Origin of the sequence: Brevundimonas sp. 2YAF1, from assembly GCF_052114745.1 — a bacterium.
In the GTDB taxonomy this organism is placed as follows: Bacteria; Pseudomonadota; Alphaproteobacteria; order Caulobacterales; family Caulobacteraceae; genus Brevundimonas.
Genome location: NZ_JBFRFI010000008.1, coordinates 1 through 112,112, shown reverse-complemented (window position 1 = coordinate 112,112; position 112,112 = coordinate 1). Strand labels below are relative to the sequence as shown.

Sequence of the window (112,112 nt, the reverse complement as noted above, 5' to 3'; positions counted from 1 at the left end):
TTGAAGTCACTTCGCACATGCACCATATGACCCCTGTTGCGATGAACGCCGTTCGTCGTGAGGCCCTTTTCGCTTCAGGAGAGTCCCAATGGCTGACGCCGCCGAGACTGTTAAGAAGACTGTTGAACAGACCACCGCCAAGGCCAAAGCCCAGGCAGAGAACATCCAGGCCGCCGGCGCCAAGGCTTTCCGCGAAGGCGTGGACAAGTCCGTCGCCTCGCTGACCGAGCTGAACGCTCAGGGCAAGAAGAACCTGGAAGCCGTGGTCGAGTCGGCCGCCGCCGCCCAGAAGGGCGCCGAGGCCCTGTCGCAGGAAGCGCTCGCCTTCTCCAAGAAGAGCTGGGAAGACGGCGTCGCCGCCGCCCAGTCGCTGAGCCAGGCGCGTTCGGTGCAGGAACTGGTCGAGCTTCAGACCTCGTGGGCCAAGTCGGCCGCCGAGGCCTATCTGGCGCAGTTCGGCAAGGCGACCGAGATCTTCACCGCCTCGGTGAAGGACAGCTTCAAGCCCATCAACGAGCGCGTCACCGCGACCGTCGAGACCTTCCAGGCCGCCCGCTAAGCCGGATAAGTTTCAGTAGGCGTACAATCAGGCCCCGGCGGAAACGCCGGGGCCTTTTTGCGTCTGGGAGGCGTTTCAAAGCGTGGCGGTCGAGAAGACGTGTAGCCGCAGGCGACACGACTCACTGGACGCCCCTACAAATCCGGCCATCATTGCCTATCTGATCCATCGAACTCCCCCGAAGACGGACAAAGAATGCCTACGAGACGGCCAGGTGAAGAAGGCGGAGGCGCAGGCGCCGCCGTCGTCACCGAGACAAAGCCGAAGCTTCAGCGGCCCTCCCTATATCGGGTGCTGATCCTGAATGACGACTACACCCCTATGGAGTTCGTCATCTATGTGCTGGAGCGGTTCTTCCAGAAGAGCCGCGAGGACGCGACCCGCATCATGCTGCATGTGCACCAGCATGGCGTTGGGGTGTGCGGCGTCTTCACCTACGAAGTGGCCGAAACCAAGGTCGCCCAGGTGGTCGAGACGGCGCGCCGTCACCAGCATCCTCTGCAATGCACGATGGAAAAAGACTGAGAGGATCTCCCATGCCCTCCTTTTCTCGTCCTCTCGAAGAGACCCTGCACCGCGCGGTCAGCTATGCGAACGAGCGTCGGCACGAATACGCCACGCTTGAACACCTGCTGCTGGCCCTGATCGACGATATCGACGCGGCAGCCGTGATGACCGCCTGCAACGTGGACCTCGGCGCGCTGAAGGCGGCTCTGACCCTCTATGTCGACAACGATCTGGCCGCCCTGGCCACGGCCGACGGCGACGACGCCAAGCCCACAGCCGGCTTCCAGCGCGTGATCCAGCGCGCGGTGATCCACGTCCAGTCCTCGGGCCGGGAAGAGGTGACGGGGGCCAATGTCCTGGTCGCCATCTTCTCTGAGCGCGAGAGCCACGCCGCCTATTTCCTGCAGGAGCAGGACATGACGCGCTATGACGCGGTGAATTTCATCGCCCACGGCATCGCCAAGAAGCCGGGCGCGACCGAGGCCCGCCCCGCCAAGGGCTCGCCCGAGGACGCCGAGGACGCCGCCGCCGTGAAATCGGGCGGAGAGGCTCTGGAGGCCTACTGCGTCGACCTGAACGAGAAGGCCCGCAAGGGCAAGATCGACCCCCTGATCGGGCGTCAGGCCGAGGTTGAACGCTCGATCCAGATCCTGTGCCGCCGGACCAAGAACAACCCGCTGCTGGTCGGCGACCCCGGCGTCGGCAAGACCGCCATCGCGGAGGGCCTGGCCCGCAAGATCGTCAACGGCGAGGTGCCGGACGTTCTGAAAGACGCCACCATCTACAGCCTCGACATGGGGGCGTTGCTGGCCGGCACCCGCTATCGCGGCGACTTCGAGGAACGGCTGAAACAGGTCGTCAAGGAACTGGAGACGCACGAGAACGCGGTCCTGTTCATCGACGAGATTCACACGGTGATCGGCGCCGGCGCGACCAGCGGCGGGGCTATGGACGCGTCCAACCTGCTGAAACCGGCCCTGGCCTCGGGCAGCCTGCGCTGCATGGGCTCGACCACCTACAAGGAATACCGCCAGCACTTCGAGAAGGACCGCGCCCTGGTGCGCCGCTTCCAGAAGATCGACGTCAACGAGCCGACGATCGAGGACACGGTGAAGATCCTCAAGGGTCTGAAGACGACCTACGAGAACCATCACAAGCTGCGCTACACCGACGCCGCCATCCGCACGGCGGTCGACCTGTCGGCCCGCTACATCACCGACCGGAAACTGCCCGACAAGGCCATCGACGTGATCGACGAGGCGGGCGCCGGCCAGATGTTGCTGCCGGAATCCAAGCGCAAGAAGGTCATCGGCCAGAAGGAGGTCGAAGCCGTCATCGCCAAGATGGCCCGCATCCCGCCGAAATCGGTGTCCAAGTCGGACACGGAATCCCTGCGCGAGCTTGAGGCCGATCTGAAGCGGACGGTCTATGGCCAGGAACAGGCCATCGACCAGGTCTCGTCGGCGATGAAGCTGGCGCGGGCGGGTCTGCGCGATCCGAACAAGCCCATCGGCGCCTTCCTGTTCAGCGGCCCCACCGGCGTCGGCAAGACCGAGGTGGCCAAGCAGTTGGCCGCGACGCTGGGCATCGAGATGCAGCGCTTCGACATGTCGGAATACATGGAGCGCCACACGGTCAGCCGTCTGATCGGCGCCCCTCCGGGCTATGTCGGCCATGACCAGGGGGGGCTGCTGACCGACGCCGTCGACCAGCACCCGCACTCGGTTGTGCTGCTGGACGAGATCGAGAAGGCCCACCCCGACGTCTACAACATCCTGCTGCAGGTGATGGACAACGGGACCCTGACGGACGCCATCGGCAAGAAGGTCGATTTCAGGAACGTCATCCTGATCATGACCACCAATGCCGGCGCCGCCGACAACGCTCGCGCCTCCATCGGCTTCGGCCGCGGCAAGGTCGAGGGCGAGGACGACAAGGCCATCCAGCGCCTGTTCGCGCCGGAGTTCCGCAACCGCCTGGACGCCATCGTGGCCTTCAAGCCTCTGGGCGCCGAGACGATCCGCTCGGTGGTGACCAAGTTCGTGATGCAGTTGGAAGCCCAACTGGCGGACCGCAACATCACCATCGAACTGACCGACGAAGCCGCCGACTGGCTGGCCAAGAACGGCTTCGACGAACTGTATGGCGCACGCCCCCTGGCCCGCGTCATTCAGGAGCACATCAAAAAGCCGCTGGCCGACGACATCCTGTTCGGCCGCCTGACCCGCGGCGGCCACGTCAAGGTCGAGCTGAAGGACGGCAAGATCGCCTTCGACATCACCCCGACCAAGGGCGCGGCGGTGAAGGAAGAGGAAGAAGAAACGGCCTGATTTCGGTCAGGTCGAAGTCAGAGGCCCGGGCGGAAACGCCCGGGCCTTTTTCTTTAGCGCTTCCCCATAACCCCGCTCATCCCGGCGGACGCCGGGATCCAGTCAGAGCCAAGGACGTTCCCCGGCGAATTCTAGCGTGAGTACTTGTAGCCAAAGATCTGGATCCCGGCGTCCGCCGGGATGAGCGGAAGAGGTGGTCGCGGAGCATCCAGCGTTGCATAGTCCTCTCGAATTCGAGAGGGACGCACATGACCGCAGTGCTGACGGAGCGGCAGAAGAAGTGGTTCGCCACGGTTCAGGCCAATCTGGAGAAGAACACCGGCAAACCGCTGGCCGACTGGGTCGCCATCATGAAGGCTTGTCCCGAGACCGCGCCGCGCGCTCAGGCGGTCTGGTTGAAGACGGAACACGGCGTCGGCCAGAACCACGCGGCGCAAATCCTGGACGCCTGCCGCCCGTCCGACGGCCCCGGCTGGGACGAGCCCGAGGCCCTGCGCGCCGCGCTGTGGAAGGATGCCGATTCGGCGGCGATCCTGGAGGCGGTCGAGCGGGGCGCGGACGGGGTCGAGGGTGTCATCTCGGGCCAGCGCAAGGGCTACACCGCCTTCTCACGCACGGTGCAGTTCGCGGCCATGCGTCCGCTCAAGGGCGGTCGGGCGCTGCTGGGCTTGAAGTTGGCGCCGGAGGCCTCGCCGCGCCTATCGCCGTCGGCGCGGCGGGAAAGCTGGTCCGAGCGGCTGACGGCCGTGGTCGAACTGGACGCGCCGGATCAAGTGGACGCGGAGATTGGCCGCCTGTTCGCCCAGGCGGCCGATAACGGTTGATGACCTTTCCTCCCTGTTCGCAAGGCGAATGGGGAGGTGGATCGGACGCGTAGCGGACGAGACGGAGGGGGCGACTCGACGGTTGATGTCAGTGCCGCCCCCTCCACCACTGCGTGGTCCCCCTCCCCACGAGGGGGGAGGAAAGGAATGTCAGCGTTTACGGCCCAGCGCGCTCAGAAGCACCGCAGCCCCGGCGATGAGGGCGGTGGTCAGCAGGGGTTTGCGGCGAGCGAAGTCCAGTCCCTTGTGGGCGGGATCGCGAAGATCGGCGGGGGCCTTGTCGACCATGCCGTCCAGTCCGTCGATAACGCGGCCATAGGCGTCCTTCGCCTTGCCCTTGAACTCGGTCAGCTTGCCTTCGACCTGAAGCTTGCCGTCGCCGGTCAGGCGGCCCGCGCCGTTCTGGGCCTTGCCCTTCAGTTCCGTCGCGACGCCTTCAATACGTTGATCAGTCATGGTGATCCCTGATGTGAGGAGGAGACTCTCTCCCCAAGCGCGCTGGTGTCCCGAGGGTTCCTCGCGGCGCGCGCGGCGAAATGTCAGGCGCTGCGGTAAGGCGACAAGGTTTCGGCCATCTCAGCCATCTCGGCCTCGACCGCCGGTCGTTCGTTGTCGAGATAGCGGGCGACCGGATCGCGCAGGGCCGGGTCGGCGATCCAGTGGGCGCTGTAGACCGGGGAGGGCAGGTAGCCGCGGGCGATCTTGTGCTCGCCCTGTGCGCCCGCCTCGACGCGGGACAGGCCGCGCGCGATGGCGAAGTCGATGGCCTGATAATAGCAGAGCTCGAAATGGAGGAAGGGGACCTCCTCCAGCGCGCCCCACTGACGGCCATAGAGAGCGTCGCGACCGATGAAGTTCAAGGCCCCGGCGATGGGTGTCCCATCCCGAAAGGCCATGACCAGGGCGATCCGGTCGGCCATCGACGCGCCGACGCGGGCGAAGAAGTCGCGCGTCAGATAGGGCCGGCCCCATTTGCGGTCGCCGGTGTCCATGTAGAAGTCGAAGAAGGCGTCCCAGTGCGCCTCGGTCAGGTCGGCCCCGCTCAGGACGCGGATGTCGAGACCTGCTTGCGCCTCGCGCCGCTCGCGCCGGATGGTCTTCCTCCGATTGGACGACAGGGCGGCCAGAAAGTCGTCGAAGCTCCGATAGCCGTCGTTGCGCCAGATGAACTGGATGTCGCGTCGAGGGAGAAGGCCCGCCTCGGTCATGAGGCGCCATTCGGGCTCGGTCGGGAAGTTGACGTGCAGGGATGAGGCGCCGAGCCGTTCGACCAGGGTCAGGGCGCCTTGCAGCAGGGCCGCCCTGATCGCGTCATCCCGGCCGGAGCGAAGCGCAGAGCCGGGACCGCCAAGGGCGCTGCCGTCGGCGTCTTGGGCGGCCCCGGATAAGCCCCGCGGGCTTTCCGGGGTGACGCCGGGTTTGATCAGAAAACGCGGCCCCGTCGCCGGGGTGAAGGGCACGGCGCTCAGAAGCTTGGGATAATAGCGGCCGCCGGCGCGCTGATAGGCGTCGGCCCAGCTGTGGTCGAAGACGTATTCGCCCTGGCTGTTCCCCTTCAGATAGAGGGGCATGACGCCGAGAACGGCGCCGTCGTCATCGTGCAGGGACAGGTGGCGCGCCCCCCAGCCCTGGGACGGGACGGCGCTGCCGGACGCCTCGCACGCGTGCAGGAAGTCGTAGGAGACGAAGGGATCGCCGGTCGGGGCCGCGCAGGCGTCCCACGCGTCCCGGCCTATGTCGGCGACCCCGTCGTTGACCTGGAGCGTGAAGCTCACTTCACCTCGATGATGGCGTCGACTTCGACTGCGAAGCCGAGCGGCAGCTTGTAGACGCCGACGGCCGAGCGCGAGTGCTTGCCCGCGTCGCCGAAGACCTGGACCATCAGGTCCGAGCAGCCGTTGATGACGGCGGGGATGGCGATGAAGTCCGGTCCGGCCTGGACGAAGCCGCCCAGCTTGACGATGCGGACGACGCGATCCAGGTCGCCGTCGACGGCGGCGTTGATCTGGGCCAGCAGGTTGATGCCGCACAGGCGAGCGGCCTCGGCGGCCTGGTCCGGGGTCACGTCCACGCCGACGGTGCCCTTGATGCCGCCATTGGCGTCGTTCGACAACTGGCCCGAGATGAAGATCTGCGAGCCCGACTGGACGTAGGAGACGTAGCTGGCGACGGGCTTGGCCGGCTCGGGCAGGGTGATGCCGAGTTCGGCGATGCGGGCGTGGATGCTCATGTCGGAGACTCCGTTGAATGGGTTGTGCGGGGTTTAGCGCGCCAGACGGGCGGCGTCATCCGGGCTTCTTCAGGGCGCGGCCCGCGACCACGGCGGCGACGCCGAATTTGGCGCGCAGGGCGTCGATGGCGGTCTCGGTCTTCAGGGCGCGGGTCTCGGCGGTGGCGAACAGGCCGGCGGGCGCGGTCCCGGCGTCGGTGATCTCGGCCAGGCCGATGCCGATCAGTCGATAGGGGACGCCCAACTCCGGCTTCAGCAGGTCGCGCCCGGCGGAAAACAGCACCCGCGCCGTCTGCACCGGCTCGACCAGGGTGACGCGGCGGGTGACGATCTTGAAGTCGCTCTTGCGCAGCTTCAGCACCACGACCCGGCTGGCCACGCCGTCGCGTCGGGCCTTGGACGCCAGCTTCTCGCACAGGGGCCAGAGCTCGGCCTCCAGAGCCTCGGCCGTGGTCAGGTCGTCGTTGAAGGTGGTCTCGGCGCTCATGCCGCGCCGGTCGTGGTCTGGTCGAACCGGACGGGCGTCGCGGGCATGGCTGAGGTCGTAGAGGCGAAGGCCCGTCTCGCCATAACGCCGGACCAGATCCTTGACGTCGGCGGCGGCCAGATCGCCGACCGTGGCGAAGCCGTCCGAGCGCAGGGTGCGGCCGAAGACCGGGCCGACGCCGGGCAGGATGGAGACGGGACGGGGCGCCAGCAGGTCCTTCGCCTCGGCCACGCCGATGACGGAAAAACCGCGCGGCTTATCCAGTTCAGACGCGATCTTGGCCAGGAATCGGTTGGGGGCCAGGCCGATGGAGACGCTCAGGCCGGTCTCGTCCTCGATCCATTTCTGTAGCCGGATCAGTTGGAAGGCGGGCGGGCCGCCGTTCAGCCGCTCGGTCCCCGACAGATCGATCCAGGCCTCGTCCAGCGACAGGGTTTGAACCAGCGGCGTCAGCTTTTCTATCGCGCCGAAGATGCGCCGGCTCTCTGCGACGTATTTGGCGAAATCCGGTTTGATGACAACGGCGTCGGGACAGGCCTTCAGCGCCTTGTACATGGGCATGGCCGAGCCGACGCCGTGCAGGCGGGCGACATAGCAGGCGGTCGAGACCACGCCGCGCTTGCCGCCGCCGATGATGACCGGCTTGTCGCGCAGTTCCGGCCGGTCGCGTTTCTCAACCGAGGCGTAGAAGGCGTCGCAGTCCAGGTGGGCGATGGACAGGTCGGCCAGTTCGTCATGGGCGATGACCCGACGCGAGGCGCAACTCGGACACCGCGCGACCTTGCGGTCGCCGGTCCACAGGCAGTCGCGGCAGACGGCCGTCAGGCTCAAAAGGAACTCCGGTTCTTCAGCTTCACGTCAACTTAAGACTGCGTGCGTCACAGTGCATCCGAAGAAGGCGAAAAGCCCATCGCAGGTGCGCGATTTCGAGGCGAAACAGCCGGGTGGCGGATGTCCAAGAAAGTCCTCATCGTCGAGGATAACGAGCTGAACATGAAGCTTTTTCATGATCTGCTCGAGTCCCAGGGCTACGAAACCCTGCAGACCCGTGAAGGGCTGCAGGCGCTCGCCATCGCGCGCGAGCACCGGCCCGACCTGATCCTGATGGATATCCAACTGCCGGAAATCAGCGGCCTTGAGGTCACCAAATGGCTCAAGGACGACGAAGAGCTGAACCATATCCCCGTCATCGCCGTTACCGCCTTCGCCATGAAGGGCGATGAGGAGCGGATCAGGCAGGGTGGTTGCGAGGCCTATATCTCCAAGCCCATCTCGGTGGTGTCGTTCCTCGAGACAATCCGCAAGCATCTGGGGTAGGGCCGCATGAGCGCGCGCATCCTGGTCGTGGACGACGTCGACACCAACGTCCGACTGCTCGAAGCCAAGCTGACCATCGAATATTACGACGCCCTGACCTGCAGCGACGGGTTGACGGCCATCGCCCTGGCGACGGCGGAACAGCCGGACCTGATCCTGCTGGATGTCATGATGCCTGGCCTAGACGGGTTCGAAACCTGTCGCCGTCTGAAGGAGGACCCCCGGACCCGACATATCCCCGTGGTGCTGGTCACGGCGCTGGACGGGCGACATGATCGTATTCGCGGCCTGGAAGCCGGCGCCGACGACTTCCTGACCAAGCCGCTGGACGACGTGATCCTGATGGCGCGGGTCAAGAGCCTGACCCGGCTGAAGATGGTCATGGACGAACTGCGCGAGCGCGAGGAAAGCGGGCGGCGGGTCGGCGTCGACACGGCCGGCGTGGCGCGGCTCAAGGGCTCCGGCGGGCGGGTTCTGGTCGTCGACGACAACGAGCTTCAGGCGGCCAAGGTGGCGCAGGAACTGGCGGTCGAGCACCGCCCCCTGATCGAATCGACGCCCGAGGCGGCGCTGGAAGCGGCGCGGGGGCCGGTCGATCTGATGATCGTCAATGTCACGTCCGAGGGCTTTGACGGGCTGCGCCTGATCGCCCAGGCGCGCTCGAAGGAGCCGACGCGGCGGTTGCCGATTCTGGCCCTGGTGGATTCGCAGGACCGGCCTCGGCTTCTGAAGGCGCTGGAACTGGGCGCCAACGACATCCTGACCCGGCCTGTCGATCCCGAAGAGTTGTCGGCGCGGGTGCGCACTCAAGTGCGGCGCAAGCGTTACGGCGACTTCCTCCGGGAAAAGCTGGACTACAGCCTCGAGATGGCCGTCACCGACGCCCTGACCGGACTTCACAACCGCCGCTATATGTCCAGCCAGCTTCAGGCCCTGGTGGCGCGCGCCAACAACGGCGGCGAGCCGCTGGCCGTGCTGGTGCTGGACATCGATCACTTCAAGGCGGTCAACGACGGCTTCGGCCACGACGCCGGCGATGAAGTGTTGCGCGAGTTCTCGGTGCGTTTGGCGACCAATGTCCGGGCGGTGGATTTGCCCTGCCGATTCGGCGGCGAGGAGTTCGTCGTGGTCATGCCCGGCACCACGCTGGAGGACGCCAGGCGAATCGCCGAGCGAATCCGTCGTGACGTGGGCGCGGCGCCGTTCCGCGCCCTGGGCGGGCGCGAGCTTCTGAACATCACCGTTTCTGTCGGCGTGGCGGCGACGACGGGCGAGGGCGATACGCCCGAAGCCCTGCTGAAGCGGGCGGACGAGGGGGTCTATGAGGCCAAGGCTTCGGGCCGGAACAAGGTCGTCGCCCGCGCGGCTTGAGCCGCCTGGCTATTGAACGTGCAACGAAAAACGCCCGGCTGAAAAGCCGGGCGTTTCGAATTCTGCAGTCAAGCGAGCCAAAGGCCCGGGCGGTTAAGCCCTTACTTGATCTTGCCTTCCTTGAACTCGACGTGCTTGCGCACGACCGGATCGTACTTCTTGACGACCATCTTTTCGGTCATCGTACGGGCGTTCTTCTTCGTCACGTAGAAGAAGCCGGTGTCAGCGGTGGAGTTCAGGCGGATCTTGATGGAAGCCGGTTTGGCCATCGGAATTACCTTTGCGACGGCGAAAGCCGCATGAAACAAGAGGCGCGGAACATACTCAGGCGCGAACCAAAGTCAACGCCCGCGATGTCGCGTTGAGGAATGGCTTCTAGCGGCTAGGCTGCCGGAATGAAAGCCATGACCTCGATCGCCTTTGCGGCCGCCGCCCTGACCCTGTCGTCCTTGCCCGCCGCCGCGCAGGCGGAGACGCCACAGGACGCCTTCTTCAAGAACCTGAGCGCCCTGTGCGGCCAGCGCTTCGAGGGCAAGGTGGTGACGACCGACGCCGCCGATTCGGATTTCGCCAGCCAGCGGCTGCTGATGCATGTCCGCGATTGTTCGGCCGAAGAGATTCGCATTCCCTTCTGGGTCGGCGCGGACCGGTCGCGCACTTGGGTGGTGACGCGCACGGCCACCGGGCTGCGGTTGAAACATGATCACCGCCACGACGACGGCACGACCGACGTCCTGCACTGGTATGGCGGTGACACGGCGGGATCGGGCACGGCCCAGCGGCAGGAATTCCCGGTCGATCAGGAATCCATCGACTTGTTCACCGCCAACAACGCCTCGGTGTCGACCACCAACACCTGGGCGATGGAAGTCCATCCGGCGCAGATGTTCGCCTATGAACTGCGTCGCCCCAACCGCCATTTCCGCGTCGAGTTCGACCTGACGAAGCCGGTCGCCCAGTAAAGACGGGGGGGCCTCGGGCCGTCAGTCCCGATGTTCGACCACGTGGCGGCCCCGCACCATGCGCACGAAGGGCAGGGGGCGGTTGGGATGCTCCAGCCGCTCGGCCATTTCGTCTAGGACGAAGCGGGTGATGGCGGGCAGGTCCAGGTGCTGCGCCTCGGCCAGCGGCAGCCAGGCGATCTCGTCCAGTTCGCCTGAGCCCTTGATCCGGTCGGGATCGCGCAGCGCCTCGACCGGGGCCATGAAGAAACGGGCGTCGAAGCGGCGCGAGCGGCCCGGCGGGGTCACGGCACGGGCCACGTAGGACAGCACCGACAGGTCGGGCAGGACGCCCGCCTGACGATACTCGCGCCAGGGTCCGGCGACCGAGGCGGGAGGGGCGGGGCGGCCCAGGATCAGGCCGGTCTCCTCGAACGTCTCGCGCACGGCGGTCAGGGCCAGGGCGCGGGCGCGGCGGGCCGGCATTTCGGCCTCCAGCCGCCGGGCCACGTCCGAGGACAGGTCGCCGGTCGAGGCGGCGGTGAAGTCGGAACGGTCGATACGTCCGCCGGGAAAGACCCATTTGGACGCCATGAAGACATGGCCGGGCGCGCGACGCCCCATCAGCACCTCGGGCCGGTCGCCGCCGCGCGTCAGGATCAGGGTGGCGGCGTCCTTGGGACGCTGTCCGCCGCCCGTGCGCGGGGCGTCGGCCAGGTCCTGAGCGGCGTCGAAGGGCGCTCTCATATCCGCTCACCCCGGCGGACGCCGGGGTCCAGTGAGAGCCAGGCCCGCTGCGGCGCACCTGCTTGGGCAATGATCCGCGCGCGGCGTCTGAAAGCCAAAGAACTGGATCCCGGCGTCCGCCGGGATGGGCGGGAGGAAAGGGTCACCGCCGCTTGCCTTTCCGAACCCCCTTCAGTCCGCCGGAGGGCTTCACGCCGTTGCGGGGCTTGGGACCGCCGGGGCGGCCCTTGCCGCGCTTGGGCGGGCCGTCGCCGCCGCGTCCGCGAATGCCGTAGCGCGGGGCCGGGGCGTTGGGGTCGCGGGGGTCAGGCTCGGACAGCATTTCCAGCACCAGGCCGCCGGTGACGGGCGTGGCCTCCATCAGTTTGACCTCGACGCGACGGCCCAGGGTGAACCGCTTGCCGGTGCGTTCGCCGACCAGGGCGTGGGCGCGGTCGTCGTGGGTGAAATACTCGCTGCCGAGCGTCGAGACCGGCACCAGACCGTCGGCGCCCGTCTCGTCCAGCCGTACGAACAGGCCGAAGCGGGTGACGCCGGTGATCCGGCCGCTGAAGGTCGCGCCCACATGGTCTTCGAGGAAGGCGGCGATGTAGCGGTCCATGGCGTCGCGCTCGGCGGCCATCGAGCGGCGCTCGGTGGTCGTGACCTGCTCGGCAATGGCGGTCATTTCGGCGATCTCGCGGTCCGTCAGCCCGTCCGAGCCCAGGTTCAGCCCTCGGATCAGGCCGCGGTGAACGATCAGGTCGGAATAGCGCCGGATCGGCGACGTGAAGTGGGCGTAGCGGTCCAGGTGCAAGCCGAAGTGGCCGACGTTGTCCGGCGAATAGACGGCCTGCATCTGGGTGCGCAGGACCACCTCGTTGACGACCTCGGCGTGGGGGCCGTCGCGGGTTTCGTCCAGCAGCTTGTTGAACCGCTTGGTGTTGGCCGGCTCGCCCTTGTTCCAGGGCATGGCGATGGTGTGCAGGAAGTCCGCCAGGTTGAAGATCTTCTCCTGGCTAGGCGCTTCGTGGACGCGATAGATCAGCGGCGTGCGCGTCTTCTCCAGCGTTTCGGCGGCGCAGACGTTGGCCTGGATCATCATCTCTTCGATCAGGCGATGGGCCTCCAGCGACTTGCGCGGCTCGATGGCGGCGATGCCGCCGCCGGGGTCCATCACCACCCTGCGTTCGGGGCTTTCGATGGCCAGGGGGCTGCGGCGGTTGCGGCCCTTCAGCATGGTCGAATAGGCATTCCACAGCGGATAGAGGATGGCGTCCATGATCGGACCTGTCACGTCGTCCTGCTGGCCGTCGATGGCGTTCTGGGCCTGCTCGTAGGAGAGCTTGGCGTGCGAACGCATCAGGCCGCGCATGAACTTGTGCCCGCTCTTCTTGCCGTCCTTGTCGAAGATCATGCGCACGGCCATGCAGGCGCGGTTCTCGCCCTGTTTCAGGCTGCACAGGCCGTTGGACAGGACTTCCGGCAGCATCGGCTCGACGCGGTCGGGGAAGTAGGTCGAGTTGCCCTTGTCGCGCGCCTCGCGGTCCAGCGCCGAGTTGGGCCGGACGTAGGCCGCCACATCGGCGATGGCGACCCAGACGATCCAGCCGTCCGGGTTCTTGGCGTCCATATCGCGCTCGGCATAGACGGCGTCGTCGTGGTCGCGCGCGTCGGCCGGGTCGATGGTGATGAAGGGAACCTCGCGCAGGTCCTCGCGGCCCTTCAGCGTCGGCAGGGCCTGATCCTCGGCCTCGCGCTCCACCTGTTCCGAGAAGCCAGTCGGCAGGCCGTGGGCGTGGATGGCGATGATGGAGGCGGCGCAGGGGTCGTCCTCGCGGCCGATGGTCTCGAGAATTTTGCCGCGCTTGGGCCCGTGGCGATGATCGCCCTTTTCGATGGAGGCCAGCACCAGATCGCCGTCGCGCAGGTCGCCGGCCTGGGCCGAGGGGATCAGCAGCACGTCCTTGGAGCGCTTGTCGACCGGCTCGACGCGGGTTTCGCGGGCGGATTTGCGGATCACGCCCAGGACGCGGTTGGTCCCGGCGTCCAGCCGCTTGACCAGCCGGGCCTCCCAGCCCTTGGCGCCTTGCGTAAACTTGACCAGCAGTCGGTCGCCCAGGCCGGGCGCGGGCGTCTTGCCTTCGCGATCAGGCAGCAGAAGCGCGCGCGGCGCGTCCTCGCCGGCCTTGACCAGTTCGACATAGAGCTCGCCGTCGGCGTCGCGATCCACGACATCGACCACGCCCACGGCGGGCAGGGCGCCGGCTTCGGCAAAGCCCTTGCGGCCGCGCTTGCCCAAGGCGCCTTCGGCCTCCAGCGTCTTCAGCATTTCGCGCAGTTGGCGGCGTTCGATCCCTTTCAGGCCGAAGACGCGGGCGATGTCGGCCTTCTCGGCCTCGCCGGCTTCGCGCAGGAAGGCGATCAGGGTGTCTTTGTCGGGCAGACCCGCGGCGGGGCGTTTGGGCGTCTTGGTCATTGCGTCCTATGTAATGCGCTTCGGGGCAAATGGGTGAAAACTTGCGTGAGTTGACCGCGAGGGCGCCGACGCCCAGCTTCCGCCCCTGAACACGCCCTTTTCGGAGCCTTCCGCATGTCGATGTCCGACGCCCCCGTCCTGTCCCGTCCCGTGGGGTCGCTGCTGGACCTGATCGGCAAGACGCCGATGGTCGAGGTGACCAAGATCGACACCGGCCCCTGCCGCCTGTTCCTGAAGCTGGAGAGCCAGAACCCAGGAGGGTCGATCAAGGATCGGATCGCCCTGTCGATGATCGCGGCCGCCGAGGAAGCCGGCTGGCTGAAGCCCGGCGGCACGATCGTGGAAGCGACTGCGGGCAACACCGGTCTGGCCCTGACGCTGGTCGGCAAGCAGAAGGGCTACAAGGTCCTGCTGGTCATCCCCGACAAGATGTCGAAGGAGAAGATCCAGCATCTGCGGGCCATGGGCGCCGACGTTCGCCTGACCCGTTCGGACGTGCCGCACGGCCACCCTGAGTACTACACCGACATGGCCGAGCGCCTGGCCCAGCAGATTCCGGGCGGCTATTTCGTCAACCAGTTCGCCAACGACGCCAACTCCGAGGCCCACTTCAAGACGACGGGGCCGGAGATCTGGGAGCAGATGGAGGGCAAGGTCGACGCCTTCGTCGCCGGCATCGGTTCGGGCGGCACCATCACCGGCATCGCCCGCTATCTGAAGGCGCAAGGCTCGGACGCCGAGATCATCCTGGCCGACCCGGTCGGTTCGGCCCTGGCGGGCCTGATCAACGAGGGCGTGGCCGGGCCGGACGGCAGCTATACGGTCGAAGGCATCGGCCAGAACTTCATGCCCGAGACCGCCGATCCTGACCTGATCGACAAGGCCTATTCGATCCCTGACTCGGAGGCGATCGCCACGGTGCGCGACCTGCTGTTGAAGGAAGGCATTCTGGCCGGTTCGTCGTCCGGCACTCTGATCGCCACGGCCCTGCGCTGGTGCCGCGAACATACCGAGCCGAAGCGCGTCGTGACCTTCGTCTGCGACACCGGGGCCAAGTATCTGTCCAAGGTCTACAACGACGCCTGGCTGGCCGATCAGGGCCTGACCCAGCGCGAACTGCACGGCGACCTGTCGGACCTGATCACCCGCAAATACGCCAACGGCGACGTGGTCGTGATCGGCCCCGACGACACCCTGGACACCGCCTTCAAGCGGATGAAGGGCGACGGCGTCTCGCAGCTGCCGGTCATTCAGGACGGCCGCCTGGTCGGCATTCTGGACGAGAGCGACATCGTCCACACGATGAACACCGACGACATCACCCGTCAGGAGCGCTTCGCCATGCCGGTGTCCTCGGCCATGACCCGCGACCTGGACACGCTGCAGGTCAAGGAATCGCTGGACGCCCTGATCCCCATCTTCGACCGCGACCGGGTGGCCATCGTGCTGGACGGCGAGACCTTCGTCGGCCTGATCGCCCGCACCGACCTGATCAACCACCTCAGCCTGAACCGGTAGGGCCATGCTGACCCGGCGCGCAGGGCTGGGCGGGCTGGGCGGCGTCGCTCTGGCGACGTTAGGCGGCGGCGTCTTGGCGCAGGCCGCGCCCTTCGAGGGCGTGGCCTTCGACAGCGGCGGCAAGTCGATCCGCGCCATCTACTACCCCGCTCAGGGGGACGCGCGGGGCTCGGGGGTCGTCATGATGCATGGGGCGGGAGCCCGGATACGAAGCGCCGGACCCTGGCATGAACTGGCGCTGCGGTTTGCCGGGGACGGCTACGCCGTGCTGACGCCCCTATTCGTCGACGCAGCCCCGGACGATGGTCGACGGCCGCCGCCGGTCATGGCGGCCTGGCGGCGGGTCGGGCTGGACGGGGCCGACTGGCTGGCGACGCGAGCCGGTGTAGAGCCCGAGCGGATCGGCCTGTTCGGCTATTCCCTGGGTTCCTACGTCGCGGTGGACGGCGCTCTGGGGGGCGGTCACGCGGGGGCGGCGATTGGTCTGGCTGGCGGTGTGGATGTCTATACGCCGCGAAATCCGCAACGACATATCCCGGTTCTGATCATTCGGGCCGAGAACGACGCCAATGTGAAGCCCGGCAACACCGCCGCCTGGGCCAGCTTCATCCGCGATCACGACGTGCCGGTGCGGGTCCAGGTGCTGCGTGGCGCCGGACATATTTTGAATGCACAACAATGGGCCGAGGTGTTCACCCGGTCCTCGGACTATTTCGACGGCAACATCGGCCGTCGCAGAGACAGGACAAGATCATGAGCTTGCTCAAGAACAGCCAGGGTTTCTCGACCCGCGCCATCCACGCGGGCCAGAAGCCCGACCCGACCACGGGCGCGGTGATGACGCCGATCTACGCCACCTCGACCTACGCCCAGGAAAGCCCGGGCGTGAACAAGGGCTATGAGTACGCGCGCGGCAAGAACCCGACGCGCGAGGCGTTCGAGGCCTGCATCGCCGATCTGGAGGGCGGGGTTCAGGCCTTCGGCTTCGGCTCGGGTATGGCGGCGACCTCGACGGCGCTGGAACTGCTGGACGCCGGGTCGCACATCGTCACCGGCGACGACCTGTACGGCGGCTCGTGGCGGCTGTTCGAGCGGGTGCGGCGCCGGTCGATGGGGCTGGACTTCGCCTATGTCGATCTCAGCGACCTGAGCGCGGTCGAGGCGGCGATCACGGACAAGACGCGGATGCTGTGGGTCGAAACCCCGACCAATCCGATGATGAAGCTGGCCGACATCGAGGCCCTGTCGAAAATCGCCAAGGCGCACAAGCTGATCCTGGTGGTCGACAACACCTTCGCCACGCCGTGGAGCCAACAGCCGCTGGCCCTGGGGGCGGATGTCGTCATGCACTCGGCCACCAAATATCTGAACGGCCATTCCGACATCGTCGGCGGCGTTCTGGTGGCCAAGGATGCCGAGATGGCGGCCCAGCTGAAGTTCCTGCAGAACTCGATCGGCGGGGTCATGGGGCCGTTCGACGCCTTCCTGGCCAACCGGGGGCTAAAGACGCTGGGCCTGCGCATGAAGGCGCACAATGAGAACGCCATGGCCGTGGCGCGCTGGCTGGAAGACCGCGCCGGCGTCGCCAAGGTCATCTATCCGGGCCTGATCAGCCACCCGCAGCACGATCTGGCTGCGCGCCAGATGAACGGCCGCTTCGGCGGCATGGTCACGGTGCTGATCGACGGCGATCTGGAGCAGACCAAACGGGTGTTGGAGCGGGTCCGCGTCTTCACCCTGGCGGAGTCGCTGGGCGGGGTCGAAAGCCTGGTGAACCACCCGGCGATCATGACCCACGCCAGCGTGCCGAAAGAGGTGCGCGAGGCCGGCGGCGTCACTGATAACCTGATCCGTCTATCGGTCGGGGTCGAGGACGTGGAAGACCTGATCGCCGATCTGGATCAGGCCTTGAGCTGAAGGCCGATCAGGCCGTCTTGGGGGGCAGGGCGGTCTGGTGGCCGGTCGCGGGCGGCAGCTTCTTCTTGGGGGCTGCGCGCTTGCGCACGACCGTAGCCTTGGGCGCTGCAGCGATTTCGGCCAGACGGGCGTCGATCAGCGGAATGATTTCGGACGCGGAAGCGACCTGAACCGGTGAGCCGGTTTCCGCGAGGCGAGCGGCGTTGGCGCGCAGGGCCTTGAGGTCGGTTTCGGTCAGGGTCGGAATTCTATCGGCCAGGGAAGTCATGGGCGTCTCCAGATGGCGTCAGGGCCGGCGCGCATGCGACCGGCCCCTCAGCGAATAGAAAGCGAGTTCGGCGACTTTTCAGCCGCCGATCAGGTGCTGAGATTAGTCAGCAGCCTGAAGACGGCCAGCGGACTCTTTGCCGCTGCGGCTGTCGCGTTCGATTTCGTAGGAGATCTTCTGGCCTTCGTTCAGCATGCCGAGCGAAGAAGCCTCGACGGCCGTGGCGTGGACGAAGACGTCCTTGCCGCCGTCGTCAGGCTGGACGAAGCCGTAGCCCTTGGTGGAATTGTACCATTTGACAGTGCCGGTAGCCATTTTCAGGACTCCCCGTTTGAGTGGCCGCAGGAAGGATATCCTGGTGGCCTGTCGGGTCTGAATGGATCGGCTTTGGACCTCGGTGCGCGATGCAAAGGGGCAGCAGCGTTTCGCAGAGAGATCGACAAGATAGAGGTGGGCGCTTTGCCGCCCATTAGCAAGGGCAGGAGGCAAAAAGGCCTTGGAGAGGCCTTGGCGCATGCCCCAAACGAAAACGGCGGCGACAGCCGAAGCCGTCGCCGCCGTTAGAAATCCGCGCCGAATGAACGGCGCGAGAAATCAGCCTTCGGTCTTCAGTTGACCGGCCGATTCCTTGCCCGAGCGACGGTCGCGCTCGATTTCGTACGAGACCTTTTGGTTCTCGTCGAGGCCACGCAGGCCGGCAGCTTCGACAGCCGAGATGTGCACGAACACGTCCTTGCCGCCGTCATCCGGTTGGATGAAGCCGTAGCCCTTGGTGGAGTTAAACCATTTCACAGTGCCGGTAGCCATTTTCAGGACCTCCGCTAGTCGTTGGCCTCGGGGAACATCCCTTGGGCCTGTCGGGTCTGAATGGATCGGCTTAGTCCTCGGTGCGCATAGCAAAGGGGCAGGAGCGTTACGCAGAGAGATCGACGAGGGGTAAAATGGACGGCAATCGCGTCCAACGCAAGCCCCTAGGTTTCAGGCGTCTTCTTCCTCGACTTCGACCGCGGCTGAATCTTCGGCGCCGCCGACGAAATTCTCCTGGCAGCGTTTGCGCAGGGCGGCGGTGATCGTGCCGCCGTAGAGGCTGTCCTGAATGCGGTCATAGCCCTCGCTCTGAAGGGCCTGTTTGACGTCGCTGACCGTCCGGCAAGCGCCGCTTTCAGCCAACTGATACGCACGCTCTAGGGTGGTGGGGCGGAAAGTCATGCCCTTAACGTAGGGACTTTCCGCCGATTGACCACCGCTGATCGGTCAGGAACTCAGAAGGCGTAGCTGACGCCCGCCACCAGGGCCGAGCGGTACTGCTCGCCCGGAACATCGGCGTCGGTGTCGTAGTAGCGCAGCTCCAGATCCATCTTCGGGGTCAGGGCGTAGCTGCCGCCGACGTTCCAGCCGGTGTAGTCGATGGCGTTGTTCTGCTCACGGCGGCCGATCTCGGCCGAGACGTTCAGCTTGTCCGTGAAGTCCCAGCCGCCACGCACGGCGACCCAGGTCCAGGCCTTGGTCGAGCCGGTGCCGTCGGGCGAGTACTGCAGCCGCAGACGGGCGCTGGCCGGGCCGATCGACCGCTTCATGTCGGCGGTGAATTCCCAGGCGTCGGCGTCATAGCCGTCGTCGGCGCCGATGCGGTACTTGTGGGCGACGCTCAGGTCGAAGTCGAAGCCGGCGAACTCGGGGCGGACGCCCACGGCCAGTTCGTTCTCCAGCTTGGAGCCGCCGCCGTCGATGGTTTCCAGGCCGCCTGAACCGTAGAACAGGCCGCTGGCGCTCTCCCATTCCGCCGTCCCGAAGACGAAGGGATCGCCGTCGGACTTGGAGGCGTCCTTGGAGCGGTTGTCCGTCGCCGCACCGGCGGAGAAGGACCACTTGCCCGCGTCCTGCGCATGGGCCGTGGAGGCCAGCAGGACCAGGGGGGTGGCGGCGAGAAGGGCGGCGTTCGTCAGGGTGCGGAGCATGAGGGCCTCGTGAAAGCGACGAGCCTGCCTCTAGAGACGCTTCTTATCGAATTTGTCACAGGCTTGCGAAAATTCATCCGTCAACCGCGCGACAAGCTGGGCCGCGGAGGGGATGTCGTGCACGGATCCGGAACCTTGGCCTGCGGACCAGACGGTCTTCCACGCCTTGGCTTCCTCGCCCATGTCCAGCTTGTGCGCGGGCAGGGAAGCGGGGTCGATCTTGTTCTCGACCAGGGAGGGGGTCAGGAAGTTGGCGGGGATGCCCGAGACGGCGGGCGTATAGGTGATGTCGGCGGAGCCGGAGGCGACGATCAAGTCCTTGTAGTGGGGCTGGGCCGCGCTTTCGGTCGTGGCGATGAAGCGGGTGCCCATATAGGCGAAGTCGGCGCCCATCATCAGCGCCGCCGCCACGTCCTGACCCGTCGAGATGCAGCCCGCCAGGATGATGGTCCCTTCATAGAAGCTGCGCACCTCGTTGATCAGGGCGAAGGAATTGACCACGCCCGCGTGGCCGCCGGCGCCGTTGGCGACCAGGATCAGGCCGTCGACCCCGGCCTCGGCGGCCTTTCTCGCATGGCGGACATTGGCGATGTCGTGGAAGACCACGCCGCCGTAGCCGTGCACCGCATCCACCACGTCGCGCACCGCGCCGAGCGAGGTGATGATCAGCGGCACTTTTTCTTCGACCGAGACCATCATGTCGGCCATCAGGCGCGGGTTGGTCGGATGGACGATGTGGTTGACGCCAAAGGCGGCGGCGTCGGGCTTCAACCGCGACTTGATCTCCTGAACCCAGTCGCGATAGCCCTCGGTCGTGCGCTGGTTCAGCGAGGGGAAGGTGCCGATCGCGCCCGCATTGCAGGTCTCGACCACCAGATCCGGCCCCGAGACCAGGAACATGGGGGCCGCGATGACCGGCAGCTTGAGGCCGGACTGCAAGGAAGCGGGAATGGCCACGGGCGTCTCCTGGGTTGCTTTTGGCTACGCTAGACGGCTGTCGCGGGGGAAGGCAATGCATCCATCACCCTTCTCCCCTCGTGGGAGAAGGTGGCTCGCGCAGCGAGACGGATGAGGGGGCGTCAACTCAACCCTCCGCCGTCGCGCCTGTGGAACCCGCCCCCTCATCCGAGCGCCTTCGGCGCCCACCTTCTCCCACGAGGGGAGAAGGACGATTGAAGAGGGCGCGCCGAAAAAACAGAGTCCAATTCGTCTGAATCGTCTGAAATCCCCCTCAGGCCCATCCGTCCGCGAGCCGCATTCTACCACGGCCAGCAGGGGCGCCAGGTCGATTGTCGAAACGCCCGCGCGGGGCGAGGATTTTCTTTGGCGGGGCGAACGCCTAAATGGCGGGCATGACGCACTATACCGACAGCCTGTCCCAGCTCGGCGCCCAGACCGCCGCCCCGACCAACCCGGAAGAGGCGGTGCTGGAACGCGTGCCCAATCCGCACGCCGACACCCTGTATGTCGCGCGCTTCACCGCGCCCGAGTTCACCAGCCTGTGCCCGGTGACGGGCCAGCCCGACTTCGCCCACATCGTCATCGACTATGTGCCCGGCGACTGGCTGGTCGAGTCCAAGAGCCTGAAGATGTACCTGACCAGCTTCCGCAACCACGGCGCCTTCCACGAGGACTGCACCGTCGCCATCGGCAAGCGCCTGGCCGACCTGCTGCAACCGAAATGGCTGCGCATCGGCGGCTACTGGTACCCGCGCGGCGGCATCCCCATCGACGTCTTCTGGCAAACCGGCGCGCCCATCGAAGGCGTCTGGCTGCCGGATCAAGGCGTCGCGACCTATCGCGGGCGGGGGTGAGGGGCGTATGCAGCCAAGCAGGTGGCCTAGGTGCGCGGAGGGGAGCGTCGACCTTTGCCTCGCCGTCGGGCGGCAAGTTCTTCCTTCATGATCTTGTTGAATTGAAGCTGCCAATCCGACGTGTGGACGACACGATCGAATTTAGCGTCATGATCTCGTAGGAGGTCGAGGCGCGAACGCTTCGAGATTTCGTCCCAGTCATCATAGAGGATGTATAGCGCGTTCCCGTATCTGAGGTTTTCGAAAACTACTAGGTCTTCGGCGAACTTGGCACCGAAATAAGATCCAAATTGTCCTGATCCTCGAATGTAGGACTCGGGCTTCAGCTTGCTAAAGGCAGAGGTTCGATCTCGAAGATGTTTTTCGAAGTCTGGTGCTTTAGATGCTTTGCTCGGCTTTGAAGAAAACCATGCGACGACATCATCAATTGTTCCTGGTGGGAATATGTCCCAGTCGAGCTCTATGGTGCGAATAAAATCGTCTTTGCTGGCGGTGGTGGAAAATATACCCGTAACCCCGGTGTTCTCCTGCAGCACGTTTAGCGCCCAGAGAAGCATTAGTTCGAACTCCGGCTGGCTACGGCTCAGCAGAGGTGTAAGTGCGAACTTGACTAAGACGTAGTCGCCAGTCGTTTGAGATAAGATCGTTGGCTCAATCTCCATGCCCTGAGGCTCGAAGACTTGATTCTGATAGACCTGCCTGCTTTGGTAGTGGGTGTGCGTTCCGTACGTTGACGCGTCACCGAAGTTTGGCGTTTCCCATACGAAGCTCTTAGAGACCATGGGGAGGTCTCGGCGTTTGCGTTCCCAGCCTCGGGCGTTCCGGTAAGACCACTTGCCTGCATCTTCGACAGGCTGCTTGGGGCCGTCAGTTACGATGGCATCGTCTAGCAAGTCGACATTTAGGCCCAGGTGGCTGTAGAGGCCGCTATTGATATCAGCGACGCGAACTGACTTTACAGCCGCGACTGCGATTAGGTCGCCGTCGACCTTCTCAAGATCGGTCCGCACCTTCGGTGGGATTTTCAAGAAGTTGCTCTTCCACGGAAAACGCTTTTTACCCATTGCCATACCCCCATTAGTCAAGCTTGCATCTTGCAGATGGTGTCCGTTCGACGAACGTCAAGTTCTCAATCTGTCTCGCGGATGTTCGCCCCTTCGCGCGCCGGATGTCGTAGGGGGCATGGTGTCCGATTGGGCTGCTGCTAACCTCCTCTCATGACCCCATCCCCCCGTCTCCCGCTCGAAGCCTGGGGCCGTCGGCTGATGACCCACGCGGAGGCGTGGGCGGATCGGGGGCGGTGGCGGGGGTATGCCTATGAGTTCCTGTGGTTCGGGCTGAAGCAGGGGTGGGCCTGTCTGTTCGGCGGGGCCATGCTGGTGCTGCTGGTCGGGACGCATCTGCTGTGGCCGGTCCTGTGGCCTGAGGGCGGGGCGCCGGTGGCGCGCTATGACGTTCTGGTCATCGGGGCGCTGGGGATACAGGGGCTGATGCTGGCCTTCCGGCTGGAGAGCTGGGAGGAGGCGCGGGTCATCTTCCTGTTCCATGTCGCCGGGACGATCATGGAGCTGTTCAAGACCTGGCACGGGTCGTGGCTCTACCCTGAGGACTCGCTGCTGCGGATCGGGGCGGTGCCGCTGTTCTCGGGCTTCATGTATGCGGCGGTGGGCAGCTATATCGCGCGGGTGCAGCGCATCTTCCATATCCGGGTGAGGCACTATCCGCCGCTGTGGACGACGTGGGTTCTGGCGGCGGCGATCTATGTCAACTTCTTCGCCCATCACTGGCTGCCGGATGTGCGGATCGCGCTGTTTGCGGCCACCGTGCTGCTGTTCGGGCGGGGCTGGTTCTGGTTCACCGCAGACCGGCGGCGGCGGTCGATGCCGCTGCTGCTGGGCTTTGGGCTGGTGGCCCTGTTCATCTGGTTCGCCGAGAACCTGGGGACGTTTGCGCGGGCCTGGGTCTATCCGGGGCAGGCGGACGGCTGGGAGATGGTCAGCCTGAACAAGCTGGGGGCGTGGTTCTTGCTGATGATCATTTCGGTGGTGCTGGTGTCGATCGTGCACCGGCCGGAGGCGGAGCCGAGGTAGAGCGTCCTTCTCCCCTTGCGGGAGAAGGTGGCCGAGCAACGCGAGGTCGGATGAGGGGTCTCGCGACGCTGGCTTCAGGTCGACAACTCAGGCGTGGCGCGACCCCTCATCCGTCAGCCTCCGGCTGCCACCTTCTCCCACAAGGGGAGAAGGGAGGGTTTACGCTCGCCGTTCGACCTTGTGCGCCATGACCGGGCGGGGGCGTTCCAGCGGGGGTTCGGCCAGGGTTCCGAGGTGGATGAAGCCGGCGATCTTCTCGCCGTCCTCGACGCCGAACAGGGCGACGGCGGCGGGGTCGTAGGCGTACCAGTCGGTGATCCAGCTGGCGGAATAGCCCAGGGCGTCGGCGGCGTGTTCCAGGTTCATGCAGACGGCGCCGGCGGACAGCTGCTGCTCCCACACCGGGACCTTGTGGCCCTGGATGGGGGTCGAGATCACCAGGATGGTCAGGGGCGGATTGGCCAGCTTGGCCAGGACGGCCAGGTCCTTGTCGACGCGGCCCTGGCTCTCGGCCAGGACGGCGAGGGCTTCGGACAGTTCGGTGCGGCTCTGCGGGCCCAGGACGACGAAGCGCCAGGGGAAGAGCTTGCCGTGGTCGGGGGTGCGGGCGCCGAGTTGCAGGATCTGCTCGATCTCGGCCTCGGAAGGGCCGGGCGCGGCGAGCGACTGGGCCGGGGCCGAGCGGCGCGTCGCCAGGCGGCGCAGCAGTTCGCCGGAGCGGACGGGCAGGGGCAGGGCGGTTGAAAGATCGGCGTCGGTCATCTCGTCTAGCTAGGATTTCGCGGCGTCCGGCGCCATAGCGGAGACATGAGCGATATCGTCGATATCAAACCGCGCTGGGCCGAACACCTGCCGGAACCGCCGCGCTGGCGCAGTGACGGGACGAGCGTGCTGGTCGACACGCCGTGGATGCGGGTGACGCGGCACCCGGCCGTCGCCCCGACGGGCATGGACGCCGACTATGTGGTGATGCGGCCCAAGAATGTCGGGACCGGGGTCCTGCCGCTGCATGACGACGGGACGGTGGTTCTGGTCGGGCAGCATCGGTTCACCCTGATGCGCTATTCCTGGGAAATGCCGGAAGGCGGCGCGCCGAGGGACGAGGACCCGTTTGACGCCGTGCGCCGCGAACTGGCGGAGGAGGCGGGGCTGAGGGCCGATCATTGGCGGGCGGCGCTGGACATGGACCTGTCGAACTCCATCACCGACGAGCGGGTCATGACCTGGGTGGCCTGGGGGCTGAGCCCGGTTCCGGTCAATCCCGATCCGACCGAGGTGATCGTGTCGGCGCGCGTGCCCTTCCTGGACCTGATGGCCGAGATCAAGCGCGGGGCGGTGCGCGACGCCATGACGGTGGCGACGGCCTACAAGGCCTACCATATGGCGCGGGAAGGCGAACTGCCCGCCGCGCTGGCGCGGGCCATGCTGGGGGCGTAGGATCGCCCCCTGAATACGGAGGGCCGATGGCCAAGCTGGAAGTCGTGCCGCAACAGCCGGACCTGTGGGCGCAACTGCGCGCCGCGGCGGAAGAGGCCGCGCGCGGGGAGCCGCGTCTGGCCTCGCAGCTGAACGCGGTGGTGCTGGCGCATGACGACCTGGCGGGCGCGCTGAGCTTCCAGATCGCGCGCAAGCTGGGCGACGCCGAACTGGGGGCCATGACGGTGCGCGAGGTGGCCCTGTCGGCCTTCGCCGCCGATCCGGGCATCGTCGCCGCCGCCGAGGCGGACCTGAAGGCGGTGCAGGACCGCGATCCGGCGATCCGGTCGTTGTTGCAGCCCTTTATGTATTTCAAGGGTTTCCAGGCGCTGCAGGCCTGGCGCGTGGCGCATTGGCTGTGGAGCGAGGGGCGCGACACCCTGGCCTTCCACTTCCAGAGCCGCATTTCCGAACTGTTCCAGCTGGACATCCATCCGGCGGCGCAGATCGGCTCGGGCGTCTTCCTCGACCACGGCACGGGCATCGTCATCGGCGAGACGGCGGTGGTCGGCGACGAGGTGTCGATGCTGCACGCCGTGACCCTGGGCGGGACCGGGGCCGAGCGCGGCGACCGTCACCCCAAGATCGGCCGCGGGGTCCTGCTGGGCGCGGGGGCCAAGGTGCTGGGCAACATCACGATCGGCGACTACGCCAAGGTGGCCTCGGGCTCGGTGGTGCTGAAGCCGGTGCCGGCGGGCTGCACCGTCGCCGGGGTGCCGGCGCGCATCGTCAACTGCCCGACCGACGCCACGCCGGCCCGGACCATGGATCACACCCTGGCCGACATCGCCTATGATTTCGTCATCTGAAGGGGCCGCCGTCTGTGGACGCCTGCTGCGCGGGCTTCCCATGGCGAGACGCCTTCTCTAGGGTCCGCCGTCAACGACACCAACGAGGCTACCCCCGTGAAAGAATCCGATCTGAAGCGCGTCGAAACGCACCTGAAGCGCACCTTCAACCACGGCGGCATCAAGGTGAAGGCCCGCAAGGTCGCCGACTCCGCCGAAGTCTATGTCGATGACGAGTTCATCGGCGTGGTGTTCGAGGACGAGGACGAGGCCGGCTCGTTCATGTTCGAGATGGCGATCCTGGCCGAAGACCTGCCGGAAGAATAAGCCGCGTCTCCAGAGCCTTCTGGAAACCACGCAGGAAAAAGGCCGGAGGGGCGAACCCTCCGGCCTTTTGTCGTTTCAGGCGATGGCCTGGATCAGTTCTTCTTGCCGAAGATCATGTCGCCCAGCTTGGCGAGGAAGCCCTTGGGCTCTGCCTTGGGAGCGGGCGCCGGTTGCGGAGCCGCAGCGGGCTTGGGCGCTTCGACCGGCTTGGGAGCCGGGGCGGGCGCAGCCGCGACCGGAGCAGGAGCGGGCGTCGGAGCCGGGGTGGGGGCCGGAGCAGCAACCGCAGCCGGGGCGACGGCGGGCTTGGGCGCTTCGACCGGCTTGGCGACGGGTTTCGGTGCAGCCTTGGGCGCCGCAGTCTTCTTCGGCGCGGCGGTCTTGGCGGGAGCCTTCGGAGCAGCGGTCTTGGGCTTCGCCGCGGCGGCCTTCACGGCCGGAGCCTTGGCGGCGGCTTTCGGAGCGGCCTTTGCGGCGGCCTTGGGCGCAGCCGTCTTGGCGGCGGGCTTTGCAGCAGCGGCCTTGGGAGCGGCGGTTTTCGGCGCGGCCTTCGGTTTTGCAGCGGCCTTCGGCGCCGCAGCGCTCGACTTTGCCGCCGGTTTCGGCTTGGAAGCGGCAGGCGCCGCCTTCGGCGCAGCAGATTTCGACTCAGACGGTGCTTTAGCCATGGATTCCCGGACCCCTCAGTGGAAACGGGCGATCCGCACGCCCGCACTCGTGATTCGTTATCATAACGGTGTTTGAGAAATGTCCGAGTCCGCTCTCCAGGTAATTGCACGCGGCGAACGCGAAGCCGCCGAAGCCGCCGCCGCCGCCATCGACGCCAACCCCCTGCTGGAGGGCGCGACCTATTCGATCCTGGAAGAAGACGAGGACAAGGGCGTCTGGCGCATCGACGCCTTCCCGACGACGGACGAGGAAGCCGAGGGCATCGCCGCCACCCTGCGCGCCCAGGGGGAGCTGGAAGTGATCGTCGAGAAGTTGGCCGACGCCGACTGGCTGGCCATGTCGCTGTCGGGCCTGCCGCCGGTCGAGGCCGGGCGCTTCTTCGTCTATGGCGCCCACGATCAGGGCAAGGTGCCGGAAGGCCGGATCAACCTGAAGATCGACGCGGGCGCCGCCTTCGGCACCGGCCACCACGGCACGACCGTCGGCTGCCTTGAAGCGTTCGACAACCTGTTGAAGACCGAAAAGTTCGACAAGGTGCTGGACGTCGGCTGCGGCACGGGCGTGCTGGCCATCGCGGCGGCCAGGACGGGCTCGCCCATCGCCGTCGGCACCGACATCGACGAGCCCTCGGCCCGCATCGCCAACGAGAACGCAGCGATCAACGACGCCAAGTGCGAATTCTATTTTGCCGACGGCCTGAGCGATCCGCGCATCGCCCAGCACGCGCCTTATGATCTGGTCTTCGCCAACATCCTGGCCGCGCCTTTGGTGTTTTTGGCGCCCGAGATCGGTCAGGCGTTGAAGTCGGGCGGCGTCGCCATTCTGTCGGGCCTGCTGCGCACGCAGGAGGAGCGGGTGCTGGACGCCTATCGTCCGCTGGGCTTCGTCGTTGAGCAGACCATCCACCACGACGCGTGGAGCGCGTTGCAGTTGCGCAAGGGCTGATGCTCTGATCCTTCTCCCCTTGCGGGAGAAGGTGGCTCGCGGAGCGAGACGGATGAGGGGTTGCGGGACATCAAGTCTCGCAGCCCCTTTTGCGTTGAGAGCCCCCTCATCCGCCCCTTCGGGGCACCTTCTCCCGCAAGGGGAGAAGGGTATAAGAGCAGCTATGCGCCAGACATTCGACGAAACGACCGATCCGTCCTTCGGGGCGAAACATCTGCCTTTGCTGCGGGCGAAGATGGCTGAGCAGGGCCTGGACGGCCTGCTGGTCCCGCACGAGGACGAGCATCAGAACGAATACCTGCCCGACGCCAGCGAGCGTCTGGCCTGGGTCAGCGGCTTCACCGGCTCGGCCGGAGCGGGCGTGGTGCTGACGGACAAGGCCGCGGTCTTCGTCGATGGCCGCTATACGGTTCAGGCCAAGGCCCAGACCGACCCGGTCCTGTTCGAGCGTGTAGAGCTGAACAAGCTGGCCGCCTGGCTGGAGACCCTGACCGCTGGTTCGGTCATCGGCTATGATCCGCGCCTGCACAGCCCCGACGCCCTGGCGACCCTGCGTGCCGCCGTCGAGAAGGCCGGCGCGACGCTGAAGGCCGTCGAGCCCAACCCCATTGATCTGGCTTGGGGCGATGCTCGCCCGGCCCAGCCGCAGGCGCCGGTGGTCCCGCACGAGGACCGCTATACCGGCGAGAACGCCGCCTCCAAGCGCGCCCGCATCGGTCAGGCCATCGCCGCCAAGGGCGCGGAGGTGGCGGTGCTGACCTCGCCGTCGTCGCTGGCCTGGCTGTTCAATATTCGCGGCGGCGACGTGATCCGCACGCCTCTGCCGCTGGGGCAGGCGGTGGTGAAGGCCGACGGGACGGCCAAGGTCTTCCTCGACCCGGCCAAGGTCACCAACGAACTGCCGGGATGGCTGGGCGACGCCGTGACGCTGGAGGCGCCTGAGGCGCTGCCCGCCGCCCTGGACGCCCTGTCGGGGCGCAAGGTGCTGATCGACCCGGCGGTTTCCTCGGCCTGGTATTTCGACCGTCTGGAACAGGCGGGCGCCAGCATCGTGCGCGGCATGGACCCCTGCGCCCTGCCGCGCGCGCAGAAGAACGAGGTCGAGATCGAGGGCAGCCGTCAGGCGCACATCCGCGACGGCGCGGCCCTGACCCGCTTCCTGCATTGGGTCGATACGGTCGCTCAGGCTGAACTGCCGGACGAGCGGGCGGTGGTCGAGGCGCTGGAGGGCTTCCGCGAGGCGACCGGGATGCTGAAGGACCTGTCCTTCGACACCATCGCCGGGGTCGGCCCGAACGGCGCCCTGCCGCACTACAAGCCGGTCGGCGCCAAGATCCGTCCGATGGAGCAGGGCAGTCTGCTACTGGTGGACGGCGGCGGTCAGTATCTGGACGGGACCACGGACGTGACCCGCACCATGGCCATCGGCAAAGGCACGGCGGATCAGCGCCGCATGTTCACCCTGGTGCTCAAGGGGCACATCGCCATGGCGGTGATCCGCTTCCCCGCCGGGACCACGGGGCATCAGTTGGACGCGGTGGCGCGTCAGCCGCTGTGGAACGCGGGCTTCGACTTCGACCACGGCACCGGCCACGGCGTCGGCTCCTATCTGGGCGTTCACGAGGGGCCGCAGCGCATCGCCCCCTACGTCAACACCCAGCCGCTGCTGACCGGCATGATCCTGTCGAACGAGCCGGGTTATTACCGCGAAGGCGAGTGGGGCATCCGCATCGAGACGCTGCAGGTCGTGACCGCTCCGGCCCAGGTTCCGGGCGGCGAGCGGCCGATGCACGGCTTCGAGCAGCTGACGCTGGCTCCGCTGGATCGCAAGCTGATCGACACAGCCCTGCTGACCGCCGATGAGCGCGCCTATGTCGACGCCTATCACGCCGAGGTCCTGGCCAAGGTCGGGCCGCTGCTGGCCGACGGCGTGCAGAAGGACGAGGCGGCGCTGGCGTGGCTGAAGGCGCAGACTTCGCCCTTGAACTAAGGCCGAACGGCGCCATCTGGTGAAGGTCGGCGGCAACGTCGCCGGCCCTCTCACATCAGAAGGAAGGCGCTCATGAAGACGCGCAAGCTGGGCCCGAACGGACCCGAAGTCTCAGCCATCGGTCTGGGCTGCATGGGCATGAGCGCCTTTTACGGCCGTTCTGACGAGGCCCAGTCCATCGACGTGGTGCATCGCGCGCTCGACCTGGGCGTGACCCTGTTCGACACGGCCGAGGTGTACGGGCCGCACACCAACGAGCTGCTGCTCGGCAAGGCGCTGAAGGACCGGCGCGACCGGGCCTTCATCGCCACCAAGTTCGGCATCGGCTACAATGCCGATCGCACGGCGTTGGCCGTCGACGGGTCGCCCGCCAACGTGCGGCGCGCCATCGAGGGCAGCCTGAGCCGGCTCGGCGTCGACCACGTCGACCTCTATTATCTGCACCGCGTCGATCCCGATACGCCGATCGAGGAGACGGTCGGGGCGATGGGCGAGCTGGTGACCGAGGGCAAGGTCCGCTTCCTCGGCCTGTCCGAAGCCGCGCCCGCGACCCTGCGCAAGGCCCATGCGGTCCACCCCATCACCGCCCTGCAGACCGAATATTCGCTGTGGAGCCGCGAGCCGGAGGACGAGATCTTCGCCACGGTGCGGGAACTGGGCATCGGCTTCGTGCCCTACAGCCCGCTGGGGCGTGGCTTCCTGTCGGGCGAGATCAGGTCGGTCGACGATCTGGCCGCCGATGACTTCCGCCGCTCGAACCCGCGCTTCATGGGCGAGAATTTCCAGAAGAACCTGGATCTGGTGGCGGCGGTGGGCGCCATCGCCGCCGACAAGGGCGTGACGGCGGCGCAACTGGCCCTGGCCTGGGTGCTGGCCCAGGGCGAGGATCTGGTTCCCATCCCCGGCACGCGCCGGATTGCAACGCTGGAGCAGAATGTCGCCGCGACCGAGATCGTGCTGACGCCGGAAGACCTGGCGCGGATCGAGGCGGTCTTTCCCAAGGGGGCGGCGTCCGGCGAACGCTACGCCGCAGCGGGGCGGTCGGCGCTGAACCGCTGAAGCATCCGATCCTCCCCTATGTAGCGTAGCGAAATGGGGGAGGGGGACCGCCGCAGGCGGTGGAGGGGGCGGCTTCAAGCGTAGGCGGCTAGGTTTCGCCCCCTCCACCATGCTGCGCATGGTCCCCCTCCCCCGCAAGCAGGGGAGGATTGCCAGAGGCCTACTGGATGCGGGTCCAGGTCTGGGTCTTGCACAGGGGGACGACGATGCAGCCGCGCAGGCGCAGACTATTGTCGCCGGTCATGGTGATCGTGCCGTGATAGGTGCCGCCGTCATCGGGATTATAGACCGAGCCGCCGCGCCATTCGGCTGCCCCGCCGGTGAAGCCTGAAAGCAGCGGCAGGTTGCGCAGGGTGCGGCCGCGAAGCTCGGGGTTCTTGTTGCGCACGTCGCGGGCGTTGGGATCCTGACGGATGCGGTCGGAGGTCTCCAGCGTGCCGCACAGTGCCTGGCCGCAGCGGGCGATGCGCACCTGACCGCCGTTGGTCGGCGTCTGCCACAGGCCGGTCGGGTCAGACGCCAGAGCGGGCGAGGCCAGGGCAACCACGCTTGCCGCCAGGGCAAGAACGAGCGGAGCTTTCATCTTGTTTCCTCGCGTTATGGTCCGAAGCTGATCCTGGTTCGCGATAGAATCAAGGCCCTTGGCGAGACCGTTAGCGCGGCTTCCTGGGCTTGGCCGAGGAGCAGGGGCTGTAGCCGCCGGCGTGCAGCCGTCCGAGACTGATGCCCGTCGCCCGCGCGAGCGAACTGGCGCAGGCCGCTTCGTGCATCCGCAGGGTCTCCAGAGCGACAGAGGCGCAGGCGAAGGCGTCTTCGGCGGCGTCGTGGTGTTTGAACTGGATGCCCAGTTCGGCGCAGACGTTGTTCAGCTTGTGCGAGGCGAATTCCGGCCAGGTGATCTGGGCCAGCTTGACGGTGCAGAGGTAGTCGAACTCGGGGTAGGCGAGGCCGTAGTGGTCGCAGGTCCCGCGAATGACGCTGACGTCGAAGGCGGCGTTGTGGGCCAGCACGGTCCGGCCCTGCAGGCGCGGGGCGATGGCGGCGAGGACGGCGGGGAATTCCTCGGCGTCCTCGACCTGATCCGGGCCGATGCCGTGGAAGGCGATGTTGAAGCTGGCGAACCGCATCCCCGGCGGGCGGATGTAGTGATGCTCGACGGACTCGATCTGGCCGTCGTTGATCCAGGCCAGGCCGATGGAGCAGGGGCTGGCGCGCTGCTCGTTGGCGGTTTCGAAGTCGATGGCGACGGCTTGCATCAGGCGATCAGCGCCAGCCATTCGTCCTCGGACAGGACGGCGACGCCGTGCTTTTCGGCGTCCTTCAGCTTGGAGCCGGCGCCGGGACCAGCGACGACATAGTCGGTCTTCTTGGACACCGAGCCCGAGACCTTAGCCCCCAGGCTTTCGGCGCGGGCCTTGGCCTCGTCGCGGGTGAAGCGTTCCAGCGAGCCGGTGAAGACCACGGTCTTGCCCGCCACGGGGCTGTCGGTCGTCGGCGCGGCCACGTCCTCGACCTGCGTCAGTTCGGCCAGCAGGGCGTCGACGACCTCGCGGTTATGCGGCTCGTGGAAGAAGTGGGCCAGGGCTTCGGCGGCGACGGGGCCGACGCCCGAGACGCCCGCGATCTGGTTCAGCATGTCGGAGGGACCTTCGCTGCGGGCGACGGCCGCCCAGCGGGTCAGGTCGGTCCAGCCGCCGGAAATCTCGGCCAGCGAGCGGCGGGCGGGCGCGGCCATGCCGGGGAAGGCGAGGGCGATCTTCTGATCCATCGGCGCCGCGGGCCAGGGATCGTCGGCGGGCGGACGCGCCTCGGCCATCAGCGTCAGGACGCGCGGCGAGATGGCGTGGGTCGCGGCCAGGGCCTTCCAGTCGTCGCTGGCCAGACCCTGCGACGCGGCCATGCAGGCGTCGCGGAAGGCGGTCCAGCTGCCGAAGGCGCGCGACAGGACCAGCGAGGTCTGTTCGCCGATCTCGGGCACGCCCAGGCCGAAGATCAGGCGGTCCAGGCTGATGGTCCGCCGCGCCTGGATCCCGGCGACCAGATTGCCGACGCTGGTCTCGCCATAGCCGTCTTCCCGACGCAGCAGGGCCAGTTTTTCCTCGTCGCGGGCCAGGCGGAAGATGTCCGCCGGCTCCTTGATCCAGCCGCGCGCGTGGAAGGCGGTCAGGTGCTTTTCGCCAAGCCCTTCAATGTCGAAGGCGCGGCGGCTGACGAAGTGCTTCAAGCGTTCGACGATCTGGGCGTCGCAGATCAGGCCGCCGGTGCAGCGGCGTTTGACCTCGTCGCCCTCGCGCACGGCCTCCGAGCCGCAGACGGGGCAGACGTGGGGGAAGGCGAAGGGTTCGGCCCCTTCGGGACGCAGGCCTTCGACCACGCCGACGATCTGGGGGATGACGTCGCCGGCGCGTTGCAGGATGACGGTGTCGCCGATGCGCACGTCCTTGCGGGCGATCTCGTCTTCGTTGTGCAGGGTGGCGTTGCGCACGACGACGCCGCCGACGGTGACGGGGTGCAGCCGGGCGACAGGGGTCAGGGAGCCGGTGCGGCCGACCTGGATGTCGATGCCCTCCAGCACGGTGGTCGCCTGTTGCGCCGGGAACTTGTGGGCGATGGCCCATCTAGGGCTTCTGGCGATGAAGCCCAGGCGATGCTGCCAGTCCAGGCGGTCGACCTTATAGACCACGCCGTCGATGTCGTAGCCGAGGCCGCTGCGGTCGGTCTCGAGCCCGCGATAGACGCCGACTAGCCCTTCGGCCCCCTCGACGCGGCGGGACCGTTCGTTGACCTGGAACCCCCAACTGCGGAAGGCTTCCAGAGCGCCGTGCTGGGTTTCAGCGAACGAGGCCGAGGTCTCGCCCCAGGCGTAGGCGAAGAAGGTCAGGGGGCGCTTGGCCGTGATCTTCGGGTCCTTCTGGCGCAGCGAGCCGGCGGCGAAGTTGCGCGGGTTGGCGTAGGTGCGGCGGCCCTCGGCTTCGGCGGCGGCGTTGAAGGCGTCGAAGGCGTCATTGGGGGCATAGACTTCGCCCCGGATCTCGATGACGTCGGGCCAGCCGGAGCCGATCAGGCGCTGCGGGATCGCTGCGATGGTCTTCAGGTTGGCGGTTACGTCCTCGCCGGTCTTGCCGTCGCCGCGCGTGGCGCCCTGGATCAGGACGCCCTTTTCATAGCGCAGGCTGGCCGAGAGGCCGTCGATCTTGGGCTCGGCCACGAAGGCGATGGGCTCGTCGCCGGGCAGCTTGAGGAAGCGGCCGATGCGGGCGACGAAATCGCGCACCTCGCCTTCATCAAAGGCGTTGTCCAGCGACAGCATGGGCACGCCGTGGCGGACCTCGGCGAACTGGGTCGAGACCGGCGCGCCGACGCGCTGCGACGGCGAGACGGGGCTGGTCAGGGCCGGGAAGCGGGCCTCGATGGCCAGGGCGCGGCGCTTCAGCTCGTCGTAGTCGGCGTCGGAAATCTCGGGCGCGGCGTCGGCGTAGTAGAGGGCGTCGTGGCGGGCCAGTTCGGCCGACAGATGCGCCAGCTCCTCGCGGGCCTGGTCTTCGGTCAGGATGTCGACGGGAGTTTCGGACATGGGAATCGCGCGGTCAGCCTCGTTGGTCCGGCTGTTTAGCACTGGCGGGGGCTGCGTCGCACAGTCCATGACAGAAACGTAATCTGACGCGGGCTCCGACGCCCGCTAGCGTCCGCCGACCCACCTGCCCGGAGCCTTCCATGCGTCCTGTTCTCGCCAGCCTGTCCGCCGTCGCCGCCGCCCTGACGCTGGCCGCGTGCGAGACGACGACGCCTGTCGAAACGCTGCCGGCGGCGGCTCCGATCGAGGCTTCGACGGCGGACTACGCCCAGTTGATGGACGACCTGCGCATTCTGTCGGCCGACGACATGCAGGGGCGCGACACGGGATCAGAGGGCGGGGCTAAGGCGCGCGACTACATCGTCGGCCGGCTGGAGGCGCTGGGCGTACAGCCGTCGCCGATGGGGCGGCTGCAGCCGTGGGAGATGCAGGGCCGCACGCGCGAGGGGCCCAAGTGGTTCAACGGGACCAATATCCTGGGCGTCATTCCCGGCACGCGCGTCGGGGACAAGTACATCGTCGTCACCGCCCATTACGACCACGTCGGGGTGCATGGCGATCAGATCTACAACGGCGCCGACGACAACGCCTCGGGCGTGGCGACCATGCTGGAGCTGGCCAAGCGGCTGAAGGCCAATCCGCCGGAACACACCGTCCTGATCGTCGCCCTGGACGGGGAGGAGCGGGGGCTTCTGGGGGCCAAGCGTTTCGTCGAGGCGCCGCCCATGCCGCTGTCGTCGATCTCGATGAACATCAACTATGACATGACCGCCCGCGCCGAGACGGACGGCAAGCTGTGGGTCACGGGCACTTATCAACATCCATATTTCCGTCCGCTGCTGGAGCGGATCGCCGCGCGCGGCGCCGTGGCGCTGGCCTTCGGCAAGGACACGCCCGAGGACAAGGGCGAGGACAACTGGGTCAATGCCTCGGACCACGGCGCCTTCAACGCCGTCGGCCTGCCGTTCCTGTATTTCGGCGTGAACTACCACCCCGACTATCACCGCCCCAGCGACGACTATGAGCGGGTCACGCCGGGGGTGTTCCAGGCCTCGACCGAACTGGCCATCGAGAGCTTCCGCGCCCTGGACGGCTGGCTGGACCAGTAGGTTCGCGGTGCGGGCGAAAATCGCTCGCAAATAAAGGGCTTGCGCGGGACGCTGAACGGGCGTTTGGCTCCCTCCGAAATGGGGGGAAGTAGGCGTCATGTCAGCAGTGCAAGGGTTCGATATTCAAAAGGTCCAGAAGGTTCGCAAGATTGCTCTTGCGATCGGCCTGGCGGCCGTGGTGGGCCTAGCCTTCTTCACGCGGTCCAGCTGGGGCGAGGGCGGGCTTCACGAGGTGCTTGAAGCCGTCGGCCTGGGCCTGATCGTCATCTGCATTGTCGGACGCGCCTGGTGCTCGCTCTATATCGGCGGGCGCAAGAAGGCCGAGATCGTCAACCGCGGCCCTTACTCGATTAGCCGCAACCCGTTGTATATCTTCAGCTTTATGGGCGCGTTCGGCGTCGGCGCCCAGACGGGCAGCCTGATCCTGGCCGCCTTGTTCCTGATCCTGACGGTCGGCGTCTTCTACGCCACGGTGCGGCGCGAAGAGGCCTGGCTGTCGGAAGCGTTCGGCCAGACCTATGCCGATTATTGCGGCCGCACGCCGCGCTTCTGGCCGAACTTTTCCAAATGGCATGACGAGGGGATGCTGGAGATCAAGCCCAGCTTCTTCCTGGCTACGCTGCGCGATGGGCTGGTCTTCCTGCTGGCCGTGCCGCTGTTCGAGTCGGTCGAGAAGCTGCAGGATATCGGCTGGCTGGCCTCGCTGATCCATCTGCCGTGAACCCATCTGCGATGAGGCGGGGGCGTTTCGCGGCTGTCGCGGCTCTGACCGGCCTCATGGCGTTGGCGGCCTGCGACCAGGCGCCCAAGGCGCCTGAAACCGTGACGGCGTCGAAAGCCGCGGCCTTTGCTCATGATTTGCCGGAAGACGTGTCCGGCTATTACATCCCGACCGCCGAGGTTCGGGTGGACAACTGGCGTCTGCACCACGTCTTCATGGGACAGGTCCCGGACTTCATCGCCTGGGAGGGGGGCGAGCGACCGGCGGGCTTTGCGCCGGTGATGATCGAGTTCGAGGACATGACGGGGCCGCCGGTCGAGACCGTCAACGGCAAGAACCGGCGTCGGCTGCGCCTGATCCCGGCGACCTACGATGTGACCGAGAACCGGGTGCGCGTTCAGGCCCTGTCGGGCGGATTGGGCGCGGTGTCGTTCGATGGAAAGCTCGACCAGGGCGCGCTGGCGACGGCGCGGCGCAATCTGGGAGACAAGGGCGTCGTCCTGAAGGGGACGCTCAAGGTCGGAAACCGGACCTTCAACAACGTGTCGATGCGATGGTGGGCGGGGGACTGATCCCCCGCCGCTAGTACCGTTCGTTAGGCGACGGTCGCCTTGACGATCTTGCCCGGAGCGCGGGGCGGCTCGCCCTTGGGCAGGGCGTCGACGTGTTCCATGCCTTCGATCACTTCGCCCCAGACGGTGTACTGGCCGTCGAGGAAGCGGGCGTCGTCGAAGCAGATGAAGAACTGCGAGTTGGCGCTGTTGGGATCCGAGGTGCGGGCCATCGAGCAGACGCCGCGGACGTGCGGCTCCTTCGAGAACTCGGCCTTCAGGTTCGGCTTCTTGGAGCCCGAGGTGCCGGTGCCGGTCGGGTCGCCGCCCTGGGCCATGAAGCCCGGGATGACGCGGTGGAAGACCACGCCGTCATAGAAGCCTTCCGAGGCCAGTTCGGTGATGCGGGCGACGTGGCCGGGGGCCAGATCGTCGCGCAGCTTGATCACGACGTTGCGTTCTTCGCCGTCGCCGGTGTCCAGGGTGAAGGTCAGGGTTTGGTCGGCCATCAGGCTCTCCTTGGTGTGTGCGGGCCAGAATTGTGCGCGGGTCATAGCGGCTGAACGCTGTCACCGCTATGTGGGAAGCATGACTGACGACGAAAAGCCCACCGAGAAGCCGCCGGAACGCCGCCGGATGGTTCGCCCGCCCACGGGCGGCACCGCCGCAGGGCGCGGCCTGGGCCAGAAAATGAAGACGGCCGACACTAAATCCATGTCGAGCCAGCAGTGGATCAAGCGCCAACTGTCGGACAAGTGGTCCGAGCGGGCGCGCGCCGAGGGCTGGCGCAGCCGGGCGGCCTTCAAGCTGCTGGAGATCGATGACCGTTTCCGCCTGATCAAGAAGGGCTCGCGGGTCATCGACCTGGGCGCGGCCCCGGGCGGCTGGATCCAGGTGGCGCTGAATCGCGGGGCGACGGCGGTGGCGGGCGTGGACCTGCTGATGATCGAGCCGATTCCCGGCGCGACCCTGATCCAGGCCGACTTCACCCATCCGGGCGTGGACCAGCAGATGATCGACGCCATCGGCGGCCGACCGGACTTGGTGCTGTCGGACATGGCGCACAACACCGTGGGCCACCGCCAGACCGACCACCTGAAGATCATCGCCCTGATCGAGATCGCCGCCGACTTCGCCATCCGCACGCTGAAGCCGGGCGGGAATTTCGTCTCCAAGAACTTCCAGGGCGGCGACGCCGGCGGAGTTCTGGCGCGGCTGCGCGAGGAGTTCGAGACGGTGAAGTACGTGAAGCCGGAATCGAGCCGCAAGGGCAGTGCCGAGGTCTTCCTGGTGGCGCTGAACAAGCGGTAGGGACCCCTCTATTCCGCTCATCCCGGCGGACGCCGGGATCCAGTCCTTTGGCCACGCACACGCCGACTTACGGCCAGAACGACTCTTTCAGTCGCTGCGTCTGAGGTTCTCACTGGATCCCGGCGTCCGCCGGGATGAGCGGCGGTGGGGTACGGGTGCACTCTAAGCCGAGGCGGCCAGTTCCTCGGCCCGACGGGCCTTCTTGGCTTCGATCCGCGTCCAGATACGGTCGTGCAGGGTGAAGAAGACCGTCTGCACCAGGGGCTCGACTGCGCCGATGGCCAGGGCGATGCGCCAGTCGCGGGTCAGGGCGAAAGCCACGAGCACCGCCACGGCGAAGTGCATGACGCCATAGGTCACGGTCTTCAGCGCCACCTGCTTCAGGCTGCGGGGCAGGGCGTGGCTTTGGCTGTGATGGTTGTGCACGCGGTTCTGCTCGTGGGCGTTCATCAGCTCCAGACGGGCGGTGACGGCCTCGGCGGTTTCCTCGAAGCCTGACAGCATCCGGCGTTGCTCGACCCGGCGCCAGACCCGGTCGTGGATGGAATAGGCGAGGGTCTGGAAGATCGGTTCGACCACCCCGACCGCCAGGGCGATGCGCCAGTCGCGGGTCAGGGCGAAGGCCACGAGGATGGCCACGATCAGGTGCATGAGGCCGTAGCTCGCGATCTTGAGCGCGAGGCGTCGGGCGGTGCTGATCAATATGCGAACCATTCGCAATATGTGGGTTTGAACGCGCCGGGACGCAAGGCAATTCCTCTTATTCCCGGCATAGGTCCGTCTTGGGGTTGCGGTGGCCCGCCCTCGGGCGCTATACGCGGCCCGCAAAACGGAGACTCCTCATGGAGATACGCGAAGGCCTAACCTTCGACGATGTTTTGCTCGAACCCGGCCCGTCCGAGATCATGCCAGCGATGGCGGATGTCTCGACCCAGCTGACGCGCAACATCAAACTGAACATCCCGCTGCTGTCGTCCGCCATGGACACAGTGACCGAAAGCCGTCTGGCGATCGCCATGGCGCAGGCCGGCGGCCTGGGCGTGCTTCATCGCAACATGACCATCGAGGAGCAGGCCGAGCAGGTCCGCACCGTCAAACGCTATGAAAGCGGCATGGTCATCAACCCGGTGACCGTCTCGCCCGACACGACCCTGGGCGAGGTTCGCCAGATCGTCGAACGCAAGAAGATCACCGGCTTCCCGGTGGTCGATCCGGCGACGGGCAAGCTGGTCGGCATGCTGACCAACCGCGACATGCGGTTCGAGAGCGATCCGTCGATCAAGGCCTCGGCCCTGATGACCACGGGCGACCTGATCACCGTGCGCGAAGGCGCCGGTCGTGAAGAGGCGTGGAACCTGCTGCGCACGCGCAAGATCGAACGCGTCATCGTCGTCGACGAGGCTTATCGCGCGGTCGGCCTGATCACGATGAAGGACATCGAGAAGGCCCAGGCCTTCCCGAACGCCGCCAAGGACGAGCAGGGCCGCCTGCTGGTCGGCGCCGCCTCGACCGTCGGCGATGCGGGCTATGAGCGCGCCATGGCCCTGGCCGAAGCGGGCTGCGACGTGGTGGTGATCGACACCGCCCACGGCCACTCGATCTCGGTCGCCCAGGTGGTCGAGCGCATCAAGCGCGAGAACAACCGCCTGCAGATCATCGCCGGCAACGTCGCCACCTATGACGCCACCCGCGCCCTGATCGACGCGGGCGCCGACGCCGTGAAGGTCGGGATCGGTCCGGGCAGCATCTGCACCACCCGCATCGTCGCGGGCGTGGGCGTGCCGCAACTGACCGCCGTGATGGACGCCGCCCGTGCGGCCAAGGACAGCGGTTCGCCGGTCATCGCCGACGGCGGCATCAAGTATTCGGGCGATCTGGCCAAGGCCATCGCAGCCGGCGCCAGCGTGGCCATGATGGGCTCGATGTTCGCCGGCACCGACGAAAGCCCCGGCGAGGTCTTCCTGTACCAGGGCCGGACCTACAAGTCGTATCGGGGCATGGGCTCGGTCGGAGCCATGGGCGCCGGCTCGGCCGACCGCTACTTCCAGAAGGAAGTCTCGACCGAGAAGCTGGTCCCCGAAGGCATCGAGGGTCAGACGGCCTACAAGGGTCCGATCTCTCCGGTGCTGCACCAGATGGTCGGGGGCTTGCGCGCCTCCATGGGCTATGTCGGCGCCGCCACGATCAAGGACTTCCAGGAACGCGCCCGTTTCGTGCGCATCACCAATGCGGGTCTGCGCGAAAGCCATGTCCACGACGTGATGATCACGCGCGAAGCGCCGAACTATCGTCAGGGCTGACCTGATCCGCTCCCGGTTCCAGCCGGGAGCGGTTTCGTTTCGAGCGGATGCGGAGGATAGGGCGTGACGACTGAACTGACCTATCTGGCGGCCGTGTTGATCCTGGCCCTGGTGCAGATCCTTCTGCCGGCGGGCGCTCGCCTGCTCGAGTTCGGCGTCGCCTGGAACGCCGGCGCGCGCGATCAGACGCCGGAGCCCAAGCATCCGCTGACCGGCCGCCTCGAAAGAGCCCAGCGGAACCTCTATGAGACCCTGCCGCTCTTCATCGGCGCCGTCCTGATCGCCCATGTCACGGGTCAGGAAAGCGCTCTGACCCTGTGGGGCGTCGCCCTCTATTTCTGGGCGCGCGTCGCCTATATTCCGCTCTACGCCCTTGGCGTGCCCTATATCCGGTCGTTGGTCTGGCTGGTCTCGTTCGCGGGACTGGCGATGATCCTCACGGCCCTTTTCATTTGAGATCCGATTGACTCCTGCAGCCCGCCTCGCCGCCGCCGCCTCCGTCCTCGACAGCATCGCCCACAGCCGCCAGCCGGCCGAGGTGGTGCTGAAGGCATGGGGCGCCGCCAACCGTTACGCGGGGTCCGGGGATCGTCGCGCCATCGCCGACCGCGTCTATAAGGTCATCCGCGCCCGCGGCCGTCTGGTCTGGGCCATGGGCGGACGTGAAGACGGCCGGGCTCTGGTCATCGGTTCGCTGTCGCTGATCGACGGTCTGCCGCTGGACGAGATCGAATTGCTGCACTCGGGCGAGGGCTATGGCCCGCGTCCGCTGTCGAAGCAGGAGCGCGGCCGTATCACCTCGGCGCCGGGCGAACTGCCCGGCTGGGTCGCCGCCGGCCTGCCCGAGTTCGTGGTCGAGGACTTCAAGATCACGTTCGGCGACCGCTGGACCGAAGAAGCCCACGAACTGATGGCGCCGCGCGCGCCCATCGACCTGCGCGTCAACGTCGCGAAAACCACGGTCGCGGCCGTCGAGGCGGAACTGGTCGCAGCCGGTCTGTCGCCCGTGCGCACGCCCTGGTCGGCCGTGGGCCTGCGCCTGTCGGCCGAGCCCCCGCCCAACGTCCAGGCTCTGGACGCCTTCAAGCAGGGCCATATCGAAATTCAGGACGAAGGCAGTCAGGTCGCCTGCTGGCTGACTGGCGTCGAGCCCGGCATGACCGTGGTCGACTATTGCGCCGGCGGCGGCGGCAAGACCGTGGGTCTGGCCATGCTGGGCCAGCCGGTCATGACCAAGGCGCCCAAGGTTCAGGCCGAGGCCGCGCCGGTCGCCGCCTGGTCGCCGGTCGGCGGGGACGGGGAGGGCGTTGCGCCTCAATCCAAGCCCAAGGCCAAGCCCGCCGAAGCCCCGGCCAGCAGCATCCGTCTGTTCGCCTATGACGTGGTGCAGAAGCGTCTGGACAACATCCGTCCGCGTCTGGCCCGCGCCGGCGTCACCGCCGACCTACGCCTGCTGGGCCAGAATGGCGGCGGCGTCGAGGACCTGGTGCGTCAGGCCGACGTGGTTCTGGTCGATGCGCCGTGCAGCGGTTCCGGCACCTGGCGTCGTCGTCCCGAGGACGCCTGGCGTCTGAAGCCTTCCGAGGTCGAGCGCCTGCACGCCCTGCAGGTCCAGATTCTGGATCGCGCCTCGGCCCTGGTGAAGCCGGGCGGCCGTCTGGTCTTCGTCACCTGCTCCATGCTGCGCGGCGAGAACGAGGCCACGGCCGACGCCTTCGAGGAAAACCACCCCGAGTTCGCGCCGGTGCCGGTGGCTCAGGCCCTGAACGCCGCGACCCTGACCGACGCTGCGCGCGATCGTCTGGGCGCCCTGGCGGCTGGCGGTCATCGCCTGCGTCTGTCGCCCGCCTCGACCGGCACCGACGGCTTCTTCGCCGCCGTCTATGAGCGGACGGCGTGAGCGAGGGCCGCTCAGAAACCATCTATGGCCTGACGGTCCTGCCCGTCATGGCGGCGCCGGCTGAATACGGCGCCGCCCTTCAGGCGCGCATCGTGCCGCTGATGACCGGGGTCGGGCCGGTCGAGGCGGCGATCGCCCTGACGGCCGCCCTGACGCGGCTGGAGGCGGGCGACGCCATGCCGGACCTGATCGTCTCGCTGGGCTCGTGCGGGTCGCGCGATCTGGATCATGCGGCGGTCTATCAGGCCTCGTCCGTCAGCTATCGCGACATGGACGCCAGCCCGCTGGGGTTCGAGAAGGGGCGCACGCCTCTGCTGGACCTGCCCGCCGTCCTGCCCCTGCCTTGCCCCATCCCCGGCGTGCCGACCGCGACCCTGTCGACCGGCGCCAATGTCGTCTCGGGCGCCGCCTATGACGCCATCGACGCCGAAATGGTGGACATGGAGACCTTCGCCCTGCTGCGCGTCGCCCAGACGTTTGGCGTGCCGCTGGTGGCGCTTCGCGGCGTCAGCGACGGCAAGAGCGAGCTGACCAAGCTTGAGGACTGGACCTCCACCCTGCACCACGTCGACGCCAATCTGGCGCTCGCCTGGGACCGTCTGACCGAGGTGCTGACGACGCAAGGGCTGGCTGCCTTGGTCGATGTTCCCGCCTCGCGACTTGATCCCGACGTCTTCACCCGTCAAGAACCCGCCCCATCAACGCCCGCTTCGGATTCTGAGTCCTCATGACCGCCCCTCATACGCATGAAGCCGTCCTCATCGTCGATTTCGGCAGTCAGGTGACGCAACTGATCGCGCGGCGACTGCGCGAAGCCGGCGTCTATTGCGAGATCCATCCGTTCAACAAGGCGGGCGAGGCGCTGAAGGCGATGGCGCCCAAGGCCATCATCCTGTCGGGCGGCCCCAACTCGACCACGGACGCCGACAGCCCCAAGGCTGACCACGCCCTGTTCGACGCCGGCGTGCCGGTCCTGGGCATCTGCTATGGCGAACAGACCATCTGCGCCGAGCTGGGCGGCAAGGTCGAGAGCGGCCACCATGCCGAGTTCGGCCGCGCCGAGATCGTCATCACCCGCGAGAGCCCGCTGTTCGCCGGCATCGGCGCCGTCGATCACCGCGAGCCGGTGTGGATGAGCCACGGCGACCGCGTCACCGCCATCCCCGAAGGCTTCCACGTCATCGCCACCTCGGAAGGCGCGCCCTTCGCCGCCATCGCTGACGAGGAGCGCAAGATCTACGGCGTGCAGTTCCACCCGGAGGTGATGCACACCCCGCGCGGCGCCGTGATCCTGAAGAACTTCACCCACGGCATCGCCGGCCTGACCGGCGACTGGACCATGGCCGCCTATCGCGACGAGCAGATCGCCAAGATCCGCGAGCAGGTCGGCTCGGCCAAGGTGGTCTGCGGCCTGTCGGGCGGGGTGGACTCGTCTGTCGCCGCCGTCCTGATCCACGAAGCCATCGGCGATCAGCTGACCTGCGTCTTCGTGGACACCGGCCTGCTGCGCAAGGACGAGGCCAAGCAGGTTACGGAACTGTTCCGCGAGCACTACAACATTCCGCTGGTACACGTTGATGCGTCGAAGGAATTCCTCGGCGAACTGGCCGGGATTTCGGACCCGGAGACCAAGCGCAAGACTATCGGCCGCGTCTTCATCGAGATCTTCGACCGCGAGGCCGCCAAGATCGACGGCGCCGAGTTCCTGGCGCAAGGCACCCTCTATCCCGACGTGATCGAGAGCGTCTCGGCCTCGGGCGGTCCCTCGGCGGTGATCAAGAGCCACCACAATGTCGGCGGCCTGCCGGACTTCATGAAGCTGAAGCTGGTCGAGCCGCTGCGCGAACTGTTCAAGGACGAGGTCCGCGCTTTGGGCCGCGAACTGGGCCTGACCGACGCCTTCGTCGGACGCCACCCCTTCCCCGGGCCGGGCCTGGCCATCCGCATCCCCGGCGAGATCACGCCCGAAGCGGTCGCCACGCTTCAGGATGCAGACGCCATCTACCTGGAAGAAATCCGCAAGGCCGGTCTCTACGACGATATCTGGCAGGCCTTCGCCGTCCTGCTGCCGGTCAAGACGGTCGGCGTCATGGGCGACGCCCGGACCTATGAAAAGGTCCTGGCCCTGCGCGCCGTCACCTCGACCGACGGCATGACCGCCGACTTCTACCAGTTCCCCTGGGACATCCTGGCCAAGACCGCCACGCGCATCATCAACGAAGTCCGCGGCGTCAACCGCGTCGTCTATGATGTCACCTCCAAGCCCCCCGGCACCATCGAGTGGGAATGAGGGGTTAGGGTAAAGTCAGTAAAAACAATATGTTATGCGATGTTCCAGATAGTTTATATCACATGGTCAATGAGCCTTGGCTAAGTGTTTGAAAAGTCGGGCTCCAGAAAGTCTGGCTCCTAGCCCGCGGAATAACTGGTCTTGATCTGGGTGTAGAACTCCACCGCGGCGAAGCCTTGTTCGCGGGGGCCGTAGGAGGACTTCTTCGAGCCGCCGAAGGGCACGTGGTAGTCCACCCCGGCGGTGGCCAGGTTGACCATGGTCATGCCGGCGCGGGCGTTCCTCTGGAAGTCGCGGGCGTGTTTCAGCGACTGGGTGACGATGCCCGCCGACAGGCCGAATTCGACGCCGTTGGCGACGGCCAGGGCTTCTTCGTAGCTGGCGACGCGGATGGTTGAGGCGACGGGGCCGAAGACTTCCTCGGTGTTGATGCGCGCATCCGGCAGGGTGTCGGCGATCAGGGTCGGCTGGACGTACCAGCCCGGTTTGTCGAGGCTGAGGCGCTCGCCGCCGACGACAATGCGGCCGCCGCCGGCGCGGGCGATGTCGATGTAGTTGTAGGACACCTCGCGCTGGGCCTCGGTCACCGCCGGGCCCATCTGGGTGTTGGGGTCCAGGGCGTCGCCGACCCGCAGCGCCGCGACCTTCTCGGCCAGCAGCGCCACAAAGCGGTCGTGGATTCCGTCCTGCACGATCAGGCGGCTGGAGGCGGTGCAGCGCTGGCCGGTGGCGAAGAAGCTGCCGTCCAGGGCGATGGCGACCGCCCGCTCCAGATCGGCGTCGTTCAGCACGATCAGCGGGTTCTTGCCGCCCATCTCCAATTGCACGCGGGCCTGACGCTTCATCGCGCCCTCGGCCACGCCGGCGCCGACGGCCTGCGAGCCGGTGAAGCTGATGCCGTCCACGCCCGGATGGGCGACGATGGCGCGGCCCACGTCGCCGTCGCCGATGACCATGTTGACCACGCCCTTGGGCAGGCCCGCCTCATGCAGGACAGCGATCAGGGCCTCGGCCGTGGCCGGCGTCGGACCGGCCGGCTTGATCACGACCGTGTTGCCGAAGGCGATGGCGGGGGCGATCTTCCAGGCCGGAATGGCGATGGGGAAGTTCCACGGTGTGATCAGGCCGAAGACGCCGACCGGCTGGCGATAGGTCTGAATCTCCACCCCCGGACGGGTCGAAGTCAGGTTCTGGCCGTGAACGCGCAGCGCCTCGCCGGCGAAATACTTCAGGATGCGGCCAGCGCGGACGGTCTCGCCGATGCCCTCGGCCAGGGTCTTGCCCTCTTCGCGCGACAGCAGGCGGCCGATCTGTTCGCGCCGCTCCATGATCATCGAGCCCGCCCGGTCCAGCACGTCGAAGCGGACCTCGGGCGAGGCGTCGGCCCAGCCGGGGAAGGCTGCCCGCGCCGCCTGTACCGCCTGATCCACCTCGGCCGCCCCGCCCTTGGGCGTGCGGGCCACGACGTCGCGCGTATCGGACGGGTTCAGGCTCTCGCCCGCCAGCGCCCCGCCGACCTTCTCGCCGCCGATCCAGTGGGAGAGTTCGAGCGTGTCCGTCATGGGAAGCGTCCTTTGCCTTGGCCTTTGGCGATATGGTCTAGCGGCCCGCCGACCGGATGCGAACCTTCAAGACGGCATAGATCAAGAGCATTCGGGTATTGATCCAGCATCGTCGGATCAAGCCAAAAGCAGCATCGGTCGATAGTCCCTTTGGCTTAGACCGGAATGGTCACCCTCGATACGGTCCTTCCCAGACGCGAATGAGAGCGCCGTTGGGGCTGCTTTTCCGCGAGAAGACAGGGAATTCCATGTCCAGAATGACCCCGGCGGAGATGGCCGGAACGATTGGCGGCGGCCTGCTGTCCTTCCCCGTCACCCACTTCGACGCCCAGGGCCGTTTTGTCGAAGCGGCCTATCGCGAGCACTGCGACTGGATGCTGCAGAACGATCTCGCCGGTCTGTTCGCGGCGGGCGGCACGGGCGAGTTCTTTTCGTTGAAGCCGTCGGAAGTCGAGGCAGTCGTCAGGGCCGCCGTCGCCGAGACGAACGGGCGCACGCCGGTCATCGCCGGGGCCGGTCATGGGACCGCCATCGCGGTCGAGATGGCGCAGTCGGCCGAGGCCGCTGGCGCGGATGGCGTCCTGCTGCTTCCTCCCTATCTGATGTTCCCGGGGCAGGAGGGCCTGGCCGCCCACGTCGAGGCCGTGTGCAAGTCCACCAAGCTGGGCGTCATCGTCTATAATCGCGACAACGCCATCCTGAACGCCGACACGCTGGAGAAGCTGTGCGCGCGCAACCCGAACCTAGTCGGGTTCAAGGACGGCGTCGGCGAAATCGAGCTGATGATGCAGGTTTATGCCCGCCTGGGCGACCGGCTGACCTATATCGGCGGCCTGCCGACGGCCGAGACCTTTGCGCCGGCCTATCTGGAGATGGGCGTGACGACCTATTCCTCGGCCATCTTCAACTTCGTGCCGGACTTCGCGCTGAACTTCTACAAGGCGGTGCGGGCGCGGGATCACGAGACGATCATGGCGGGCCTGCGCGATTTCGTGCTGCCCTACATCGCCCTGCGCAACAAGGGCAAGGGCTATGCCGTGTCCATCGTCAAGGCGGGCATGACTGCCGTCGGCCGCACCGCCGGCCCGGTGCGCACGCCCCTGGTCGACCTGAAGGACAGCGAGTTCGCCGAGCTTCAAGCCCTGATCGCCCGCATCCAGCCGACGTCGGCCAAGCTCGCGGCGAACGGCTAGGGCATGACCTGTTCCCATCGGATCGAAGCGCCTAGGCTCATCGATCCGATGGAGGGGGGACCATGTTCGAACTGAGCCAACTGCGCTGCTTCGTGGCCGTGGCCGAAGAACTTCACTTCGGTCGGGCGGCGATGCGCCTGAACATGACCCAGCCCCCGCTGAGCCGACAGGTGCAACTGCTGGAGCGCATTCTCGGCGTGGTGCTGCTGGATCGGACCAGCCGGTCGGTGCGGCTGACGCCGGCCGGTCGGTCCTTCCTGATCGAGGCGCGCCGCATCCTGCGTCTGGCCGAGTCGGCGTCGCTGGCGACGCGGCGGATCGCCAGCGGCGAGGCGGGCCGGGTGGCGATCGGCTTCACCGCCGCCTCGGGCTACAGTTTCCTGCCCAAGCTGGTCGAACTGGCACGCGAGCGTCTCCCCAGCGTCGACCTGGCGTTGCGGGAAATGGTGACTGGCGAACAGATCGAGGCCCTGCTGACGGGGCGGATTGATCTGGGGCTAATCCGGCCGCCGCTGAACCGGCCCGAGTTCGACAAACTGCGGGTCATGACCGAGTCTCTGGTGGCCGCCCTGCCGTCCGGCGATCCCAGGCTGGAGAAGCCAGTCCTGTCGCTGAGCGATTTCGACGCCCTGCCGATGATCATGTATGCGCCCGAGGGGGCCGGCTATTTCCATGGCATGCTCAGCGGCCTGTTCGATGCGGCGGGGGTCTCGCCGCAACAGGTCCAGCACATGAGCCAGATCCATTCCATCCTGGCCTTGGTCCACGCCCGCATCGGCGCGGCGGTGGTGCCAGAGGCGGCGATGCGCCTGCATTTCGACGGGGTCGAGTTCCGCCCGCTGGACATCACGCCCGCGCGGCCGGTCGAGCTGTTCGTGGCCTGGCGACGCGATAATGACAATCCGAGCCTGAAACCGCTGCTCGACCTGTTCAGAGCTCAGGTTGAGGACGAGGCTCCCTGAAGGACGTTTCATGACCCTGAACCCGACGCGTCGAACCCTTGGCACGCTTGGCGGGGGACTGGTTCTGGCCGTGATGGCCGGCGGCGTTCACGCCGAGGGCGCGTCGCCCGTCGCCGAGACCCGCCACGGCAAGGTGCGCGGCTATGTCGATCGCGACATCAAGGTCTTCAAGGGCGTACGTTACGGCGCGGACACCAGCGCCCGTCGCTTTCGTCCGGCGGAGAAGCCCGCGGCCTGGAACGGGGTCGCGGACGCCACAGCCTATGGCCACGCCTCGCCGCAGAAGAGCAGCGAGCCGGATCAGGCCGAGGACTGCCTGTTCCTCAATGTCTGGACTCCGGCCCTGGCCGACGGCGGGGCGCGGCCGGTCATGGTCTATGTGCACGGCGGAGCGCACGCCAACGGCTCGGGCTCCAGCCCGCTTTATGACGGCGTGGCCCTGTGCCGCCGCGGCGACGTGGTGGTGATGACGGTCAATCACCGGCTGAACGTCTTCGGCTACAACGGTCTGGGGCAACTGCTGGGCGGCGAGTTCGCGGCCTCGGGCAGCGTCGGCAATCTGGACCTGATCCTGGCGCTGGAATGGGTGCGCGACAACATCGCCGGCTTCGGCGGCGATCCGTCGAACGTCACCGTGTTCGGCCAGTCGGGCGGGGGCGCCAAGCTGGTGACCCTGATGGCCATGCCCCGCGCGGCGGGCCTCTATCACCGCGTCATCACCATGAGCGGCCAGCATGTGACGGCCATGGGGCCGCAGCACGCCGAACTGCGGATGCGGCGCTTCCTTGAACACCTGGGGCTGACGCCCGATCGAGCCGGCGAGTTGGCGACCTTGCCGGCGGGACGGCTGGTCGAGGCCCTGTCGATGGCTGATCCGCTCGAGAAGGGTGGGATCTATTTTCACTCGGTGATGGATCACGAGACCCTGCCGCGGCATCCCTTCGTGCCGGATGCGCCGCGCGAGAGCGGCCACATCCCCATGATCATCGGCAACACCCACGACGAAGCGCGCGCCTTCACGGCGGGGGACGAGCGGAACTTCCACCTGACCTGGGACACGGTGGCGGCCAAGCTGGCGCCCGAGTTCGTGGTCGATCTGAACGCCCAGTATGTCGTCGACTGGTACCGCCAGCGCTTTCCGCAGATGTCGCCCAGCGACGTCTTCTTCGCGGCGGCGACGTGCGGACGCTCGCGGCCGGGTCATCTGATCCAGGCCGAGGAAAGGGCGAAGCTGAAGGGGCCGACCTGGATGTATCAGCTGGACTTCGGCTCGCCGGTCGAGCCGCGTCTGGGCGCCTACCACAGCTTCGACATCGCCCTAGCCTTCGATAACTGCGACAAGCCGGGGTCGAAGACGGGAACGGGGCCAGAGGCGCTGAAGGTCGTCGAGACGATGAGCGAGACCTTCATCGCCTTCGCGCGGACGGGCGATCCGAACAATGCGGCGGTCCCCGGTTGGAGGCGCTACACCTTGCCTGAACGGGCGACGATGATCTTCGACGTCGATAGCCGAAGTGAGAACGATCCGCGCGCTGACGAACGTCGCCTGTTCCAGACCGCGCCCTTCCTGAAGCAGGGAACCTAGTCGCAGGCGTCAAGGGGGATGGCCTCGGCCATGGCTTGATAGCCGGCGTCGGACGGGTGCAGCCAGTCGCCGCTGTGGAAGGCGGTCCGCAAGCGCGCAGGTGCGGTTGGATCGCGGAGGATGGCGTCGAAATCGACGACGCCGTCGGCCTCGGCCTGATCGCGCAGCCAGGCATTGACGGCCTGCCGGATCGCTTCGCCTTCGGGGGTGAAGTAGTTAGCGCCCTCGAAGGGCGGAAGGGTTGCCAGGACGACCTTTAGCCCGGCCGCCTGGGCGCGGCGGATCACCTGACGATAGGCGGCGATCAGGTCATCGGGGCTGACGACCTGATGCTCATACTGCGGCCGGGCGGGGCGGCCGATGTCGTTAATGCCTTCCAACAGGATCAGGCAGCGCGCGCCGGAGGGAACCAGGGCGTCGGCGTCCAGCCGCTCCAGACCCGACGGCCCCGAGCCCCGATGCAGCAGACGGTTGCCGCCGATCCCGGCGTTGATGATCGCCCACGGACGCCCGGTCTCGACCAGACGCGCCGCCAGCCGTTCCGGCCATCCTCCCGCGCCGCCGGGCAGGGCACCGGTGCCTTCGGTGATGGAGTCGCCGAAGGCCACGATGACGCCAGTCGGCGTGGCGCTCTCGACCTCGATCCCGGCCAGCAGGGCGCCCAGCCGCAGGGGCGCGCTTTCGGCGCCGTCCGCGCTGCGCAGGGTCTGACGCAACCGGTGCGTCGGCAGGCGCGTGGGGCGGGGCAGGGCGATGCTGACCGTCACCCGATCCATGGCGGCGACCGGCAGGTCGATCGGGTCCGAAACCAGCGGCGCGCCCGCGGGAAGGACCGGCGCGTGGCCGCCGCCGAAGCGGACCTCGCGCGTCAGGTCGTCCAGATGCACGGTCACGGCGCCGAGGGCCACGGGGTCGGCGCCGTAGGCGTTCGACAGGCGCAGCCGGATGCGCCCGCCCGACGCCGTCACCCGCGCGGTCTGGGTCAGGATCACGCCCTCGACGACCGCCGGCCCCAGCGGACCGCGCACGTCCCTGGGGTTGGGGGCGGAGGCGGGGCCGACGGGGCCGGCCTCCGACGAGGGCGGAAAGGCGTAGGCGGCGACCCAGCGTTCCTGAGCGACGGCTGGGCTGACGGCTAGGCCCAGCAGTCCCAGACCGACAACGAGGGGGCGACGCCCTATCGACGCCACGGAAATTTCAGCGTCGGCGGATTGACGTAGCGGTCCATGGTCAGGACCAGGCGCGCGCCCGCGCCCGGCTCCAGCCGTAGGTTGAAGTCGGGCCCGTTCACGGCGCGGCGACTGTCGCCGATCTGCACGTCGCGGATGCGGTGCTCGCCATAGCCGCCGCCCTGGATGACGACGGTGCGGGCCTCGGTCTGGCTGAGGTTGACCAGGGTGACGCAGGTCTCGGTCGCGGTCATCCGATCGATCAGGGCGGCCGTGTCCGGCGGCAGGCCGGCGCGGCGCGCGTCGGCGTCGAAGTAGCGCAGACGGGCGTAGAGCGGCGACCCGCCGGCGTTGGCGCTGCTGGGCGCCCAGGACGGCCGGGCGATGTGCAGGGCGCCCATGGTCTGATGCATCAGGGCGGTGATGCTGCACGGATTGATGTCCAGCACGCCGTCGGCCAGACGGGTGTCGGGCGTGGTGGTGTCCTCGCGCTGGGCCTTGGCGCGTTCAGCGACCTGGGCCAGATCGGCGCGCAGGGCGGTCTCGACCCAGCCCGGGTTGCGTCCCTCCAGATAGGCGACCCAGGGATGGTCCGGCGCGCGGCGGCGGTCGCTGTCCTTCATCGACAGCCACCAGATATCCAGGGTGTTGGCCTGATGCAGGCCGTCCTTGAAGCCGTACCAGCCGTCGGCGCCGTACATGGTCGGCGTCTGCACCTTGCCGTTGACGGTGCGTTTCTGGGCGTTGATGCGGTCGGCCTGGGCGCGCCAGGTCTGCAGATACTTGTCGTCGCCGGTCAGCAGATAGGCGTTGAAGAAGCCCATGGCGGTGCGCGGCACCCGGTTGCGGTCCTCGCGCTTGCCGGTGACCGGGTTCACGGGACTGAAACCCCAGCCGTAGGCGCCGCCCCACCACTTGCCGTCGGCGGCCGAGCCGATCACCCCGTCCAGGCCGATGTTGGAGGGCAGGATGTCGTCGTTGGCCCTGGCCCGCTCGGCCCAGGCGTCGATATAGCCCAGCAGCCAGTCGCGGTACTTGGGTTCCTGCTCCAGCATGAAGGCGTTCAGCGCCAGGGTGGTCGAGAACATGTTCAGCGGGTGGTCGCCGACGACGTCGGTGTATTCCTCGTAGTGCTGAAGCGTCTGTTCGTAGGTGTCCTCGCCGTGCTCCATGAAGAAGTGCGTCGGATCGAAGGGATCGCCGGCCCAGTCCAGCGCCGTCGCCTTGCGCAGCATCGGACCCTTGGAGCCGTTCATCAGGCTTCGGATGATCTTGTGCTGCGGATCGTAGTTCGGGGCGCTGGGGTCTTCGCCCATGTAAAGGCCGGCGAAGCGGCGGGCGCGGTCGCGGAAGCGGGGATTGTCCGGGTCAGACAGGCCCTGGACGTTGAACAGCGTCATCTCTTCGGCGTGATGCTGCCAGTCCAGCTGGACGTTGAATTCCTTATGGAACATGCCCTCGCGAGCGATCTCAACCTCGGTGGTCCTGGCTTCGGTGAACTGGCGCAGATGGCCTTCCCAGGCCTGGGTGTACATGGCCTTGACCCGGTCGGGCGCGCCGATGGCGTGCAGCAGCGGCCAGCCGTTGACGTTCTCGATAGCGTCGTCGGGGCCGTCGTTGGCGCCCCAGCGCTCGAAGCAGAGGAAGTAGCCGCGTTCGTCGAAGTAGCGGGCGTAGAAGGCTTCGCACGCCTCGGTGTTGGCCCGGATCAGCTCGCGTTGCAGCAGGGACCAGGTCGGCGCGGCCATGGGGGCGCCGACCTGGATCGCAGCGGCGTGCGCGGCCGAGGGCTTCCACGCCGTTCCCAGCGCAGCGACCGAGGCGCCGGCCAGGATCTGTCTGCGATCCAGCCGCATCAGGCCTTGGCCTCGGTCGAGGACAGTGTCAGGCGCTCGATCTTGCCGGTGATCAGGAAGTAGGCGGCGATGACCAGCAGGCAGTGCAGGCCCACGAACCATAGGGCGCCGTCGAACGAACCGGTCGCGGCGACGATGTAGCCGATGACGATCGGCGTCACGATGCCCGCCGTATTGCCGAAGGTGTTGAAGATGCCGCCGGTGACGCCGACGAACTCGCGCGGCGAGGTGTCGGACACCACGGCCCAGCCCAGGGAGGCTATGCCCTTGCCGAAGAAGGCCACGGCCATGACGGCCACGATCAGGGCCGAGCTTTCGATATAGGCGCAGGCGATGATCAGGGCCGACAGCAGCATGCCGATCAGCAGCGGCGTCTTGCGCGCGATGGTCAGCGAGCCGGTCTTCTTCAGCAGGGCGTCCGAGATGACCCCGCCCAGCACGCCGCCGGCAAAGCCGCACAGGGCCGGAGCGGCGGCCGCGAAGCCGGCCTCCAGAATGTTCAGACCGCGTTCCTTGACCAGATAGATCGGGAACCAGGTCACGAAGAAATAGGTCAGGACGTTGATGCCGTACTGGCCGATGAAGACGCCGATGAGCATGCGGCTTTTCAGCACCTGCTTGACGTTGGGCCAGGAGAAGGCGACCGCCTTGGTGACGGTACGGTCTTCCATGCGGATCAGGCCGCCGCCGGCCTCGATGTAGTCGAGTTCGGCCTGATTGACGCCGGGGTGGTCGACGGGGTTGCGCACCACCTTCCAGAAGACGAAGGCGGCGAGAATTCCCAGGCCGCCCATGACGAAGAAGACCGAGTGCCAGTCATAGGTATGCACCAGCCAGCCCATGAGGGGGGCGAAGACGACCAGCGAGAAGTACTGGGCCGAGTTGAAGATGGCCGAGGCTGTGCCGCGCTCCGAGCCCGGGAACCAGGCGGCGACCAGCCGGGCGTTGCCGGGGAAGGAGGGGCTTTCGGCCAGCCCGACCATGAAGCGCATGGCGAACAGACCGGCGAAGATCGCGCCGCCCGTCAGGAAGCCGGAGAAGCCCTGAACGAGGGTGAAGAAGGACCAGGCGGCGATGGCCAGGGTGTAGATCAGCTTGGTGCCGAAACGATCCAGCAGAGCGCCGCCCGGGATCTGGCCGATCACATAGGCCCAAGCGAAGGCGGACATGATGTAGCCCATCTGGATGGGGTCGAGACCCAGATCTTTCGACGCCGCATCGCCCGCGATCGAAAAGGTCGACCGGTCGGCGTAGTTGATCGTCGTCAGGAGGAAGATCAGCAAAAGGATGCCGTACCGCACCTTGGTGCGGGGCGGGTTCGCGGCGAGTGCGGCCGCAACTGTCCCGTCGATCATCTATGCGTTTCCTCGATCTGCGAGACCAGACCGGGGGCGTCGATCACCGCTGGCCGTCTCTCCCTCACAGCGCCTCTGCGGGCGCCTTTAGACCGACGATAGGCAGGAAGTCCGCCGGGCGTCTAAGCTAAAATCCCTATAGATCGATCCAGATTTGGTATCGATAGGAAACCGGTATCAGTTCATATCCTGCATCGGTTCATGCCTTCTTCGGATTGGCGTGCATCGATCTCGTGAACCTATCGTCATTATGCGAGATCGGGTGACCGGCGCGCGGCGCGAGGCTCCTCGGATCACGCGCCCCATAGAGAGATCCGCGAAACGCGGGCGATTAGGGAGGGAGAGGCGATGCGTTCCAAGCATGGATTCCAATTTGCGTTGAAGGCCGGGGTGTCTGCGGTCGCCGTACTGGTGGCGAGCGCTGGCGGCGCTCATGCGCAGTCGGCCGGCGCGGCGGGCCAAGACGACCCCACGACCCAGGTCGATGAAGTCGTCGTCACCGGCTTCCGAGCCAGCCTGCAGGGCGCCATCAGCGCCAAGCGCCGCGAAAGCGGCGTCGTGGATGTCATCAAGGCCGAGGACATCGCCGACTTCCCCGACCTGAACCTCGCGGAATCGCTGCAGCGCGTTCCGGGCGTCACGATCACCCGCGCCAACGGCGAAGGTCGCCAGATTTCGGTGCGCGGCCTGGGTTCCGAATACACCCGCGTCCGCGTCAACGGCATGGAGGCCATCGCCACCACCGGCGGCACGGTCAACTCGGGCGGCACCAACCGCTCGCGCGGGTTCGACTTCAACATGTTCGCGTCCGAGCTGTTCAACAGCCTGACGGTGCGCAAGTCGGCCTCGGCGGACGTCGAGGAAGGCTCGCTGGGCGCCACGGTGGACCTGCAGACTGCGCGTCCGTTCGACTATCGCGAGCCGACGCTCGTGGTCGGGGTCCAGGGCAGCTACAACGACCTGGCGCGCGACGTGAAGCCTCGCTTCACCCTGCTGGCCTCGGACACCTGGATGGACGGCAAGTTCGGCGCCCTGTTCTCGGCCGCCTACGAGCAGCGTCACATCCTGGAAGAAGGCGCCAACATCACGCGCTGGACCTACGGCGGCGCGAACGGGGGGTTCAATGCGGCCTCTACGATTGATGGTTATACGATCGGTCAGATCAACAGCACCAACTATCAGGGCGCTTCGCCGACCGCGCTCTATCACCCGCGAATCCCCGCCTACGTCCAGTACGACCACAACACCGAGCGTCTGGGTCTGACCGGTTCGCTGCAGTTCAAGCCCGACGACCAGACGACCCTGACGCTGGACGTGCTATATTCCGACGTGAAGAGCACGCGCGACGAGGCGCAACTTCAGGCCATCGGCTTCAGCCGCGCCGGCACCGGCAAGCCGCAGACGATCATTCGCTCGGGTACCGTCGAGGGACGTAACATCGTCAAGGGCGTGTTCGACAAGGTCGACGTGCGCACCCAGTCGGCCCACGACGAACTGCAAACCCAGTTCCAGCAATATACCTTCACCGCGACGCGTAACTGGACCGACCGGTTCCGCTCAGGCTTCATCGGCGGCTATTCGCGGTCGGAGTTCACCAACCCGGTCTCGACCATCGTCACCTTCGATCGGGCCGACACCAACGGCTTCTCCTACGACTTCACGTCGCGGATGCCCAAGTTCGACTTCGGCTTCGACCTGACCAACCCGGCCAACTGGTCGATGATCAACGGCACGTCGGAAGTCCGCATCCGTCCCAACGCCGTGACCAACACCTTCACCACCGCCAAGGCCTATGGCGAGTGGGACGCCAACGAGCACATCACTCTGAAGGCCGGTCTGGACTATCGTCGTTTCGGCTTTGACTCGTCCGGCCAGACACGCGCCACGGAAACCGTTGTCCAGACTCTGACTGCGGCGCAACTGGCCGACGTGTCGCGGGTCTTCTCTGGCTTCGGACGCAACCTCGGCCTGCCGGGCGGGGTCGCTACCAGCTGGCTGGCGCCCGACCTGAACAAGTTCATCTCGACCTATAACATCTATTCCAACACCGGCATCTACGCGATCAGCGATCAGACTAACCAGGCGCGGGGTCAGAACGTCACGGTCCATGAGAACGATATCGGCGCCTACTTCCAGGCTGATTTCCGCTTCGACGCCTTTGGCTTGCCGTGGCGTGGCGACGCGGGCGTGCGTTATGTCCTGACCGAGCAGTACTCGGACGGCTATGCGCTGGTCGGCAACGCCATCCAACTCGCCCGGGCGCGCCGCGACTACGACATGTGGCTGCCTTCGGCCAATCTGGCGGTGGACCTGACGGATAACGTGGTGGCTCGCCTGTCGGCGGCCCAGACCATCTCGCGTCCGTCGATCAGCAGCCTGACCCCTGGCAGCGACATCAGCATCCAGGGCTCCAACCTGAGCGTCTCGTCGGGCAACCCCAACGTCATGCCGACCAAGTCCGACAATGTGGACGTGTCGCTGGAGTGGTATCCGGACGCGGACAGCTTGTTCTCGGTGGGACTCTTCTACAAGAAGATCAACACCTTGGTTCAGACCCTGCCGCAGGACATCCCCTTCAACCAGACGGGCCTGCCTCTGTCGTTGCTGGATGGCACGGGGGTCGCCCCCACCGCAATGTTCCGCACCACCCAGCCGATCAACACGGACGGGGGCAATCTGACCGGCTTTGAGATCAATGCCCAGAAACGCCTGAGCTTCCTGCCCGGCTGGATGGAGAATTTCGGAGTCCAGGCGAACTACACCTTCGTGGACTCCAAGGTCGAGTATCGGACCTCGCCCCTGCCCAATACGCCGGTGATCGAAGACACCTTGCTCGGCCTTTCGAAAAACGCCGCCAACTTCACCCTCTACTACGAGACCGACAAGTTCAGCATCCGGGGCTCGGCCGCCTATCGTCAGGGCTATCTGACCCAGGTGCCGGGCAACGACGGCAACAGCGTCCACGGCACCAACGAGACCCTGAACTTCGACGTCCAGGCCTCCTACAACATCAGCGACAAGCTGAAGGTCAGTGTCGAGGGCATCAATCTGACCGACGAGTTCAACGACCAGTACGTCGACGCCAGCAATCGCCTGAATGTTCGCAGCCACACCGGTCGCCAGGTCTTCGTGGGCCTGCGTTACACTTTTTAAGCGGGCTTCCTTCTCCTGTCCCGCGCTTGACGCCGTCCCTCAATGAGGGGCGGCGTTTTTTTAGTTGCCCGACAGTTCGAGCCCTATGAAGCGGTGCGCGAGTGTGAGGTATCGCTCAAATCCTGCTCCCGCACCCAAAATAACAAGAACCCCAGGGCCAAAATCCTGGGGTTTTTCGAGGATCTACGGCGTGGTGATGCTGAGGTTGTGGGTCGTGCCGTAGAGTGAAGGGCTGATCAGGGTGTTGGAGCCCAAGTTCACACGGAAAGCGAAGAAGAAGGTCGAGTTCGCCGGATAGCCGTTGAGCGCAGGGGTGGTGCCGCTGCGGCTCCTTCGTTGTCAATACGTATAGAAATATGTCGTGTTCACGCGTTTTTACAGCAGTTAAGTTGTTCAACGTTTTAAGAATACTTAAATTTTGTCGGTTTCTGGATCGGTGTCGGTTGGCTGGGAGTGAAATTTAATTACGTAAAAACAAATCGCTACATGGATTTTGTGCAATCGAGTGGGAGTGAGGGGCGGCGGGCCCGCTGAGATAGTCTCCATATAGGGGCTTTGTTGACGATAGAGCGACTTTAGGCGCCTGCGGCCGGTTCGACCCGCGACTTCACGGTATTAGATTTGCGGTGTTGGCGTCGGTGTCTGACGCAATGCAGATTCTTGGAGCGTCCGCTCCGGTCATTCGGTCTTCACCGTCATCCGCATGGGGTGATGCAACTTTAGCCGTTTCTTGTCGACTTGGCCCGGTAGGTATTGGCGTCGATATTATGCCGCTTGAGCTTGTCGTAGAGTGTCTTGCGCGCCACCCCGAGCAGGGCCATCGCCTCGGTCATGTTTCCCAAGGTGGACTGGAGGGCTTCGCTGATGATCAGGGCTTCGTAGGCGTCGATGCGGTCTGTCAGCGGCGCGTGCCCAAGAGGGGCGGTTCCACCGTTGGCGGCAGGAAGGTCCAGCACGGCGCTGACGGCGAAGTTGCGCAGTTCGCGCACATTGCCGGGCCAGTCATGCTCCACCAGTCGCCGGCGAACGTCGTCTGACATCGTGTAGTCCTTGACGCCAATTCGCTTGGCCGCCTGCGCGGCGAAGAAGGCGAAAAGGGGGAGGATGTCCGACCGACGTTCCCGCAGCGCCGGCACGCGCAGGCGCACGACGTCCAGTCGGTAGAACAGGTCTTCGCGGAAAGCGCCCTTCTTCACCGCTTCGTGCAGATCGCATTTGGCGGCGGCGACCACATGCAGATCGACCGGCCGCGGTTCGCCTCCACCGAGAGATGTAACCTCGCGTTCCTCAAGCACCCGCAACAGTTTGACCTGCAGAGTGGGGCTCATGCTGTCGACTTCGTCCAGAAACAGCGTGCCTTTGTCGGAGGCTTCGATCCGGCCGACGTGCTGAGGCTGGCGATAGCCGGAGCGATCAGGCGCGTGGCCGAACAGTTCGGCTTCGGCGAAAGCGTCGGGAACGGCGCCGCAGTTGACGGCGATGAAGGGACGACCTCGCCGGCGGCCGAGCCGATGCAGCAGCAGGGCGACCAACTCCTTGCCGGTGCCGGTTTCCCCTTCGATCAGGACGTCCAGATCCGCCTTTGCGACGTGGGAGATCGTTTCCCGCAAGCGAACCATGACGGCGCTGTTGCCGATCAGGGGGCTGTCCGTATTGATGACGGCTGCGGCGGCGACGCGAAGAGCGCGGTGCTCCATCGCGCTGCGTCGGCTCTCCAGGGCCTGGCTGGCGGCACCGACCAGCCGCTCCAGCGGAAAGGGCTTTGTCAAAAAGTCGAAGGCGCCGTCCTGAAGCGCCTGCACAGCCATGGGGATGTCGGCGTCGCCGCTGATCAGGATCACGGGGATTTCGGAATCGATGGTGCGGATGCGCGCGAACAGCTCCAGCCCGTCCATGCCCGCCATGCGAATGTCGGTCACGACCACGCCGGGGAAGTCGGCGTTCAGCATCGCAAGCGCCTGTTCCGCATCGGCGCACGGCCAGACGGTCAGATCGGCCAGTTCCAGGGCCTCGGTGATGGCGCGCCTGAGGGCGGCGTCGTCCTCAACGAATAACACCGGCGCAAGGCGGGGCTGGGGCGGGGGCAGGGGCTCGGTCATGCGCGTCTCAAGGTGATGCAGAATGCGGCCCCGCCCAGCCGCGAGGGGGCGGTTTTCAGGCTGCCGCCGAACTCGCGAGCGATGTCGCGCGCGATGCCCAGGCCGAGGCCCAGACCTTCCGGCTTGCTGGTGATGAAAGGGGTGAACAGCGCACCGGTAACATCGCCGCTGAAGCCGGGTCCGTTGTCGTGAACCATGACGCGGACGGTGTCGGCATCGTCCGCTTCGACATCGATGGCGATGCGAGGGGAGGCCGTTTCGTGAAGCGCTTCCACGGCGTTCTGAACCAGATTTATGAGAATCTGCTCCAGTCGGATGCGGTCGGCCGTGACGAGGATAGCGGCGTCCGGGCTGTCCAGGCAAAGGGTCACGCCAGCCGCGCGGATGCCGTCTGAGATTAGCAACAGGGCGCCTTCGATGGCCTCGTTCAGGTTCACGGCCTGGATGGCGGGCGTGCCGCGTCGGGCAAAGCGACGCAGTTCGGTGGTGATCTTTCCGACGCGGTCCACCAGTTCGACAATGCTGCCCAGATTGCTCTTCGCGCGGCTCAATTCGTTGCGGTCGAGCAGGCGGCCAGTGTTTTCGGCGTGGGCGCGAATGGCGGCGATCGGCTGATTGATTTCGTGGGCGACGCCGGTGGTGACCTGTCCTATCAGGCCGAGACGATTGGCCTGGGCCAGTTCTTCACGCGCCGCGCGCCAGCGACCGTCGGCGGCCATCCGGCGCTGGGATTCCGATTTCAGGCGCTCATTCACCTGACGCAATTCGGCGGTCCTAAGCGAGACTTCATCTTCGAGCATCTGCTGCATGTCGGTCTGGGCCAGCCGTCGCATGTGAACGCGCCAGAAGAGGGCGAAGGCGAGCGCGCCGACGATGATGGCGCTGAGCACCGTCAGGCGCGCGCCGCCAGCGGCGCGGGCGCGAGCGGGCTCCACCGGCTCGAAATGCACGAGGCGGGCGCCCCTAAGCGCCACTGGCGTTTCGGCGGTGCGATAGGGGGCGTCCCTGACGGAGAAGCGCAGATCTCCCCCAGCGTCCGGGCGCAGATTCACACGATCCAGGGGCTGGGATCCGAACTGCATCGTGCGGCGGATCTCATCCTTCTCGGCCGCCGTGGCGAGACGGGTGGCGCGAAAGCGCCAGGGTTCGTGTCCGGTGATGATGACGACGCCGTGGGACTCGATGATCGCCGTGCGGCCGCGTTCGCGCGCCCACTGTGTCTCCAGTTTGGAGAAATCGATCTTAACGACGATGACGCCCAAGGCCTTGCCCTGTTCATCGATGCGGCGCGCGACAAACAGACCGGAGCGGCCGGTGACGGAGCCGACGGCGAACAGTTCCGCCTCTCCATCGGCCATTGCGCCCTGGAAATAGGGACGGAAGCTGAAATTCTCACCGACGAAGCTGCCGGCCTGACGCCAGTTGCTGGCCGCCAATGTGTCGCCTTCGCTTCTGATCACATAGATGGCCGCCGCATCGGTTCTCTGGGCCAGAAGCTCGAGCTTGCCATTGAGGCGATCGATGGCGTCGGGCGCGCCGCTGGCAAGAACGGAATGAACGTCGGGGTATTCGCTCAACACCAGCGGAAGTAGACGGAATTTCTGCAATTCGCCCGCTAGCACGCGCGCGTGCTTCTCCGCCTGATCACGGGCGGCCGCATCCGTTTGCTTGCGGGCGACATCGTCGATCCATTGCGCCGAAAACCAGATAGCGAGAGCCGCCGCCCCCGCCAGCCCAGCGGCGGCGATGGTCAGAGCTCTATGTCTCGGAGTCAGAACGTGTGACAGCATTGTATAGAAACACATACAGTTTGTCACATTGTATGTGCATCATTCCATACGGTCTATGGTCTTATTGTGTCTGGCCGGCGTCTAAAAATGGTCAATGTAAACAACTGTGTTTTCACTATTTCAATCGGTCGTCGGACTTTTGTTTCTAGGTGTAGCTGTCTCCGCCAGAGTGTTTGAGGAAATGCGGCCTCTTGCGCCGTATCACGACAGAAGGCGGCGATTTTTCATATGCTCAGCCATCATAAGTCTTCGGGCTCAAACTTTGCGGCGACGCCGGGCGCCGAATCCGCTCCCCTGCGGGCTGCGCGCAAGGTGGGCGATCCGGTCGAAGTCGGGGGCATGACGCCGGCGCGCCGGCTGCGCAACATTGTCGGCGGATCGGCCGGGAACCTGGTCGAATGGTTCGATTGGTACGCCTATGCAGCGTTCGCGCTCTATTTCGCTCCGGTCTTCTTTCCCAGCGACAACTCGACCGCCCAGCTATTGAGCGCGGCGGGGGTGTTCGCCGTCGGTTTCCTGATGCGTCCCGTGGGCGCCTGGGTGATGGGGGTTTATGCCGATCGAAAGGGAAGAAAGTCAGGGCTGACCTTGTCGGTCAGTCTGATGTGCGCCGGCTCGCTGCTGATCGGCTGCACGCCCGGTTACGCCGATATCGGCATTGCGGCGCCGGCCCTGCTGTTGTTCGCGCGCCTGATTCAGGGGCTCAGCGTCGGCGGCGAGTACGGATCGTCCGCCACCTATCTCTCGGAGATGGCGACGGCCAAGAACCGTGGCTTCTGGTCCAGTTTCCAGTACGTGACCCTGATTTCAGGCCAACTTCTGGCTTTGGTTCTGTTGATCGTCCTGCAGCAGACGATGAGCGCGGAAGCCCTGGCAGGATGGGGATGGCGCATTCCCTTCTTCGTGGGCGCCGGCCTGGCTGTGGTGGTCTTCTGGCTGCGTCGCCGACTGGACGAAACGACCGCGTTCAAGGCTGAAGATACGCGCGCGGCGCCGCGATCCAGCGCCCTGCTGCTGATCCTGAAGCACCCGAAGGAGGCGCTTCTGGTGTTCGGCTTAACGGCCGGCGGCACCTTGGCCTTCTATACCTACACGACCTACCTGCAGAAATTCCTGGTCAACACCTCGGGCTTTTCGAAGGAGGCGGCGACCCAGATCAGCGCCGCCGCCCTGTTGGTGTTCATGCTGTTGCAGCCCGCGGTGGGGGCCTTGTCCGACCGGATCGGTCGGCGGCCGGTGATGATCGCGTTTGGCGTCACGGGAGTGCTGTTCACCGTGCCGATCATGTCGGCGCTGGCGGTTGTCGATAACGGCTTCACAGCCTTCTGGCTGGCTCTGGCGGCCCTGATCATCGTCTCTGGATACACCTCCATCAATGCCGTGGTGAAGGCAGAGTTGTTCCCGGCGCATATCCGCGCCCTGGGCGTCGCGCTGCCCTATGCGCTGGCCAACGCCATCTTCGGCGGTTCCGCAGAGTACGCGGCCCTATGGTTCAAATCGGAAGGAAACGAAAGTGTATACTTCTGGTACGTGACGGTGATGATCGGAATATCTCTAATAATCTTTGTGTGTATGAAGGATACGAAGTTTAACAGCAAGATTATCCATTAGATAGAATCTCTATAAGCGCCTTTAGTCATGAATGTATTTCTTGTTTTGTCTGTGATGTGGATTTGACGCTCGCGGCAAAGGTCTCTTTGTCGGAGCTTTCTGGAGGGGTGGACTATGTCGAGCCGGGGTAACGCCGCGTATCTGAAGATGATGGCTATGGGGTCAGTCAGCGCGCTGAGTCTCATCGGCCCCGCCGCCATAGCCCAGGAGCGGCCTGTCAGGGCCGAGGCCGAGCAGGCGGGAGCGACCGAAGTGGGCGAGGTGATCGTCACTGGCCTGCGCGGCAAGCCCAGGACGGCGATCGAAAGCCCCACACCGATCGATGTGTTCAATTCAGAGCAGTTGACCCAAGGCGCTCAGACTGGCGTTTTCGAATCCATTCGCTATCTCGTGCCGTCGTTCAACCTGCCGTCGCGGGCCGGGGGCGGCAGTTCGACCGTCATCGCCACCGGATCGCTGCGGGGGCTAAACCCCGATCAGACGCTGGTGTTGGTCAATGGCAAGCGTCGTCACAGGACCGCGCTGATCAACTCGGTGTCGACGCTCTACAACGGCTCTGTCGGCGTTGATCTGAACATGATCCCGTCGGGCTCTATTTCCCGGATCGAGGTGCTGCGTGACGGCGCCGCCGCCCAGTATGGTTCGGACGCCGTCGCTGGCGTCATCAATGTCATGTTGAACAACAGCGACAAGGGCGGTCAGATCTCCGTCAGCCACGGTCAGAATTTCGACCGCCAGGACGGAAAATATCTGACGGTAGACGCCAACCTCGGCCTGTCGCTGGCCGACCGCGGCTTCGCCAACCTGTCCTACAGCTACATGGACCGCGGCGCGTCGAACCGCGCCGAGCGGATCGCGGACACCGTGCGCCTCTATCCGCTGGTCGGCGGCCAACCGGACCCGCGAGAGAAGAGCATCGACCGTCTGGTGACGACCAACTACGGCGCCATGCCCCAGGAATCGAATGTCTTCGGTCTCAACGCCGAGTATCGCCTGAACGAGGACGTCGAACTCTATAGCTTCGGCACCTATGGCAACCGCGTCTCGGACCTGAACTGGACCTTCCGTCCGGCGACCAACATCCTGTCGCTGCCGGAGATCGCACCGGACGGATTCCGGGCGCAGACGGTCATCAAGGACGAGGATTACGAACTGGTCGGCGGAGCGCGAGGCGTCGCCGGCGGCTGGGACTGGGATCTGTCGACCAGCTATGGGACCAGCATCTCGGACTGGGAGAACAACAGCTTCAACGCCAGCCTCGGCCCGAGCAGCCCGCGCCACTTCTACATCGGTCAGTTGCGCTCCGCCGAATGGGTCAACGCTCTGGACGTGACGCGCGGCTTTGAGCTTGAAGGCGCGGGCGACCTGCAGGTGTCGTTCGGCCTCCAGCACCGTTGGGAAAGCTACGAGATCGGGCAGGGCGACCAAGCCAGCTGGATTCAAGGCGCCTATGTCCGGCCGGTCGGTCAGCCCGGCGCGGGCCAGATTTTGGCGCCTGGCGCGCAATCCACGCCCGGCTTCCGTCCTGAGGACGAGGCTGATGTCAGCCGCAACAACTATAGCGCTTACGGCGAACTGGGTTGGAACCCGACCGAGCGCTTCTATCTGGGCGGCGCCGTTCGCTACGAAAACTTCGACGACGCGGCGGGCGATACGACGATCTTCAAGGTCAACAGCCGCTACGAGTTTACCGATTGGTTCGCCGTTCGCGGCTCGTACAATACCGGCTTCCGCGCCCCCAGCTTGGCCCAGCAGGCCTATTCGGCGACCACCAGCCAACTGCGTGACATCGCGGGCAACGGCATTCTGGTGCCGCTGCGTCTGAAGAATCTTCAGGTCTCGTCGCCTGAGGCTATCGCCCTGGGCGCCAAGCCGCTGACGCCGGAACTGTCCAAGAATGTCAGCGCCGGCTTCACCCTGACGCCGTGGCGCAACTTCGCCCTGACGCTCGACGCCTATCAGATCGACGTGGATGACCGCATCGCGGTGACGACCACCTTCTCGCCGCTGGATACGCGCCTTTCGGCGGACGGCGTGACCACCATAGGCAAGCAGTTGCAGAAAATCCTTGTGGCCAATGGCCTCTCGCCGGACGTCAGCGGCCAGTACTACACCAACGCCATCGACACTCGGACGCGCGGCGTTGATATCGTCGCCACCTACAAGCTGCCGACGGACGGCTTCGGCGACTTCGACTTCAGCCTCGGCTACAACCACAACAAGACCGAGATCACCGGCATCATCGCCAACCCGCCTGAGTTGTCGGCGCTGGGCAATATCGTCATCTTCGACCGCAGCAAGCAGGCGGCCCTGACGGAATCCCTGCCGAAGTCTAAGATATCGCTGAATACGAACTGGTCTCTGGGGCAGGTCAGCGCCAATCTGCGGGCGACGCGTTTTGACGGCTTCGTCACGCGCAACGCCACCAACCCCGCTCAGGACCGGACCATCGAGGCGGACTGGATCGTGGATGCGCAGGTCAACTACGACCTGACGGAAGCCTTCCGTATCAGCGCCGGGGTCAACAACCTGTTCAACACCTATCCCACGCGCGTCGATGCGCCGTCGGCGGACCTGGGAACTAACATGTACAGCGGTCTGGCCCCGTTCGGCTTCACCGGCGGATCCTGGTTCGTGCGCGGCGTCTACAAGTGGTGATGAAAGGGGGCGTCGCCGGCTCGGCGGCGCCCCTCTTCTTTTGCGTTCGGGGAGAGAAATCATGCTGATTATTCGTCGTCGGTTCATGGGCCTGGCTGCGGCCGTCCTGGTCAGCGTCGCCTCGGGACCAGTGCTGGCCCAGGCGGCCGCTCAGGCTGCGGGCGCCGCAACGACGCCCGCCTTCGCCGCCTTCAAGCCGAAGACCAATGAGATCCTGTGGGACACCTATGGCGTCCCGCATGTCTATGGCGTGGACAAGCCCTCGGTTTTCTACGGCTATGGCTGGGCCCAGGCCCAGAGCCACGCCAGCGCGATCATCCGCCTGTATGGCGAGGCGCGCGGCAAGGGCGCCGAATACTGGGGGCCTGAATACGAGGAGACCTCGGTCTGGCTGCTGACCAACAGCGTCCCGGCCCGCGCCCAGAGCTGGTACGACCAGCAGGAGCCCGAGTTCCGCGCCAACCTCGACGCCTTCGCCGCCGGCATCAACGCCTATGCCGCCGCTCATCCCGAAGCGATCGCCGAGGATGTCCGTCAGGTTCTGCCCGTGTCGGGCGTGGACGTGGTGGCCCACGCCCACCGTCTGATGAATTTTGTCTATGTGGCCTCGCCCGGAAAGACTCTGGGCGAAGGCGATCCGCCGGACCTGTCCGAACAGGGCTCCAACTCCTGGGCCGTCGCGCCGCGGAAGACCGCGGACGGCCATGCCCTGCTGCTCCAGAACCCGCATCTGCCGTGGGCTACGGATTACTTCATCTATTACGAAGCCCATCTGACGGGGCCGGATTTCGAAATCTACGGCGCCACCCAGATCGGTCTGCCGATCGTCCGCTTCGCCTTCAACCAGCAGATGGGCATCACCAACACCGTCAACGGCATGGTTGGGGCGACCAACTACAAGCTGGCGCTCAAGGACGGCGGCTATCTGTTTGACGGTCAGGTGCGTCCGTTCGAGACGACCAGCACCACTTATCGCGTGCGCCAGCCTGACGGATCTGAGCTTGAGAAGCCGCTGGTCATCCGCACCACCATTCATGGTCCGGTGTTTGACCGTGCGGATGGAACCGCCGTCGCCGTGCGCGTGGCGGGTCTCGACCGCCCTTATATGCTGCAGCAGTATTTCGACATGGTGACGTCCAAGGATTTCGGGACCTATGAGACGGCGCTGAAGCGTCTGCAGGTGCCGACCTTCAACATCGTCTATGCCGACCGCGACGGCCATATCGACTATACTTTCAACGGCATCGCGCCGCGCCGCGCCGAAGGCGATCTGGCCTTCTGGTCCGGCCTCGTTCCGGGCGATACGTCGCGCTACCTGTGGACCGAGACCCACCCGCTGGAGGATCTGCCGCGCGTCACCGACCCGGTCGGCGGCTTCGTCCAGAACGCCAATGATCCGCCCTGGGTCGCCAGTTGGCCGGTGACGATGAAGCCCGATGACTACCCGTCCTATCTGGCGCCGCGGACGCCTGAGTCCTTGCGGGCCCAGTACGCCGTGCGCGCCATCGCCGAGACCGACGACATCTCCATGGACAAGTTCGTCCAGCTGAAACTGGGCCAGGACGCCGTCATGGCCGACCGCGTCCTGCCGGACCTGATCCCGGCGGCCTTGGCCGATCCCGACCCCGAGGTTCAGGCGGCGGCCCGTTTGCTGGCCGGATGGAACCGCACTTTCGACGCCGACAACCGCGCGGGTCTGCTGTTCGAGGAATGGGCGCGCCTGTTCGCCGGGCCGACCTTCGCAGGGCAGGGCGGCTACGCCGTCCCCTGGTCTGAACAGCGACCTATCAGCACCCCGACCGGTGTCCGCGACACGGCTGCCGCCGTCGAACAACTGAGGCGCGCCATCGCTGTGACCAAGCAGAAGTACGGCGCGGTCGACCGGCGTTTCGGCGACGTGTCGCGCTTCATCCTCGACGGCGTCGATGTGTCGGGCAGCGGCGGGTTCGGCAACCTGGGCGCCTTCCGCGTCATCACCTGGTCCGACCTGAACGCTCAGGGGGTGCGCACGCCGAACCATGGCGAGACCTGGGTGGCGATGATCGAGTTCTCGACGCCGGTGAAGGCCTACGGCCTGATGAGCTACGGCAATGCGCGCCAGCCCGGCACGACGCACCACAGCGACCAACTGGAAATGCTGTCGAACCAGCAGTTCCGCGAACTGTGGCTGCGTCGCGATCAGGTTGAAGCGAACGTGGAAGAACGGACGGCGTTCGCGCCTTCGACGATCCAAAGAAGGACGAGTCGATGAGAGGTTATCGTATGCGGAACTGGTGCAAGTACGGCGCGACCATACTGACGCCGATGGTGCTGGCGGCGACGGCGGTTCACGCTCAGGAACCGGCCTTCACCTCGATCCAGCCGGAGACGTTCGGTGTCGTCGGCTCGCTTTCGACTGCCTGGGCCGACTTCGACAATGACGGTGATCTGGATTTCGCCGTCTCGCTGAAGAGCGGCGAGGTTCGTCTCTATCGCAATGACGGAGGCGTTTTCGCCAACATTGGGGGTGAACTAGGCCTGCCGACCGGTGGGGACGAAATTCGCGGCCTCAGCTGGGGCGATTTCGAGGGTGACGGCTTTGTCGATCTGCTGGGCGGGTCGAACGTCGTGCCGGTCGTGCCGGGCCAGAACCGCTCCTATGTCTGGAAGAACGACGGGGGCAAAAAGTTCGTCGAGGTCGCGGCTGACATCGGCCTGACCATTCCCGAACGGATCAGCCGTCAGGCCAACTGGATCGACTTCGACAATGACGGCCGGCTGGACCTTTACGCCTCCAACCGTTCCGGCCCGAACCAGCTTTATCGCAATGAGCGCGGCCATTTCGTCAAAGCTGGAGGCGAGGGTGGCGTGAACGATCTGCGGCCCACGGTCGGCAGTTGCTGGTTCGACTATAACCGCGACGGCAGGCTGGACCTGATCCTGGCCAACCAGTCGGGCGCGACGGACGCCCTTTGGCGCAACGACGGCGGCGGCGTCTTCGTCGATGTGGCCCCGGCTCTGGGCATGGATCAGCCCGGCCGCGACCGCAGCGAAGGCGGCGTCGGTTGCGCCATCGGCGACTACAACAATGACGGCTATTTCGATGTCTTCGTCGCGGTCTATGGGGCCAACCTTCTGTATCGCAACAACGGCGACGGCTCCTTCTCCCAGGTCGCGGCCGAAGCCGGCGTCGACAACGACGGGCACGCGGTCAGCGCCGCCTGGGGCGACTATGACAACGACGGCCATCTCGATCTGTTCGTCGCCACCTATGAAGGCGAGCCGGGGTCGCAGACGCCGCTGAATCTGCTGTACCACAATGACGGCAACGGCCATTTCACCCAGGTCCTGACCAAGGACAGTCTGCTGAACGCCGCCGATCACAGCGTCGAATTCGTGGACTACAACGCCGACGGCGCGCTCGATCTGGCGGTGACGCGCGGCTATGGCCCGGTGGGCGGCCATTTCCTGTTCCGCAACGACCTGAACGCCGAGGCCCGTGCGCGCAGCCTCAGCGTCCTGGTTCTGGACGCCTCCGGCCGTGTCGTCGTGCCGGGCGCGGAGGTCCGGCTGTTCGACCAGGCTGGCAAGATCGTCGCCTCGCGTCAGGTTCCGACCGGCGGCGGATACAACGCCCAGAGCGCCATCCCCGTCCACTTTGGCCTCAAGACGCTGGAGCCCCTGACGGTCGAAGTCACCTATATGAGCCCGAGCGGGCCAAGGGTGCAGAGAGTGACGGACGTCGATCCCGGCGCCTATATCGGCAAGTCGCTCAAGGTGGTCAGGACGGACTGAGGATCGTCCCGGTCGGACGTCAGGCCTGACGTAAAGGACACCGACGCGCGGGCCTCGGTGTCCACGCCCAGCGAGAAGACGTCGGGGCGGGAATAATTCGGAGCCTTTCACGGCGCTTCGTAGCTCGACCTAAGTCACTGACTTGTAAGATAAATGTCTTCTATGCCTCTCGATGCCTTTCGAGGGGCAGCGATCCCAGGCGTCGGTCCTTCTGACGGTCTTCCTCCCATTGCCTGCCGAGACTCCGCCTCATACCGTCATAGGCCTGCAGGCGTCCTGACGGCGGCGCTTGAAGGCGGCCCAGCGCTTTGAGCATTTTGCCCAGCGCCGGATGAATCATGCGCCCCATGGCGGACAGCCCGCGCAGCGTTGACCGCAACGGCCCAGGAGCATGTCCGCGCTGCCCTCCCGTGCCGGATTGCGCCGGCGTGCGGCCCTGGGTCGCCGGGAAGTCTGCAAAAAACATTCACACGCGTGAGAGTTAGTATTGACCAATGTTCGCGGACGAGCCAGCTTGGCTGAAGAACGCTGGCGGGAATGATCGGCGTCTGGGGAGAGAGCAAATGAAATCGTACATGATGATGTCCGCCTGCGTGTCGGCCCTGGGTCTGGCGATGTCGGCCATGCCGGCGGCGGTTCTTGCGGAAGAGCAGGCGCGTGCGGCGCCTCAGGATCCGGCCGTGACCGACGTCGGCGAGGTCTTGGTTACGGCGACGCGCCGGGCGACGCGCCTGCAGGACGTGCCGATCAGCGTCACGGCCTTCTCGCAGGAGCAACTGACCGCCAAGGGGATCGTTGGCTACGAAGGGCTGGCGCGCGAGACGCCGGGCGTCGTGCTGAACAAGCCGACCGCCAACTTCAACAACTTCACCGCGCGGGGCGTGGCCACCAACGGCTACAACGCCAACCTGCAGAGCACGGTGGCCATCTACATCGACGAGCTGCCGATCTCGACCATCGGCAACACCACGGTGCTGGATCCGACCCTGTTCGACGTCGAGCGCGTCGAGTTCCTGCGCGGGCCGCAGGGGACGCTGTTTGGTTCGGGATCGCTGGCCGGCGCGCTTCGCATCCTGACCAAGGCGCCGGTGCTGGATGAGTATCAGGCCGCGACCCTGGTCGATTTCGGCATGACCGGCGCGGACTCCTTCCGTCAGCGTTACAACGGCATGATCAACATCCCGCTGATCGAGGACAAGCTGGCGCTGCGCGTCGTCGCCTTCCACCGTGATGAAGAAGGCTACACCGACAACCTCGGCACCGGGATCACCAACTCCAACACCCTGATCAACAGCGGCGTTCGCGGCTCGATGCTGTGGAAGCCCGACGACCGCCTGTCGGTGCGCCTGACGGGATCGTACGAGTATAGCGAGCCCAAGGATTCCGGCCTGATCAACCCCCTGCTGGGGCGCAACAAACGCGTGTCGGATCGGCCGGATCTGTTCGTTGGCGAGATGACCACCGCGAACGCCACGATCGAGTACCAGTTCAACGGCGCCAAGCTGACCAGTTCCTCGACGCTGTCGCAGTTCGACCAGAAATTCTACGTCGACCTAGCCGGCACCTTCGGCGGGGCCATCGCCTTCGCCCTGGACGCGGACGGCTATCAGAAGACCTTCGTCGAAGAGCTGCGGCTGGCGTCGGATGCGGGCGGCAACATCGATTGGGTGGTCGGCGGCTTCTATCTGAAGCGCCGTTTGGACGTGGACTACTTCTATCGGTCGTCGCCCGAGTTCCTGGCCGCGCGCGGCATCACCGGCCTGCCGGACGAATATTACCAGCGCATGGGCGTGAACATCGAGTCGCATGAGTTGGCGGCGTTCGGCGAGCTGACCTACCGCTTCAACGACGACCTGTGGGTCACGGGCGGCATGCGCTATGGCGACATGGCGGCCCAGGGCTTCACCGAGGCGGGCGGCTATAACAGCAACTATCTGATCATGGCGCTGTTTGGCCTGTCGGGCCCAGTCACCATCACCCCCATCGACGCCGCCGAAGGGCTGAAGGCCAAGGGGTCCAAGCCGTCGTTCAAGGTCAGCGCCTCGTGGCGGCCGAGCCCGGCGGTGACGACCTACGCCACGGTTTCGACCGGCTTCCGCACCCCGATCATCAACGGCTACGGCGGCCGACCCAGCCTGGTCGATCCCAACGACCTCATCATCCCGGACGGCGCCACGTCTGACGACCTGACCAACTATGAGTTGGGCGTGAAGGGCCGCTTCCTGGGCGGTCGGCTGTACGCCAACCTGGCCGCCTACTGGATCGACTGGAGCAATATCCAGGTCCAGGCCAACCGCGTGTCCGACTCGGTGCAGTTCGCCACCAATATCGGCGCGGCCGAGAGCAAGGGGCTGGAGTTCGAACTGCGGGCCTTCCCGATGACGGGCCTCAGCCTGGGTCTGAATGGTTCGTTCAACAGCGCCAAGGTGACCAAGCTGACGCCGGAGGAGGCCGCCATTTCCGGCGCTGTTCCCGACGCTCGACTGGCCAGCCCGCGCTTCCAGGGTGCGGCCAGCGCCGACTACACTTTCGACCTGCCCTATGGCGCGGCGGGCAACGCCTCGGTCGTGGTCCAGCACGTGGGCTCGTTCCCGGGCATGTTCCCGAACGTGCCCGGCCGGCCCGGGGTCCAGCAGGCGACCTATGGCTTCACGGAATCCTATTACAACGTGAACGCCAGCTTCGCGGCCTCGCGTGAGAATCTGACGCTGGGCCTCTATGTCGAAAACCTGTTCGACGATCACTCGATCACCTACGTCCACCCTGAGGCCTTTCTGGCCAACCGGTTCGGCACCATGCGCCCGCGTACGTTCGGCGTGCGTCTCGGCTATGAGTTCTGACCATGAGGGACGCGAATGTCTCGCTGATGCACGGGGTCGAACAGACCCCGCGCAAAGGTGCCTGGCTGGTGCTGGGCATTCTGTGCTTCGTCTATGTCCTGAACTTTCTGGATCGGCAGTTGCTGTCGATCCTGGCCAAGCCGATCCAGGATGATCTGGGGGTCACCGACGGCCAACTGGGTCTGATCAGCGGGCTCTATTTCGCGCTCTTCTATTGCATCATCTCGATCCCGGTCGCCTGGCTGGCCGATCGGACCAATCGGGTGAAGGTCCTGTCCATCGCCTGCGGCCTGTGGAGTCTGGCCACGGTCGCCTGCGGCATGGCTTCCACTTATCCGCAGCTGGTGCTGGCGCGGATGACGGTCGGGGTAGGAGAGGCGGGCGGCGTGCCGCCCTCGTACGCCATCATCACCGACTATTTCCCGCCCAGCCTGCGCGGTCGGGCCCTGGGTCTGTTCAATCTCGGGCCGCCCATCGGTCAAGCCCTGGGCGTCGCCTTCGGGGCGGCGATCGCCGCCGCCTATGACTGGCGACTGGCCTTCATCATCCTGGGCGTCGTCGGCGTCATCGCCGCCTTTGTGGTCTTCTTTGTCGTTCGCGAGCCCGAGCGCGGCGGACTGGACGTCCAGCCGGTCAGGGTCGAGGCGACGGCCGCGGCCGACGAAGCCGCCTTGGGCTTCTGGCCGACCTGCAAGATGTTCTGCACCAATCCGACCCTGATGCTGGCGGCCCTGGGCAGCGGCGCCAACCAGTTCATCACCTATGCGACGCTGAACTTCGCCACCCTGTTCCTGATGCGCGAAAAGGGCATGACCCTGGAACAGATCGCCGTCTTCTACGCCATCCTGATCGGCGTCGCGATCTGCGGCGGCATGTATGTCTCGGGCCGGATGCTCGACGTGATGAAGAAGAAGTCCAAGGCGGCCTACGGTCTGCTGCCGGGCGTGGCGCTGATCCTGGCCATTCCCTGCTTCGTCGGCTTCGTCTGGGCACCGACCTGGCCGGTGGCCCTGGCCTTCATGGCTCCGCCCCTGTTCCTCAACTATTTCTACCTGACGCCCTCGGTGGCCCTGATCCAGGAAGAGGTGAAGCCGCGTCAGCGGGTGCTGTCGGGTGCCATCCTGCTGCTGGTCATGAACCTGCTCGGCCTGGGCCTCGGCCCGACCTATCTGGGTCTGGCCAGCGACTTCTTCGCCCGGACCAATCCCGAGCATTCGCTGCAGATGGCCTTCTACACGCTGACGCCCTTCTACGTGCTGGCGTCGGTCCTGTTCCTGATCCTGGCGCGTCGTCTGGGTCGGGAAAGCAAGGGAGTCGCGGCATGAAGACGACCATGATGCGGGGGCTGAGCCTAGCCGCCCTGCTGGCGGGATCAGCCGGGTCTGCGGCCCTTGCCGGGACGGTGGTTCAGGCGCCGGCCGGTCCGGTGCAGGGCGTCGTCCGCGAGGGCGTGGCCGCCTACAAGGGACTGCCCTACGCCCAGGCCCCGGTCGGCGCCCTGCGCTGGCGCGCGCCTGCGGCCCTGCCGGCCTGGGCCGAGACGCGCGACGCCGGCGAATACGGCGCCGCCTGTCCCCAGCCCACGTCGCGACCCGGCAGCATCTACGCCTCGGTCCTGCCCAAGATCGCCGAGGACTGCCTGTTCCTCAACGTCTGGACGCCGGAAAAGGCCGAGAAGGCGCCGGTCATGGTCTGGATCCATGGCGGCAGTCTGGTCACCGGCGCCGGCAGCGAGGGCATGTATGACGGCGCGGCCCTGGCGGCGCGCGGCATTGTGGTGGTGACGATCAACTATCGTCTCGGCGTGCTGGGCTATATGGCCCATCCCGAACTGAGCGCTGAGAACCCCCAGGGTCTGTCGGGCAATTATGGCCTGCTGGACCAGGTTCAGGCTCTCAAGTGGGTACGCGACAATATCGCGGCCTTCGGCGGCGACCCGGAAGACGTCACCATCGCCGGAGAGTCGGCGGGGGCCCTCAGCGTCATGTACCTGATGGCGTCGCCTCAGGCGCGCGGCCTGTTCCACAAGGCCGTGGCCCAGAGCGCCTATATGATCTCGACGCCCGAACTGCGCGGCTCGACCCACGGCGAGGCTTCGGCTGAAGACGGCGGGCGGCGCCTGTCGCAAGGGTTGAAGCGCGACGTCGCCGGTCTTCGGGACATGGACGTCCTGGAGCTGGTCGCGGCTGCCGCGGCCAACGCCTTTGCGCCGTTTGGCGCGGTCGACGGCAAGGTGTTGCCGCGCCAGTTGGTCGAGACGTTTGATCGCGGCGAGCAGGCGCCGGTGCCTGTGCTGGCCGGCTTTAACGACGGCGAGATTCGCTCCTTGCGCTTCCTGGCCCCGCCGCCGCCCGCGACGGCGGCGGACTATGAGGCGGCGATCCGCGCCCGCTATGGCGATCTGGCCGAGGATTTCCTGCGTCAGCATCCGTCCTCGGACATGGGCGAGAGCGTTCAGACGGCTGTACGGGACTCTCTCTATGGCTGGACCGCCGAACGGCTGGCGCGCAAGCAGACCGACCTGGGACAGCCGGCCTATTTCTATCATTTCGACCACGGCTATCGCACGGCGGACGAGATGGGACTGCACGCCTTCCACGCGGCGGAAATCCCCTATGTCTTTGGAGCCTTCGACCGGACGCCGGTCGCCTGGCCGCGTCCGTCCCTGACGATCGGCGAGGCGCGCCTTAGCGAGGCCATGGCCGAATACTGGGTCTCCTTCATTCGCACCGGCCGACCTATGGCCGAGGGGGAGGCCGAGTGGCGTCCCTATGGCCAGGAGCGGAACTACGTGGCGTTCGAGGACGTCCCGCGGTCCGGCCGCCATCTGGCGCCGGGCATGTATGAGTTGAACGAAGACGTCGTGTGCCGCCGCTTCAAGGCCGGCGGAGTTCCCTGGAACTGGAACGTCGGCCTGTGGGCGCCGGAAGGAATGCCGAGTAAATGCTGATGACCGATGGGGACGTTCAGTCCTTTCCCCTGACGCTCGACAAGTTCCTGGATCACGCCGCCAAGTGGCGTCCGAATTCGGAGGTGGTCACGGCCCGGGACGACGGCTCCGTCGTCCGGATCGGCTACGCGGGGCTGAGGGCGCGCAGCGTGAAGATTTCAGGCCTTCTTCGCCAGTACGGCGTCGAGCAGGGGAGGCGTGTCGCCACCCTGGCCTGGAACACGCAAGGCCATGTCGAGGTCTGGTACGCCATCATGGGCATGGGCGCGGTTTGCCACACGCTGAACCCGCGCCTGACGGCCGAACAACTGTCGTCCATGCTGGAGCAGTCGGGCGCGCGGATCCTGTTCGTTAGTCCTGATCTCGCGCCTTTGGCGTCGCGCATCGCATCGCTGACGCCCCGGCTTGAGCGAATCCTGGTGATGGACCTGGACAAGGGCTTCGACGCGCCGGAAAGCGCGGCGGACATTCGTTTGCTGGAGCCGCTTCTGGCCGATGCGCCGAACGATATGGTCTGGGGGCAGTTCCCTGAAACCGCGCCCAGCGGCCTGTGCTTCACCTCGGGCACCACGGGCGCGCCCAAGGGCGTGACCTACACCCACCGTTCCAGCTTCCTGCACACCTTGCGGCTGCTGCAGGCCGACGGCATGGCCGTCACGGGACGCGACAGCGTGCTGGCGGTCGTGCCGATGTTTCACGCCAACGCCTGGGGGCTGCCGTTTGCGACGTCCGCCGTGGGCGCGAAACTGGTTCTGCCGGGGCGGCGTCTCGACGGCGCCAGTCTTGCGCGCCTTGTAGCGTCGGAACAGGTGACGGTCGGTGTCGGGGTGCCGACCGTCTGGCTGGCGCTGCTGGAGCATGTCGAGGAGACGGGCCTTGAGCTTCCGTCCCTCGAACGGATCATCATGGGCGGCGCCCCTCTGGCTCCGGCCCTGATGGAACGGATCGAGAAGCGCCTGGGCGTCCTCATCCAGACCAGCTGGGGCATGACCGAGTTGTCGCCGTCCGGCACGGTGGCGCCGCCGCACGATCAGCGCCGCTCGGCCCATTTGTCGGGGCGTCCTGGGATCGGGATTGACCTGCTGCTGACGGACGAGGCGGGACAGGCCTTGTCGGAACAACGCGGGGCCGAAGGGCATCTGAAGGTGCGCGGAGCGACCGTAGTCCGCCGGTATTTCGGTCAGGATCAGGACGCTGTAGACGTCGACGGCTGGTTCTCGACCGGCGATCTGGCGCGCATCGATGCGGACGGCAATCTGACCATCACGGGCCGGGCCAAGGATCTGATCAAGTCTGGCGGAGAATGGATCAATCCGGCCGAGATCGAGGCCGTCGTCGGCGCCCTTCCGGGCGTGGCGCTGGCTGCGGTCATCGGGCGGTCTGATCCCAAGTGGGGCGAGCGGCCGATCCTGCTGGTCGAGGTTTCCTCAGAAGCGCCGGCCGATGACGAATCCCTGCTGGAGCCCTTGAAGGGCAGGGTGGCTTCGTGGTGGATTCCCGACGCCGTCTATCGGCTGGAACGAATGCCTCTGGCCGCGACCGGCAAGATTGATAAGCTGAAGTTAAGAGCCGATTACGGCGCGCGTTGACCCAGTATCCTTTTCCTCGCCCTGAACAGGTCACCGAACGAGTTCCCTTGCCCCAGTCTGCCAAACCGACCCGACGCAAGCCGACCAAGGCTGAACAGCGCGCCGAAATGACCGAACAGATCCTCGACGCCGCCGAGGAGCTGTTCTCCAAACACGGCCTCTATGGGGTGACGCTGAAGGACGTGGCGGGCAAGGTCGGGGTGCATCATACGCTGGTGAACTACTACTTCGAGGACAAGCGTCACCTGTTCGACGCCGTCTTCGCTCGTCGCGCCCATGTCACCAGCGAGCGGCGGATGGCGGCGCTGGACGCCTATGAGGGGGCGTCAGACGGCAAGCCGACGGTGGAAGGGGCGCTGCGCGCCTTCCTCGACACCGACCTGGACCTCTATATCGAGGGCGGGGAGGGCTGGAAAAACTACGCCGCCCTGGGCGCCCAGGTGGCCAATACGCCCGAATGGGGCGCCGATCTGATGGATCAGCATTTCGACCCCGTGGTTCTCAGATTGATCAACTTGCTGAAGCTGGCCCTGCCAGGCTGCAGTGAAGAGGATATCTTCTGGGGCTACCACTTCGTCACAGGGGCCCTGATGCTGACGCTGGCGCGGACGGGGCGGATCGACAAGCTCTCGGGCGGGCGGTGCCGGTCTGACGACTTCGTCGCCGTCAAGGAACGCATGGCCGCTTTCATGGCCGCCGGCTTCCGCGAGGTCTGCGCCCGTCGTGGATCGACCTGAAAGCGGCGCGCTAGCCGCCCCCACCATTCGTTTAAAATACTCACTCTCTTGTTAGTTAATGTAATGCGGAGACAAACCATGTTGCAGGGCCGTGTAGCGATCGTCACCGGCGCCGGGGGCGGCCTTGGCCGCCGCCATGCCCTCTATCTCGCCTCGCAAGGCGCGCGGGTCGTGGTCAACGACTTGACCGAGGACGCCGCTCGCGCCGTCGCGGACGATATCATCGCAGGCGGCGGAGAAGCCATCGCCGCCGCCGGGTCGGTGACGGATGTGGACGCGGTTCAGCGCATGGTTGATGCGGCCATGGCCCAGTGGGGCAGGATCGACATCCTGGTGAACAACGCCGGCATCCTCCGCGACAAGAGCTTCGCCAAGATGACGATGGACGACTTCCGCCTGGTGGTGGACGTGCACCTGATGGGGGCCGCCATCTGCTCCAAGGCGGTGTGGGAGATCATGCGCCAGCAGAACCATGGCCGGATCGTCATGACCACCTCGTCGTCGGGTCTCTATGGCAACTTCGGCCAGGCCAACTATGGCGCGGCCAAGCTGGCCCTGGTCGGTCTGATGCAGACCCTGGCCATCGAAGGCGAGAAGTACGGCATCCGCGTCAACGCCCTGGCTCCGACCGCCGCCACACAGATGACCGACGGCGTGCTGTCGAACAAAAGCCTGACGGCGCTCGATCCGGGTCTGGTCAGCCCCGGTCTGCTGGCTCTGGTGCATGACGACGCCCCGACCCGCGCCATCCTGTGCGCCGGGGGCGGCCATTTCGCCCGCGCCAACGTCACCCTGACCCAGGGCGTTCGCATCGGCGGCGGCGCGGACGCGGGCCAGGCCCTGATCGCGGCCTGGGATCATGCGTCCGACCGCACCGGCGAGGCCGTGCCGGCCTACGGCTTCCAGCAGGCGGAACAGGAACTGGCCTCGGCTGGCGTGACCGGTCCCGTGATGGCGAGGGCCTGATGCGCCACGCCGTCATCGTCTCGACCGCCCGCACGCCGATCGGCCGCGCCTATCGCGGGGCCTTTAACGACACCTCGTCGCCGACCCTGGCCGCCCACGTCCTGACGGCGGCGGTCCAGCGCGCGGGCGTTGATCCCGCCGAGATCGAGGACTGTCTGCTGGGCTGTTCCCTGCCGCAGGGCGTGCAGCAGTCCGTCGGCCGCATGGCGGCCCTGGCCGCCGGCTTCCCGGTATCGGTCGCGGGCATGACCCTGGACCGCCAATGCTCATCCGGCCTGATGACCATCGCTACGGCGGCCAAGCAGATCATCGTCGATCACATGCAGATCGCGGTTGCGGGCGGGGTGGAGTCCATCTCCATGGTCCAGACCGAGCAACTGCGCGTCGCGTCCGATCCGCTGGTCCTTCAGCATCAGCCCGACGCCTATATGTCCATGCTGGACACGGCCGAGACGGTGGCTCGCCGCTATGGCGTTTCGCGCGAAGCCTGCGACGCCTACGCCCTGCAATCGCAGCAGAGAACCGCAGCCGCCCAGGCTGCAGGCCGTTTTACCGACGAGATCGTCCCCCTGGCCTCGCGCATGAAGATCATCGACAGGCAGAGCGGCGAAGTCAGTTATCGCGAGATACTGCTGCAACAGGATGAGGGCGCGCGCGCAGAAACCACGGCCGAAGGCCTGGCCTCGCTGCGGACCGTCTTCCCCGAGGGCACAGTGACGGCTGGAAACGCCAGCCAGCTATCGGACGGCGCCTCCGCCTGCCTGCTGATGGAGGCGGGCGAGGCCGAGCGCCGGGGGCTTCAACCCCTGGGCCGCTACATCGGCATGGCGGTGGCCGGCGTCCGCCCGGATGAGATGGGCATTGGTCCTGTCGTCGCCGTGCCGCGCCTGCTCGAGCGGTTCAATCTGAAGATGGACGACATCGGCCTGTGGGAGCTGAACGAGGCCTTCGCGGTTCAGGTTCTTCATTGCCGCGACCAACTGGGCATCCCGGACGAGCGCCTGAACGTCAACGGCGGCGCCATCTCGATCGGCCACCCCTACGGCATGTCCGGCGCCCGCATGGTCAGCCACGCCCTAATCGAGGCGCGGCGTCGCGGCGAACGCTATGTCGTCGTCACCATGTGCGTAGGCGGCGGCATGGGGGCAGCAGGACTGTTCGAGGTGTTGTAGCGGCGTGCTGGGAAAATGAACTGAGGGACCCTTCGACGCCTTTCGGCCTCAGCAGTTCTTGCCTTGCCGCTGTTTTTGTTCACAGCGCCGCTGTTCGCGTTGCCAGTCACGCTGTTCGCGCTCGCGTCTGGCCCTGGTCTCTTCGTCGGAGGTGGTGACGGCGTCGACGCCCGCGCCGAGCACGGCGCCGGTGGCCTTGACCGTGCCGCCGACCACGGCCGCGCCGGTTCCGACCACCGCCCCGACCAGGCAGCCTTGCAGCATCAGCGAACCGCCGACGAGGGCCAGAAGGGCGGTCGCCCGCGCGAAGGGTTTGATCATGAAAATCTCCCGAGGCGCCTATTCTGCGCGACGGAAGTGAACAGAGGCTGACGCGACAGCGAGGCGATCCTCCCCCGCTGCGCAGGGGAGGATTATGAAGCCTACAGGCTGTCGACCATGACCAGTTCGGCGTCTTCGCTGGCCGTGATGGTGATCGTCGGCTCGTCGACGATGCCGGCGCCGTCGCGGGCCTTCAGCGTCGCGCCGTTGACGTCCACCTGACCCACGGCGGGGACCAGATAGGCGCGACGGCCGGCGGCCAGGTCATAGGTCAGGCTCTCGCCCGCCTTCAGCGTGGCGGCCAGGATTTTGGCGTCGGCGTTGATCGTCAGGGCTTCGTCGGCGGGATCGCCCGAGGCCACGACGGTGAAGCGGCCCGAGCGGTCGCTCTTGGGGAACTCGCGCTGGCCCCAGGACGGCGGGGCGCCCGGCTTGTCCGTCTCGATCCAGATCTGAAACAGGGTGGTCAGCTCGTTTTCGAGGTTGAACTCCGAGTGACGGACGCCCGTGCCCGCGCTCATCACCTGAACGTCGCCCGCGACGGTGCGGCCCTTGTTGCCCATCGAGTCCTCGTGGGTGATGGCGCCGGTGCGGACATAGGTGATGATCTCCATGTCGGCGTGCGGGTGAGGCGGGAAGCCCGACTTGGCGCCGATCTCGTCGTCGTTCCAGACGCGCAGACGGCCCCAGCCCATGCGCTTGGGATCATAGTAGTTGGCGAACGAGAAGTGGTGGCGGGCGTTCAACCAGCCGTGGTTCGCGCCGCCCAGGGTTTCAAAACGTCGAACGTCGATCATGGTGTGGTCTCCCTTCCAAGGAATGCTTGAGACCTAGATAGGATCGCGAAATTTTATTTGCAACTGTTGTGGTTCCAGATTGGACTCAGCCCACCTGAGCCCGATGCCGCAGCATGGCGTCGGCCAGGACGATAGCGGCCATGGCCTCGACGACCGGGACGCCACGCAGGGCGACGCAGGGGTCGTGGCGGCCCTTGGTGCGGAGGTCGACCTCGGCGCCGTCGCGATTGATGGTCTGGCGCAGGGTCAGGATGGAGGAGGTGGGCTTGAACGCCACCCGCGCCGTCAGCGGCTGGCCGGTCGAGATGCCGCCCAGGACGCCGCCCGCCTTGTTCGACAGGAAGACCGGCAGGCCGTCGTCGCCCAGGCGCATCTCGTCGGCGTTGTCCTCGCCCGACAACTCGGCGGCGCCGAAGCCCGCGCCGATCTCGACGCCCTTGACAGCGTTGATCGATATGAGGCCGGCGGCCAGTTCGGCGTCCAGCTTGGCGTAGAGCGGCGCGCCCCAGCCGGCGGGAACGCCCGTGACCTCCAGCGCCACGACGGCGCCGATGGAGGAGCCGGCTTTGCGCACGCCGTCCAGATAGTCTTCCCAGGCGGGGACGACGTCAGCCGAGGCGGCGAACAGGGCGTTGTCATAGACGGCGTCGAAGTCGAGGGCTTCGTCGGCGATGCGGTGCGGGCCGAGTTGGACCACGCCGGCGCGGATGCGGATGGTGTCGCCCAGGACCTTGCGGGCCACGGCACCGGCCGCCACGCGGCTGGCCGTCTCGCGGGCCGAGGAACGCCCGCCGCCGCGGTGGTCGCGCACGCCGTATTTAGCCTGATAGGCGTAGTCGGCGTGACCGGGGCGGAAGGCGCGGGCGATCTCGCCATAGTCCTTGGAGCGCTGGTCCGTATTCTCAATAAGCAGACTGATCGGCGTCCCGGTGGTGACAGGGCCGTTCCCGTCGTCGAAGACGCCGGACAGGATGCGGACCTGATCGGCCTCCTGCCGCTGAGTGACGAAGCGGCTGCCGCCGGGCTTCCTCAGGTCGAGCAGGGGCTGGATGTCGGCCTCGGTCAGCGGGATCAGCGGCGGGCAGCCATCGACGACGCAGCCGATGGCCGGGCCATGGCTTTCGCCCCAGGTGGTGACGCGGAACAGGTGACCGAAGGTGTTGTGCGACATGGCTTACCGCTTAGGCCGCGATCCGCTCCGGCGTCCAGACCCGCGTGAAGCGAAGCAGCAGGTCTTCGGCCGCCGAGGGCAGGTCGGCCGAGGCCTGCAGCTTGACGAACAGGTCGCCGGCGGCGCGGTTTCCGCGCGCGGGCAGGCCCAGGCCTTTCAACCGCAGACGCACCGGCTCGACCATGTCGGGCACCAGCCAGGACGAGCGCAAACCGGCGTGGGTCTGGATCTCGATGCGGCCGCCGTCGTCCATCATCCGCTGCGGCACGGCCCAGTCCATGAACAGGTCGCCGCCCAGAACCGACAGGCCGTCAGCGGGCCGGATCAGGATGGGCAGCAGGGCGTCGCCGCCATCCGCGCCACCGCGTTTCAGGCGGATCCTGTCGCCGGTGCGCACGCCGGGCGGCGTGTGGACCAGCAGGATGCGGGCGCCCAGGGTCACGCGGACACACCCGCCGCTGATCGCCTGCATCGGCGTCAGGGCCAGCAGCGAGGAGGGGGCGGGAGGCCGGATAAAGGGCGTCGCCTTTAGGTGTGTCTGGGGCGCGGGCAAGGCCAGGGTCTGGGCCTGCAGCAGCCGGTAAGCGGCGATGACGTTGCGGAACCGCTCGGCGTCGCCGCCCGGCAGATCAGGTCGCGCCGTCTTGACCGCCGTGCGGAAGGCCGAGGCCAGACCCTCGCTGCCGACGGGGCCCGTCAGGCCCAGAAGGGTCCAGGCGTTTTCGAGGGTGAGGGCGTCGGCGCACATGGCGGCCAGCCTCGGGCCCATATGGTCAAGACCGGGTTAACCTTGCCCAATTTTGAAAAATCGCGGCCTGATGTCGGCGCAATGTCGGGATGGGCGTCACCCGTTCGACGTAGCGTCATCGCGAGGGCCAGCCTCGCCGTTCAACAAGGGAGAAAACGCCATGCGCGTGATGGTGATGATGAAAGGGACGGACGCCATCGAGGCGGGGGTTCAGCCGTCCGAGGCGCTGATCCGAGATATGATGACCTTCAACGAGGAACTGGCGGCGGCGGGCATGTTGCTGGCCGGCGAGGGACTGCAGCCGTCGTCGAAGGGCAAGCGGGTCGTTTTCGGCGGGCGCGACACGCCGATCGTGATCGACGGGCCCTTTGCCGAGGTCAAGGAACTGATCGCCGGCTTCTGGATCTGGCAGGTCAAGGACATGGACGAGGCCGTCGCCTGGGCGCGCCGCATCCCCGACACTGACAAGCTGCACGGCGAGGTCGAGATCCGACCCATCCTGTCGACGGAGGATTTCGAGGCCATCACGCCCGACATCGTGGCGCGTGAAGAGGCGTTGCGGGACCAAGCGGGGCGTTATGGTGAAGCTTGATGTCGCTGACTAGTCTACGCCTGATGACGTAGGGGAAGCGTGGGTGTAAGGAGTCGGTTCATGACCCAGTCCGTGATCCCGCCCAGCCCGTCCGCCGAGGACTACGCCGCGCAACTGGCGGCCAATGCGGATGAGACCATCTTCGAGCGGGGCGATCCCTTCGCCCTTTTCGTGGAGTGGCTGGAGGCGGCCAAGGCGTCGGAGCCGAACGACGCCAACGCCATGGCCCTGGTCACGGTGGACGCGGACGGCCTGCCCGATGCGCGCATGGTGCTGCTGAAGGACGTGGACGCGCGCGGCTTCACCTTCTTTTCCAATCGGGAAAGCGCCAAGGGCGAGCAGTTGTGGGCCCATCCGTCCGCGGCGCTGCTGTTCCACTGGAAGAGCCTGCGTCGCCAGGTGCGCGTGCGCGGCGCCGTCGAGCCGGTCAGCGCCGCCGAGGCCGACGCCTATTTCGCCAGTCGCGCCCGCGAAAGCCGCATCGGCGCCTGGGTCTCGGATCAGTCACGCCCCTTGGCCAGCCGGGAAGTGCTGGAAGCCGGGGTCGCGGCGGAGACGGCCCGATTTGAAGGCCAGGACGTGCCGCGTCCCGAGCGCTGGAGCGGCTGGCGCGTCGTTCCGCAGCAGATCGAATTCTGGCGCGACCGTCCGTTCCGCCTGCATGATCGGTTGCGGTTTGACCGCAACCGCGACGACTGGAAGCGGACGCGCCTCTGGCCCTGAGGCGTCAGGCGGCGTAGCGCGCCAGGAAGGTCTCCACCGCATCCTCGGCGATCTGTCGCGGGGGCCGCGCCGCCGTCACTTCGTCGCCTGTCACCAGGGGCACGAAGAAGACGGGGTGTTCGACCATCCCCATCAATTGACCGGCCGCCCAGGACGGCTTGGCGATCTTGATCTGTCCCGCGGCGCTCATGTCGGCCAGGGTGGCGATCAGCACGGCGCCGAAGTCATGCTTGCAGCGCTCGAAGAAGCTCCGGGCCACAGCCTCGAAGCGCGGGCGTTCGGCCACGACCAGCCGGAACACCGAATGCACGAACGGGTCGCTCATGAATTCCGTGTAGGCGCTGAGGAAGCCCGTCAGTCGTTCACGCGGCGCGCCTTCGCAGGTTTTGACCGCCGCCATGCGTCGCGAGAAGTCCTCGGACGTGTCTTCGATGACCGCGGCGAACAGGGCCGCCTTGCTCTCGAAAAACGCATAGAGGGTGGCGGTGGATACCCCGGATTCGCGGGAGATCGGCTCCATCCGTGTGGAGGCGTAGCCCTCGGAAATAAAATGCAGTCTGGCCTGGCGCACAATGGCGGCGCGTCGAGGGTCGTCGAGATCATGGACCGCAGCGGTCATCGGAACATTGCCCAGATGTAATGCGACCACGTTGCCTCTTTTTGGTCATGATTGCAAACGCGAACAAGGTTCCGTGAGCAGAAATCAACTAATGATGCCAAGCCCCTAGGAGCGGGTGCGCTAGAACCGGGGCCACAAGGCGAATGACCGCCTGCGGATCTTCCAGGCGTACCGCCGCGGTGGCGTCGGCGACGATGAAGTCGGCGTGGGTCCGTGAGGGTTCGGTCAGGCGTTCATGGCCGGGGCGGACGGTCAGCAGATACTGGTGGATGACGGATTCGGCGGTGCGTCCCCGCTCGGTCTGGTCGCGCAGCAGGCGGCGGATGAAGCGGATGTCTGCGGGGGTGTCGACGAAGACCTTGATGTCGAACAGGGCTGTCAGCGCCGGGGTGCACAGGACGTGGGTGCCCTCGACGATCACGACTTCGGCGGCGTGGATGGCTTCGCCCCCGGGATCGCGGCCGTGGTGGAGGAAGGAATAGAGCGGGGCCATGACCGGCCGCCCGGATTTCAGCTCCGACAGGTGCTCGACCAACAGATCATGGTCGCGCGCGGCCACATCGTCGAAATCGTGGGTGTCGGCGTCGAAGCCGGGAACGCTGGCTGCATCCCGGTAATAGGAGTCTTCGCGCATCAGAACGGCGACGCCTTGGGGCAGGGAGGCGACCAGGGCCTCGGCCAGCGTGCTCTTGCCGGAGCCGGAGCCCCCGGTGATGGCGATCAGGATGGTCATGGGGCTCTCCGTGCGTCTCGCCCGCTTTCTAGGCGGGTCCGCCGCGATTGACCATGTTTCACGTTTGACCTGATCGCGGGTCGAGCCTGCCCTCGCCATCCGCCTTTATGGGCAAGGCTTTGCCGTTCGTTGCGGAATGGGGGCGACGTGTTGTGTTCTGGCGGCGGCGGCCGGCAGGAGAACGGCGATTTGTACGGCTGAGGCGCCGTTGCTTATCGCTGTTCACCTAGATAGCGTCGGCGCAAAGCGCCACGTTTAGAGGGCGCACGACGAGGGAATGCGATGCTGGGTTTGATGCAGGACTGGCCGCTGACGGTCGACAAAATTCTCGATCACGCCAAGAATTGGCACCCCAACCGCGAGGTCGTGACCCGTTCGGTCGAGGGGCCGATCGAGCGCACCACCTATGGCGCGATCCACGGTCGCGCCAAGCGGGTGTCGAACGCGCTGAAGGCCTGGGGCGTGCAGCCCGGCGACCGGGTCGCCACCCTGGCCTGGAACACCGCGGACCATATCGAGACCTGGTACGGCATCATGGGCATCGGGGCGGTCTGCCACACCCTGAACCCGCGCCTGTTCCCGGAACAACTGGTTTACATCATCAACCACGCCGCCGACCGGATCATCTTCGTCGATCTGACCTTCGTGCCGCTGCTGGACGCCATCCTGCCGCACTGCCCGTCGGTCGAGCGGGTCGTGATCCTGACCGACCCCGGCCATATGCCGCAGACCAAGCTGCCGGTGGTCGACTGCTATGAGACGGTGCTGGAGCAGTCGTCGGAAGACGTGACCTGGGGCGGGTTCGAGGAAAACACCGCCTGCGGCCTCTGCTACACCTCGGGCACGACGGGGAACCCCAAGGGCGTCCTCTATTCGCACCGCTCGAATTTCATCCATACGCTGCTGGGGCTGCAGTCGACCGTCCTGGGCGCCACGCCCAAGGAAGTCATCCTGCCCGTGGTGCCGATGTTCCACGCCAACGCCTGGGGCATCGCCTTCGGCGGGCCGGCGGCGGGGTCCAAGCTGGTCATGCCGGGCGCGCGCATGGACGGCCCCTCCATCTACGAACTGCTGGAGATCGAGGGCGTCACCTTCTCGGCCGCCGTGCCGACGGTCTGGCAGGGTCTGCTGAACCACCTGCGCGAGAACAATCTGAAGCTCTCGACCGTCAAGCGTGTGCTGATCGGCGGCGCCGCCGTGCCGGAAAGCATGATCCGCGCCTTCCACGACGAGTTCGGCGTCGAGGTCCTGCAAGGCTGGGGCATGACCGAGACCTCGCCCATCGGCACCCTGTCGAACATGACGCCGGAACTGGCCGCCCTGCCGTTCGAGGAACAGCTGAAGTGGCGCGTCAAACAGGGCACGCCGCCGCTGGGCGTCGAACTGAAGCTCAAGGCCTACGACGGCAAGGAAATGCCGCACGACGGCCAGACCTATGGCCGGCTGATGATCAAGGGGCCGACCATCTCGCGCGCCTATTTCCGCGACGATAGCGAGATCCTGGACGACGAAGGCTTCTTCGACACCGGCGACGTTTCGACCATCGACGACCACGGCTTCATGCAGATCACCGACCGGGCCAAGGACGTCATCAAGTCCGGCGGCGAGTGGATCAGCTCCATCGAGATCGAGAACCTGGCTATCGGCCACCCCAAGGTCGCCCTGGCCGCCGTCATCGGCTCGGCCCACCCGAAATGGGATGAGCGCCCGGTCCTGCTGATCAAGCTCAGGGAGGGAGAGGCTGAGGACAAGCAGGAGCATCTCGACTTCTTGGTCGGCAAGATCGCCAAATGGTGGATGCCGGACGACGTGGTCTTCGTGGCCGATATTCCGCTGGGCGCGACGGGCAAGATCGACAAGAAGCTGCTGCGCGAGCAGATGAAGGACTATCGCCTGCCGACTGCGGGCTGATCCTTCAGGAGGGCCGCATGGCTGAACCATCCCGGACGCAGGCGCGAACGGCTGAAATCCGATTGCGCTGGCTGACGCTGGCGGCGTTTCTGGCGCCGTTTCTGGCGCCGCTTCTGGTGCTGGTCGCGGTGTTCGGCGCCCGGTTGGGCCTGTGGAGCGTCGGTTTCGGGCTGGAAGTCCTGACGCTGAAGATCGGCCGCATCCTGGCCTTCGTCGGACTGGCGGCGGCTCTGGTCGCGACGATCATCGCGCTGAAGGACGTGCGCCGGCGCGGGCTTTATGCGGTCGTCGCCCTGGTGGTCGTCGGCGCGACCATAGCCCTGCTTCTGGTGCAGGAGCGGCGTTTCGCGGTCGAGGCCGCGACCGATGTCACGACCGACGCGGCCGAGCCGCCGGCCTTCTCGCGCACGGTGGTCGCCATGCGGGGCGGGCAGGGGGCGGCGCCCGTCGCCTGTCCCGGCCTGATCGCCGTTGCGCGTCAGGTGGCACCGGAAACCGCAGCGGCGGCGCTGGAGGCGGCGGGCTTCACGGTGCGCGGGGCGGCGCCCTTCCGCGCCGACGGCTCCAAGGAAGGCTTCTGGTTCGGCCTGACCTATGACGCCGCCATCCGTATCCGGCCTGGTCGCACCGACATCCGCGTCGCTGCGCGCGAAGACGTGAAAGTGGGCGATGAAGCCTGCCGTCTGGCCCGCGCCGTCGCGGAGGGTCTGCAGCCTTAGGGCGAGGTCAGGCTATAGCGCGCCGCCAGCGTCGGCTCCGGCGCGGCGGTCGCCCGGCTCTCCTTCACCAGCTTGATCAGGTGCGCCAGCACCGACAGGCTGGCCGCCGGCCACAGGCGCTGATCGACGGCGGCGTAGAGGGCGGGGACCATCTGCGCGATCGTCTCATCGCCCGCCGCCAGCCGCGCCATGATCTGCGCCTCGCGCTCCAGCCGATGGTCGCGATAGGCCTTGAGGAAGGGGGCGGGCTGGGTGATCGCAGGACCGTGCGTCGGCCAGATCGTCGAGAAGCCGCGCGCCAGCACTCGATCCAGACTGTCCATATAGGCCGCCATGTCGCCGTCGGGCGGGGCGACGACCGTTGTGGACCAGCCCATGACGTGGTCCCCGCTGAACAGGGCGTTCTCGTCCCTCAATATATAGGCCATGTGGTTGGAGGCGTGGCCGGGCGTGGCCATGGCTTCCACGGTCCAGCCGTCGCCCTCGATCCTCTGGCCGTCCGTCAGGATGACATCAGGTCTGAAATCGTCGTCGTCGTCCTCGTCCATGGGGGCCTGATCCCTCTGGTCCGAGGCGTGAACCGTCGGCCCGTGCGGTTGCGCCGCCAGGATCGGCGCGCCGCCGAGCGCTTCGGCGAGGGGGCGGGCGAGGGGGGCGTGGTCGCGGTGGGCATGGGTCACCAGGATATGGCTGACCGTCCGTCCCTTCACCGCCCGCAGCAGGGCGTGCAGATGCGCCTCGTCGTCGGGGCCGGGGTCGATCACCGCCACCCTCGCGCCCGGCATGTCGCGCCCGACGATATAGGTGCCTGTCCCGGTGAAGGTGAACGGCCCCGGATTGTCGGCGATGACGCGCTGGATCAGCGCCGACACCTGGTCGCGGCGGCCATAGGTGAAGTCGAACTGTCGGACATAGGGGATCACGGGCGGGCGTCCTCGCTCAACTCATCGGTCTGCAGCGGCGCCGACCTTGCTTTCAACGCACGTAAACTCTTTCAGGAGCCCGCGTCGTGATCCGTTCTGCCGTTTTTCCTGTCCCAAATCGAGCGAAGGCCCTGGTGGCGGCCGTCGTCTGTCTCCTGACGGCGCAGTGGCTCGTCGCATCCTGCACGCCGGAGCCAGCGACGCCCTATGCCGTGCGCGCTGCCGTCGAGCGCTAGAGCGGCACGCGGCTGAGGTCGTAGCCGGCGGCCAGGGCCTGGGCCCTCAGTTCGTCCGCATCCGCCCCCCGGCCGGCCTCCGCCATGGCCCAGGTGGCGGCCGACCGCATGCCCGAACGGCAGAAGAGCAGCGCCGACGCGCCGTCGTCCAGGAACGCGCCGACGCGGCGGATCGTCTCGGGATCGGGTAGGCCGCGCACCGGCGCCTCCAGATAGGCCAGGCCGGCGGCCTCCGCGGCGTTGTGGATTTCGGCGCTGGTGGGCTGGCCGAGCTCTTCATGATCGGGCCGGTTGTTCACCACCTTGCGGAAGCCCAGTCGCGCGGCCGTTTCGGCCAGCGCCTCAGGCGCGATCTGGCCCGAAAGCCAGATGTGGTCGTTTAGGGCGACGGGATCGGTCATCTCTATTGTCTCTTTACGCGCACGGCGCGGCTGCGGCCGGCGGTCAGTTGATAGCTGCCAAGGGAGGCGCGGCGCACTCGAATTTCCATGCCCTCGCGATTCTGGAATCGCACCGGATCGGAATCGATCTGGCGCCATTCAGAGCCGTCCGCCAGTCGGAACAGCCATTTGCCGTCCGCGCCCTGGCCGGCGCTGAGCAAGGTGGTTTCGACGGCGTCGATCTTTTCGTCCGCCTCGTCGCGGCTGAACATCGGCGGCAGCGAGGGAAGTTCGAAGCCGAACAGCTGCCGGCGGGCCTCGCGAATCTGTCCGCGGTCGACCACCACCACCTCGCCCTGACGCTCTGCGGCGTCCAGCGCGCCCGCCGCATTGTCGAAACAGCGCAGGCGCTCGACGTCGGATGTGATCTGCCGACACCGGGCCACCTGCTCCAGAAGGGGTGAGCGGTTTGTGGCGAAATTTTGCGCATAACTCGGCATAGAGAGCAACAAAATGGCGATTGTTGCGAGTCCGAGTGTGGTGATGATGCGCACATTTCTCTCCTTGAGAACTTATGCATTTCAAGATTTGTCTTAATGGCACGCGCCTTCGTTTAAGGCCAGACAAGATCGGGCGTGGCGATTTTGCGACAGCGCAGAGGCGTCTTTGTTACGGATGTGTAATTTCCCTGTCCGATGCAGGTTTCGCGTGGCTACCTACTGACCAGCTATCGGTAGGGCGCCGATTTAGGCGTCACCCGAGTCTAGCCGTGGTCGACAGGCGAAGGGCAAGCTTTGCTGTTGCCGTCCACAACTCAGGAGGACGAACCTTGAAATTCCAGATCAAACGCGAGCGTCTGCTGGCGTCGACGATGATCGCGGGCTTTGCGCTCGCCGGGCTGGCGGCTCCCGCCATGGCCCAGACGACGCCGACTCCGGCGCCGGCTCAACCCGAGCAGGCCAGCCAGGTGGGCGACATCGTGGTCACCGGCTCGCGCATTCGCCAGCCCAACCTGACCACCACCAGCCCGGTAACCCAGGTCACGGGCGAGGACATCGACATCCAGGGCGTGACCCGCGTCGAGGATCTGATCACCCAACTGCCGCAGGCCTTCGCCGCGCAGAACTCGACCGTCTCCAACGGGGCTTCGGGCACCGCGACCGTGTCGTTGCGCAACCTGGGTTCGTCGCGCACCCTGGTGCTGATCGACGGCAAGCGCATGGGCTACGGCTCGCCGCAGGACGACGCCGCCGACCTGAACCAGATCCCCGGCCAACTGGTCGAGCGGGTTGAAGTTCTGACGGGCGGCGCCTCGGCCGTCTATGGTTCGGACGCCATCGCCGGCGTCGTGAACTTCATCATGCGCAAGGATTTCGAAGGCATCGAAATCGACGCCCAGTACGGCTTCAACCAGCACAACAACGACTATGACGGCGTCGGCAACCTGCGCAACGTCATCGCTGGCCGCGCCGCGACCAACCCGTCGCAGTTCAAGCTGCCGGACGACAACGTCACCACTGGCTTCAGCCGCGAACTCAACATCCTGATGGGTGTCGGCTCGCCGGACGGCAAGGGCAACATCACGGCCTACGCCGGCTACCGCAAGAACAACAAGGTTCTCGGTCGCGACTACGACTATGCGTCCTGCTCGCTCGGCCCGGCATCTGGAGCCAACTTCACCTGCGGTGGTTCGGGTACTTCATTCCCGGGTCTGTTTACGGACTTCGATACCTACCAATTTACGGTCGATGCCGGCGGGAATTTCATTCCCTATGTCGCTTCTCGCGACCAATACAACTTCGGTCCTCTGAACTACTACCAGCGGCCGGACGAGCGCTACACCCTGGGCGCCTTCGGCCACTACAATGTCAACGACAAGGTCGAGCTCTACACCCAGCTGATGTTCAGCGACTACTCGACCATCGCGCAGATCGCGCCGTCGGGTAACTTCTTCGGCGAGTTCTCCGATGGTTTCCGCACCACGGACGGCAGCGCGACCATTCGATGCAACAACCCCCTGCTGTCGGCGCAGCAGCGCGCCGCGATCCTCTGTTCCGCGGGGGATATCTCCTCGGGTGCCGCCAAGGACATGTTCATTGGTCGTCGTAACGTCGAAGGCGGTGGTCGTCAGTCGGACATCCGCTTCCAGTCGTATCGCGGCGTTGTCGGCGCGCGTGGCGATCTGAACGACGCCTGGAGCTATGACCTGACGGCCCAGTACTCGCGGGCGCAGTTCACCAACATCTACCGCAACGAGTTCTCGAACACCCGCCTGGCTCGGGCGCTGGACGTCGTGACGGACCCGGTCTCCGGTCAACCCGTCTGCTCGGCCGTTCTGGCCGGCATCGATGCGGACTGCGTGCCCTATAATATCTTCAAGTCGGGCGGCGTGACCCAGGCGGCTCTGGATTACCTGCAGGTGCCGCTGGTCGCCACCGGCTGGACCACCCAGCAGGTAGTTTCGGGTTCGCTGACGGCGGACCTGGGAACCTACGGCGTCAAGTCGCCGTGGGCCACGCGCGGGGTCCAGACGGCGTTCGGCGTTGAATATCGCCGCGACGCGCTGGATCTGACCCCGGATGTGTCCTTCACCACTGGCGACGGCGCCGGTCAAGGCGGCGCGACCCTGGGCCTGAACGGCGCGAACCAGGTCTATGACGTGTTCGGCGAAGCCCAGATTCCGATCGCCGAAGGCATGGCCTTCGCCGACCAACTGTCGGTCGATCTCGCCTATCGTCACTCGGAGTATGAGCTGGGCGGCGCCACGGACTCGTGGAAGGTCGGCGGCGATTGGGCTCCGATCTCGTCGGTTCGTTTCCGCGCCAGCGCTCAGCGCGCCGTTCGTGCGCCCAACGTGATCGAACTGTTCACCGCGCAGGGCTTCAATCTGTTCGATATGGACGCCGACCCCTGCGACAAGAACAAGGCGGCCACCTATGCGGGCGATGCAGCCTGTATCGGAAGCAACCCGTGGCAGGTGACGCTCGCCCAGGCGAACAGCGTGGGCCTCTCCAGCCCCGCCGATCAGTACAACTTCCTTCAGGGCGGCAACACCGCGCTGACGCCGGAAAGCTCCGACACCCTGACTCTGGGCGTCGTCTTCACGCCAGAGTTCCTGCCGGGCTTTAACCTGACAATCGACTATTTCGATATCAAGATCGACAATCTGATCTCGTCGATCGGTCCGCAGAACTCTCTGGACGCCTGCTACTCCTCCGGTCTGGCTGCCGCTTGCGCTAACATCAAGCGGAACGCCAACGGCCAACTGTGGGTCGGCACCGGCAACGTCGTTGACCTGAACACCAACATCGGCGGTCTTCGGACGTCCGGTGTGGACGTCGCCGCCAACTACCGGATGGACCTGGCCAATTACGGCTGGGATCGTGCGGGCACGCTGGCCTTCACCATGGTCGGCACCTGGCTGAACTCTCTGGAAACCGACACCGGTTTGGGCTTCGCCAACTCGAAGTATGACTGCGCCGGCTTCTTCGGCAATCAGTGCGGCGTTCCTAATCCGGAATGGCGCCACCGTCTGCGGATCGACTGGGGCACCCCGATCGAAGGGCTGAATCTGGCCGGCACCTGGCGCTACTATGGCGGCTCGGAATTCGCCGTTCTCGGAAATGACGGCAGCCTGAACCACTCGCCGGCCGCCCGTATCGACCGCGAGTTCGACGCCATCAACTACTTCGATCTGGCGGGGACCTGGCAGGCGAGGGACAACGTGCAGGTGCGCGTGGGCGTGAACAACGTCTTCGATACCGATCCGCCGCTGAATTCCAGCGTCGGCACGACCGGCAACAACAACACCTATCCGCAGCTGTACAATGCGATGGGACGTTACGTCTTCTTCGGCGTCACGGCGAACTTCTAAGCCCTTTCAAAGGCTTGGGGGGGGCGGCGGATCTTCGGATCCGCCGCCTTTTCTTTTGAAACCGTTGCCGCAGAAAAACCATCTGGGGCGGCAAGCGTGGCGGGTCGCCGCGTGGCTATCGCCCGTCACAGAGAAAGACACCGCCCATGGCCCTTCGTTCCGTTCTGATGCTCGCCGCCGCGACGCTCGTTCTGTCGTCCGGAGCGGCTCTGGCCCAGGATGCGGACAGGCCTGTGGTCACGGCGACCCGCGCGACCGAAACGGCCGAAGCGTTGAAGATTCGCGAAGCGATGGCCTATGCGGCCGAGTTGCCGCGCGGGGCGCCGCAGGCGGACTATCCGCTGGTCGCCTGGTGCGAGGCCCTGATCAAGGGGCACATCGCCCTGGGCGAAAGCCTGAAGACGAGCGACGCCCTGGACCTCGACATCATCCGCTTGGGCAAGCTGGAGGCGGTCGACTTCGGTTCGGCGCTGGCGGTCGCGGGGACGCGCCAGTCCCCGGCGGTCAAGGCCACGGCCCAGCAGGCGGCGGCCGCCGCCGCCCGCCAGTGGGCGCCGCTTCTGGCGCAGCAGGACGTCAAGGCGCGCAGCGAAGCCTTCGGCCTGTTCTTCGGACTGCCGGGCCGGTGCGAACACGCGGCGCGACGCATCCGCGAGAACATCACCGCCGCGCCGGCCACGCTCAAGGACGTGGGGTTGGACAGCGGAGCGGCCGCCCCCGCCGCCTGACGGATCAGGCGGCGCTGTCGCGCGCGATGGCGTCGGGGTCGTAGTTGAGGATCGGGGACAGCCAGCGTTCGGCGGTCTCGACGTCCCAGCCCTTGCGGCGGGCGTAGTCCTCGATCTGATCGCGGTCGATCTTTCCGACGCCGAAATAGTGGCTGCCCGGATGGCCGAAATAGAGGCCCGAGACCGAGGCCGGGGGCGTCATCGCATAGCTTTCGGTCAGGGCCATCCCCGCGTTCTGCTCGGCCTGCAGCAGGCGGAACAGGGTGGCCTTTTCCGTATGATCGGGCTGGGCCGGATAGCCGGGGGCAGGGCGGATGCCCTGATATTTCTCTTCGATCAGGTCCTGCGTGGTCGTGGCTTCGCCCGAGGCATAGCCCCAGAGCTCGGTCCGCACCTTCTTGTGCAGGGCCTCGGCGAAGGCTTCGGCCAGGCGGTCGGCCAGGGCCGTGGCCATGATCGAGGAATAGTCGTCGCCGGCGTCCTTGAACTTCTTGGCGATTTCCAGCTCGCCATGACCCGCCGTGACGGCGAAGGCGCCGACGTAGTCCTCGCCTTCCTCAGCGATGAAGTCCGACAGGGCGAGGTTGGGCTTGCCGTTCGACTTCTTGATCTGCTGACGCAGGGTGTGGAAGCGGGCGATCTCTTCGTTGCGGGTCTCGTCGGCATAGACGGCGATGTCGTCGCCCACGGCCTGAGCGGGCCAGAAGCCGACCACGCCTTTGGCCGTGAACCACTTCTCGTCGATGATCCGCTTCAGCATGGCTTGGGCGTCTTTGAACAGGTCCTGCGCGGCCTCGCCGACGATCTCGTCTTCGAGGATCAGCGGGTAGCGCCCGATCAGCTCCCAGCTGGCGAAGAAGGGCGTCCAGTCGATGTGGTCGGCCAGATCGGCCAGGTCCCAGGCGTCGAACGCCCGCACGCCGAGGAACGACGGCTTGCCCGGCATGGTCGCGGCCGGATCGGCGTTGAAGCGGTTGTCGCGCGCCTGCTGGAGCGTGGCGCGGGCCTTGACCTCCTGGCCGCGCGCGTACTGCTCGCGGATGCGGACGTATTCGTCGCGGGTGGCGGCCTCGTTCTTCGCCTTGTCGATCGGGGACAGCAGGCCCGCGACCACGCCGACGGCGCGGCTGGCGTCGATGACATAGGTGGTCGACCCCTGGCGATAGCCCGGCTCGATCTTGACCGCCGTATGGGTGCGGCTGGTCGTGGCCCCGCCGATCAGCAGGGGGATGTCAAAGCCGCGCCGTTCCATCTCGCGGGCGACATAGACCATCTCGTCCAGCGACGGGGTGATCAGGCCGGACAGGCCGACGATGTCGACCTTGTGCTCGATGGCGGCGTCCAGGATGCGGTCGGCCGGGACCATGACGCCCAGGTCGATGACCTCGTAGTTGTTACATTGCAGCACGACGCCGACGATGTTCTTGCCGATGTCGTGGACGTCGCCCTTGACGGTGGCCATCAGGATGCGGCCCGCCTGTTCGCGCGGTTTGCCGGCCTTTTCGGCCTCCATGAAGGGGTTCAGCCAGGCGACGGCCTGCTTCATCACGCGGGCGGATTTCACCACCTGCGGCAGGAACATCTTGCCCGAACCGAACAGGTCGCCGACCACGTTCATCCCGTCCATCAGCGGACCTTCGATGACGTGCAAGGGACGCTCGGAGGCCAGGCGGGCCTCCTCGGTGTCGGCCTCGATGAACTCGGTGATGCCGTGGACCAGGGCGTGGGCGATGCGGGCCGCGACGGGCTGCTCGCGCCAGCTCAGGTCGACGACGCGCGCCGCCCCCCTCTCGCCCTTGTAGTTGGGCGCCATGTCCACCAGCCGCTCGGTGTTGGACACATTGGTGCGTTGCGGGCGGTTGAGGATCACATCCTCGACGGCCTCGCGCAGCTTGGGCTCGATATCGTCATAGACGGGCAGGTCGCCCGCATTGACGATGCCCATGTCCATGCCCGCCGCGATGGCGTGGTACAGGAAGACCGAGTGAATGGCCCGGCGCACCGGCTCGTTGCCCCGGAACGAGAACGAGACGTTCGACACCCCGCCCGAGATGCGGGCATAGGGCAGGGTGGCCTTGATCACCTTGACCGCCTCGATGAAGTCGACGGCGTAGTTGTCGTGCTCCTCGATCCCCGTCGCCACGGCGAAGATATTGGGGTCGAAGATGATGTCCTCGGCCGGGAAACCGACCTCGTTGACCAGGATGTTATAGGCGCGGGTGCAGATCTCGATCTTGCGCGCGGCGGTGTCGGCCTGGCCCACCTCGTCAAAGGCCATGACCACGACGGCTGCGCCGTAGCGCAGGCATTTGACGGCGTGCTCGCGGAAGGCCTGCTCGCCCTCCTTCATGCTGATCGAGTTGACGATCGGCTTGCCCTGAACGCACTTCAGCCCCGCCTCGATGACCTCCCACTTGGAGCTGTCGATCATCACCGGCACGCGGGCGATGTCGGGCTCGGCGGCGATCAGGTTGAGGAAGGTGCGCATGGCGACGGCGCCGTCCAGCAGGCCCTCGTCCATGTTGATGTCGATGACCTGAGCGCCCGCCTCGACCTGCTGGCGGGCGACGTCGAGCGCGGCGGCGTAGTCGCCGTCCACGACCAGTTTACGGAATTTAGCCGAGCCGGTGACGTTGGTCCGCTCGCCGACGTTGATGAAGATAGGTCTCAACGCAACTCTCCGCTCATCCCCGCGGAGGCGGGGACCCAGGTTTGAGCCGCGCACAGGCGATCAACGATCTGGATGTAGCCAAAGTACTGGGTCCCCGCCTCCGCGGGGATGAGCGGGTGGGGACGCATCACGCCACCAACTCGAACGGCTCGAGCCCCGACAGGCGCATGGCCACCGGGCGTTCGGGGATTTCGCGCGGCTTCAGCGTGGCGACCTCTTCGGCGACGTGTTTGATGTGGTCGGGGGTGGTGCCGCAGCAGCCGCCGACGATGTTGACCAGGCCCGAGGCAGCCCATTCCTCGATGAAGTGGGCGGTTTCGTGCGGCTGTTCGTCGTACTGGCCCATGGCGTTGGGCAGGCCGGCGTTGGGGTAGGCGGCGACCAGGGTGTCGGCGACGCGGCTCAGTTCGGCGATGAAGGGGCGCATCAGATCGGCGCCGAGGGCGCAGTTGAAGCCCACGGCGAAAGGCTTGGCGTGGCGCACGGAGTTCCAGAAGGCCTCGGCGGTCTGGCCCGATAGCGTCCGGCCCGAACGGTCGGTGATAGTGCCGGAAATCCAGATGGGCAGGGCGGGCAGGCCCTCGTCCTCAAGGTCCTTGATGGCCTTGATACAGGCCTTGCAGTTCAACGTGTCGGTGATGGTTTCGATCAGATAGAGGTCGACGTCGCCTTCGTTCAGCGCCTTCACCTGATGGCGATAGGCGTCATAGACCTGGTCGAAGGTCACGCTGCGCGCGCCGGGATCGTTCACGTCTGATGACATGGACAGCATCTTGGTCAGCGGACCGATGGAGCCGGCGGCGAAGCGCGGCTTGTGCGGCTCCTTGGCCGTCCAGCGGTCGGCGGCGGCGCGGGCCAGCTTGGCGCCTTCCAGATTGATGTCCCAGACGGCCTGGGCGTCCAGGTGATAGTCGTCCTGGGCCAGCACCGTGCCGGAGAAGGTGTTGGTCTCGCTGATGTCCGCGCCCGCGCCGTAATACTGGTCGTGCAGGTCGGAAATGATGTCGGGGCGAGTGATGCAGAGGATGTCGTTGTTCCCCTTCATCTGATGCCTCTCGTCATAGCCGTTGGCCGCGACGAAACGGTCGCCGCGGAAGTCGGCTTCCTCCAGCCCGCGTCGCTGGATCATGACGCCCCAGGAGCCGTCGAGGACCAGGATGCGTTCCTTGGCCGCCGCGTGCAGGGCGGCGATCCGTTCAGGACGTGAAAGCGGGGAAGTCATTACGCAACAGCCTTGGTTTCACGCACGCCCAGCACCCGGCAGATGGCATAGACCAGCTCGGCGCGGTTCAGGGTGTAGAAGTGGAAGTCCGAGAAGCCCTCTTCCTGCAGTCGTGCGCAGGTCTCGGCGGCGATGGAGGCGGCCAGCAGCTTGCGGGTCTCGGGGTCGTCGTCCAGCCCGTCGAAGTGGGCCGCCAGCCAGTCGGGGATGGAGGCACCGCAGGCCGCGCTCATCCGGCTCAGGCCCTTGAAGTTGGACACTGGCATGATCCCGGGGATCAGGGGGATGGTCACGCCCGCCGCGCGCACCCGGTCGCGGAAACGCAGGAAAGCCTCGATGTCGAAGAAGAACTGGCTCACCGCGCGGGTGGCGCCCGCGTCGACCTTGGCCTTCAGCACATTGATGTCGTGGTCGATCGACGGGCTTTCCGGGTGCTTCTCGGGATAGGCGCCGACCGTGATGTCGAAACCGCCGACGCGGCTGATGGCCTGGGACAGTTCGGTGGCGTTGGCGTAGCCGTCGGTGCGCGGGACGTAGGCGCCGCCGATTCCGTCTCCGCCCGGCGGGTCGCCGCGCAGGGCGACGATGTGATCGACGCCGATGGCCTTGTAGCCCTCGATGACCTCATCGACCTCGTCGCGGCTGGCCTCGACGCAGGTCAGGTGGGCGGCGGGACGCAGGGTGGTCTCGCTGATGATCCGCTGCACCGTGCGGTGGGTGCGCTCGCGCGTCGAGCCGCCCGCGCCATAGGTGACCGAGACGAAGGCCGGGTTCAGGGGCTCCAGCCGGCGGATGGCGGACCACAGGTTGGCTTCCGCCTCGTCCGACTTGGGCGGAAAGAACTCGAAGGAGACGTTGACGGCGTTGCGGTTCGAGCCGGCGCGCGCGACGGGGCCGAGCGGGGACAGCAGCAGGGCGCGGGCTTCGGCCAGATTGAGAGTGGCGGGGGAGGCCATCAGGCGGTCTTTCGAACAGAGGCGGCGCGTTCGGCGGCCCAGATGTGAACGGTCAGGCCTTCGGTGTCGGGCGGAAGGGCGATCGGGGCGTCGGCGGTCAGGCCCGCCTTTTCCAGCCATTCCTGGATTTCCTCGTCGGCGAAGCCCAAGCGGCGGTGCTGGTGCGCCTCGCGCAGGTGCTCCAACTGATGCGGCGCGAAATCGACGATCAGCAGCTTGCCGCCCGGCATGACCAGACGCGCGGCCTCGGCCACGGCGGCGGCGGGGTCGGCCAGATAGTGCAGGACCTGATGCACGATCACCAGATCGGCGCTGCCGTGCGGCAGGCGGGTCGAGAAGATGTCGCCGTGGCGCAACTCGACCTTGTCCAACCCGGCCTTGGAGACATTGGCGCGAGCGATGTTCAGCATGTTCTGCGACAGGTCGAGCCCGACCGACATCTTCGCCTTCTTGCCGAACAGGGTCAGCATCCGGCCCGAGCCGGTGCCCAGGTCGACGACCCGTTCGAACGGTCCAGGACCGGCCGCCTGTTCGACGGCGGTTTCGACGGCGCTCTCGCAGACATAGAGGCTGCGCATCTGGTCCCACTGGGGCGCGACCTGTTCGAAATAGCGGGCAGCGTCGACGGCGCGCTCCTTGCGCACCTCGTCCAGACGGCGATGGTCGGCCTCGCCTTCGGCGTCGTCCAGCAGGTCCAGCACCGTGTCGATCAGGCGACGCAACAGGGCGTCATGCGACAGACGGTAGAAGACGCGCGCGCCGTCGGGGAATCGTTCGATCAGGCCCGCATCGGCCATCAGCTTGAGGTGGCGCGACACACGGGGCTGGCTCTGGTCCAGAACCCGCGACAACTCCATCACCGACAGCTCCTCGGCGGCGAGCAACGACAGCACCCGCAAACGGGTGGGTTCGCCAGCAGCGCGCAGAGCCTCGACAGTCTGGTCAGCAGTCAGCGTCATGGGTGCATATAAAGATATCCTTATATGATTATGCAAGCGAAATCTGATCGTAAGCGGAGACTATTGCCCGTCACGCGGCATGGATCGTTCTCGATGGGAGGCGAGCGGCGCTCTGCTTTCCTCCCCATTCCATGGGGAGGTGGATCGGCGGCGAAGCCGACGAGACGGAGGGGGCGACTCCACGGCCGATGTTTGCGCCGCCCCCTCCACCACTGCGTGGTCCCCCTCCCATGGAATGGGGAGGAAAGGGGGGCTTTAGCCCCCGACCGGCGTCTTCAGCGGCTCGCCCGCGAAATGGGCCGACAGATTCTGCATCAGCAGCATCAGCATCCCCTGAACCGCCTCGGTCGTGGCGCCGGCGGTGTGGGGCGTCAGCACGGTGTTGGGCACGGTCGCCCAGCGCGCCGGGTCGGTCGGCTCGGTCTCGAACACGTCCAGGGCGGCGGCGCCCAACCGCCCGTCGCGCAGGGCGGCGATGACGGCGTCCTCGTCCACCAGCTGGCCGCGCGCGACATTGACCAGCAGGCCGGACGCGCCCAGCGCCTCGATCACCTTGGCCGAGATCAGGCCGCGATTGGTCTCGTCCGCGCGGCAGGCGACGACCAGAACGTCCGAGGCGCGGGCCAGGTCGATCAGGCTGTCGGCGCGGGGCCAGGCCGCCGCCTTGGCGCGCGGCGCCCACCACTGGACGGTCATTCGCATGATCTCGGTGCGGCGGGCCACGGCCTCGCCGATGGCGCCCAGGCCTACGATGCCCAGGGTCTGGCCGCCCATCGACGGGGTGATGGTCTTGGACGCCGGGGTCCAGCCGCCGGCGCGGACTTGCCGGTCGCCCGCGGCGATCTGACGGCGGGCGGCGAGGATCAGGCCGACGGCATGGTCGGCCACGTCTTCGTGGTTGATGGCGGGGGCGTGGGTGACGGGCAGGCCGCGCGCGCGGCACCATTCCAGGTCGATGCCGTCATAGCCCGAGGTGAAGCAGGCGATCAGCGACAGGTTGGGCAGACGCTCGATCAGCGCCTTGTCCAGTTCGAACTCGCCCGCCACGACCAGAACGCGGACGTCGGCGGCGGCCTCGACCGGCGGCCCTTCCCAGAAGCGATAGACGTCGTAAGCGCCTTCGAGAAAGACGCTGAGCGGCGCGAGGTGCCGCTGCATGATCAGGATGGCGGGGCGCTGGGTCATGGCCGCCAGACTAACCCGGTCTCACGACGGCACCACCCTTCTCATTCACCCCGTACCGCTCATCCCGGCGGACGCCGGGATCCAGTAAGAGCCCTAGCCACTACAGGTTGACTGTCGAGCTTGTCGCCAAAGCACTGGATCCCGGCGTCCGCCGGGATGAGCGGGAGAGGGGAGGGTGCAAGAAAAACGGCCCCCCGATTGCCCGGAGGGCCGCTCGTCATTCTGGCAGTTCGATCAGCGACCGAACTTCTGGTGCTGGATCCGCTTGGGAATGATGCTGTCCGCACCCAGGCGGCGCATCTTGTCCTGTTCGTAGGCTTCGAAGTTGCCCTCGAACCATTCCACGTGGCCGTCGCCTTCGAAGGCGAGGATGTGAGTGGCCAGACGGTCCAGGAACCAGCGGTCGTGGGAGATGACCACGGCGCAGCCGGCGAACTCCTCCAGAGCCTCTTCGAGGTTCTGCAAGGTTTCGATGTCCAGGTCGTTGGTCGGTTCATCGAGCAGGATCAGGTTGCCGCCCGAGGCCAGGGTCTTGGCCAGGTGCACGCGATTTCGTTCACCCCCAGAGAGCTGCCCCACCTTCTTCTGCTGGTCGCCGCCCTTGAAGTTGAAGCTGCCGACATAGGCGCGGGTGTTGATCTCGCGCTTGCCGACCATCATCACGTCGGTGCCGCCCGAGATGGCCTGCCAGATGGTTTCGTCCGGCTTCAGGTCGTCGCGCGACTGGTCGACATAGGCCAGCTTGACCGTCTCGCCGACTTTGATGGAGCCGCCGTCGGGCGTTTCCTGGCCGGTGATCAGCTTGAACATGGTCGACTTGCCGGCGCCGTTGGGGCCGATGACGCCGACGATGCCGTTGGGCGGCAGCTTGAAGGTCAGGTTGTCGAACAGGGTCTTGTCGCCATAGGACTTCTTCAGGCCCTCGACTTCCAGAACCACGTTGCCCAGACGCGGGCCAGGCGGGATCTGGATGTGGGCGTGCGTCTGCGCGCCGCGCATCGATTCCTGCTCGTCGACCATCCGCTCATAGGCGGCCAGACGGGCCTTGGACTTGGCCTGACGGGCCTTGGCGCCCGAACGGACCCATTCCAGTTCGCGGGTGAGGGCGCGCTGGCGGGCTTCGGATTCCGAGTTCTCCTGAACGACGCGCTTCTGCTTGGCTTCCAGCCACGAGGAGTAGTTGCCCTCGTGCGGGTGGCCCTTGCCGCGGTCCAGTTCCAGCGTCCACTTGGTGACGAGGTCCAGGAAGTAGCGGTCGTGGGTCACCAGGATGACGCAGCCCGGGAAGTTCTCCAGGTGATGCTGCAGCCAGGCGACGGATTCGGCGTCCAGGTGGTTGGTCGGTTCGTCGAGCAGCAGCATGTCGGGCTTGGACAGCAGCAGGCGAGCCAGGGCCACGCGGCGCTTTTCACCCCCCGACAGGTTGGTGACTTCCCAGTCGTCGTCGGGGCAGCGCAGGGCGCCCATGGCCATCTCGATGCGGCTGTCGATATCCCAGACGTCGCCGGCGTCGATCTTCTCCTGAAGGGCGGTCATCTCCTCCATCAGTTCGTCGGAGTAGTTCTCCGCCATCTCCATGGCGATGGCGTTGAAGCGGTTGACCCACTGCTTCTCTTCGCACCATGACTCGACGTTCTGACGAACGTTCAGGCTGTCGTCGAGCTTGGGCTCCTGCTCTAGATAGCCGCGCTTGATGCCGTCGGCGGCGCGCGCCTCGCCGGTGAACTCGGTGTCCAGGCCGGCCATGATCTTCAGCAGGGTGGATTTACCCGAGCCGTTGACCCCGACAACGCCGATCTTGGCGTCGTTGTAGAAGCTCAGCCAGATGTTCTCGAAGATCTTTTTGCCGCCGGGGAAGGTCTTGGTCAGACCCTGCATCTGGAAAATATATTGCTGCGCCATGAGGTGCGGTTACGCCCTTCGGGTTCGGATAGATTGGGAGATTGAAGCGGGATGTAGCGACCGCAACTCGTTTCGGCAAATCATGGCGTATGGCGACGGCGGATTGATGACCGCCGTTTGAGGGGCAGATGCACCCTTCCGAGGCGAGGCGCTGCCTCTAGCCGACGGGCGCCGGCAGGACCGCCATCAGCGCCCGGGTGAAGCCGACGGGGGCGACCGTCAGGTGGTCCTCGTCCGCCAGCACCGTCGATTGCACGCTCAGCCCCGGATAGCGGCGCGACTTCAGCACCCGTTCCATGGTGCGCATGTCGCCGACCATGTCCGCCTCGCTATTGTGCCGGGCGGTGGGACCCGGCCCTTCGAAGCCGCCGACGTACATGAAGACCTCGGCGGGCAGGTCGCGGTGGCGGCGTGCGTAATCCGCCTCCATCGTCATGATGTGGCGCGTGTCGTACCAGAAGGACGGGCTGCCCAGGACGTAGCTTTGGAACAGCGTCGGATCGGTGAATAGGATCTGCGCGCCCAGCAGGCCGCCGTAGGAATGGCCGAGCAGAGTCCGGCGCGTCGGATCCGTGCGGAAACGGGCGTCGATGAAGGGCAGGGCCTGGGTCTTCAGGTAGGTCTGATAGGCTGGGCCGCCGCCGTGTATGGCCGGGGCCGAGTGGCGCGGCCCGTTGGGCGTGGGCGTGTAGTCGCGGCGGCGGCTGTCGGCGCCGCTGTCGCCCTTGGCGTAGGACAGGCCGACCAGGATGAATTCCTCGATCACCGGCTCTTCCAGATTCACCCGTCGCGCGATCTGGCGGATGATGGGGAAGGCGTAGTCGGCATCGGTGACATAGAGGGCCGGATAGCGGCGGTTCGGCTGGGTCTCATAGCTGGCGGGCAGGCTGACGAAGACCTCATAGTCGCGGCCAGAAACCGGATCGGGCACGCTCCAGACCTGGGTGCCCGTCAGCACATAGGGCGCGCCCTCGGCGGCGGTGGTTTGAGCGTCCGCCCGCTCGCCGCAGCCCGCGGCGAGGCTCGCCGCCACTAGAATCGTCGCCAGTCCCAGTGCCCGCATGGACGCCCCCTCAAGCTTCACCTTGAAGGCAGGTTTCAGGGCAAATGCGGCGCTCGGAAGGCGCAGCCGCCTCAGGCGTAGTTGAAGCTGATCGAGATGCGCTGTTCCTCGGCGCGGCTGGCGGGGACTTCATGGCGCAGCCAGCTTTCCCACATCAGGATCGTGCCCGACGCCGGCTTCAGATAGACGAAGGGTCGTTCAGCCTCGGTCGCTTCGGCGGTCAGGCCGGGGCGGGCCATCATCATGACCAGGCGCGGATCCTCGATCTTCAGCGACGAGGCGCTGTCCGGGATGTGGATGTAGATGGTGCCGGAAATGATGGCGTGCGGGTGGATATGGCCCGTGTGGCCGCCGCCGGGCATCAGGACGTTGACCCACAGATTGTCCAGCCGGGGCTTTTTGGCCAGATCGAAGTGCAGCGCCTTGGCGTAGGCGGCGGCGTGCTTGTCCAGCAGCTTCTTCAGTTCGGCGAACTCGGGGAAACGGTGCGGCAGGTCGTTGATCGAGCCGTACGACGTGTAGCCGGGATAGTGGTTGGTCTTGCACCAGTCGATCCCGGCCTCGTCCTCCTCGGCCATGACCAGGCAGAGGTCGAGAATCTCCTCGTGCAGTTCGGGCCAGCCGGGGGCGGCGGCCAGCGAGGCTTCGTAAACCTGGGTCGGGAAGAGGGGGCGCAGGGACATGGCGTTGCCATAGCCCTTCTCCCCTTGCGGGAGAAGGTGGGCGAGCGCAGCGAGGTCGGATGAGGGGTCTCTCGACCGACAGCAAAACCCCTCATCCGTCAGCCTCCAACTGCTACCTTCTCCCGCAAGGGAGAGGAAGGGAAGGGTCAAAAGGGCAGCCCCTCCTCGCCGCGCAGGATCGCCTCGGCCTCGGGGCTATGCTTGGCGTCGGAGCGGTCGTGAAGGATCAGGGGCGGGAGCAGGCGCAGCGGCGCCTTGCCGGTCTTGATGGCCTGCACCAGCACCCGTTTGGCGGGCTGGTCGGCGTAGGGATGGATGGGGCGGATGGCGAAGGAGCCGGCCTTTTCGCCCAGCAGGGCCAGCAGGTCGGCCAGACGGTCGGCGCGGTGGATGACGACGATGCGCCCGGCCTCGCGCACGGATTTCAGCAGAAAGCCGGTCCAGGCCTTTAAGCCGTCGTCGGCCATCCAGGCCCCCATCTTGCCGGGGCCGGGCGCGCGCAGCGCGCCGGGGTCGTCGAAGAAGGGCGGATTGCTGACGGCCCAGTCGAAGGGCGCAAGGTCCAGCGCCCGAAACCGCTGCGCCACATCGCCGCTGAGGATGGTGGTGCGATCATCGACGCCGTTCAGGGCGGCGTTCTCGCGCGCCAGCCCGGCGGCGGTCGGGTCGCGCTCCAACCCGGTCAGCGACACGCCCGGGCGTCGCGCGGCCACCTGCATCAGCACCGCCCCTGCGCCGCAGCCCGCCTCGATCAGCCGTTCGCCCGGCTTGGCCTCGACGGCGGCGGCCAGCAGGGCGGCGTCCATGCCGGCGCGATAGCCCTTGATCGGTTGGCGCAGCCGGACGCGGCCGCCCAGCAGGGCGGATTCCGCAACATCGGCTGCGACAGTAAGGGTTGACCCGGCTTGACCCATCATGACGCCGCCACCATTGTGCGCCGCATCGCGTTCGGGCAAGCGGACGCGTGTGATTTTCGGGCGAATCTCTTCCTTCGCCCCTGTGCTGAAAGAGAATTTCGTGGACGTAGCTCTCGTCGCCGCTCCCCGCCCCAAGGGCGATGTGGACGCCCTTGTTCGTCTGGCGAAGGACGACATGGCGGCGGTCGACGCCATGATCATCGCCCGAATGCAGTCCGACGTGCCGGTGATTCCGCTTCTGGCCGAACATCTGGTGTCGGCGGGCGGCAAGCGTCTGCGTCCGCTGCTGACCGTCGCGGCCGCGCGCGCCGTCGGCGCCTTGGGCGATATCGAAGGGCCCAAGAAGCTGGCCGCCTCGGTCGAGTTTATCCACACCGCGACCCTGCTGCACGACGACATCGTCGACGGCTCGGAAATGCGGCGCGGCAAGGTGGCGGCACATCTGATCTGGGGCGCGGCCTCGTCGGTGCTGGTCGGCGACTTCCTGTTCGCGCGTGCCTTTGAACTGATGGTCGAGACGGATTCCCTGCGCGCCCTGGGCATTCTGGCCACCGCGTCCAGCGTCATCGCCGAGGGCGAGGTGCTGCAACTGACGCGCGCCCATGACCTGAACCTGGATCAGGACACCTATCTGCAGATCATCCGCGCCAAGACCGCAGAACTGTTCGCCGCCGCCGCCGAGTCGGGCGCGGTGGGCGCGGGCGCTTCGGAAGAACAGGTCACGGCCTTGCGCGACTACGGCATGGCCCTGGGGATCGCCTTCCAGTTGGCGGACGACGCCCTGGATTACGGCAGCGACACGGCGACCCTGGGCAAGAACGCGGGCGACGACTTCAACGAGGGCAAGGCGACCCTGCCGCTGCTGCTGGCCGTCCAGCGCACCAAGGGCAAGGAAGACATGTTCTGGGATCGCGTCATCACCAAGGGCGACCGCACGCCCGAGGACTTCAACCGGGCGCGCGAATTGATCCTGGGCGTCGGCGCGGTCGAAGCGACGCTGGATGCTGCGGGGGACTATGCCGACCGGGCCAAGGCGGCGCTGTCGGTCCTGCCGGCCAGCGACTGGCGTTCGGCGCTGGAAGACCTGGCTGACTTCGCGGTCAGCCGCGCGGCCTGATGCTGCTGGCGGTCGTCATCGCGGGGCTGCTGGCGACGGCCCCCCAGGACGCGCCGCGCTTCACCATGACGCCCCAGCCCAGCGACGCGCTCAAGGCCGAGCTGTTCCGGTTGGCGCCGGGCGATCCCGACGCGCAGGCGCGCGCCCTTCTGGGCGAAGGCGAGGCGGAAGCGGTCAGCCTCAACGTCTCTGGCCCCTTGATGTTGGCTTATCGCCGGGAAAGCGGACCGGCCGCCGGCGTGGTGCTCTACGCCGGTCCCGACGGCGGCCACAGGCCTGACGCCGCCTGCGTGCTGACGCGCAATCCGGAGGGCGACCACGACAACTCGCGCCGCGCCACGGAATGGTGCCTGTCCTTCATCCTGAAGACGGCGCCGACGTTGAACATTCCGCCGGCGCCGCTCTAGGCGGGTATTACTTCAGGCTGGCGCAGAACTTCTGGATGCGCGCACAGGCGGCTTCCAGCACGTCTTCCGACGTGGCGTAGCTGACGCGGAAATAGGGGCTCAGGCCGAAGGCGGTGCCCTGGACCACGGCCACGCCTTCCTGGTTCAGCAGTTCGGTGGTGAAAATCTCGTCGTCAGCGATGACCACGCCCGATTCCGTCGTCTTGCCGATCAGGCCCTCGATCGACGGATAGACGTAGAAGGCGCCTTCCGGCGTGGGGCAGCGAACGCCCGTGGCCTGGTTCAGCATGGACACGACCAGATCGCGACGGCGCTCGAAGGCCCCCGCGCGTTCGGCCAGGAAGTCCTGCGGGCCGTTCAGGGCCTCGACGGCGGCCCACTGGCTAATCGACGAGGGGTTCGACGTCGTCTGGCTGGCAACCTTGCGCATTAGGTCGATCAGCGGCTTGGGGCCGCCTGCATAGCCGATGCGCCAGCCGGTCATGGCATAGGCCTTGGACACGCCGTTGACCGTCAGGGTGCGGCCGTAGAGGTCGGGCGCGACCTGGGCGATGGTCAGGTATTCGAACCCGCCATAGACGAGGTGCTCGTACATGTCGTCGGTCAGGATCCAGACCTGCGGATGCTTGCGCAGCACCACGGCCAGGGCTTCCAACTCGGCGCGGGTATAGGCGGCGCCGGTCGGGTTCGACGGCGAGTTCAGGATGATCCACTTGGTCTTGGGCGTAATGGCCGCGTCCAGAACCTCGGGGCGCAGTTTGAAGCCGTCGGCTTCCTGACCGATCACGGTGACGGGCTCGCCGCCGGCCAGCAGCACCATGTCGGGATACGAAACCCAGTAGGGCGCGGGCACGATGACTTCGTCGCCGGGATTCAGCGTGGCCAGGAAGGCGTTGTAGATCACCGGCTTGCCGCCCGAGGCCACGTGGATCTGGTTGGCGGCATAGGTCAGGCCGTTCTCGCGCGCGAACTTGGCGACGATGGCGGCCTTCAGCTCGGGCATGCCGTCGGCGTCGGTGTACTTGGTCTCGCCGCGATTGATGGCGTCGATGGCGGCGGCCTTAATATTGTCCGGGGTGTCGAAGTCCGGCTCGCCGGCGCCCAGGCCGATGACGTCGCGGCCCTCTCGTTTCAGTTCGCGCGCCCGGGCGGTCACCGCCAGGGTGGCCGAAGGCTTGACGCGAGAGAGGGCGGTGGACTGAAGGCTGGACATGTCTATCCCGTCTGGACGATGTGGAGGGAACCGGGGGAGGCGAAGCTTGATACGCAACCCCGCGAGGACGCACAACGTTTGTGCGTCCTGCGGACGATCAAAAGGCGATTTGGACGAAATTTATGCGGCGGGTCGTCGATTTTCTGCTGAACATGGAGGCCCAGCGTTGGCGGACGTTGGCGGTCAGCCTGCTGCTGCTCGCGGGAATCATCGCCATGTTCGCCTTCGGCAAAGCCCATTTCACCCTGGGCGCCGAGGAAAAGCTCGAGGCCTGGCTGGCCGGCTATCGCGTTGGGCCGTGGGGGCTGGTGGCCGCCATCGTGGTCTTCACCCTGTCAGCCTTCGTCGGCGTGCCTCAGTTCATCCTGATCGCCGCCTGCGTGGTGGCGTTCGGGCCGTGGTTCGGCTTCCTCTACAGCTGGATCGCGACGGTGGTGTCGGCGGCCGTCACCTATTGGCTGGGACGCGGCCCCACGGCGCGAGCGCTGGAACGGTTCGGGGGCGGGGCGGCGGAACGCCTGCAGCGGTTCGTGGGCCGCAACGCCTTTTCCGCCAGCTTCATCATCCGCAACGTGCCCTCGGCGCCCTTCATCGTCGTCAACATGGCGTTCGGCGCGGTGCGGGCGTCCTTTCCCGGCTATCTGGCGGGCTGCGCCCTGGGCGTCCTGCCCAAGACCGCGCTGGTCGCCTTCTTTGGCGGGTCCTTCATGGCGGCGGTTTCAGGCGACGGCGTATGGACCTCTTTGATCCTCGCCGGCGTTGCAGTCGTCTGGCTGGCGTTGATGCTGGCCGTGCGCGAGATCGTGAAGCGGCGCGAGGCTGCGCGCACGGACTGATCCGATCCAGAGGAGAAGACCGATGCTCAAGCTCTACTATTCGCCCGGCGCCTGCGGGATGGGCTCGCATATCGCGCTGGAGGAGGCCGGGGCCGACTATGTCCTGGAAAAGATCGACCTGGCGAAGCGCGAGCAGAAGACGCCCGCCTATCTGGCTATCAATCCGGCCGGTGTGACGCCCGCACTGGCGACGCCGCAGGGCGTGATCACCCAGAACGTCGCCATCATGGCCTATGTCGCCCAGACCCATCCCCAAGCCGGGTTGGCCGATGTGGACGATCCGTTCGCATTCGCGCAGGTTCAGGCCTTCAACGCCTGGCTGACCTCGGCCCTGCATCCCGCCATCGGCAAGGTGGTGTTCGCGCATCCGCGGCTGGAAGGCGAGGCGAGGGACATGGCGGTCGAGGCCGCTCTGGCGAAATATGATCTAGCCGAACATCATCTGCTGGTCGGGCCTTGGGCCCTGGGCGACGATCGCACGCTCACGGACGGTTATCTGATGGTCTTCACGCGCTGGGCGCGTCAGGCGGATTTGCTGGACAAGGCGCGCTTTCCCCGTCTGAACGCCCATCTGGAGCGGGTGCAATCGCGTCCCGCCGTTCAGCGAGTGCTCGCCGCCGAGGGTCTGACCGCAATCTGACGCTGCAAAGCGCCGAGCGGGGCCGGAAAGCTTGAGCGGACGGGCGTCCAAGCCTTGCCGTGACAAGGCTGTGATCGACGTGTCATCGGCGCTTGCAATCGACGCGGCATGCGGGCAAACGGGCCTATAGTCGGCCAGGCGAGGACGATCAGGATGGTTCTGCGCACCTCGACGCGCGGGGCGGGGGCGTCGCCACAGCGGACTAGCACGAATCACGCCCTTGCAGGCTCGAACAAGCGGTACCCGACGCCCATGCTTTCACCCCTTTTCGGCATGATCTCCAACGACATCGCGATGGACCTGGGGACCGCCAACACCCTGATCTACATGCGCGGCAAGGGCATCGTCCTGAACGAGCCTTCGGTCGTCGCCCTGCGTAACGTCGGCGGTCGCAAAATCGTCCACGCCGTCGGCCTGGAAGCCAAGCAGATGCTGGGCCGTACGCCCGGCCACATGGAAGCCATCCGTCCGATGCGCGACGGGGTCATCGCCGACTTCGAAGTCGCCGAAGAGATGATCAAGCACTTCATCCGCAAGGTTCATAACCGCAAGGGCTTCGTGAATCCCAAGATGATCGTCTGCGTGCCGTCGGGTGCCACGGCCGTCGAGCGCCGCGCCATCAACGACAGCTGCCTGAACGCCTCGGCCCGTCGCGTCGGCCTGATCGACGAGCCGATGGCCGCTGCGATCGGCGCCGGCCTGCCGATCCACGAGCCGACCGGCTCGATGGTCGTCGACATCGGCGGCGGCACGACCGAGGTCGCCGTCCTGTCGCTGTCGGGCATCGTCTATTCGCGTTCGGTCCGCGTCGGCGGCGACATGATGGACGACGCCATCATCAGCTACATGCGCCGCAACCATAATCTGCTGATCGGCGAAACAACCGCCGAGCGCATCAAGAAGGACATCGGCACCGCCCGGACCCCGGCCGACGGCGAAGGCCTGTCGATCGAGGTCAAGGGCCGCGACCTGATGCAGGGCGTGCCGCGCGAAGTGAAGATGAGCGAGCGCCAGGCTGCTGAAGCCTTGGCTGAGCCCGTCAGCCAGATCGTCGAGGCCGTGAAGGTCGCGCTGGAAGCCACGCCGCCGGAACTGGCCGCCGACATCGCCGACAAGGGCATCATGCTGACGGGCGGCGGCGCCCTGTTGCGCGGTCTGGATGTCGAGATCCGCGACCACACGGGCCTACCGGTTCAGGTCGCCGACGATCCGCTGTCCTGCGTCGCCATCGGCTGCGGCAAGGTGCTGGAGCACCCGTCGTGGATGAAGGGCGTCCTCGAGTCCTCGCTCTGAGGCTGATCAGCTTGTCGTGACGGCCGCCTTCTTCGGGAATCGGTTTTTGCGATAGGCTCTCACCGCCGGCGGGGAAGACCTCGCCGGTCCCGAACCTCTAGCAGGAAGGCTGGCCGTGGCGTTTCGCGACGGACCGTTCGAGAATCTGAAGGTGCCGCTGGCCTGGACGGCCGCGGTGATGGTCGTCGTGGGCATCGTCGGCGCCGTCATGCTGCTGCTTGGCGATCGCCGCGAGACCCAGAACGCCGACGGCTATGCGCCCGTGCGCGCCGGTTTTGAAGCCGGCGCCGCGCCGGTGGGCGGAGCCTTGTCCGCGCCCGTGCGCTGGACCGGCAACGCCGTCGATTACGTCAAAGGCTATTTCTTCGCCGTGTCGGAGAACCGGCGGCTGCGTCAGCAGGTCGTCGAATTGAACGCCTGGCGCGACGACGCCCTGGCGCTGAAGAACGTCAATTCCCGCTTCGAACAGATGCTGGGGGTCAAGACCGAGCCGCCGGTGCCCATGGTCACGGGCCTGGCCATCACCGATTCGCGCGGCCCGTTCGCCCGGGCGCGGCTGCTGAACGTCGGCGCCGCCAAGGGCGTGCGCACCGGCAACCCTGTGTTGAGCGAGCATGGACTGGTCGGCCGCATCATGGGCGTGTCGTCAGGCTATAGCCGGATGCTGCTGCTGACCGACGTGGCGTCGCGCACGCCGGTGTTGGTCGAGCGCACCGACGCGCGCGCCATGCTGACGGGCGACGGCAGCGGCAGCCCGCGTCTGGACTATGTACGTGGGGCCGGATCGGTGCAGGAAGGCGACCGCGTCCTGACGTCAGGCGACGGCGGCGGCTTCCCGCGCGGCCTGCCCATCGGCGTCGCCGCCAAGGGCGTTGACGGGACCTGGCGGGTCAAGCTGTTCAGCGACCGGACGGCGATCGACTATGTCCGCATCCTGCTGTTCCAGGACTTCAGCCAGTTGGCCGACCAGAACGCGCTGAACGCGCCGCCGCTGGCCAGTCTGAACACGGCCCCGCCGCCGACCCCGGCCCAGGCCGCCGCCATTCAGGACGTGGCCACGCGCCGCGCCGCAGCCGCCGCCGCGACCGCCGAGCGCGTGCGCGCCGCCAACGTCGCCCCGCCGCCGCTTCCCGCGTCTGGCCCCGTTCCCGCCGCGACGGCGGCGGCCGCCCCCGCCACGTCGCGCCCCGCCGCGCAGCGTCCGGC

At 66.3% G+C, this 112,112-nt stretch carries 100 protein-coding genes; 54 read left to right on the top strand and 46 right to left on the bottom strand.

Going from position 1 to position 112,112, the window contains the following annotated elements; genetic code table 11:
- Positions 1-88: 88 nt before the first annotated feature.
- From AB4Y68_RS12025 to AB4Y68_RS12010, 4 genes are all read left to right on the top strand, one after another.
- Positions 89-559, top strand: a complete 471-nt coding sequence (locus AB4Y68_RS12025; protein ID WP_441455996.1) for a phasin family protein — start codon at positions 89-91, stop codon at positions 557-559.
- 195 nt (positions 560-754) lie between these two features.
- Positions 755-1,084 (top strand): ATP-dependent Clp protease adapter ClpS, encoded by a 330-nt coding sequence (gene clpS / locus AB4Y68_RS12020; RefSeq protein WP_441455995.1) that lies wholly within the window; start codon positions 755-757, stop codon positions 1,082-1,084.
- Positions 1,085-1,095: 11 nt separating this feature from the next.
- The gene (clpA, locus tag AB4Y68_RS12015; protein ID WP_441455994.1) at positions 1,096-3,396 is read left to right on the top strand and encodes an ATP-dependent Clp protease ATP-binding subunit ClpA; all 2,301 of its coding nucleotides are present in this window, start codon (positions 1,096-1,098) and stop codon (positions 3,394-3,396) included.
- A gap of 248 nt (positions 3,397-3,644) precedes the next feature.
- On the top strand, positions 3,645-4,220 hold the full coding sequence (locus AB4Y68_RS12010) for a DUF4287 domain-containing protein (RefSeq protein ID WP_441455993.1): 576 nt from the start codon (positions 3,645-3,647) through the stop codon (positions 4,218-4,220).
- A gap of 150 nt (positions 4,221-4,370) precedes the next feature.
- On the opposite strand, the gene AB4Y68_RS12005 is transcribed toward AB4Y68_RS12010, so the two are convergent.
- The 4 genes from AB4Y68_RS12005 to AB4Y68_RS11990 form a co-directional block, all read right to left on the bottom strand.
- Positions 4,371-4,676 carry a CsbD family protein gene (locus AB4Y68_RS12005; protein ID WP_441455992.1) on the bottom strand — a complete coding sequence of 102 codons (306 nt, stop codon included), beginning with the start codon at positions 4,674-4,676 and terminating at the stop codon, positions 4,371-4,373.
- Positions 4,677-4,759: 83 nt separating this feature from the next.
- Complete coding sequence (locus tag AB4Y68_RS12000) at positions 4,760-5,995, bottom strand: GNAT family N-acetyltransferase (RefSeq protein WP_441455991.1); 1,236 nt, start codon at positions 5,993-5,995, stop codon at positions 4,760-4,762.
- Entirely contained in the window at positions 5,992-6,450 is a 459-nt protein-coding gene (locus tag AB4Y68_RS11995) for a RidA family protein (RefSeq protein ID WP_441455990.1), read from the bottom strand. The genes AB4Y68_RS12000 and AB4Y68_RS11995 overlap by 4 nt, the downstream gene beginning before the upstream one ends.
- 55 nt (positions 6,451-6,505) lie before the next feature.
- Complete coding sequence (locus AB4Y68_RS11990) at positions 6,506-7,768, bottom strand: DNA polymerase IV (protein WP_441455989.1); 1,263 nt, start codon at positions 7,766-7,768, stop codon at positions 6,506-6,508.
- A gap of 120 nt (positions 7,769-7,888) precedes the next feature.
- Between AB4Y68_RS11990 and AB4Y68_RS11985 the strand changes: the two genes are divergently transcribed.
- Both AB4Y68_RS11985 and AB4Y68_RS11980 read left to right on the top strand, forming a co-directional pair.
- A complete protein-coding gene (locus AB4Y68_RS11985) occupies positions 7,889-8,254 on the top strand; it encodes a response regulator (RefSeq protein ID WP_441456067.1) in 366 nt (121 codons plus the stop codon).
- A 6-nt stretch (positions 8,255-8,260) separates the two neighbouring features.
- Complete coding sequence (locus AB4Y68_RS11980) at positions 8,261-9,625, top strand: PleD family two-component system response regulator (protein ID WP_441455988.1); 1,365 nt, start codon at positions 8,261-8,263, stop codon at positions 9,623-9,625.
- Positions 9,626-9,726: 101 nt separating this feature from the next.
- On the opposite strand, the gene rpmG is transcribed toward AB4Y68_RS11980, so the two are convergent.
- A complete protein-coding gene (rpmG, locus tag AB4Y68_RS11975) occupies positions 9,727-9,894 on the bottom strand; it encodes a 50S ribosomal protein L33 (RefSeq protein WP_003164451.1) in 168 nt (55 codons plus the stop codon).
- Positions 9,895-10,029: 135 nt separating this feature from the next.
- On the opposite strand from rpmG, the gene AB4Y68_RS11970 reads away from it, so the two are divergent.
- Positions 10,030-10,587: a hypothetical protein gene (locus AB4Y68_RS11970; protein ID WP_441455987.1), complete on the top strand. Its 558-nt coding sequence runs from the start codon at positions 10,030-10,032 to the stop codon at positions 10,585-10,587.
- 21 nt (positions 10,588-10,608) lie between these two features.
- On the opposite strand, the gene AB4Y68_RS11965 is transcribed toward AB4Y68_RS11970, so the two are convergent.
- Positions 10,609-11,313, bottom strand: coding sequence for an NUDIX hydrolase (locus AB4Y68_RS11965; RefSeq protein ID WP_441455986.1), 705 nt, complete (start codon positions 11,311-11,313; stop codon positions 10,609-10,611).
- Between the two features lie 142 nt (positions 11,314-11,455).
- Entirely contained in the window at positions 11,456-13,771 is a 2,316-nt protein-coding gene (gene rnr, locus AB4Y68_RS11960; protein WP_441455985.1) for a ribonuclease R, read from the bottom strand.
- A gap of 114 nt (positions 13,772-13,885) precedes the next feature.
- Between rnr and AB4Y68_RS11955 the strand changes: the two genes are divergently transcribed.
- Genes AB4Y68_RS11955 through AB4Y68_RS11945 form a run of 3 tightly spaced genes read left to right on the top strand, consistent with a single transcriptional unit; the run spans position 13,886 to position 17,206 of the window.
- Positions 13,886-15,289 carry a pyridoxal-phosphate dependent enzyme gene (locus AB4Y68_RS11955; RefSeq protein ID WP_441455984.1) on the top strand — a complete coding sequence of 468 codons (1,404 nt, stop codon included), beginning with the start codon at positions 13,886-13,888 and terminating at the stop codon, positions 15,287-15,289.
- A 4-nt stretch (positions 15,290-15,293) separates the two neighbouring features.
- The gene (locus AB4Y68_RS11950; protein WP_441455983.1) at positions 15,294-16,046 is read left to right on the top strand and encodes an alpha/beta hydrolase family protein; all 753 of its coding nucleotides are present in this window, start codon (positions 15,294-15,296) and stop codon (positions 16,044-16,046) included.
- A complete protein-coding gene (locus AB4Y68_RS11945) occupies positions 16,043-17,206 on the top strand; it encodes a cystathionine gamma-synthase (protein WP_441455982.1) in 1,164 nt (387 codons plus the stop codon). The genes AB4Y68_RS11950 and AB4Y68_RS11945 overlap by 4 nt, the downstream gene beginning before the upstream one ends.
- A 7-nt stretch (positions 17,207-17,213) precedes the next feature.
- Here AB4Y68_RS11945 and AB4Y68_RS11940 read toward each other — a convergent pair whose 3' ends face one another.
- The 6 genes from AB4Y68_RS11940 to AB4Y68_RS11915 form a co-directional block, all read right to left on the bottom strand.
- Positions 17,214-17,474, bottom strand: coding sequence for a hypothetical protein (locus AB4Y68_RS11940; protein ID WP_441455981.1), 261 nt, complete (start codon positions 17,472-17,474; stop codon positions 17,214-17,216).
- 102 nt (positions 17,475-17,576) lie between these two features.
- Positions 17,577-17,789, bottom strand: a complete 213-nt coding sequence (locus tag AB4Y68_RS11935; RefSeq protein WP_114816421.1) for a cold-shock protein — start codon at positions 17,787-17,789, stop codon at positions 17,577-17,579.
- A gap of 279 nt (positions 17,790-18,068) precedes the next feature.
- Positions 18,069-18,281, bottom strand: coding sequence for a cold-shock protein (locus AB4Y68_RS11930; RefSeq protein ID WP_003167329.1), 213 nt, complete (start codon positions 18,279-18,281; stop codon positions 18,069-18,071).
- Between the two features lie 171 nt (positions 18,282-18,452).
- Positions 18,453-18,683 carry a hypothetical protein gene (locus tag AB4Y68_RS11925; RefSeq protein ID WP_441455980.1) on the bottom strand — a complete coding sequence of 77 codons (231 nt, stop codon included), beginning with the start codon at positions 18,681-18,683 and terminating at the stop codon, positions 18,453-18,455.
- Positions 18,684-18,736: 53 nt separating this feature from the next.
- Positions 18,737-19,432 (bottom strand): TorF family putative porin, encoded by a 696-nt coding sequence (locus tag AB4Y68_RS11920; protein WP_441455979.1) that lies wholly within the window; start codon positions 19,430-19,432, stop codon positions 18,737-18,739.
- A 30-nt stretch (positions 19,433-19,462) separates the two neighbouring features.
- A complete protein-coding gene (locus tag AB4Y68_RS11915; RefSeq protein WP_441455978.1) occupies positions 19,463-20,389 on the bottom strand; it encodes an NAD(P)H-dependent flavin oxidoreductase in 927 nt (308 codons plus the stop codon).
- 395 nt (positions 20,390-20,784) lie between these two features.
- Here AB4Y68_RS11915 and queF point away from each other — a divergent pair, with 395 nt between their 5' ends.
- Positions 20,785-21,246 (top strand): preQ(1) synthase, encoded by a 462-nt coding sequence (gene queF / locus AB4Y68_RS11910; RefSeq protein ID WP_178828914.1) that lies wholly within the window; start codon positions 20,785-20,787, stop codon positions 21,244-21,246.
- Positions 21,247-21,272: 26 nt separating this feature from the next.
- On the opposite strand, the gene AB4Y68_RS11905 is transcribed toward queF, so the two are convergent.
- Positions 21,273-22,310: a hypothetical protein gene (locus AB4Y68_RS11905; protein WP_441455977.1), complete on the bottom strand. Its 1,038-nt coding sequence runs from the start codon at positions 22,308-22,310 to the stop codon at positions 21,273-21,275.
- Positions 22,311-22,511: 201 nt separating this feature from the next.
- Between AB4Y68_RS11905 and AB4Y68_RS11900 the strand changes: the two genes are divergently transcribed.
- Positions 22,512-23,336 (top strand): DUF817 domain-containing protein, encoded by an 825-nt coding sequence (locus AB4Y68_RS11900; protein WP_441455976.1) that lies wholly within the window; start codon positions 22,512-22,514, stop codon positions 23,334-23,336.
- A gap of 159 nt (positions 23,337-23,495) precedes the next feature.
- On the opposite strand, the gene AB4Y68_RS11895 is transcribed toward AB4Y68_RS11900, so the two are convergent.
- Entirely contained in the window at positions 23,496-24,098 is a 603-nt protein-coding gene (locus AB4Y68_RS11895) for a nitroreductase family protein (protein ID WP_441455975.1), read from the bottom strand.
- A gap of 45 nt (positions 24,099-24,143) precedes the next feature.
- Between AB4Y68_RS11895 and AB4Y68_RS11890 the strand changes: the two genes are divergently transcribed.
- The 3 genes from AB4Y68_RS11890 (at position 24,144) to AB4Y68_RS11880 (ending at position 25,927) form a co-directional block, all read left to right on the top strand.
- A complete protein-coding gene (locus AB4Y68_RS11890) occupies positions 24,144-24,773 on the top strand; it encodes an NUDIX domain-containing protein (RefSeq protein ID WP_441455974.1) in 630 nt (209 codons plus the stop codon).
- A gap of 26 nt (positions 24,774-24,799) precedes the next feature.
- The gene (cysE, locus tag AB4Y68_RS11885; RefSeq protein ID WP_441455973.1) at positions 24,800-25,621 is read left to right on the top strand and encodes a serine O-acetyltransferase; all 822 of its coding nucleotides are present in this window, start codon (positions 24,800-24,802) and stop codon (positions 25,619-25,621) included.
- 96 nt (positions 25,622-25,717) lie between these two features.
- Positions 25,718-25,927, top strand: coding sequence for a DUF3126 family protein (locus AB4Y68_RS11880; RefSeq protein WP_441455972.1), 210 nt, complete (start codon positions 25,718-25,720; stop codon positions 25,925-25,927).
- 92 nt (positions 25,928-26,019) lie between these two features.
- Here AB4Y68_RS11880 and AB4Y68_RS11875 read toward each other — a convergent pair whose 3' ends face one another.
- Positions 26,020-26,595, bottom strand: a complete 576-nt coding sequence (locus AB4Y68_RS11875) for a hypothetical protein (RefSeq protein ID WP_441455971.1) — start codon at positions 26,593-26,595, stop codon at positions 26,020-26,022.
- A 79-nt stretch (positions 26,596-26,674) separates the two neighbouring features.
- Between AB4Y68_RS11875 and AB4Y68_RS11870 the strand changes: the two genes are divergently transcribed.
- From AB4Y68_RS11870 to AB4Y68_RS11860, 3 genes are all read left to right on the top strand, one after another.
- Positions 26,675-27,541 (top strand): 50S ribosomal protein L11 methyltransferase, encoded by an 867-nt coding sequence (locus AB4Y68_RS11870; protein ID WP_441455970.1) that lies wholly within the window; start codon positions 26,675-26,677, stop codon positions 27,539-27,541.
- A gap of 163 nt (positions 27,542-27,704) precedes the next feature.
- Positions 27,705-29,531, top strand: coding sequence for an aminopeptidase P family protein (locus AB4Y68_RS11865; protein ID WP_441455969.1), 1,827 nt, complete (start codon positions 27,705-27,707; stop codon positions 29,529-29,531).
- A 72-nt stretch (positions 29,532-29,603) separates the two neighbouring features.
- Complete coding sequence (locus tag AB4Y68_RS11860; RefSeq protein WP_441455968.1) at positions 29,604-30,590, top strand: aldo/keto reductase; 987 nt, start codon at positions 29,604-29,606, stop codon at positions 30,588-30,590.
- A 160-nt stretch (positions 30,591-30,750) separates the two neighbouring features.
- On the opposite strand, the gene AB4Y68_RS11855 is transcribed toward AB4Y68_RS11860, so the two are convergent.
- The 3 genes from AB4Y68_RS11855 to ligA form a co-directional block, all read right to left on the bottom strand.
- Positions 30,751-31,173: a DUF2147 domain-containing protein gene (locus AB4Y68_RS11855; RefSeq protein ID WP_441455967.1), complete on the bottom strand. Its 423-nt coding sequence runs from the start codon at positions 31,171-31,173 to the stop codon at positions 30,751-30,753.
- Positions 31,174-31,243: 70 nt separating this feature from the next.
- Entirely contained in the window at positions 31,244-31,867 is a 624-nt protein-coding gene (locus tag AB4Y68_RS11850; RefSeq protein WP_441455966.1) for a 3'-5' exonuclease, read from the bottom strand.
- Positions 31,846-34,164, bottom strand: a complete 2,319-nt coding sequence (gene ligA / locus AB4Y68_RS11845; protein WP_441455965.1) for an NAD-dependent DNA ligase LigA — start codon at positions 34,162-34,164, stop codon at positions 31,846-31,848. Before ligA ends, AB4Y68_RS11850 begins: the two co-directional genes overlap by 22 nt.
- 140 nt (positions 34,165-34,304) lie before the next feature.
- On the opposite strand from ligA, the gene AB4Y68_RS11840 reads away from it, so the two are divergent.
- From AB4Y68_RS11840 to AB4Y68_RS11830, 3 genes are all read left to right on the top strand, one after another.
- Positions 34,305-35,273, top strand: coding sequence for a M28 family peptidase (locus tag AB4Y68_RS11840; RefSeq protein ID WP_441455964.1), 969 nt, complete (start codon positions 34,305-34,307; stop codon positions 35,271-35,273).
- Between the two features lie 97 nt (positions 35,274-35,370).
- Entirely contained in the window at positions 35,371-35,994 is a 624-nt protein-coding gene (locus tag AB4Y68_RS11835) for a methyltransferase family protein (RefSeq protein ID WP_441455963.1), read from the top strand.
- A gap of 56 nt (positions 35,995-36,050) precedes the next feature.
- Positions 36,051-36,566: a hypothetical protein gene (locus tag AB4Y68_RS11830; RefSeq protein WP_441455962.1), complete on the top strand. Its 516-nt coding sequence runs from the start codon at positions 36,051-36,053 to the stop codon at positions 36,564-36,566.
- A gap of 23 nt (positions 36,567-36,589) precedes the next feature.
- Here the strand turns inward: AB4Y68_RS11830 and AB4Y68_RS11825 are convergent, their stop codons facing one another.
- Positions 36,590-37,054, bottom strand: a complete 465-nt coding sequence (locus tag AB4Y68_RS11825) for a peptidylprolyl isomerase (RefSeq protein WP_300201005.1) — start codon at positions 37,052-37,054, stop codon at positions 36,590-36,592.
- 79 nt (positions 37,055-37,133) lie between these two features.
- On the opposite strand from AB4Y68_RS11825, the gene AB4Y68_RS11820 reads away from it, so the two are divergent.
- On the top strand, positions 37,134-37,856 hold the full coding sequence (locus tag AB4Y68_RS11820; protein ID WP_441455961.1) for an RlmE family RNA methyltransferase: 723 nt from the start codon (positions 37,134-37,136) through the stop codon (positions 37,854-37,856).
- A 162-nt stretch (positions 37,857-38,018) separates the two neighbouring features.
- On the opposite strand, the gene AB4Y68_RS11815 is transcribed toward AB4Y68_RS11820, so the two are convergent.
- Positions 38,019-38,558: a DUF2061 domain-containing protein gene (locus AB4Y68_RS11815; RefSeq protein ID WP_441455960.1), complete on the bottom strand. Its 540-nt coding sequence runs from the start codon at positions 38,556-38,558 to the stop codon at positions 38,019-38,021.
- Between the two features lie 140 nt (positions 38,559-38,698).
- Between AB4Y68_RS11815 and guaB the strand changes: the two genes are divergently transcribed.
- The 5 genes from guaB to guaA all read left to right on the top strand — a co-directional run bounded on the left by guaB (position 38,699) and on the right by guaA (position 44,346).
- A complete protein-coding gene (gene guaB, locus AB4Y68_RS11810) occupies positions 38,699-40,156 on the top strand; it encodes an IMP dehydrogenase (protein ID WP_441455959.1) in 1,458 nt (485 codons plus the stop codon).
- A gap of 63 nt (positions 40,157-40,219) precedes the next feature.
- Positions 40,220-40,612, top strand: a complete 393-nt coding sequence (locus tag AB4Y68_RS11805; RefSeq protein WP_441455957.1) for an MAPEG family protein — start codon at positions 40,220-40,222, stop codon at positions 40,610-40,612.
- A 7-nt stretch (positions 40,613-40,619) separates the two neighbouring features.
- Positions 40,620-42,056 carry an RsmB/NOP family class I SAM-dependent RNA methyltransferase gene (locus tag AB4Y68_RS11800; protein WP_441455955.1) on the top strand — a complete coding sequence of 479 codons (1,437 nt, stop codon included), beginning with the start codon at positions 40,620-40,622 and terminating at the stop codon, positions 42,054-42,056.
- Positions 42,053-42,787: a 5'-methylthioadenosine/S-adenosylhomocysteine nucleosidase gene (locus AB4Y68_RS11795; protein WP_441455954.1), complete on the top strand. Its 735-nt coding sequence runs from the start codon at positions 42,053-42,055 to the stop codon at positions 42,785-42,787. The genes AB4Y68_RS11800 and AB4Y68_RS11795 overlap by 4 nt, the downstream gene beginning before the upstream one ends.
- The gene (guaA, locus tag AB4Y68_RS11790) at positions 42,784-44,346 is read left to right on the top strand and encodes a glutamine-hydrolyzing GMP synthase (RefSeq protein ID WP_441455952.1); all 1,563 of its coding nucleotides are present in this window, start codon (positions 42,784-42,786) and stop codon (positions 44,344-44,346) included. Before AB4Y68_RS11795 ends, guaA begins: the two co-directional genes overlap by 4 nt.
- 119 nt (positions 44,347-44,465) lie before the next feature.
- Here guaA and AB4Y68_RS11785 read toward each other — a convergent pair whose 3' ends face one another.
- Positions 44,466-45,908, bottom strand: coding sequence for an aldehyde dehydrogenase family protein (locus AB4Y68_RS11785; RefSeq protein ID WP_441455950.1), 1,443 nt, complete (start codon positions 45,906-45,908; stop codon positions 44,466-44,468).
- Positions 45,909-46,156: 248 nt separating this feature from the next.
- Between AB4Y68_RS11785 and kdgD the strand changes: the two genes are divergently transcribed.
- The 3 genes from kdgD to AB4Y68_RS11770 all read left to right on the top strand — a co-directional run bounded on the left by kdgD (position 46,157) and on the right by AB4Y68_RS11770 (position 49,648).
- Positions 46,157-47,101, top strand: a complete 945-nt coding sequence (gene kdgD / locus AB4Y68_RS11780) for a 5-dehydro-4-deoxyglucarate dehydratase (protein WP_441455948.1) — start codon at positions 46,157-46,159, stop codon at positions 47,099-47,101.
- Positions 47,102-47,163: 62 nt separating this feature from the next.
- Positions 47,164-48,063 carry a LysR substrate-binding domain-containing protein gene (locus tag AB4Y68_RS11775; protein ID WP_441455947.1) on the top strand — a complete coding sequence of 300 codons (900 nt, stop codon included), beginning with the start codon at positions 47,164-47,166 and terminating at the stop codon, positions 48,061-48,063.
- Positions 48,064-48,073: 10 nt separating this feature from the next.
- Entirely contained in the window at positions 48,074-49,648 is a 1,575-nt protein-coding gene (locus tag AB4Y68_RS11770) for a carboxylesterase/lipase family protein (protein ID WP_441455945.1), read from the top strand.
- On the opposite strand, the gene AB4Y68_RS11765 is transcribed toward AB4Y68_RS11770, so the two are convergent.
- From AB4Y68_RS11765 to AB4Y68_RS11755, 3 genes are read right to left on the bottom strand one after another with little or no spacing between them, the layout of a single operon-like run.
- Positions 49,645-50,838: an SGNH/GDSL hydrolase family protein gene (locus AB4Y68_RS11765; RefSeq protein ID WP_441455943.1), complete on the bottom strand. Its 1,194-nt coding sequence runs from the start codon at positions 50,836-50,838 to the stop codon at positions 49,645-49,647. The genes AB4Y68_RS11770 and AB4Y68_RS11765 overlap by 4 nt on opposite strands.
- Positions 50,826-52,673 (bottom strand): hypothetical protein, encoded by a 1,848-nt coding sequence (locus AB4Y68_RS11760; protein ID WP_441455941.1) that lies wholly within the window; start codon positions 52,671-52,673, stop codon positions 50,826-50,828. The genes AB4Y68_RS11765 and AB4Y68_RS11760 overlap by 13 nt, the downstream gene beginning before the upstream one ends.
- Positions 52,673-54,028: an MFS transporter gene (locus AB4Y68_RS11755; RefSeq protein WP_441455939.1), complete on the bottom strand. Its 1,356-nt coding sequence runs from the start codon at positions 54,026-54,028 to the stop codon at positions 52,673-52,675. Before AB4Y68_RS11755 ends, AB4Y68_RS11760 begins: the two co-directional genes overlap by 1 nt.
- 348 nt (positions 54,029-54,376) lie before the next feature.
- On the opposite strand from AB4Y68_RS11755, the gene AB4Y68_RS11750 reads away from it, so the two are divergent.
- Positions 54,377-57,181: a TonB-dependent receptor gene (locus AB4Y68_RS11750; RefSeq protein ID WP_441455938.1), complete on the top strand. Its 2,805-nt coding sequence runs from the start codon at positions 54,377-54,379 to the stop codon at positions 57,179-57,181.
- Between the two features lie 719 nt (positions 57,182-57,900).
- Here AB4Y68_RS11750 and AB4Y68_RS11745 read toward each other — a convergent pair.
- Together AB4Y68_RS11745 and AB4Y68_RS11740 are read right to left on the bottom strand one after the other, a co-directional pair.
- Positions 57,901-59,280, bottom strand: coding sequence for a sigma-54-dependent transcriptional regulator (locus AB4Y68_RS11745; RefSeq protein ID WP_441455936.1), 1,380 nt, complete (start codon positions 59,278-59,280; stop codon positions 57,901-57,903).
- On the bottom strand, positions 59,277-61,070 hold the full coding sequence (locus AB4Y68_RS11740; RefSeq protein ID WP_441455934.1) for a sensor histidine kinase: 1,794 nt from the start codon (positions 61,068-61,070) through the stop codon (positions 59,277-59,279). Before AB4Y68_RS11740 ends, AB4Y68_RS11745 begins: the two co-directional genes overlap by 4 nt.
- 339 nt (positions 61,071-61,409) lie before the next feature.
- Here AB4Y68_RS11740 and AB4Y68_RS11735 point away from each other — a divergent pair, with 339 nt between their 5' ends.
- From AB4Y68_RS11735 to AB4Y68_RS11685, 11 genes are all read left to right on the top strand, one after another.
- Positions 61,410-62,681 carry an MFS transporter gene (locus tag AB4Y68_RS11735; RefSeq protein WP_441456066.1) on the top strand — a complete coding sequence of 424 codons (1,272 nt, stop codon included), beginning with the start codon at positions 61,410-61,412 and terminating at the stop codon, positions 62,679-62,681.
- A gap of 156 nt (positions 62,682-62,837) precedes the next feature.
- Positions 62,838-65,339, top strand: a complete 2,502-nt coding sequence (locus AB4Y68_RS11730) for a TonB-dependent receptor plug domain-containing protein (RefSeq protein ID WP_441455932.1) — start codon at positions 62,838-62,840, stop codon at positions 65,337-65,339.
- A 61-nt stretch (positions 65,340-65,400) separates the two neighbouring features.
- On the top strand, positions 65,401-67,590 hold the full coding sequence (locus AB4Y68_RS11725; RefSeq protein WP_441455930.1) for a penicillin acylase family protein: 2,190 nt from the start codon (positions 65,401-65,403) through the stop codon (positions 67,588-67,590).
- On the top strand, positions 67,587-69,113 hold the full coding sequence (locus tag AB4Y68_RS11720) for a CRTAC1 family protein (RefSeq protein ID WP_441455928.1): 1,527 nt from the start codon (positions 67,587-67,589) through the stop codon (positions 69,111-69,113). The genes AB4Y68_RS11725 and AB4Y68_RS11720 overlap by 4 nt, the downstream gene beginning before the upstream one ends.
- Before the next feature lie 563 nt (positions 69,114-69,676).
- A complete protein-coding gene (locus AB4Y68_RS11715) occupies positions 69,677-71,953 on the top strand; it encodes a TonB-dependent receptor (protein WP_441455926.1) in 2,277 nt (758 codons plus the stop codon).
- Positions 71,954-71,955: 2 nt separating this feature from the next.
- Positions 71,956-73,278, top strand: a complete 1,323-nt coding sequence (locus tag AB4Y68_RS11710; protein WP_441455925.1) for a spinster family MFS transporter — start codon at positions 71,956-71,958, stop codon at positions 73,276-73,278.
- Positions 73,275-74,903 (top strand): carboxylesterase/lipase family protein, encoded by a 1,629-nt coding sequence (locus tag AB4Y68_RS11705; protein WP_441455923.1) that lies wholly within the window; start codon positions 73,275-73,277, stop codon positions 74,901-74,903. The genes AB4Y68_RS11710 and AB4Y68_RS11705 overlap by 4 nt, the downstream gene beginning before the upstream one ends.
- Positions 74,897-76,492 (top strand): AMP-binding protein, encoded by a 1,596-nt coding sequence (locus AB4Y68_RS11700; RefSeq protein WP_441455922.1) that lies wholly within the window; start codon positions 74,897-74,899, stop codon positions 76,490-76,492. Before AB4Y68_RS11705 ends, AB4Y68_RS11700 begins: the two co-directional genes overlap by 7 nt.
- Positions 76,493-76,599: 107 nt before the next feature.
- A complete protein-coding gene (locus tag AB4Y68_RS11695; protein WP_441456065.1) occupies positions 76,600-77,229 on the top strand; it encodes a TetR/AcrR family transcriptional regulator in 630 nt (209 codons plus the stop codon).
- 78 nt (positions 77,230-77,307) lie between these two features.
- Entirely contained in the window at positions 77,308-78,195 is an 888-nt protein-coding gene (locus tag AB4Y68_RS11690) for an SDR family NAD(P)-dependent oxidoreductase (protein ID WP_441455920.1), read from the top strand.
- Positions 78,195-79,367 (top strand): acetyl-CoA C-acyltransferase, encoded by a 1,173-nt coding sequence (locus tag AB4Y68_RS11685; RefSeq protein ID WP_441455918.1) that lies wholly within the window; start codon positions 78,195-78,197, stop codon positions 79,365-79,367. The genes AB4Y68_RS11690 and AB4Y68_RS11685 overlap by 1 nt, the downstream gene beginning before the upstream one ends.
- 48 nt (positions 79,368-79,415) lie before the next feature.
- Here the strand turns inward: AB4Y68_RS11685 and AB4Y68_RS11680 are convergent, their stop codons facing one another.
- The 4 genes from AB4Y68_RS11680 to AB4Y68_RS11665 form a co-directional block, all read right to left on the bottom strand.
- Complete coding sequence (locus AB4Y68_RS11680; RefSeq protein ID WP_441455916.1) at positions 79,416-79,688, bottom strand: hypothetical protein; 273 nt, start codon at positions 79,686-79,688, stop codon at positions 79,416-79,418.
- Between the two features lie 101 nt (positions 79,689-79,789).
- Positions 79,790-80,485 (bottom strand): pirin family protein, encoded by a 696-nt coding sequence (locus AB4Y68_RS11675; RefSeq protein WP_441455915.1) that lies wholly within the window; start codon positions 80,483-80,485, stop codon positions 79,790-79,792.
- Between the two features lie 85 nt (positions 80,486-80,570).
- Positions 80,571-81,656, bottom strand: coding sequence for a chorismate synthase (gene aroC, locus AB4Y68_RS11670; protein WP_441455914.1), 1,086 nt, complete (start codon positions 81,654-81,656; stop codon positions 80,571-80,573).
- 10 nt (positions 81,657-81,666) lie between these two features.
- Positions 81,667-82,425, bottom strand: coding sequence for a DnaJ C-terminal domain-containing protein (locus AB4Y68_RS11665; RefSeq protein WP_441455912.1), 759 nt, complete (start codon positions 82,423-82,425; stop codon positions 81,667-81,669).
- Positions 82,426-82,564: 139 nt separating this feature from the next.
- On the opposite strand from AB4Y68_RS11665, the gene AB4Y68_RS11660 reads away from it, so the two are divergent.
- Complete coding sequence (locus AB4Y68_RS11660; protein ID WP_441455910.1) at positions 82,565-82,996, top strand: YciI family protein; 432 nt, start codon at positions 82,565-82,567, stop codon at positions 82,994-82,996.
- A 60-nt stretch (positions 82,997-83,056) separates the two neighbouring features.
- Positions 83,057-83,719, top strand: a complete 663-nt coding sequence (gene pdxH / locus AB4Y68_RS11655) for a pyridoxamine 5'-phosphate oxidase (RefSeq protein WP_441455909.1) — start codon at positions 83,057-83,059, stop codon at positions 83,717-83,719.
- Positions 83,720-83,723: 4 nt separating this feature from the next.
- Here the strand turns inward: pdxH and AB4Y68_RS11650 are convergent, their stop codons facing one another.
- Together AB4Y68_RS11650 and udk are read right to left on the bottom strand one after the other, a co-directional pair.
- The gene (locus AB4Y68_RS11650; RefSeq protein WP_441455907.1) at positions 83,724-84,368 is read right to left on the bottom strand and encodes a TetR/AcrR family transcriptional regulator; all 645 of its coding nucleotides are present in this window, start codon (positions 84,366-84,368) and stop codon (positions 83,724-83,726) included.
- Between the two features lie 58 nt (positions 84,369-84,426).
- A complete protein-coding gene (gene udk, locus AB4Y68_RS11645; RefSeq protein ID WP_441455905.1) occupies positions 84,427-85,071 on the bottom strand; it encodes a uridine kinase in 645 nt (214 codons plus the stop codon).
- Between the two features lie 282 nt (positions 85,072-85,353).
- Between udk and AB4Y68_RS11640 the strand changes: the two genes are divergently transcribed.
- Together AB4Y68_RS11640 and AB4Y68_RS11635 are read left to right on the top strand one after the other, a co-directional pair.
- Positions 85,354-86,982, top strand: coding sequence for a long-chain-fatty-acid--CoA ligase (locus tag AB4Y68_RS11640; RefSeq protein WP_441455903.1), 1,629 nt, complete (start codon positions 85,354-85,356; stop codon positions 86,980-86,982).
- A gap of 17 nt (positions 86,983-86,999) precedes the next feature.
- On the top strand, positions 87,000-87,701 hold the full coding sequence (locus AB4Y68_RS11635; RefSeq protein WP_441455901.1) for a DUF1499 domain-containing protein: 702 nt from the start codon (positions 87,000-87,002) through the stop codon (positions 87,699-87,701).
- Here AB4Y68_RS11635 and AB4Y68_RS11630 read toward each other — a convergent pair.
- From AB4Y68_RS11630 to AB4Y68_RS11620, 3 genes are all read right to left on the bottom strand, one after another.
- Complete coding sequence (locus AB4Y68_RS11630; protein WP_441455899.1) at positions 87,698-88,624, bottom strand: MBL fold metallo-hydrolase; 927 nt, start codon at positions 88,622-88,624, stop codon at positions 87,698-87,700. The genes AB4Y68_RS11635 and AB4Y68_RS11630 overlap by 4 nt on opposite strands.
- 232 nt (positions 88,625-88,856) lie before the next feature.
- Positions 88,857-89,261, bottom strand: coding sequence for a TIGR01244 family sulfur transferase (locus tag AB4Y68_RS11625; protein ID WP_441455897.1), 405 nt, complete (start codon positions 89,259-89,261; stop codon positions 88,857-88,859).
- Between the two features lie 2 nt (positions 89,262-89,263).
- Positions 89,264-89,794 carry a hypothetical protein gene (locus tag AB4Y68_RS11620; RefSeq protein WP_441455895.1) on the bottom strand — a complete coding sequence of 177 codons (531 nt, stop codon included), beginning with the start codon at positions 89,792-89,794 and terminating at the stop codon, positions 89,264-89,266.
- Between the two features lie 275 nt (positions 89,795-90,069).
- On the opposite strand from AB4Y68_RS11620, the gene AB4Y68_RS11615 reads away from it, so the two are divergent.
- Complete coding sequence (locus tag AB4Y68_RS11615; protein ID WP_441455893.1) at positions 90,070-93,114, top strand: TonB-dependent receptor domain-containing protein; 3,045 nt, start codon at positions 90,070-90,072, stop codon at positions 93,112-93,114.
- Positions 93,115-93,260: 146 nt separating this feature from the next.
- On the top strand, positions 93,261-93,842 hold the full coding sequence (locus AB4Y68_RS11610; RefSeq protein WP_441455891.1) for a hypothetical protein: 582 nt from the start codon (positions 93,261-93,263) through the stop codon (positions 93,840-93,842).
- A gap of 4 nt (positions 93,843-93,846) precedes the next feature.
- On the opposite strand, the gene metH is transcribed toward AB4Y68_RS11610, so the two are convergent.
- The 9 genes from metH to AB4Y68_RS11565 all read right to left on the bottom strand — a co-directional run bounded on the left by metH (position 93,847) and on the right by AB4Y68_RS11565 (position 105,400).
- Positions 93,847-96,513, bottom strand: a complete 2,667-nt coding sequence (gene metH, locus AB4Y68_RS11605; protein WP_441455890.1) for a methionine synthase — start codon at positions 96,511-96,513, stop codon at positions 93,847-93,849.
- A 127-nt stretch (positions 96,514-96,640) separates the two neighbouring features.
- Complete coding sequence (locus AB4Y68_RS11600) at positions 96,641-97,735, bottom strand: homocysteine S-methyltransferase family protein (RefSeq protein WP_441455888.1); 1,095 nt, start codon at positions 97,733-97,735, stop codon at positions 96,641-96,643.
- Positions 97,735-98,691, bottom strand: coding sequence for a methylenetetrahydrofolate reductase [NAD(P)H] (gene metF / locus AB4Y68_RS11595; RefSeq protein WP_441455886.1), 957 nt, complete (start codon positions 98,689-98,691; stop codon positions 97,735-97,737). Before metF ends, AB4Y68_RS11600 begins: the two co-directional genes overlap by 1 nt.
- Positions 98,691-99,650 (bottom strand): ArsR/SmtB family transcription factor, encoded by a 960-nt coding sequence (locus AB4Y68_RS11590; protein ID WP_441455885.1) that lies wholly within the window; start codon positions 99,648-99,650, stop codon positions 98,691-98,693. Before AB4Y68_RS11590 ends, metF begins: the two co-directional genes overlap by 1 nt.
- 255 nt (positions 99,651-99,905) lie before the next feature.
- A complete protein-coding gene (locus AB4Y68_RS11585; RefSeq protein ID WP_441455884.1) occupies positions 99,906-100,835 on the bottom strand; it encodes a 2-hydroxyacid dehydrogenase in 930 nt (309 codons plus the stop codon).
- A gap of 234 nt (positions 100,836-101,069) precedes the next feature.
- A complete protein-coding gene (ettA, locus tag AB4Y68_RS11580) occupies positions 101,070-102,737 on the bottom strand; it encodes an energy-dependent translational throttle protein EttA (RefSeq protein WP_441455882.1) in 1,668 nt (555 codons plus the stop codon).
- Positions 102,738-102,894: 157 nt separating this feature from the next.
- Positions 102,895-103,800, bottom strand: coding sequence for an alpha/beta hydrolase (locus tag AB4Y68_RS11575; RefSeq protein ID WP_441455880.1), 906 nt, complete (start codon positions 103,798-103,800; stop codon positions 102,895-102,897).
- A 71-nt stretch (positions 103,801-103,871) separates the two neighbouring features.
- The gene (locus tag AB4Y68_RS11570) at positions 103,872-104,483 is read right to left on the bottom strand and encodes a TIGR02466 family protein (RefSeq protein ID WP_441455878.1); all 612 of its coding nucleotides are present in this window, start codon (positions 104,481-104,483) and stop codon (positions 103,872-103,874) included.
- Positions 104,484-104,629: 146 nt separating this feature from the next.
- The gene (locus AB4Y68_RS11565) at positions 104,630-105,400 is read right to left on the bottom strand and encodes a tRNA1(Val) (adenine(37)-N6)-methyltransferase (protein WP_441456064.1); all 771 of its coding nucleotides are present in this window, start codon (positions 105,398-105,400) and stop codon (positions 104,630-104,632) included.
- Positions 105,401-105,542: 142 nt separating this feature from the next.
- On the opposite strand from AB4Y68_RS11565, the gene AB4Y68_RS11560 reads away from it, so the two are divergent.
- Both AB4Y68_RS11560 and AB4Y68_RS11555 read left to right on the top strand, forming a co-directional pair.
- Positions 105,543-106,517: a polyprenyl synthetase family protein gene (locus AB4Y68_RS11560; protein ID WP_441456063.1), complete on the top strand. Its 975-nt coding sequence runs from the start codon at positions 105,543-105,545 to the stop codon at positions 106,515-106,517.
- The gene (locus AB4Y68_RS11555) at positions 106,517-106,924 is read left to right on the top strand and encodes a hypothetical protein (protein WP_441455877.1); all 408 of its coding nucleotides are present in this window, start codon (positions 106,517-106,519) and stop codon (positions 106,922-106,924) included. The genes AB4Y68_RS11560 and AB4Y68_RS11555 overlap by 1 nt, the downstream gene beginning before the upstream one ends.
- A 7-nt stretch (positions 106,925-106,931) precedes the next feature.
- On the opposite strand, the gene AB4Y68_RS11550 is transcribed toward AB4Y68_RS11555, so the two are convergent.
- Positions 106,932-108,137 (bottom strand): pyridoxal phosphate-dependent aminotransferase, encoded by a 1,206-nt coding sequence (locus AB4Y68_RS11550; RefSeq protein ID WP_441455875.1) that lies wholly within the window; start codon positions 108,135-108,137, stop codon positions 106,932-106,934.
- A gap of 122 nt (positions 108,138-108,259) precedes the next feature.
- Here AB4Y68_RS11550 and AB4Y68_RS11545 point away from each other — a divergent pair, with 122 nt between their 5' ends.
- From AB4Y68_RS11545 to mreC, 4 genes are all read left to right on the top strand, one after another.
- Positions 108,260-108,973: a TVP38/TMEM64 family protein gene (locus AB4Y68_RS11545; protein ID WP_441455873.1), complete on the top strand. Its 714-nt coding sequence runs from the start codon at positions 108,260-108,262 to the stop codon at positions 108,971-108,973.
- A gap of 22 nt (positions 108,974-108,995) precedes the next feature.
- Complete coding sequence (locus AB4Y68_RS11540; protein WP_441455872.1) at positions 108,996-109,613, top strand: glutathione S-transferase family protein; 618 nt, start codon at positions 108,996-108,998, stop codon at positions 109,611-109,613.
- Positions 109,614-109,865: 252 nt separating this feature from the next.
- Positions 109,866-110,906 carry a rod shape-determining protein gene (locus AB4Y68_RS11535; RefSeq protein WP_441455871.1) on the top strand — a complete coding sequence of 347 codons (1,041 nt, stop codon included), beginning with the start codon at positions 109,866-109,868 and terminating at the stop codon, positions 110,904-110,906.
- 115 nt (positions 110,907-111,021) lie between these two features.
- Positions 111,022-112,112 (top strand): rod shape-determining protein MreC (gene mreC / locus AB4Y68_RS11530; protein ID WP_441455869.1); only part of this gene is annotated, 1,091 nt, incomplete at its 3' end.

What these genes read in the sequence shown, in the direction of transcription:
- AB4Y68_RS11900 (WP_441455976.1), top strand. Translation starts at nt 22,512, where the DNA reads ATGACCCACGCGGAGGCGTGGGCGGATCGGGGGCGGTGGCGGGGGTAT.
- AB4Y68_RS11775 (WP_441455947.1), top strand. Translation starts at nt 47,164, where the DNA reads ATGTTCGAACTGAGCCAACTGCGCTGCTTCGTGGCCGTGGCCGAAGAA.
- AB4Y68_RS11725 (WP_441455930.1), top strand. Translation starts at nt 65,401, where the DNA reads ATGCTGATTATTCGTCGTCGGTTCATGGGCCTGGCTGCGGCCGTCCTG.
- AB4Y68_RS11550 (WP_441455875.1), bottom strand. Translation starts at nt 108,137, where the DNA reads ATGTCCAGCCTTCAGTCCACCGCCCTCTCTCGCGTCAAGCCTTCGGCC.
- AB4Y68_RS11590 (WP_441455885.1), bottom strand. Translation starts at nt 99,650, where the DNA reads ATGACGCTGACTGCTGACCAGACTGTCGAGGCTCTGCGCGCTGCTGGC.
- AB4Y68_RS11870 (WP_441455970.1), top strand. Translation starts at nt 26,675, where the DNA reads ATGTCCGAGTCCGCTCTCCAGGTAATTGCACGCGGCGAACGCGAAGCC.
- AB4Y68_RS11625 (WP_441455897.1), bottom strand. Translation starts at nt 89,261, where the DNA reads ATGACCGATCCCGTCGCCCTAAACGACCACATCTGGCTTTCGGGCCAG.
- AB4Y68_RS11565 (WP_441456064.1), bottom strand. Translation starts at nt 105,400, where the DNA reads ATGATGGGTCAAGCCGGGTCAACCCTTACTGTCGCAGCCGATGTTGCG.
- AB4Y68_RS11935 (WP_114816421.1), bottom strand. Translation starts at nt 17,789, where the DNA reads ATGGCTACCGGCACTGTCAAATGGTACAATTCCACCAAGGGCTACGGC.
- AB4Y68_RS11690 (WP_441455920.1), top strand. Translation starts at nt 77,308, where the DNA reads ATGTTGCAGGGCCGTGTAGCGATCGTCACCGGCGCCGGGGGCGGCCTT.
- AB4Y68_RS11970 (WP_441455987.1), top strand. Translation starts at nt 10,030, where the DNA reads ATGACCTCGATCGCCTTTGCGGCCGCCGCCCTGACCCTGTCGTCCTTG.
- AB4Y68_RS11750 (WP_441455938.1), top strand. Translation starts at nt 54,377, where the DNA reads ATGCGTTCCAAGCATGGATTCCAATTTGCGTTGAAGGCCGGGGTGTCT.
- AB4Y68_RS11640 (WP_441455903.1), top strand. Translation starts at nt 85,354, where the DNA reads ATGCTGGGTTTGATGCAGGACTGGCCGCTGACGGTCGACAAAATTCTC.
- AB4Y68_RS11535 (WP_441455871.1), top strand. Translation starts at nt 109,866, where the DNA reads ATGCTTTCACCCCTTTTCGGCATGATCTCCAACGACATCGCGATGGAC.
- AB4Y68_RS12005 (WP_441455992.1), bottom strand. Translation starts at nt 4,676, where the DNA reads ATGACTGATCAACGTATTGAAGGCGTCGCGACGGAACTGAAGGGCAAG.
- AB4Y68_RS11840 (WP_441455964.1), top strand. Translation starts at nt 34,305, where the DNA reads ATGCGTCCTGTTCTCGCCAGCCTGTCCGCCGTCGCCGCCGCCCTGACG.
- AB4Y68_RS11770 (WP_441455945.1), top strand. Translation starts at nt 48,074, where the DNA reads ATGACCCTGAACCCGACGCGTCGAACCCTTGGCACGCTTGGCGGGGGA.
- metF (WP_441455886.1), bottom strand. Translation starts at nt 98,691, where the DNA reads ATGGCCTCCCCCGCCACTCTCAATCTGGCCGAAGCCCGCGCCCTGCTG.
- AB4Y68_RS11860 (WP_441455968.1), top strand. Translation starts at nt 29,604, where the DNA reads ATGAAGACGCGCAAGCTGGGCCCGAACGGACCCGAAGTCTCAGCCATC.
- AB4Y68_RS11925 (WP_441455980.1), bottom strand. Translation starts at nt 18,683, where the DNA reads ATGACTTTCCGCCCCACCACCCTAGAGCGTGCGTATCAGTTGGCTGAA.
- clpA (WP_441455994.1), top strand. Translation starts at nt 1,096, where the DNA reads ATGCCCTCCTTTTCTCGTCCTCTCGAAGAGACCCTGCACCGCGCGGTC.
- AB4Y68_RS11610 (WP_441455891.1), top strand. Translation starts at nt 93,261, where the DNA reads ATGGCCCTTCGTTCCGTTCTGATGCTCGCCGCCGCGACGCTCGTTCTG.
- AB4Y68_RS11875 (WP_441455971.1), bottom strand. Translation starts at nt 26,595, where the DNA reads ATGGCTAAAGCACCGTCTGAGTCGAAATCTGCTGCGCCGAAGGCGGCG.
- AB4Y68_RS11600 (WP_441455888.1), bottom strand. Translation starts at nt 97,735, where the DNA reads ATGACTTCCCCGCTTTCACGTCCTGAACGGATCGCCGCCCTGCACGCG.
- AB4Y68_RS11905 (WP_441455977.1), bottom strand. Translation starts at nt 22,310, where the DNA reads ATGGGTAAAAAGCGTTTTCCGTGGAAGAGCAACTTCTTGAAAATCCCA.
- AB4Y68_RS11785 (WP_441455950.1), bottom strand. Translation starts at nt 45,908, where the DNA reads ATGACGGACACGCTCGAACTCTCCCACTGGATCGGCGGCGAGAAGGTC.
- ettA (WP_441455882.1), bottom strand. Translation starts at nt 102,737, where the DNA reads ATGGCGCAGCAATATATTTTCCAGATGCAGGGTCTGACCAAGACCTTC.
- AB4Y68_RS11575 (WP_441455880.1), bottom strand. Translation starts at nt 103,800, where the DNA reads ATGCGGGCACTGGGACTGGCGACGATTCTAGTGGCGGCGAGCCTCGCC.
- AB4Y68_RS11920 (WP_441455979.1), bottom strand. Translation starts at nt 19,432, where the DNA reads ATGCTCCGCACCCTGACGAACGCCGCCCTTCTCGCCGCCACCCCCCTG.
- AB4Y68_RS11695 (WP_441456065.1), top strand. Translation starts at nt 76,600, where the DNA reads ATGACCGAACAGATCCTCGACGCCGCCGAGGAGCTGTTCTCCAAACAC.
- guaA (WP_441455952.1), top strand. Translation starts at nt 42,784, where the DNA reads ATGACCGCCCCTCATACGCATGAAGCCGTCCTCATCGTCGATTTCGGC.
- AB4Y68_RS11865 (WP_441455969.1), top strand. Translation starts at nt 27,705, where the DNA reads ATGCGCCAGACATTCGACGAAACGACCGATCCGTCCTTCGGGGCGAAA.
- AB4Y68_RS11675 (WP_441455915.1), bottom strand. Translation starts at nt 80,485, where the DNA reads ATGATCGACGTTCGACGTTTTGAAACCCTGGGCGGCGCGAACCACGGC.
- AB4Y68_RS11635 (WP_441455901.1), top strand. Translation starts at nt 87,000, where the DNA reads ATGGCTGAACCATCCCGGACGCAGGCGCGAACGGCTGAAATCCGATTG.
- AB4Y68_RS11545 (WP_441455873.1), top strand. Translation starts at nt 108,260, where the DNA reads ATGCGGCGGGTCGTCGATTTTCTGCTGAACATGGAGGCCCAGCGTTGG.
- udk (WP_441455905.1), bottom strand. Translation starts at nt 85,071, where the DNA reads ATGACCATCCTGATCGCCATCACCGGGGGCTCCGGCTCCGGCAAGAGC.
- AB4Y68_RS11895 (WP_441455975.1), bottom strand. Translation starts at nt 24,098, where the DNA reads ATGACCGACGCCGATCTTTCAACCGCCCTGCCCCTGCCCGTCCGCTCC.
- AB4Y68_RS11955 (WP_441455984.1), top strand. Translation starts at nt 13,886, where the DNA reads ATGTCGATGTCCGACGCCCCCGTCCTGTCCCGTCCCGTGGGGTCGCTG.
- AB4Y68_RS11715 (WP_441455926.1), top strand. Translation starts at nt 69,677, where the DNA reads ATGAAATCGTACATGATGATGTCCGCCTGCGTGTCGGCCCTGGGTCTG.
- AB4Y68_RS11755 (WP_441455939.1), bottom strand. Translation starts at nt 54,028, where the DNA reads ATGATCGACGGGACAGTTGCGGCCGCACTCGCCGCGAACCCGCCCCGC.
- AB4Y68_RS11995 (WP_441455990.1), bottom strand. Translation starts at nt 6,450, where the DNA reads ATGAGCATCCACGCCCGCATCGCCGAACTCGGCATCACCCTGCCCGAG.
- AB4Y68_RS11890 (WP_441455974.1), top strand. Translation starts at nt 24,144, where the DNA reads ATGAGCGATATCGTCGATATCAAACCGCGCTGGGCCGAACACCTGCCG.
- clpS (WP_441455995.1), top strand. Translation starts at nt 755, where the DNA reads ATGCCTACGAGACGGCCAGGTGAAGAAGGCGGAGGCGCAGGCGCCGCC.
- AB4Y68_RS11585 (WP_441455884.1), bottom strand. Translation starts at nt 100,835, where the DNA reads ATGACCCAGCGCCCCGCCATCCTGATCATGCAGCGGCACCTCGCGCCG.
- AB4Y68_RS11835 (WP_441455963.1), top strand. Translation starts at nt 35,371, where the DNA reads ATGTCAGCAGTGCAAGGGTTCGATATTCAAAAGGTCCAGAAGGTTCGC.
- AB4Y68_RS11830 (WP_441455962.1), top strand. Translation starts at nt 36,051, where the DNA reads ATGGCGTTGGCGGCCTGCGACCAGGCGCCCAAGGCGCCTGAAACCGTG.
- AB4Y68_RS11985 (WP_441456067.1), top strand. Translation starts at nt 7,889, where the DNA reads ATGTCCAAGAAAGTCCTCATCGTCGAGGATAACGAGCTGAACATGAAG.
- AB4Y68_RS11930 (WP_003167329.1), bottom strand. Translation starts at nt 18,281, where the DNA reads ATGGCTACCGGCACTGTGAAATGGTTTAACTCCACCAAGGGCTACGGC.
- AB4Y68_RS11760 (WP_441455941.1), bottom strand. Translation starts at nt 52,673, where the DNA reads ATGCGGCTGGATCGCAGACAGATCCTGGCCGGCGCCTCGGTCGCTGCG.
- rnr (WP_441455985.1), bottom strand. Translation starts at nt 13,771, where the DNA reads ATGACCAAGACGCCCAAACGCCCCGCCGCGGGTCTGCCCGACAAAGAC.
- AB4Y68_RS11555 (WP_441455877.1), top strand. Translation starts at nt 106,517, where the DNA reads ATGCTGCTGGCGGTCGTCATCGCGGGGCTGCTGGCGACGGCCCCCCAG.
- kdgD (WP_441455948.1), top strand. Translation starts at nt 46,157, where the DNA reads ATGTCCAGAATGACCCCGGCGGAGATGGCCGGAACGATTGGCGGCGGC.
- AB4Y68_RS11700 (WP_441455922.1), top strand. Translation starts at nt 74,897, where the DNA reads ATGCTGATGACCGATGGGGACGTTCAGTCCTTTCCCCTGACGCTCGAC.
- AB4Y68_RS11820 (WP_441455961.1), top strand. Translation starts at nt 37,134, where the DNA reads ATGACTGACGACGAAAAGCCCACCGAGAAGCCGCCGGAACGCCGCCGG.
- AB4Y68_RS11540 (WP_441455872.1), top strand. Translation starts at nt 108,996, where the DNA reads ATGCTCAAGCTCTACTATTCGCCCGGCGCCTGCGGGATGGGCTCGCAT.
- AB4Y68_RS11850 (WP_441455966.1), bottom strand. Translation starts at nt 31,867, where the DNA reads ATGGCTGGCGCTGATCGCCTGATGCAAGCCGTCGCCATCGACTTCGAA.
- pdxH (WP_441455909.1), top strand. Translation starts at nt 83,057, where the DNA reads ATGACCCAGTCCGTGATCCCGCCCAGCCCGTCCGCCGAGGACTACGCC.
- queF (WP_178828914.1), top strand. Translation starts at nt 20,785, where the DNA reads ATGACGCACTATACCGACAGCCTGTCCCAGCTCGGCGCCCAGACCGCC.
- AB4Y68_RS12010 (WP_441455993.1), top strand. Translation starts at nt 3,645, where the DNA reads ATGACCGCAGTGCTGACGGAGCGGCAGAAGAAGTGGTTCGCCACGGTT.
- AB4Y68_RS11940 (WP_441455981.1), bottom strand. Translation starts at nt 17,474, where the DNA reads ATGACTTCCCTGGCCGATAGAATTCCGACCCTGACCGAAACCGACCTC.
- AB4Y68_RS11720 (WP_441455928.1), top strand. Translation starts at nt 67,587, where the DNA reads ATGAGAGGTTATCGTATGCGGAACTGGTGCAAGTACGGCGCGACCATA.
- AB4Y68_RS11740 (WP_441455934.1), bottom strand. Translation starts at nt 61,070, where the DNA reads ATGCTGTCACACGTTCTGACTCCGAGACATAGAGCTCTGACCATCGCC.
- AB4Y68_RS11570 (WP_441455878.1), bottom strand. Translation starts at nt 104,483, where the DNA reads ATGTCCCTGCGCCCCCTCTTCCCGACCCAGGTTTACGAAGCCTCGCTG.
- guaB (WP_441455959.1), top strand. Translation starts at nt 38,699, where the DNA reads ATGGAGATACGCGAAGGCCTAACCTTCGACGATGTTTTGCTCGAACCC.
- AB4Y68_RS11680 (WP_441455916.1), bottom strand. Translation starts at nt 79,688, where the DNA reads ATGATCAAACCCTTCGCGCGGGCGACCGCCCTTCTGGCCCTCGTCGGC.
- AB4Y68_RS11730 (WP_441455932.1), top strand. Translation starts at nt 62,838, where the DNA reads ATGGGGTCAGTCAGCGCGCTGAGTCTCATCGGCCCCGCCGCCATAGCC.
- AB4Y68_RS11945 (WP_441455982.1), top strand. Translation starts at nt 16,043, where the DNA reads ATGAGCTTGCTCAAGAACAGCCAGGGTTTCTCGACCCGCGCCATCCAC.
- cysE (WP_441455973.1), top strand. Translation starts at nt 24,800, where the DNA reads ATGGCCAAGCTGGAAGTCGTGCCGCAACAGCCGGACCTGTGGGCGCAA.
- aroC (WP_441455914.1), bottom strand. Translation starts at nt 81,656, where the DNA reads ATGTCGCACAACACCTTCGGTCACCTGTTCCGCGTCACCACCTGGGGC.
- AB4Y68_RS11710 (WP_441455925.1), top strand. Translation starts at nt 71,956, where the DNA reads ATGAGGGACGCGAATGTCTCGCTGATGCACGGGGTCGAACAGACCCCG.
- AB4Y68_RS11825 (WP_300201005.1), bottom strand. Translation starts at nt 37,054, where the DNA reads ATGGCCGACCAAACCCTGACCTTCACCCTGGACACCGGCGACGGCGAA.
- AB4Y68_RS11855 (WP_441455967.1), bottom strand. Translation starts at nt 31,173, where the DNA reads ATGAAAGCTCCGCTCGTTCTTGCCCTGGCGGCAAGCGTGGTTGCCCTG.
- ligA (WP_441455965.1), bottom strand. Translation starts at nt 34,164, where the DNA reads ATGTCCGAAACTCCCGTCGACATCCTGACCGAAGACCAGGCCCGCGAG.
- AB4Y68_RS11685 (WP_441455918.1), top strand. Translation starts at nt 78,195, where the DNA reads ATGCGCCACGCCGTCATCGTCTCGACCGCCCGCACGCCGATCGGCCGC.
- AB4Y68_RS11665 (WP_441455912.1), bottom strand. Translation starts at nt 82,425, where the DNA reads ATGGGCCCGAGGCTGGCCGCCATGTGCGCCGACGCCCTCACCCTCGAA.
- AB4Y68_RS11965 (WP_441455986.1), bottom strand. Translation starts at nt 11,313, where the DNA reads ATGAGAGCGCCCTTCGACGCCGCTCAGGACCTGGCCGACGCCCCGCGC.
- AB4Y68_RS11660 (WP_441455910.1), top strand. Translation starts at nt 82,565, where the DNA reads ATGCGCGTGATGGTGATGATGAAAGGGACGGACGCCATCGAGGCGGGG.
- rpmG (WP_003164451.1), bottom strand. Translation starts at nt 9,894, where the DNA reads ATGGCCAAACCGGCTTCCATCAAGATCCGCCTGAACTCCACCGCTGAC.
- AB4Y68_RS11705 (WP_441455923.1), top strand. Translation starts at nt 73,275, where the DNA reads ATGAAGACGACCATGATGCGGGGGCTGAGCCTAGCCGCCCTGCTGGCG.
- AB4Y68_RS11950 (WP_441455983.1), top strand. Translation starts at nt 15,294, where the DNA reads ATGCTGACCCGGCGCGCAGGGCTGGGCGGGCTGGGCGGCGTCGCTCTG.
- AB4Y68_RS11735 (WP_441456066.1), top strand. Translation starts at nt 61,410, where the DNA reads ATGACGCCGGCGCGCCGGCTGCGCAACATTGTCGGCGGATCGGCCGGG.
- AB4Y68_RS11980 (WP_441455988.1), top strand. Translation starts at nt 8,261, where the DNA reads ATGAGCGCGCGCATCCTGGTCGTGGACGACGTCGACACCAACGTCCGA.
- AB4Y68_RS12025 (WP_441455996.1), top strand. Translation starts at nt 89, where the DNA reads ATGGCTGACGCCGCCGAGACTGTTAAGAAGACTGTTGAACAGACCACC.
- AB4Y68_RS11745 (WP_441455936.1), bottom strand. Translation starts at nt 59,280, where the DNA reads ATGACCGAGCCCCTGCCCCCGCCCCAGCCCCGCCTTGCGCCGGTGTTA.